Source organism: Desulfovibrio desulfuricans (assembly GCF_004801255.1).
GTDB classification, from domain to species: domain Bacteria; phylum Desulfobacterota; class Desulfovibrionia; order Desulfovibrionales; family Desulfovibrionaceae; genus Desulfovibrio; species Desulfovibrio desulfuricans_C.
The window spans coordinates 1,708,537-1,823,879 of the sequence record NZ_CP036295.1; the positions used below are offsets into that span (position 1 = coordinate 1,708,537).

The window sequence follows — 115,343 nt, forward strand, 5'->3', positions numbered from 1 at the left end:
GGCAAACCTTTAAAAGCGTGCCCAAAGAGCTGGAAGAAGCCGCCGCAGTGGAAGGGGCCAACACCCTGCAGGTGCTCTGGCACGTGTACGTGCCGCTGGCCAAGCCCACTTACGCGGCCTATGCGCTGGTTTCCATCAGCACCCACTGGAACAATTTTCTCTGGCCGCTCATTGTCACCAATTCCGTCAACTCGCGTCCGCTCACAGTGGGCCTGCAGATATTTTCGGCCACCGAGCAGGGTGTGGACTGGACAATCATCACCGCAGCCACGCTCATGACGTCTGGCCCGCTGCTGGTGGCATTTTTGCTGTTCCAGCGGCAGTTTGTGCAGTCGTTCATGCGGGCGGGCATCAAATAGACGCACGGCGGGCCGCAGCGTGCCAGCGCCTGCAAAACGCCACGGCCCCTTTGAACCATACAAAAAGCCCCAGCGGTCGCCATTACGGCAGCCGTTGGGGCTTTTGCTGTACGTGCGACAATCAGGCGAGCTTTTCTATACGCAGGGGGATGCCCTGGCGCACAGCGCTGCCCGAGTCGCTTTCCGTCAAGGCGGACAAACCCTTGCGGCTGGGGTCGTCAGGCACAAGATCATTGAGGTTGACGCCAGCGGCGGCCCCCTTGAGCGCCGGAATGCGCACGCCGTTTACCATGATGTCCCCTGCGCCCAGAGCCTTGTGCCCAAAGCCGTGCTCAACGCCCACAACGCCGCGCATGATGCCGTCCGTAAGGGTGGCCTGCGCGGTCTCCGCTCCACCGGGGGTCACCAGACGCACCATGTCGCCCTGGGCGATACCTGCAGCCAGCGCGTCGTCCTTGTGCACCAGCACCATGTTTACCGGCTTGATGGACCGCAGACGCGGCGAGATTATGGCGTACGAGTTGATGAGGTTTGACTTGAACGAAACCATCAGCAAGGGGTACTCGCTGCTCGTCCAGCGCGCCCGCAAGGGGGTTCCGTCCACAAACTCGGCGTCGCGCAGCCGGGGAACGCCACTGTAGCGCTTGCCGGTCTGCGAATGCACCGCTGTTGCCGCTTCTTCGTTATAAACGCACATGGCCCGCGTCCAGCGGTTTTTGGTCGCGTCGCCGTCGTAACTATCGCTGGCGGGTTCATAGCGGCCGCCACGGCTGTACAGGCAGGCCACCGGGCCCCGCTCTTCCGGCGCAAGCACGCTCTCGATGTCGGGCATAATGCGCCCTATGCCTGACAGCCTGACATCTTCCTCTGACGGAGAAGGCAGCGTTTTGCCCTTAAAAAAGGCCATATTGGCGGCAAGACGCAGATAATAGTCCTGCGGGGTGTTCAGCGGATGCAGCCCGCCCGCCGCGTCGGGGATGGCCTTGGGGCCAAAACCCGGCAGATTCATGCGCTTGGCCGCTTCAATCAAAAACAACTCCATGCACACGGGCTGGCCCGAGGCCGACTTTTGCTGGCGAGGCTCAATGGCAGGCCAGCGGGCAGTGGACATGCGCGTGAGCACGCCGCTCCAGGCTTCGGCAAAACCGCCCCAAACCTCGTACAGGCAGGGGTCTGGCACGAGGTAGTCCGCGTAGGCGTTGGTCTCGTTATGAAAGGCGTCAATGCCCACAATGAGCGGCAGGTCTTTGGGATCCCTGAGCTTTGCGTCCAGCGCCCGCTTTAGTCCGCCGTGACCGTAAATGACGTTGCCCGTCCAGTTAATCCAGCACTTGAAGGTAAAGGGATAGCCGTTGGCATGCCCCAGCAGGTGCTCGGCGGGCAGGTTGGGCGCGGTGAGCGGAAACCACGGCATATCAGCGGGATACGGATTTTGCCCGGCCTCAACCTTTTGCCTGTAGGCCGTGGATTTTTCGTAGGCAGCCTTGCAGCGGTTGGCCGGAAACCCCTTGGGCTCCTGCTTGCCGGGGAAGTCGGCCAGATTGTACCGGGGGCCGGAAAACGCCGGGTTATGAAAATTGCCCGGCGCTACGCACAGCCCGCCCTTGGCGTTGAGGTTGCCAACAAGCGTGTTGAGAGTCAGCACGGCAAAGGTGGCGTTCATGCCTGTGGCGGTCATCATGCCGCCGTGGGCGTCGGCAACCGCCTTTTTGCCGTGGGCGGTAAACTCGCGCGCCAGTTCAATGATCGTTTCGCGGGCAACTCCGCACAGGGCGGAATATTCTTCGATACTGTGCGCCTGGGCTTCTTCGCGCAGCAGGTGCAAGGCGGTGGCAGCCGTTGTTGTGGTGCCGTCCGGCAAGGTGATTTCGCCCCTGAAAAACAGCTGCGCCTCAGCGCACTGATCGGCCGGCAGCACCCTGCCGTCAGGCGCAACCACAAGCGCTACGCCCGGCAGAGGTTTGCCGTCCGGCCCCTTGCTGTCCGCCTGGGGCGGCATGCGCAGTATTTTGCCCTGAGCTGTCCCGGTCAGGCAGACAAGGTGCGTGGCGTTGCAAAAAGCCGCTTCGCCAGCGTCTGTGGCGGCCTTGAGCGTGGGGCGGCTGAGAAAATGCGCGTCATAGCGCTCGTTATCGAGTATCCAGCGTATCATGCCCAGGGCCAGCGCCACGTCCATGTCTGGGCGCACGGGTATCCAGCGCGCCTTGTCGCGCACGGCGTCAGTGGTGGACAGGCGCATTACGGGGTCAACCACGGCATAATGCAGCTTGCCGTTGGTGCGGGCCTCGGCCACCATGCGGGCAGAATGCTTGAAAGGGTTGCCCGCCTGCGCCGGGGCCGTGCCCCAAAACAGCGCAAATTCACAATTTTCAAAATCGGGCTTGCCGTGGGCGTTGGTCGCCATATCGTTCAGCACCAGGCCAGAACCCATGCGGAATGACAGGCCGCAATACGCACCGTGCTTGCCAAAATTGCGCGTGCCATATGCCTGCACCCCAAACCGCTGGAAGAAAAACCGCTCGCGGCCGTCATCCAGCGCATAGGTGAGCAGCAGCCTGTTGGCATGCGGCCCAAATTCCGGGTGTTTGGAGTTGGCGGGGCCGGGGGTTTCGCGGATGGACCGCAGCCCGTCCACCTGTCCCTCGCCAAACAGGTTGCCGCCTTCAACCACTTCTGCAACCAGCTGCTCGAATGAAATGGTCTTCCACTTGCCCTCCCCGCGCTTGCCCGCCCGCTTGAGGCAATGGGTGATGCGAAAAGGACTGGCCGAGGCGTCGATCATGGCCGCGCCGCGCCCGCAAACCGTTGAACGGCGTTCGTGCCCGGTGGCTTCCGTCTGGTCGCCCCTGGCGGAAAGTCCGCTGAGGGCCTTGCTCACTGGCGTGCTCATGGGCACGGCGTGCGAGGCCGAAAGTGGATTGTACGGGTTGCCGGCAACGCGCACCACCTTGTCCTGCGCGGCATCAATGTGCAGACGCACGCCGCACATGGTGCAGCAGCCCCAGCAATGGTTAAATGCAACGCGGCTGCCATCGCCCAGCTGTACCGAGCCGTCTTCCGCCACGGTAAATTCGGGTTTGAGGGCATTTTTGTTGATGGGGTCGCGTACGGGGTCGCCCGCAGTGCCCTGCGTGATGCCGTTGATAAGCTTTTTGCCAAGGCCTGCGGTGGCCGCTGCAACCGCGCCCGCGCCAATAATTGCCGCGCCTGCGCCCAAGAGCTTGCGTTTATTGTTATCCATGGGTGTATCCGTTCATTTTGTTTAGGCTCGGGATGGAGAAGGCAGCACCAGGGGCAACAGCACCGCCACCAGCACCAGCAGCCCCAGCGTGCCGCCAAATGCGGAAAGAGCGTCGAGGGTCAGCAGGTCTGCAAATGCGTCGCGTGCGGGATAAAGGCTGGCATTGCGGCCAAATATTTCACCCATATGGATGATTTTCCACAGCAGCAAAAAGGCTGAAAACAGTGCAACCAGGCCCCGTACGGCCAGCCGGGGCACGCTGTCGCTGCCAAGCAGAAGTGCGCACAATGCCAGCAGGGTCATGATGGCCTCCGGCCCATGCCACCACATGTCCACAAACTGGGCGTAGCCCTGCAGAGCACCCACAAACAGCGACATCACCGCACAGAGCAGGGTGCAGCCAAGGCATGCCGCGCCAAGCCCCAGCAAGGGCACGGCGTGCTCTCCGCCACGGGCAAAGCTTTCAAAGCTCAGGCGCAGACCGGCCAGCAGGGTAAGACCGCAGGCGGCGACAATTCCCGCCGCCAGCAAAACCAGCTGCGACCAGTATTCCGTCCAGAGCGCCCGCCCCACGCAGGCCCGCACCTCGCCGGTGGCATAGGCCAGAGCCAGTATGCCCAGGCACACGGCGGCAGCGCCCACCAGTTTGCCCGGCCCCCGCCTGGTGCAGCTTTGCCGCAGCAGAACAAGCAGGCTCAAAAAGCACAGCGGCAAGATATAGGCCCCCCAAGCTGTCCATGAGCTGAATGAAGGATGAACGGCAAACTCCCAGACACGCAGGGGTTGCTCTAGCGGCACAAACACGCCCATCAGCCCGCTGGTCACGGCGCACAGGCTTGTCAGGGCAAGCACATGCACAAGCGCCGGGTTAGCGCGGCGCAATGCGGCCATGCCCCCAGCCACGGCGCAGACGCCTGCGGCGAGTATCATGGTCAGCGCCAAAGGTTCCCACGCGCCCCATTCCGGCGCTTGAACAAAGGGTACAAGATCAATTATTTCGCGCATGTCATGACCTCGCCAGGGGGGTAATGGGCAACGGTTGGGGGATGGAATCCGCCCGGGTAAAGCACCTGCTGAGCCCAATGTAGAACACATGCGGATCGGTAGACTTTTCTGGATAAAGCACGGCGACCTTGCCGTCATAGGCTGCAAGCATCTTGCTTACTGCGCTTTGCGGGTCGCGCAGATCGCCAAAAATACGCGCGCCTCCCACGCAGTTTTCCACACAGGCGGGCAACAGTCCGGCAGCAGTGCGGTGCGCGCAGAATGTGCATTTGTCCGCTGTGTGGGTCTCGCGGTTGATAAACCGGGCGTCGTACGGACAGGCCTGTACGCAAAAGCCGCAGCCGATACAGGTTGTGGCGTCAATCAGCACAAGGCCGTCGGCCCGTTTAAACGTGGCCCCCACCGGGCATACGGGGACACATGCCGGTTTGTCGCAGTGGTTGCACAGCCGGGGAATAACCGCCACCAAGGGCGCACGGTGCTCTGCAGGCACCCCGCCCAAGGCGTATTCACTCACCGTAGTGCGAAAGTTGCCGAGGGGAACGGCATTTTCCGCACCGCAGGACACGGTGCACGACTGACAGCCCACGCAACGCCGTAAATCCACGACCATGGCATATCTTGGTTTGCCCTCGCCAGCCCCGGCCAGCGCCTGCCCTGGCATCAACGAAGCAACGCTGACGCAGCAGAGTGAAAGAAATGTTCGACGTTGCATTACGCCTCCACTTTTTAATCGCTGAATTTTGTGGCAACTAAAAAAATTCAGGGCATTATGTTTATAACCGTCGGCGTTTTCCACCGATGCAAGTCTATTTTTGTATGTATGCTGCAATAGCATGTCAACATTGGTATTTTGGGCACAATCAGTGCATGCTGAAGGCTTTGGCGGGCTGTAGGCCCAATCATGGGCAGGCAAGGATGCCGCAAAGCCTTGCAGCAAAACGTGTGCGCAAAAATAATTTTAACTCTATTAACTCTACGTGGGATGCGACAGTGCAAAAAGCTCACGTGCGTCAGCCAACAGCAGACCAGTTCGACACACCTTGTGACAACACGCACGTGAGAGGTGAGCGGCCCGCAGACGGCACTGTAATGCCTTGTAAACCCGTGGCAAACGGGCTTATGCTTGTTCTGTCCCCAAAATGGGTTCCAGCCGCGCCCATAAGAGGCATGGCCCCTTTAAACGGAACAACCCACAGGAGGGTTTTATGGCTGTTTTGAAAAACTCAGTGAAATTGCTGCTTGCCGCTGGCCTGCTGCTGGCCGGTACCGCAGTTGCGGCCCAGGACAACGCAGGTTCAGGGCAGGAACTGTACCAAAAACTTTGCGCGTCCTGTCATTCCGCCAGCCCGGCCGCCATGAAGGGCAAACCCGTGGACGCCCTGCTGGCAGGCATGGAAAAGGTCAAAAACATGAGCAACGCCAGCGGAGCGGCCGCACGTATGCAGCAGGTGCTGCAGCCCCTGAACCCGGACCAGACCAAAAGCATTGCCGTTTACCTTAACGGCCTGCAGTAAGGTATATTTGCCAAAACAAACATGCTGCTGATTACCTCCCCATTGCGCCGGGGTATGGGGTTATCGCCCACTGTGCAAAAAATTGCGCTTGCAATGCGCAAAATAACAGGGCATATAGCTGCCAACGCTATGCGGTTTCGGGCAGTTAGCTCAGTTGGTTGAGCACCGCCCTTACAAGGCGGGGGCCACAGGTTCAAGTCCTGTACTGCCCACCAAATAAATCGAGGGGTTATCCTGAATAGGATAGCCCCTTATTTTTTGGGCGCATGTCTTGGGCACATGAGGGCATAATGTCGGGGAAGGATTCGATCTCTGATCCGGCCTCGGCGTCAGAACGAATCCAGACCAGCACACAGGACTTAACCACTGGCCCGCACCGTTTTCCAATCCGTCAGAGCGTCACCAGTGAGCCCGCCGTCAAAAAAATCGCCATGTTCGCGTTGCATGAGCCCTCCTGAAATAACGAAGCCGCCCTAAGGCGGCAGAATGACATCCCAATGTGCGGCTTTGACGTTTGATCATATCAGGACTATTTATAGTAGATGAACAAAGAAAATCTTCCTATTATTCGTCCCTGTATTAAGTGTGGCCAAACGCCAACACTTGAAACTTCCCGGCCAGAGGGCAGAACCCACGACATTTTTCGGCTGGCCTGTGATTGCGGTAACTGCCCGCTGCAATGGTCTGTAAGTGAATCTGCGGCCATCAGGCTGTGGAATTCTTACGTCGCCTCTTGAAATATCATCGGCCCGCTAGCCCCACGGGCAGGGGTTGAGGTAACTACCGTGCTATGCGTTGGCCTAGCCCTATAGTTTTTTAAAGAGTTCGCACCCGCAAATTGGGCACTTCTTCTTTTATTGAAACCGTCCCACACTTTTTGCAGGTGCGGGACGGTTTGCCGTCATTGAGCCGCTCCCCCTTACAACTGGCGTAGATATGTGCGTAGTTTTTTTATTTGCGCTTTCCACGCCATTCGGGGCTATTCGGCTCATCGGTGCCGCTTAAAGGAGTGGCCTGTGTCGCCCTGTTTTGACCCTCCCCCCGAAAAGCATGCCAGTGAAAGTTAGTGCTCATGACATAGGAGCACAAGATTTAAACGTAGCAGATTCACCGAAGAACAGATTATTGGGATATTGCGACAAGCTGAGGCAGGAGTGCGCGTTGTCGATCCTGCTGTCAGAATGGCATTTCGGATGCGGCCTTTTACAAATGGCGCAGCAAGTTCGGTGGAATGAACATCTCTGACGCCAAGCGGTTGCGCCAGTTGAAGAAAGAGAACGCCCGGCTGAAAAGACTTGTAGGCGAGCAGGCGCTTGATATTGTCGTCCTGAAGGACGTGATCCAAAAAAACTTTTGAAGCCCGCAGCCTCTAGGGAGGCCGTGCATCATATTCAGGCTGCGATGGCTACTCAGAGCGGCGGGCTTGCCGAGTGATTCAGTTTAACAGCTGTTCAGCCAGGCGGGCACTATCTGAAGACCGAGATATTCTTTTACGGACGCGGATGCTGGAACTGGCAGGAAGATCGGCGGCGTTTCGGTTCTCCGCGCCTGCATGAGTTATTGCGCCGGGAAGGCTGGTGCAGAATCACAAGCGGACTGGAAGGATTTACCAGGAAGAAAACCTCTCACTGCGCACCCGCAAGCGACTGAAACGTCCAAGCCATGCCCGCATTGCCCATGCTGGGCCTGCTGGCCCGGATGAGCAATGGGCGATGGATTTTGTGAGTGATTCCCTTATGGGGGGGCTGGCGCATCCGGATTTTACAATTGCCGATCTGCGGGATCGCTCAAGCCCGGCACTCCAAGTGGATATGTCGTTGCCTGAAGTTCGATTTGAACGATTCCTTGAAAAGCTACGTCTTCAAGGAAGGTTGCCGCAACGTATCAAGGTTGATAACGGTCCAGAATTTAGCGATACGGCCTTGGATGCGTGGGCTTTTGAGCACGGTGTGCAGATAGATTTTACTCGTCCGGGGAAGCCCACGGCTAATGGACACATTGGAAGCTTTAACGGTAAATTCCGGGATGAGTGCTTAGCTCAGAACGTGTTTCTGTCCCTGCACGATGCCCGCAGAACAGTTGAAGCCTGGCGACAGGATTACAACCATCGGCGACCGCACAGCTCATTGGGCTGGCTGACTCCGGAAGAGTTCCGTGAAAAGAATAAACCAGTAACCCATTGGGAACCACTAACTTACAAGTGGTATACGCAGTGGGGTAAGGTCAATCCATAAAAGCCTTCCGTAATGATTCACATGAATTAAACCCTCGAATAAATTGCTACATCTTCTCTAAACTCCGCAATCATGGCTTCCGTCAAAGACGGTCTGAAAGAAGCGATTTTTTCAGCAATCATCTCTGTGGTCACAGGCGTGTTTACCCCGCTTTCACATTCTTCTTCAAAGGCATACTGGGCAACAATTTGGAATAGATACTCAATATCTGCAGGCGTAAATTTAGGCGTCAAGCTTACAATATGATCAACATCAACAACGCCGCAGTTCATCATCGACAAATAGTATTCCAGAATTGTTTTTCTTCCATCGTCATCCAGAGTTCCAACCGGAATGATGCAATCAAAGCGCCCCGGGCGTAGCAGCGCAGTATCCAATTGGCGGATGTAATTTGTTGCGCATACGAGCAGAACTTTGTTTGGTTGGCTCTTTATCAGTGGTACCTGTTTGAGAAATTCGTTGGTAATCGATCTGTCGATTCGGTTGGCGCTGTCCCGGCTGCCTGCGAACTCCTCAAATTCATCAATGAAAATAATGGCTTCATCCAAGCTTCGCGTTTTTTCCATGATTGCTCGCAAATGCGCCCCAATTTTATCCACACCGTCAACCATAAGCATGCTTGGTGCGATTTCTATGAACCACCACGCCAGTCGCCCGGCCATTGCCTTGACAAAGTGGGTCTTGCCCGTACCGGGAGGGCCAAAAAAAATGATAGTCTTAGGCGGGATGACGCCATATTTTTCTGAAAGTGCCCCCTCGACCAAGGGGAGTATAATCTTTTTGTGAATCAGCTGTTTGGGGGGTTGCGTGTCTGAGATAGTGTCCCAAATATCTCTGCTGATAGTGCGCGCGCCCATCTGCACCAAAAGCTTTTCCTGATTGTGCGTAGAAAGCTCCTCATCCGTCCCTATGTTCTCAAGAAAGTCGGTGCAGGCAATCTTGAATCCGACATCCCGATTCAGTCTTTCAGACAGAACCCACTTGTGTTGCATAATTTTTTGCCAAAGGTCCAACGCTACATCCGCATCGAATTTTGCGCCGCTGGCTTCAAAGATTTTGCTGGCGCAAATTTCTGGAGAGGGAGTGTCTAGTATGATTTTATCCAAAATGAACCCCTGGTTGTAATATTGTGTGGGGCAATTATTTTCTGAATTTATGAGTACGTTTGCATGTAAAAACGAAAATATTGCCATATAAACATATTTGAAGCGTCTATATTTTAGTTATATTTTAATCTTATAATTACCATTGTCACTAGCTTTTTCATGAATTATAATTTCTTTTTTTAAAATTATTATATGTTCATCAGAGATATAAAAGTACTATTTTGTGTGGAACAATTATATCTACTAAATATTCTTTTCTCAGGGCATAATTAATGCCAGCCCATGAGACAAAGCTCGCCACAAACCCTCACTTGTCATACACAAGCGGCTAATCGCAGATAGCCTTTTTAGGCTGGCATTGCAGGCCAACAAAATTTGTGCTGCCGATATTTCTGGCATGGGGATATTCTGTATCAAAATCAGCCAGCACGTGATGTAGCCGATTATCCTTGTTGCAGGGAGTGCGTAGCAAAGCCCTGCTCGCTCCCCTGAAAGATACCTGTCAGCCTCAGCTGACAATCGCCGCATCGAGCGATTTTCGTGATTTTTTACGTTGATATTTTAAACCGCATTTCATCTATTTTTGTGGATATATCCTAGAAATGGAATATATTGTCAAAAATATAGAAATGTAAAAAATAATAATACTCTGAAAAAATTATCAAATTAATATGTGTACTGTATTGCATAAGTTGATTATAAAAGAGAAAAAGTGTTTGTAAAATTTATTTTTACAATTAAGCAATATGCATTTTTATTGAATAATTATCTCCTATGTCTTCCCAGTTGTACGACTTTTCTTCAGATCGGACACGCCGGAAGGCTCAGGCTATGAGTCGCCAACGACAAACCAGGCGGCAAGGGCTGGGGCAATCCTGCTTGGAACATGCAGTCCTCATTACAACAAGCTATATTTAACATACTGGAAATATTCATAATGAATTTATTTAGCAAGACAGCTTACGGAATACTTTCCGCGTTGGGGGCTTTTTTTCAGGTAAAACAGATACCCTGGAAGTACGCCGGTGAGGTCGGGCAGTATCAGCTAGAGCTATTCAGCACCGAGCACCTTGGAGAGCATGGCAGGCTGCTGGCAGAAAGACACCACATTGCCACAGAAAAGCACCCGGAAGTTTTGCTTCCACGGCTTGTGGACAACGAAAAAATGTTTTTGTCCGTGCACAGCCTGCTGAATGAAGATGCGCTGTGCGGCGTGCAGATAGCGCCCGCTGGAGAATGCCTTCTTGATAATTTTTATATTCTTGAAGAACAGATTCGAGCAGTAAGGCGGCACTTGCCCAAGGGGTACAGCCGGGAGCTGCCTCATCTGACCACGGGATTTTCTGCGGGGCTGCCCCGTGCCTACGATATTGCCCAGGAGGTCATATGGCATAGTGACGGGCGGGTGAATGCTGAAACCGTGAAGGCGGTTCTGACATCCTATCAAACCGTTTCTGTGCTCACTATTGGTGAATTATGGGCGGTTCCCATCATGTTCCGCTTTGCTCTCATAGAAAATATCAGACATATCAGCGCGTTGATCGCTGCATACAGAACTGACCGTGCACTTGCAGTGCATTGGGCAAGCAAGCTGACGCACACCGCTGCGGCCTCTCCCAAAGACCTGATCATGGTAATTGCGGACATGGCGCGGTCAAATCCAGCGCTTACCGGCTCGTTTGTCGCCGAATTCAGCCGCCAGCTCAAAGGCATGGGGCCATCCCTGGCGCTACCACTTACGTGGGTTGAGCAGCAACTTGCTGACTCTGGCCAAACGATTGACCAGCTTGTGCATGTGGAAAACCAGATGCAGGCTGCCAGCCAGCTTTCCATGAGCAATTGTTTCAACAGCCTGCGAGCCATCGAATCTATTGATTGGAAAGGGTTTGTCGATTCTGTAAGCGTGGTTGAGGATACTTTGCGTAAGGACCCGGCAGAAGTTTATGCCGCCATGGACTTCAATTCGCGCAACTATTGCCGCACCATTATCGAAAAACTGGCGAGGTGCAGCCAACTGACAGAGAACGAGATTGCTCTGAAAGCCATTGATCTTGCCCGCGAAGGCATGAGCCTGCATGGCAAAAACGCTCGTTCTGCGCATGTTGGCTGTTATTTGACTGCTGAAGGCAAACCTCTGCTTGAAACTGCCGTATCTGCCCATTTCGGCCCGGTGCAGACCCTTGCACGTGCGGCAGACCGGTTACGTGTTCCCCTGTATATCTCTACAATCATTTTATTGACGCTATTTTTTACCGTATCTTTCGCCTTTGTCGCCATGGCGCAGGGTGTACAGAATTTATGGGCATCTCTATTCCTGTTACCCATTATCATTGTAGCCTGCCACCTGGCCCTGACTGTTGCCAATAAAATTGCTTCCATTGCCATCAATCCCAAGCCTCTTCTCAAAATGGATTTTTCTACAGGCTTGCCAGAGCATTTGCTCACTCTGGTTATTGTGCCAGCAATGCTCACCAGCAAAGATTCCATAAAGTGTTTGTTTGATGACCTTGAAGTGCGTTTTCTGGCCAACCAGGACACATCCTTATATTTTGGATTGCTCACGGATTTTTCTGATTCTGCAACGGAAACCGTCCCCAATGACAAGCTGCTCGTCCGTGTGGCCCGGCAAATGACAGCAGAGCTTAATGCCAAATATGCAGCAGAAAACTACACCCCGTTTTTCCTGTTTCACCGCCCCCGTTTATGGAATGCGCAGGAAGGAATATGGATGGGGCATGAGCGCAAACGCGGCAAGATTGAGGAACTGAACAATTTTTTATGCGGCAGAACCTCGGATGTCTTTTCGGTTGTTGAAGGTGACAGAACGGTTTTTTCGCGTGTGCGCTACATTATTACGCTTGATGCAGATACGCAGTTGCCCCGAGATTCCGCCCGCCAGCTTGTGGGCGCCATGGCTCACCCCCTCAACCGCGCGCGGCTTGATGAGGGTAAACAGCGTGTAATCAAAGGATATGGCATCTTGCAGCCGCGCGTAGAGCCAAGCCTGGCCGGGGCCAATCGTTCGCGCTATGCCCGTCTCAATTGCAAAAAGAGCGGCATTGACCCATACACGCGCACAGTTTCCGACAGCTACCAGGATATATTTGGCGAAGGCTCATACATCGGAAAAGGCGTTTACGACCTGAATACGTTTGACTCCATGCTGTCTGGCCGCTTTCCTGACAACAAGGTGCTCAGTCACGATCTTCTTGAGGGCTGCTTTGCCCGCTCTGGCCTGCTGAGTGATGTTTCTTTTTATGAAGATTACCCCATGGCATATCTTACCGATGCTGCAAGGCGTCATCGCTGGATCCGTGGAGACTGGCAGATCATAAACTGGCTGTTGCCCCGCGTCCCCGGAGGCGATGGGCAGATGCACAAGAATTCTCTTTCGTTGCTCTCGCGCTGGAAAATTTTTGATAATCTGCGCCGCAGCTTGACCCCCGCCGCATTGATAGTGCTTCTGATCTCTGGGTGGGCCATGCTGCCATTATCGTGGCAATGGACCTCGCTGGTGGTTGGCTTTTTGTTTTTGCCAGCCTTGCTGGAAGCTGTCTTTGCCATGCTCAACAAACCGAGGGATACGTCTTTCAGGCGTCACGTCGGGCTTCAGCTTTCTGAACTTCCAGGGCATTTTTCTCAACCTGCAGAGGCATTGCTCTACCTGCCTGTTGAGGCAGCCTCAAATCTGGATGCCATTTTTCGCAGTTTCTGGCGAATGCTGGCCTCAAAAAGACGCCTTCTTCAGTGGAATGTATCGGTCTGTTCTGGCAACGCTGCTCCCGATCACCTTTGGGAAACCGTGGTTGCCATGTGGGCCGGGCCCGTAACCGCCTTGCTGGGTATGCTTGCCTGTATCGCCTTGGGCAACGGCATGGCGGCAAGCACTGCCCTGGCTGGCGTTGTTTGCCTGCTGTGGTTTTTTTCGCCGGTCATGGCGTGGTGGTCGAGTCTTCCTCTCAAGCGGCATCAGGAAAAGCTCACCCCAGAGCAAACCGGTTTTCTGTTCAGAATTGCCCGCAAGACCTGGAAGTTTTTTGCAACCTTTGCCGGGGCTGAAAGCAACTGGCTTCCGCCAGACAACTATCAGGAAGTTCCCACCGGCAGGCTGGCCCACCGTTCTTCACCCACCAATATGGGCATTGCGCTGCTGGCAAATCTTTCCGCCTATGATTTCGGTTTTATAACCGCCGGGGCATTTTTGGAGCGCACATCCAACTCCCTGTCAGTGATGGAAAAACTTGAAAGATACAAAGGCCATTTTTTCAACTGGTACGACACCCAGTCTCTGGCGCCTTTGTCGCCGCGCTACGTGTCGTCTGTGGACAGTGGCAACATGGTTGGGCACCTTTCGGTCTTGCGCGCAGGGTTGCAGGATTTTGTAGAAAAAAGGGTAAGCCATCCACTGCTTTTTAAAGACCTGAAAAAAACGCTTGCCATCCTGGTTGAAACTGCCCCCAAGCCTTCCGGTGGGGCTGCAAACTCACCGCTAGCCACTCTCAACCTAGAGCTAGATGCGGCCATACAGTCGTTTTCATTGTCTGCAAGTCACGTCAGAAAAGATCTTGAACATCTACAAACATCTGCAACAGCAGCTTTTACCCGGCGTGATCAGACTTCAGCCATGCTGAAAACGGACGACTACGGCAGCATGCAAGAAATGTTTTTGCTCAAATTGCAGGATAAACTGGACGAGCTTGCGCTTTTTATGCCCTGGACATTGCTTCAGGATATGCCCCCTGCTGTTCTGCAAGATTTTCAGATGCTTGACGCACACCTCACCCTGTTTGAACTTGCCGGGCTTGAAGAGACCGTTTTGCCGCGTCTGGCATTGTGCGCCGCAGAGGAAAAAAATCCATCGAGGCAGCCTCTCTTTGCTGAGCTTGCGGTACTTGTTGGTGCAGGCAGCCGGCAAGCCAGGGCGCGGCTTGAACAGATAACGGAGATGATGGAGCAGTGCACCGGGCTAGTGTGCCTTGAGTACGATTTTCTTTACGACTCCACGCGAAAATTGCTGTCTATCGGCTACAACGTGGACGAAAACAGAAGAGATGCAAGCTATTATGACCTGCTGGCCTCAGAGGCCCGGCTGGCAGTATTTGTGGGCATTGCCCAGGGCCATCTGCCGCAGGAAAGCTGGTTTTCTCTTGGGCGGCTTTTAACCACCACCACGGATCAAAAGCCGGTGCTTCTTTCCTGGAGCGGCTCGATGTTTGAGTATCTGATGCCGCTTCTTGTGATGCCCTTCTATGAAAACAGCCTGCTTGACCAATCCTGCAAAGCTGCTGTTGCCGCACAGATCGAATATGGGGGGAAAAACGGGCTGCCGTGGGGGATATCTGAAAGCGGCTACTGCATGACCGACGCGCGCGCCGACTATATGTACAAGGCCTTTGGGGTGCCGGGGCTAGGCATCAAGCGCGACCTGACCGCAGATATGGTTGTGGCTCCATACGCTTCGGCCTTGGCCGCCATGATAGCTCCACGTGATGCCTGTCTTAACCTTGAACGTCTTTCACAGGAAGGCGCAGAAGGTGAGTACGGCATGTACGAGGCCGTTGACTATACCGAATCGCGATTGCCCAGAGGGGAAACATTCGAGATCGTGCGTTCCTACATGGCGCATCATCAGGGAATGAGCCTGCTTGCCCTCGAGGCCTTGCTGCTTGATTACCCCATGCAAAAACGGTTTGAAAGCGATCCCCAGTTTCAATCCGCCATACTGGTTTTGCAGGAACGGGCTCCGGAAGCAATTCCAGGTTATGTACGCACGGCAACACGGTCGGGTGTTCCCGCAATTCACAGGTCAGTAAAAGGTGCAACGCGCATCATCGGTTCGCCGCACACTGCAAGGCCAGAGGTTCAGCTGCTTTCAAACGGCAGGTATCATGTCATGGTAACCAATGCCGGTGGCGGGTACAGTCGCTGGAAAAACCTTTCTGTAACCAGGTGGAAAGAAGATACGACGTGTGACGACTGGGGTACGTTCTGTTACATCCGCGATCTTGCCACAGGAGAATACTGGTCTACCACCTTTCAGCCTACCCAGGTAAAAACTGAACATTTCAAGGTGATTTTTTCAGAAGGGCGGGCCGAATTTCATTGCCGTAACCTTAACTATGATGTGCATACGGATATTGCGGTTTCGCCAGAACACGATGTCGAACTGCGGCGAACAAAGATCACGAACAACTCTCTGGAACAGCGAACCATAGACATGACCAGTTTTGCCGAGGTGGTTCTTGCTTCTTGCGCCGCTGATGCCTTGCATCCGGCATTCAGCAACCTTTTTGTCCAGACCGAAATAGTTGAAGATCAGTTTGCGATTCTATGCACACGCCGCGCCCGCTCTGAAGAAGAAAATACCCCCTGCATGCTGCACATGATGACTGTGCACGGCGTGCCTGTTGACGCCATTTCTTACGAAACGAACAGACGGCAATTTATTGGCCGTGAGCGCACCATAAAAAATCCAAGGGCAATGGACAGGGAAGTTTTTGATCTTTCTGACAGTGCTGGAGCCGTGCTTGACCCGGTTGTTGCCGTGCGCACTCGCATCACGCTTGAGGCCGGGCAGTCTGCAATAATTGATGTTGTGTCTGGCGTGGGCGAGTCACGGCCAACAGCCATGGCCCTTATTGAAAAATACCGGGATAAGGGCATTGCCGACCGCGTTGCCCGTATGGCTTGGGTTCATGGCCAAATTCTGCTGCGTCAGATCCACGCCACCGAGGTGGAGGCGCAACTATATACCTGTCTGGCAGATTCCATCGTGTACGCCAATGCGCAACTGCGTGCAGAAAGCTCTGTGCTTGTGCAAAACAGCAAGGGGCAGTCCGGACTTTGGGGGTATACGCTGTCCGGCGATCTTCCCATACTGCTGTTGCGGATAGGAAGCGTTGACAATATCGAGCTTGTCCGCCAGCTTTTGCGGGCGCATACGTACTGGAATCTTAAAGGCTTATTGGTTGACCTGGTCATCTGGAATGAAGACAAGGCCGGGTACAGGCAGCTTCTGCATGACCAGATCATGGGGCTTATTGCAGAGGGAAACGGCAGTAGCCTTGGGAAACCTGGGGGGATTTTTGTCCTTTCTGCCGATCGCATAGTTGAAGAAGACCGAATCTTGATGCAGGCAGTTGCCCGGGTCATTATTGCCGACGACAAAGAGTCTTTGGCGCAACTGGTAAAAGGCCGCATAGCGCCTGTCAATACAATTCCCTATCTTGCTCTGTCGGAAGGGCCAAGAGTTTCCCGTGCCGAAAGCGCCCTGCCTGCCCCCCGCAATGACCTTGTTCTCTTTAACGGACTGGGAGGTTTTACTCCCGACGGGCGGGAATATGTTATAATTACCGCTCAGGGCCAGGCCACGCCCGCTCCCTGGGCCAATGTGCTCGCAAATTCACAGTTTGGAACCGTTGTTTCGGAAACAGGGCTAGCCTTTACCTGGAGCGAGAATGCCCACGAGCACCGCATTACCCCGTGGTCAAATGACCCCGTGGGTGATTCAAGGGGCGAGGCATTCTATCTTCGCGATAACGACACCGGCTACTTCTGGTCGCCATCTCCCCGCCCATGCCGGGGCAAAACGCCTTACACAACCCGGCACGGCTTTGGCTACAGCGTATTTGAACATACTGAACGCGGTATAAAATCAGAGCTTCTTGTGCATGTTGACGTGGACGCCCCGGTAAAATGCATGCGGCTGACAGTGAAAAATGAGTCGCCAATACCGCGCAGGCTGTCGGCAACGGGCTATGTGGCCTGGGTTTTGGGCGATTTGCCGGAGAAAACACGCATGCACATAGCCACAGAAGTTGACCAGATGAGCGGGACAGTTTTTGCCTGCAATTCCTACAATTCTGAGTTTTCTGGTCGAACAGCTTTTTTTGGCACAGACGACAGCATTAAATCTGTGAGCTGCGACCGCGCTGAATTTTTGGGTCGCAATGGTTCTCTGGACAATCCGGCGGCCATGGGGCGCAGCCGCCTTTCGGGCCGAAACGGTGTTGGCCTGGACCCGTGTGCCGTTATTCAGGTTCCGTTCACTCTCGCCGCTGGCGAGGAGAGGGTCATTGCATTTCGGCTTGGAGTCGGGAAATCCAAGGATGAATGCAGAGAACTTGCCATGCGGTTTAAAGGCGTGGAGGCAACGCAGGAATCCTTGAGCCGGGTCTGGCGGCAGTGGGACCGCCTGCTTGGCTCCGCCTATGTGGAAACACCGGATATGTCTTTCAACGTTATGGCCAACGGCTGGCTGCTGTATCAGGCCATAGCCTGCAGGATGTGGGGGCGCGGAGCCATATATCAGTCTGGCGGTGCATTCGGATTCCGCGACCAGTTGCAGGACGCAATGGCGCTTGTGCATACCGCACCCCATTTGCTGCGTGAACAGATACTGTTATGCGCATCGCGGCAGTTTGCAGAGGGGGATGTCATGCACTGGTGGCATCCGCCGTCAGGCCGAGGAGTGCGCACTCGCTGCTCGGACGACTACCTCTGGTTGCCGCAGGCCGTTTGCCGCTATGTCAGCTCTACCCAGGATACCGGTATACTGGACGAGCAGGCTGTCTTGATCACAGGACGGCCCCTCAAGGACGATGAAGATGCTTATTACGACCAGCCATCCGCTTCTGGCAACACGGCAACAATCTATGAGCATTGCGTGCTGGCAATACGCTATGGGTTAAAATTTGGGGCACACGGGCTGCCGCTTATGGGTTCTGGCGATTGGAATGATGGGATGGACAAAGTTGGCGCTGGTGGAAAAGGCGAAAGCGTCTGGCTGGCCTTTTTCCTTTACGATGTGCTTGCCAGGTTTGGTCCCCTTGCGGCTGCACGCGGCGATTTGCCCTTTTATCAGGAATGTTCAAGTCAACTAGCTGTATTGAAAGACAAAATAGAAACACACGGCTGGGATGGCGGATGGTATCGGCGTGCATACTTTGATGACGGCACCCCCCTGGGCTCGGCAGAAAATAGTGAGTGCCGTATTGACTCCATAGCGCAAAGCTGGTCGGTGCTCTCAAAAGCAGGGAGTGCGGAGCATGTCAAACTGGCTATGCGGGCGCTGGATGACTACCTTGTGCGGCGCGAGGACAAACTGGTAAAACTGTTTACACCACCTTTTGACGTGCAGACCCCCAACCCCGGCTATATCAGAGGATACACTCCTGGTGTGCGCGAAAACGGGGGCCAATACACCCATGCAGCCGTGTGGGCGGCCATGGCCTTTGCCCAGTTGGGTGATTCCAGCCGGGCATGGGAAATCTTCAATATCATCAATCCGGTAAATCACTGCAAAACCGCAGGGGATATGGCGCGCTACGAAGTGGAACCCTATGTGGCTGCCGCTGACGTTTATGCCGCCCCCGGCCTCGTTGGGCGCGGCGGCTGGACATGGTATACTGGTTCAGCCGCCTGGATGTATCGACTGATGCTTGAATCCCTTATGGGAATCAACATTGAAAATGGCGCGTTGCGAATTGCCCCCTGCCTACCTGAAAGCTGGGGTTGTTGCACCGTTCATTATCGCTATTGTAGCGCGGTCTATCACATAGAAATTACTCAGAAATGTGCTGGAGGTAAAAACCTTTCCATCACACTTGATGGAACTGCACAAAATGACTCGCTTGTTCCACTGGCTGACGACAATCAAGAACATGAAGTGGCTGTTATTATTCAGCAATAAGTAATTTGAAGATGCCTATATTGTTTTTTGCAACCGATTTCGAGGGGGTGCATATATGTAATGACATTATAACATTATGCAAATATAGTGTATAAACCTAGTTGATAGTAGCCAATCCGTGTTTATGATAGCATTAAAAATTGTATTACTATCATACGGATTGGAGGGATTACATATATGCTCTATTCAAAACTTGTCACACTTTTTTCGGACGGAGTCAGCTTTTCAGAGGACGAAGTACCTTTGGGGGATAACCTCGTCGTCAGAAATTTCAGCTTTCACTCTCCTGAACGACAGCGGGTTGGCCCGGCACATTCCCAGATTGCTGCCAGCGCCACGGGATCAGAAGTTGATGAAGAAATTCAGGAGAATAATAATTTCAGATACCATGTAATGATGCCGGCCCAAATGAAAAAGGCCCGCAACGTTGTCATCATGCTTCATGGTCTGAATGAAAGATACTGGACAAAATACCTGCCTTGGGCTGCATCTGTTGTTGAAGCAACCGGCCACGCGGTTGTTCTTTTTCCGCTCGCATTTCACATGAACCGCGCCCCGGCCCGGTGGGCGGATCCGCAACGTATGGCGCACCTGAGCCGCGAGCGCAAACGTGCCCTGCCAGACCTCACCAGTTCCAGCTTTGTCAATGCGGCCATCAGCGCGCGGCTTTGCGAACAGCCCGAGCGCTTTATCCAGTCTGGTCTTGAAAGTTACTATGATCTCATCAATCTTGTTGAAATGATAAAGAATGGTCTTCATCCGGCCATTGATAAAGATGCCACAATTGATTTTTTTACCTACTCCATCGGAACCCTTCTCGGCGACCTTCTTATGATGGCAAACATGTCGGGGTATTTCTCGGCATCGCGGCATATTTCCTTTTGCGGCGGGCCTGTCGTAAGCGGTCTGCACCCGGAATCAAAATTTATTCTCGACAGCGAAGCTGTAGGCAAACTCAGGGAGTGCCTGCTCTCAACAGACCGGCTTGAAGTTTTGCTCTCGGACAACACCGAGTTTGAAAAGGCCTTTCGCTGCATGCTTGATTATGGGATAGGCAGCAGTGAGCGGGAGGAACGTCTGAGGTGTATGGGGGCACGGCGATATGTGATCGCCCTGGCCGATGACCATGTTGTAATGGTTAACGAAATTCGCAATACTTTTGGCGAAAAAGAAAAAAATGGCATCCATGTGGAAATTATGCAGTATACCTACAAATACAGACATGAAGACCCGTTCCCTGTGCTCACAAAAATGTACAGTAATATTGACAGGCAGTTTCAGCGTACATTTGACAGAATTTGCAATTTTTTGAAAAGATAGATGGGGTGAATTTTTATGACAGAGGAGGAATCTTTCAGCCAAATCACACTGGTTTGCCCGGGGTTCCCCCTCCGCTAAACCGGACGCCAGCGTTTTGTAATGGTATTTTAAAAAAGTTTTACAACGCAGCGCCAGCCTGCGCGTTGCGCATGCTGGCGCTGTATCCACCAGCGATGGCAGAAAAAGTCATCACCTCCCTGTCGCGAGCATCCAGAACAAAAGGATGCGCCCCTTCTCGCTCCTCTCGCCCTTCCCCCTCGTCGCTCAATCCCCAGTCCGGCAGAGCCACCAACGCTGATTTTATTGCGGTGCAAAACCATGCCAGTGTGCGCCTTGCATGGCTGGCTGTCGGTTAGCTGTGCCACAACGGCTGCTCTGGCGCATTATCCTGACATTCCGCATACGGTTAGCCGAGAAGCCCATCGGCAAACAGTCGCCGACCAGGCAACCACTGGATAGGCCAAAAGCCATACGCCGGAAGCCCACACCCAAGAGGTCTATGTACAGCGGCAGGGGCAGTGCCCCTTCAGTCTTGCCCGTCGTTCCGCAGGGCATGAGCTGCCGCCAGAATTCGCAGGCCAATGTAAAATGTGGCGTTATCATGCCATGCCCATGCTCAAGCTTGGTTACAGAAGCTCCGCGTTCTGCCTGCTTAAAAATCGCCAGAGCATGGCTGTGGGCCGTCGGGGCGATTTCACCGCAAGGACCTGCAAAATTATCAATCTCGCAAATGCTATCTCATTTTTTAAATCAACCAGACATTATGATTAATGAAATGATTGTTTATATTATTTTTATATTTTTGACTTTTATTAATTGTATAAAATAAAAAATTCCAAATGTGTTGTAGCGAACAGACGATGTATATTTTTTGTATGACTGTTAGCAAAGCTGGAAAAATCTTTAAATATGTAGTCATAAAAGTTCTATAAAAGCCACATTAACAATACATATTATAATAAAAGCATAATTAATGTAGTTAATTTAACTGCTTTTATGTAACACATTAATAAAATTAATTTAAAAAATTCAAGTTTTTTTACCGAAGCTCAGCCTTTGCCTAGTCAGCAAACAATAATCAGCAGCAATATATTTTGCATCAATATTGCCATGCTCATTGCCTGGCAAGCTAGCTTTCCGCCAATGCGCATGCAGGTGCAGTCAAACTATTACCGGGAGAGCAATATGTATTTCTTCAAGAAGATTATGATTTGTGCGCTTGTTGCATCCATCTCACTGGTTGCCGGGGCCTCGCTGGCGCAAGCTCAGACAATTGGAGCGACAAAAGAGCAGGCCACTACCGTCTCAAAGGGGTGGAGTATCACAAAGGACATCATGAAAAAGGATGTATTCACTGAGGACAAGGAAAAACTGGGCAGCATTGAAGACATCATTGTAACGCCCAGCGAAGGCCTTTCGTATGCAGTTGTGAGTACAGGCGGATTCCTTGGCATGGGCAAACACGACATCGTTGTTCCGCTCAACCAGTTCAAGGTGATGGATTCGCGCTTTATCTTGCCCGGCGCGACCAAAGAAACAATCAAGGCAATGCCCGAATTCAATTACGAAAAGTAAAAGGTGCTGATCGCAACGTGCCCGCTGCGGAGAGCATTTGAGTAAAAGATCGAGGGCATTTTTTGCCAGCTGCGCAGAAAATGCTCTCAAACACAAACATAACACTGTATTGCACGTTAACACGGAAAAATACCATGAAAAACAGCAAAGTCAGAAACAAGTTTAAAGAAATAAGCGGCCATGCAAAAGAAGTTGTTGGCAAAATAACAGGAGACAAACAACTTGAGCTGGAGGGAAATGTGCAGAAGAACGTCAGCAAGATCAGCGCTTCGTATAATGATATCAAGGACAGTATAAAAGAGTCACGCGATGATTAAAAGTTTTTCATGAGTCACTGCACGACTGCATAAACTGTAAACAAGGAATTTGCATTGTCATGAAGAATCTATGCGCTGATTTATTTGTTGCTCTCATCTTCACTCTTGGTTTGGCGTTTGCCATGTCAACAATGCAGGATGCGTCCGCAGCAAGCAATGACTTGCCTCAAACGGCAGGCGAATACTTTGATGACTCTGTTATTACAACGGCCGTAAAAAGCAACATATTGGGCGAAAAGGGTCTTTCTTCACTAAGCATCAATGTGGAGACAAAGGACGGAGTCGTTACACTCTCTGGAAAAATAGATACCGCAGCGCATTCAGACCTTGCAGTGCGCATGGCAAAAAAAGTCAATGGCGTTAATGGGGTTGTGAACAATTTGATTGTTGATGCCGCCGCACACCAGTCAGTTGGTGAGTATGTTGATGATGCTTCAATCACTGCGGCCGTTAAAGCAAATATTCTTAAAGAAAAGGGACTTTCAACGCTAAATATCAGTGTTGAAACAAAGGACAATGTTGTGACCCTTTCGGGAAAAACTGATTCGCCGGAGCACTCCAGGTTGGCCGCCCGTGTTGCAAAGCGTGTGAATGGGGTCAAAGCTGTTGTAAACAAGCTTAAAGAATAAATATGCAATGTTTTGCCAAAGCAAAAAGCAAGCATATTTATAAGTGTCAACACCGTTTCTGAGCAACGCCTTGCATAAACTCTTTTTGTAGATGAACGTTGCGTTATACGTGAAATTGTAAAGGCAGTTCGTAGTAATTATTATTGCAACAACAAGGGAATAGCTATGAACTGCCATATTAAAACTATTGTTTTAGCGATATTTATTTTTGCAAGCAATATATGTTTTGCATCAGAACCAGACAATGTTGACAATACAGAATCGCAAAAGAGCACTTTTGTACTCTATTACGAAAATGATTTATTTTACCATCACGATGGGTACTATACCAATGCAGTTAAATTTAGAGTGATATCAAAGCCGCTAAATACGCTTACAAAAAATGGAATTTTTCCGGATACGTTTGACTCAGTAATGGAAAAATTTGAAAAGTCACAAAATACACAATTTACACAGTACAATATTTCAGCAGGTGCTGGGCAGTCAATTTATACACCCAAAGATACCACGATCCGCGATCTTCAAGAAGATGATCGCCCATACGCCGGGTATCTTTACAGTTTTCTGGCCCTGCACGCCAAGCAGATTCAGATGATGGACACCTTTGAGATTACAGCGGGCGTGGTGGGGCCAAGCGCCCTGGCCGAATATGCGCAAAATGGAGTGCACCAGTTGCGCGGATTTGAAACCGCCAAAGGCTGGGACCACCAATTGCATGATGAACCTGCCATGACGCTCTCATGGGGCAGAAACTATCGCCTCAACAAACAAAGCATCTGGTCGGGATTAAGTTGGGATGTTTTGCCGTACCACACGCTCACAGTTGGCAACGTGCTGACGCAGGCAACTGCGGGCTCAGAACTGCGTCTGGGCTGGAACCTGCCTCCATCCTTCAACACTTCACAAATTCATCCAAGTTCAAGCATTGGTGCGCCAACCCCCGAAGATAAGGGGGGACGACAATCCAAAGATTGGGGTTTTTATGTTTTCGCTGGCGGTGAAGGTCGCGCCGTTGCCCACAATATTTTTCTAGACGGCAATACATGGGGGGACAGCCATCGCGTGGCCAAAGAACCCTTTGTGGGGGAAGTAAGTTTTGGAGCAGCCGTAACCATAAACAGCCTGCAAATTGCCTACAGACATGTTTATCTGACTGAAGAATTCAAAAAACAGAAAGGGGCGCAAAATTATGGTTCCATTACCCTTGTTTTACCTTTTTAGTGCGTCAAAGGTGGTGTGAATTGACATCCGCCAACATGGCAATGGTCGATCTGAATAGGGAGGACATGATGCTTAATATCAATAAGGAAGTTACAATGGTCAAGGTGACGTCCTGGTTTATGTTTTGTGTGGTAGCAATGATCGTCATAATGGTTATATGGGCCTTTCCTGTCAATGCGCATGCACAGGGCACTGAACAACATGGTAGTGCGCCTGTTGTTACTTTGAAGATGTGGGATTCTTCATCATCACTTGAGCAATACGCTTTTCTTGCGGGCATTGTGAGCATGCTTGAGCTCGAAAAGGAATGGCAGGGTCAAAAAGGCATCCTCCCGTTGCGGCAGAGCATGATCGGCAGCTGGTGCGCCGGGCTGGACGGCATGAGCCTCATACAGATTCACAGCGCCGTTAACAGCTATAGCATGAATAATCCCCTCAAGCAGGACAGGCTTGTCCTTGATGTGCTGTGGAGCGAGTTGGTGCAGCCCAAACTTAAAGCTACAATGTCTGGTTCTGGAAGCGACACTTCCACACGGCTTGAGCAAACCATGGGAAGCAGCAAGAAACAAAAAACTCATTCTACATATTAAATTAGCCATGGAGAATCATGATGAAACAACTACTTGCCCCAACTATTGCGATTTTTCTTCTGTTCGCAGGCCCCTTGGCGTGCACCAATATGAGTAAAACACAACAGGGCGGCCTGTCGGGCGCAGCACTCGGCGCTGGCGCAGGAGCGGGCATAGGTGCGCTTACGGGAGGAAACTGGGCTGTCGGAGCCGCCGTTGGCGGAGCCCTGGGTGGTTTGGCAGGGGGACTATACGGAAATTCGCAGGACAACAAAAAACGTTAAGCGCGGCCCTCGGACATATAAGCAGTTTGGCAGGCAGGTTATGATGAAAGGCCTGTCAAACAGCTTGTGATGGGGGATAGGTTGACGTGCACCCAGCAGTTTCTGATTTATCTTGGTTTATCAGGTGTTTTTGGTGGAAAGGGCAATAGACGGTCGGTTTCTGCTTTGACAACCGCATAACATTCGCAACACAGCTCTTCAAGTTTTGGGCGGTCCAGCACGGTAATCTGCCCCCGGCGATATTCAATGACACCCAGGCGCTGCAACTTGCCTGCGGCTTCAGTAACGCCCTCGCGGCGAACCCCCAGCATGTTGGCGATCAGTTCCTGCGTCATGCTCAACTGATTGCTAGGCAGGCGATCGAGCGAGAGCAACAGCCAACGACAGAGCTGCTGGTCTATGGAATGATGTCGATTACATACTGCTGTCTGCGCCATCTGCGTAATTAAGGCCTGAACATAACGCAGCATCAGTTGCAGCATTGCAACGTGATGACTGACGGCAGCCTTAAAATGCTTGTCGCTCAGGCGGTATGCCTGACCAGCACTTTGTACCAAGGCTCTGCTGGAGGTACTTTCTCCCCCCATGAACAGTGAGATGCCAATGACGCCTTCATTGCCAACTACAGAAATTTCCGCTGAAGCGCCGTTTTCCATCACATATAATAGCGAGATAATGCAGTCTATTGGAAAGTAGACATGTCGCATGACATCGCCGGATTCGTATAAAACCTTGCCCAGCGGCATTGAAACCAACTCCAGCTGCGGCAGTAACATGGCATAAATGGGGGGGGGTAATGCAGCAAGAAGGCGGTTTTGGTCTGGGGTAGCATCTTTGAGCATCTTGGTATCCTCAATAGCTATAATTATATTATTATATATTTCATATTTTGTTCGATCAATCTTTTTAATGGTACAATAATAAGTTGCTAATGTATGTGCTCTACCGCACACGCGTATCTGGTTTGAAATAACGATTCTGCTCATGAAGCAATTAACATCAAACGCAGAGGTTCATATGCTTGAAATGATTGCTGTTGCCCTCGTTATGTTGTGGTTGTTGGGGATAATTACATCCTACTCATTGGGTGGCTTTATCCACATACTTTTGGTCATTGCGGTTGTCGTTATCGTAATCAGATTTTTGCAGGGCCGACGGCTCTAGAAGCGGGTTCAGTCAAAGACCTTGTGCGGGCGACGGTTGTTGCAGAAGTCAAACCACCAGATCATGGTGCGGCGAAGCTCACGCCCTGTCTCTATCTCCCGCAAATACACGCATTCAAACTTTAGAGAACGCCAGAGACGTTCGATCATCAAGTTATCCATCCAGCGCGGCCTCGGCCATCCATTGAGATGCGCGCTCCGGCCTCCCTGAGCGTCCGCGTAACCCCATAATTCATGAACTGCGAACCTTGTTAGCTAAGCTCGCCGCAATCTCTCCGCTGGTTTGCTGCTTCCACAGGAAAATCTGATTTTTTTTTGGGGGGGGGCACGCCGTACTTGCTGACGAGCTCGGGCAAGGCATGTTCCCCGTACAGGACACCACCTGGGCAACGCTGGCCCTGAACTAGGTGGTGAACTTTCCGCTTGATTTGCACATCAAAAGCCTCCGTTGGCTTCTTGAGTCCACCTTGGCTCAGGTCCCGTTTACCGACCCCACTTCACAAATAGCCGCCTCGCAAGGATCACCGCAACGTTTTGCCTGGGTGCTCACTGGTGCTTGGTCAGGCGTTAGCTGTTTTTCATGTCCGCAACAAGACGGCTGAGCGTTTTCGACTGACTGACCATGTCAGCCACCGCCTTGGCGGCCTCGTTCATGGCGGAGGCAGTTTGCCCGGCCATGGTGCTGACCTCAAGGATTGACTGGTTGATCTCTTCGCTGGCGGCGGATTGCTGCTCGCTGGCGGTGGCTATGGCCCGCACCTGATCGGCGGTGGCATCGGCATCGCTGACAATCTGGCGCAGCGCCTCGCCGGACATGTTGGCAAAGCCCGTGGCTGTTTCCACCTCCGCCAGGGCGTTATCCATACTTTTAACGCTCTTTGCCGTGCTTGCCTGAATGGCCGCAATGGCGTCGCCCACATCATGCGTCGAGGCCATGGTTTTTTCCGCCAGTTTGCGCACCTCGTCAGCCACCACCGCAAATCCACGTCCGGCATCTCCGGCGCGGGCAGCCTCGATGGCGGCATTGAGCGCCAGCAGATTGGTCTGGTCTGCGATATCGGAAATAACGCTCATGATGCGTGAAATGGCATACGCATGCTCGTTCAGCTGGGTCATGTCGCCCTTGAGCGCCAGCGAAACCATGTGCAGTGTGCCGATGCTCTGCAACGACTGCTGCATTATGCGCTGGCCGTTCTGGGCATTGCCCTTGGTCTGGTCCGACATGCCTGAGGCCGAGGAGGCGTTGCTGGCAACCTCCTGCACGGTGGCGTTCATTTCGGTCATGGCTGCGGCAGCTTCGCTGAGCCGCTGCGAAGAATTCGTTGCTATACGGTCCGACTGCTCAATCTGCAACGAAAGCTGATCCGATGCCGCAGAAATCACAGCCACAACTTCTTCCAGTTGCCCGGCGGCGACGAGCATTCCTTCTTTTTTGGCATTTTCGGCGGCAAGGCGGGCCAATTCGGCCTGTTGCGTGGCGGTGCGGGCAAGCCGTGTCTGTTCCTCAGCTTCGGCAGTTTTGCTGGTGGCTGTTTCTATCATGCCCCTGAGTTTGTCCACCATGGCGGACAAAGACTGCCCCAGCTTGCCCAGCTCGTCATTGCGGTTAACGTACAGTGTCTGACCAAGGTCGCCAGACGCCACTGTTCCGGCAAAATCCACGCACTTGCGCAGGGCGGCAAGGATGGGATTAACGACAAACAGCATGGCCACGCAGGCCAGCACAAGGCCCGCAGCGCCAAATATGAGGCTGGATCTGGTAACGGAATCAGTGGCCCTGCTTATGTCGCCATCGTTGACGACAGCGCCAACAACCCAGTCTGCAGCCGCAAGCCTTTTGAAGGTCATGACCTTCTGATGCCCGTCAAACGTGTAGGATACGGTACCGCTGTCCCTGGACAGCATTTCCCGGCCCCAGTCAAACTGGCTCACGTCCAGCTTCATGATGTGCTTTTTTTCAGGATGGCTGATCATCTTGCCCTTGCCATCCATAAGATAGACGTACCCCTCGCGCCCGATCCTGATCGGCGTGATTATGCTCTCCGAAAACTTGGAAAGATCAAGCCCCACAATCAGAACGCCAAGAATCTTGCCGTCACGCCTGACAGGAGCCGCAATGACCGAAACCGGCTCGTTGTTGGTACGGCTCAAAACAGGCTCGCTGATGCATACCTCGCCCGTGATGGCTCTTTTGAAGTAGGCGCGGTCCTTGATGGAGACGTTGGTCGGCCCCTTGTTGTTGGTAATGCAGGTTCCGGCGAGGTCATACAGCGTCACGGCTTCAATAAAACCGCTGGTGTCCACTATGCGTTGCAGAGCCAGCTTTGCGTCTTCCAGCGCTTTGCCTGTCGCGCCGCCGGGAAGCATCAAGGGGTCGAATTTGTCGTTTTCGCTTTCCAGCGCCGCAACGCCGCGCATGTAGCCAAGAAGATCATTAAGGCTCTTGCTCACAGACTGCGTGGCTATTGTACCCATGCCCAGCAGGCCACGCCGAACTTCTTCATTGGCTTCACGGGCAGAAAAATAGCCTGATATTCCAATGCTGAACACAAGCGTCATCATTGTTGGTATCAACAACTTTGCTCTTACACTGCCGATCATTTTTTTCTCCAGGTATGTTCTATGGCAATAAACCCTTCATTGATGAACGTTATCAACCAAAGTGACGCCGTAAAAACCGCTATCCATCAAATGCCGGTCTCTGCTGTACCGGCTTGCACGCAATCATGCGGGCTATAGCACGCCCGCCCAAAAGCCCCCACGTGGGCAGCAAGGCCGTTTTCCCTCAAGGCAATACGCTGCCTAGGCCACAGAACTGCTGCGCAGTTTTTCAGCTATCCACTGGCGCAACAACGTCTTACGTACCTTGCCTGATGCGGTGCGGGGCATTTCATCCAGAATTTCCAGATGCTCCGGAAATTTCTGTTTTGCGATGTCCTGGGTAAGAAAAAAATCAAAAACTTCCTGACAGGTCAGCGCGTCCGCCTTGTCGTGCAGCACCACATAGGCGCAAATGCGCTCCTGCAGGCGCTCGTCGGGCATGCCCACTACGGCGGCATCCTTGACCTTGGGGTGTTGCAGCAGCACGTTTTCCACGGCAAGGCTGCTGATATTTTCGCCGCCGCGCACGATAATGTCCTTGAGCCGCCCAGTGATGGAATAGGTTCCATCGGCATTGCGGCGGCACAGGTCGCCGCTGTGAAACCAGCCGTCGGCCTGCAGCACCTTTGCGGTCAGCTCCGGCTCATGCAGGTAGCCCATAAAGACGGCGGGGCTGTACGAAACCTCCTCGCCCTCCTCGCCTTGCGGCACATCCCTGCCCTGCCTGTCCAGCACGCGCACCTGGATGCCGGGCATAGGGCAAAGCGCCAGACTGTCCATATGGTCAGAAACAGGCCTCAAGGGCGTACCCATATGCGGCACGCTTTCCGTCGAGCCGTAAACATTGAGCACGCGCAGGCCCATTTGCCCGGCAGTCTGGCTGAGGGGGATATTTGGCGGGCTGCCGCCGCAGAGAAAAAAGCGCAGGGATGAAAAGTCGTACTCTCCACCCTGTTCTATGGTCTGCACAATGTCGTAAAGAAAAGGCGTGGCGGCCATGGTGACGGTACACCGGTGCGCCTTTATGAGCTCAAGGGCGCTGGCAGCGGTAAACACATCAAGCAGAACCGATGTCGCCCCCATGACAAACGGCATGGTGACCCCGTGGTGAAAGCCCGTGGCGTGGGCCACCGGGGCGGGCATAAACATGGTGTCTGCCGCGTTGATGTGGAAAAAGGAGGCAAAACTTGTTTCGGCAAAAATAATATTGCGGTGCGAGAGCATTACCCCCTTGGGCTGGCCCTCCGAGCCGGAGGTGAACACCAGGGCCGCGAGGCTGTCAGGGCATATCCGCCCGGCGCGCAACGCCGCGTCCGATTCCGCCCGCGACATGGGCGAGGCCACGTCTTCTTCCACCATGTCCCTGAAGGTGGGCAAAACAGACCCCTCGCCTTTTTTGTCCACGGCTATGACCACCCGCAGCGAGTCAACCACCTTGCGCAACCGCACAGCCATTTCGCAATACTGCATTTTGCGGAATCTGCGCGGCACAAACAGCACCTTGGAATTGCAGGCAGACAGAATGTGCTTCAGTTCATTGTAGCGCAGGTTGGGCGGAATGGGATTGATAACCGCCCCAAGCTTGAGGCAGGCTACATAGATGGGTAAAAATTCGACCCAGCCGGGCAGCTGGCAGGAAACAACATCCAGCGAATTGATGCCGCAGTCAGCCAGATACCGAGCTATGCGCGCGGCCAGCAGATCAACCTCGGCGTAGCTCAGCGCCATTCCCTGCGCATCAATGACCGCCGTTTTGTCCGGGTTTGCCGCAAGGCTTGCATGCCAGCAATCCCGCAATGTCATGTCTGCCATGGGCGTATAGACCGTATTTTTCTGGCTGTAGCCTTCCGCATCCATAATCCACCATTCCTGTTAAGGCCGCGAGGTTCCGCGGTCAGAAGTTTGCACTTCGGCGTAGGTTACGCTTCCCGCAACATCTTCCATGCGCCGCAGCCTGCCGAGCACTGCCAGATGATCAAGGTGCGCCACGGCCTCGCCCACCGCAAAACACTGCTGCTGCACCCTGTAGCTCTCCCAGGTGCCCCGCAGGGCCCAGTGCATGCGCGCAGCTACGGCAAAGGCCGACACGGTGCCAAGCTTGCCAACTATGGCGAGCACCTCGCTCAGTCTTCTTTCGTGGTGATTATGCAGTTGCCGCACGCGCACGTGGGTATCGGGGATAATGGCGCGGTGGCCGGGGTAGGACTGCTGTACGGGCAGGCGCAAAATTTTGTCGAGGCTGCGCAGGTAATCGCCCAGGGAATCTTCCACATCGGCCCAGGCCGTAATATTGGGCGTGATGGAACCAAGCACGTGGTCGCCGCAGATAAGAAAGCGCCGTTGCGGATCAAAAAGCGCCACATGCCCCGGCGTGTGCCCAGGCACGTCAATGACCATAAAAATGTAGTTGCCGCAGGTGACAAGTTGCCCATCGCTCACCGGCGTGATGGGCAACGGTTCCGGCGAGGCGTAGATTCTACCCGGGTGCGAGCGCAGCAGCTCGTCCAGCGCGCAATCGGGAAAGCCGTGCTTCCCCAGGCTACGCATCATGTTTGTCCAGACGTGTTCGTCTTCAATAAACCTGTTGATATGGTTGCCGTCTTTTTCACTGCAAAAAATGCGCGCTTCCGGCGTACGCAACACCGAGGTGAGGCCGTTGTGATCGCTGTGCAGATGGGTGAGAAAAAAATCCAGCTTTTCCACCGGGACATCCAGCTCTTGCAGCGCCTGACGCAGGGCTTGCTCGCACTCGGCCATGTTGAAGCCGTTATCCACAAGCAGGTGCCGATCATGGCCTCTGACCAGATACGCGTTGAGCTGTTTCAAGGGGCTGCCAGGCAACGGCACTTCTATGCGGAATAAACCGGGCAATTCTTCAAAAACCATGGGGCACCTGCACTAGTAAGGGGAAACAACGTTGCTCGCCGTGTAGTTTCTGTTGAGTCCTGCGGCGGTTTTTGGCGCAACCGCCGCAGGACGGTTCCATGGCATTACGCGTACGGGCCTAGCCGTAGCGAAACTCGACCCCCATGGTTCCTTGCGGGTATTCCCACTTGGAAAGCACCGTGTTGCCAGCCACTATGCGGCAGGTGCCGCACTCAAGGCAGCCAGCGTAGTCAAAATGAAAACCGCCGTTGTCGTCGCGTTTGTACAGGCCCGCCGGACAGGCTTTTTCGAGCTTGGCAAACTCCCTGGGGTCGGGGTTGTCCACAAGAGTGATGTGGGCATTGCCCTCATCCACAAAAAACTTGTCCACGCCCAGCTTCATATCGACATTGACTGTGCTCATAGCGACCTCATGACGTTGATGCCGTCTTTCAGCAGGTTGAGCAGGCCCACATTTTTGGCCCGTCCCCACAATTTGTTGCGCAACGGCGCAGAAGGGCCGTTGACGTTAAACATGTCCGCCATTATTCCGGCCGCCATATCGGGGTAGGCGGAAAAGATACGGTTGTTGTCAAGGGTGTGGGGGAGATTGCGGTAGAGCTTCAGGTCTTTGAGCACAAAGCTGTCTTCCAGGGCCTGCCTGTAACCGCCAAAACCGGCAGCGCTGAAGTCGTCGTGCTGTTTGGCTGCGATGACGGCCTGCGCTGCAGCCTCGCCCGAAGCGATGGCCAGATCCATGCCGCGCACCGTGTAGCCCACATTAAGGCACAGGCCCGCAGCATCGCCCGCCAGCAGCACGCCGTCGCGCACCAGATCGGGCACCATGGCGTAGCCGCCTTCGGGCACTACATGGGCCGAGTATTCGACCAGCTTACCGCCTTCAAGCAGAGGAGCCACAGCGGGATGACTGCGAAAGTCCTCGAGCATCTGCGGTACGGATTTGCCAACCTTGTCCATGTTGTGCAGGCCAAAAACAACGCCCAGGGAAACGCTGGAGGCGTTGGTGTACAAAAAGCCGCCGCCCATGTAGCCGCCGGAAGGCATACCGGCAAAGAGCCACGCTGTGCCCTCGTTGCCGGTGCAGGCAAAACGGTCGGCCATCTGCTGGGGGGTGAACTCCAGCACTTCCTTGACGCCCACCGCGCAGGTGTGGGTGTTGACGGCCCTGACCATGCCCAGCTGCGTGCCAAGCAGCGAATTGACGCCGTCTGCCAGGATGACCGCACGGGCCTCCAGCGTTTCGTCGCCGGCGCGAACGCCGCAGACCTTGCCGTCGCGAACCAGCAGTTCGTCCACGCGCACGCCAGGCACCAGCTGCGCGCCTGCCTCTTCGGCCTTGCTGCACAGCCACTGGTCAAAAGACGTGCGTAATACCGTATATGAACGGGAGGCAGCGACCTGCGACCGGGGAGCCGCATATTCCACCGTAACCGCGTCGGTTTCGTTGAGCATGGAAATGCGCTCGCGGGTTACTACCCTTTCCACGGGCGCTTCTTCCGCAAAACCGGGCAGCAGCTTTTCAAGGCTGTGGGCGTACAGCCGCCCGCCGGTCATGTTTTTGGCGCCCGCAAAATTGCCGCGCTCAATGAGCAGCGTGTCCAGTCCGGCACGTGCTGCCACCAGCGCCGCAGTGCTGCCCGCCGGGCCTGCGCCTACTACGATGAGGTCAACTTGATCTTCAGACATATTCTACCTGCTTGTCTTGACCGATGTCTGCGCATCACGCGCAGGGGTCGGGCCCCGGTCAGTTTTTCAGTGCCTTGGTCAGAGCGGGAAGGACCTTGTACAGGTCGCCAACAATGCCGTAGTCGGCAAACTTGAAGATGGCGGCGTTTTTGTCCTTGTTTATGGCAACGATGGTTTTGCAGTCGCGCGCGCCCACCATGTGCTGGATCTGCCCGGAGATACCCACGGCAAGATACATGTCGGCCTTGACCATGGCGCCGGAAACACCCACGTAACGCTCGCGCTCCATCCACAGCTCGCCTTCGGCAATGGGACGGGAGCAGGCAAGCTCGGCGTCTATGGCAGAAGCCAGACTTTTTGCCAGAGACAGATCTTCCTGCCGGGCAAAACCACGGCCCACGGAAACTATGCGGCGGGCCTTGGCGATATCCACGCGGGCGCAGGCCTTGGGTTTTACTTCAACAAGAGTTATGCGGGCGGCAGGCTCCACAAAGCCAAGCTCCACAGTTTCGCCCTGGCCGCCGGTGGCTGCGGCAGGCTCAAAAACGCCGCCGCCCACCGTCATGATGGTCACGTCCGACAGGCTCTGCCGTCTGCCCACGGCCAGACCGCCGTAAACCATGTGGGCGAGGCTGCCGTCTTCTTCGACGCCCATGACGTCGTTGACAACAGCGGCCTTGAGCAGTGCGCCAAGCTTGGCGGCCATGGCCTTGCCGCGCCGGTCATTGGGCAGCAGCACAACGCTCTTGCCCGCCGCCTTGATGGCGGCCGCCATGGAAGGCGCGTAATCTTCAAATATATAGCCCGATTTTGCGGGCAGCAGGCAAAGACGGCCCGCGCCCTGAGCAAAAACGTCTCCCGCCTCTGCGGCGCTGCCGACAAACACGGCGCAAACCGTGTCGGCAAGGCTTGCCGCGCCAGGGATAAGGTCTGCAAAACGGGCGGGTTTGGCGCAGATCACAAATGCATTGGGTGCCTTGTTCATGAAATTGCCTCCTAACTGGCTGGCATGTTTGCGGGGGCTTGCCGCACGGCGACAATGCAATCCCCCACCGGTTTCATCGCGGCGCGTCGAGGTGCGCCGCCTGGCCGCCCAATAAGGAGGAGGCCAGTTTCCGGGTACTGTACTTAGCGTTGCAGGGCCTTGCGCACATTTTCCACAAATGCGGCAACCTGCTCTTCCGAATCGCCTTCAACAACGTTGTGCAGGCGGTCGGCCTGTTCGGGCGCAAGCACAGACAGCATGCTGGCCACACCATGCAGATCGGCGCCGAGATCCTCGCACGAGACTGCGTTGGCGGGCTTTTTGCCGGCGGCCAGAATTGCCTTCATGGTGGGGATTTTGGGTACATTGATGTCGCTGGTGAGGCTGAGCACGGCGGGCAGAGGTATGCGCAGCACTTCGGTTTCGTCCTCAAGGGCGCGCTCGACCAGCAGCGCGCCCTGCTCGCGGGCGATGGACTGCACAACGTTGATATTGGCCGCGCCCAGCTTTTCACCCAGCAGAATGCCCACCTGCTGGGCGTACAGATCGCCGGAGCCTTCGCCGCACAGCACAAGGTCAAAACCGATTTTCTGGATGGCGGCGGCCAGAATCTGGGCGGTTACATCGGGCAGGGCTCCGGCCAGGCTGTCATCAGACACCAGCTCCAGACGCGCCGGACCGCGCGAAAGGATGTCCTTGCAGATTTTTGAATTGGAAAGATTTTTTGCAGGCCCGGCGCTCAGGGCCACAACTTCGTCGCCCTCGCCTGCCAGGCACATGGCGGCTTCGATGGCATTAAGATCGTACTGGCTGATCTTGAGCGCGGCCTTTCCCGTGTCCACGGACCTGTCGGCGTTGACGACGATATCCTGTTCCTCAGGCACAATTTTGCAGCAAACGATAATTTTCATGGTGTGCTCTCTTGGGTTCGGGGGTACGGCGCAGTGCAGCAGGCTGCAGTGTCTTGCGCGGCTTTTGGGCAATGGCGGGCGGCAGCGCTGGCGGCCGCCCCGGCGTTTTCAGTATAAAAAAGCCCTAGCCCTCATATTCTTTCAAAATCTGCCGGGCGGCGATGTAGACCATGATCTCGTCAGTGCCGCCAGCCATGCGGGTAATGCGCACGTCGCGCCAGAGGCGGGAGATGCGCACGTCTTCGGTGTAGCCAACCCCGCCCATGACCTGCATGGCGGCATCAATGACTTCGCCAGCGGTTTTGGCGCAAAAGCGCTTGCACAGGGCGGAAGAAATACGCAACGTCTCGTTGTTGTCGTTCTGCCATGCCACTTTGCAGACAAAGTTGTGCATGTTCTCGATCTGTATGGCCATGTCCACGATCTTTTCCTGAATCATCTGGAACTGGCCGATGGACTGACCAAACTGCTGCCGCTGGTTGGCGTAGCGCACGGCGTCTTCGTATGCGCAGCGCGCCATGCCGCAGGCATAGGCGGCAATGACAAGGCGTTCGATTTCAAAATTCTTCATCAAGTGGATGAAGCCGTAGCCTTCCTTGCCGACCATGGCGCTTTCTTCAAGCTCCACGTTGTCAAAGTACACTTCGCAGTTGCTGATCTGGTGCCAGCCGATCTTGACAAGGTCCTGAATTTTTACGCCGGGAGCCTGGGGATCAACCCACCACATGGTAAAGCAGCGCTTGGGATCCTTGGGCTCGGCGTCGCGGGCCAGCACAAGCATGTAGGGAAAGTCGCGCGCACCGGTGATAAAGGTCTTTTGCCCATTGAGGTACACCTTGCCGTTGCTGCGCGTGGCGGTGGTGGCAAGCAGATTGTTGTCCGAACCGGCCTGCGGTTCGGTAAACAGCAGAGAATAGGCCGGAATGCCCTTTTGGGCGCTCTCCACGGTTTTTTCCAGCTGATCCCTGCTGCCCCAGCTCACCATGTTGTGCACGCACAAGGCGTTGGTCAGCAGATAGCCAGTGCCGCCCATGCGGGCCAGCTCTTCAATGATCAGCATCTGGGTCAACATGTCAGCAGGGACGCCGTCAAACTCTTCGGGAACACCCAGCAGGGAAATGCCGTTTTCCGCCATGGCGGTCATAAATTCCACGGGAAAGCGGCGATCAAGGTCGCACTTGCGAAAATACTCGTCAGGAAAGTCGCGCTGCATCATTTCGCGCACGCTGGCGAGCAGCAGTTCCTGTTCTTCCGTAAGCCTGAAATCCATCTCAAACTCCTTTTCTGAAGGGCCGCACGCGTTGCCGTGCGGCCCTGGTTAATCTTGATTACGCGTTGCGCGTACGGGCAACGGCCTCACCAAAGGGGGCCACCCGCACAAAGACGAGCATCAGCGCGCCAAGTACGGCTGTGCCCGCGCCAAAGCTGAGGGCAAAATCATAGCCGTACTTGTCCACCAGCACGCCTGTGACCGTGGGGGCAAGAATGCCGCCAATCGAGGCAAAGGTGGCCCAGATGCCAACGAGCTTGCCCGCATGGCGCTTGGAAAAAACGATGGGGATGGAATAGAACCCGCCCATGGTCAGGCAGAGAAAACCGTTGGAGGCCGAAACCAGCGCCGTGGCGGCCATGGTGCTGGAGGCAGTGGTGGCCAGATACAGCAGCGCGGCGGAGGCGATAAGGCCCACGCAGGGCAGAATCTTGCGGCCAATGTTGTCGCCAAAGTAAACGGCGCACTTGTCGGCCAGCAGACCGCCAATGGGGTACGTAAACATGGCGGCGACATAAGGCAGCATGGACGAAACAGCGCTGCCCGTAACGGAAAGGCCGCGCCCGTCGGCAAAGTACGTGGGCAGCCAGGTCATAAAGAGGTAGAACAGAAAGTGCGTGCACAGGAAGGATATGGCGCCAAACCACACGGCGGGCTGGGCGTAGGCCTCCTTGGCGGTCAGCATCTGGTCCGGGTCATCGGCGGATACGGAGGCAGCCTGCGCAGCAGAAGCGGCGGCAGCGCCGTGAATGTAGTTGAGCTCCGAGCTGGAAATATTGGGGTCTTCAGCCGGTGACTGGTAGCCAAACTTGAGCCATATCAGCACCCAGATGGGCCCAAGAATCGAAAAGGCATAAAAGACCTTCTGCCAGCCCCAGGTATTGATGACCCAGGCAGCCAAGGGCATGGTCACGGCAAGACCGGCTGCCACGCCGATGAGCGAAACGCCCTGGGCCACCCCCGATTCCTTTTTGGGAACCCACTTGGCTATCATGCTGGTCATGGATGGCAGGGCCACGCCCTGAGCCATACCGCAGCCAGCACGCACAACGATCATCAGCACCAGCGGCACGCCCAGAGGCAGCGGCGTGATAAAAACAAAGACGGACCAAAGCACGGCAGCCACGCACAGCACCCTGCCGCCGCCAAACTTGTCGGCCAGAACCCCGCCCAGCACCATGGTGCTGGCATACCCAAGAAAGAAGGCCGTAGAAACAAGACCAAATTCAGTTTTTGACCAGCCGTAGAAGGCGATCATGGAAGGCCCGGCCATGGAAACGCTGGCTCGGGCCATATAGAGCACCGTGTAACACAAAAAGAACAGGCCAAGTGTCCACCATCTTCTGTTACCGATTGCATCAGACATAGTTATTTCCTTCGGCGCACGCCGCTGTGGCTATGAGGGTGCAGGGCAACACCGCTGCACCCGGTTTTCTTGTTGAAAAAACAGTATCAACCCGACTGGCGGGGTTTTATGTCCCACGCCAGAACCATCGCCCGCCTAAAAAACTAGCCGCAGATGATGGCCTTATCCTGCTGCATCTTGCCGATGTCGGCGTCGGGGTAGCCGCAGTCTTTGAGCACCGAGGCAGTATCCGCACCAAGGCCACGGGCAATGACGGCGTCAGGGTCGCCCATGCTTTCAAATCGCACGGGGGTGGTGGTGATGACGCGTTCGTTGCCGCTGGGGTAGGTGACCTTGCGCAGGCCGTCGATGGCCCATGCCTGGGGATCATCAAGAATTTCGGAAGGCAGCGCGCCCTTTTCGCAGGGAACGTCATTTTCCTTAAAGATCTTGAGCCATTCGGCCAGGGGCTTTTTGCCCATGGATTCGCCGATGATGCCGATGGCCTTGGACTGAGTTTTGCGGGCCAGCACATTGCCGATGGTGTTGATGTCTTCATCTTCGAAGACGTCTTCGCGCCCAAAGAGGCCCATCATCTTGCGGAAATACACGTCGTAGTCGGGCACGCAGATTATCAGCCAGCGGTCATCGCTGGTGCGGTAGGTATTGTTGAAGGGGTTTGCCACTTCCATGCGCGACTTGGGGTACGTGTTGCCGTACTGCGAGGACATGATGGGCACAGACATGGCCCAGAGTGCCTGATGAAAAAGCGAAGTGACCACGCGGTCGCCCTTGCCGGTCTTTTCGCGGGCATACAGGGCCGCGCAAATACCGGAGGCAAGGGTAAGGGCCACCTGATAATCGCCAAAGGCGTTTGGCTCGTTGATGGGCGAGGTTCCGCGTTCGTGGAATGACCCGAGGATACCGCCGCGCGCCACGTAGCAGGTCACGTCATAACCGGCGGTATCCTTTTCGGGACCTTTGTCGCCATAGCCAAACATCTGGGCCATGACCAGGCGAGGGTATTTGTCTTTCAGGACGTCATAGCTGAGCCCCAGTTTGTCCAGAGCCTTCTGGCGAAAGCTGGTCACCAGCACATCGGCATTTTGCAGCATGCTGTGCAGGGCCTGCATGCCCCCGGCGTTCTTGAGATTGAGCGCCACAAATTTTTTGTTCAGGCTGGTCATATCAAAGGACAGATTTTCGTCTTCCATCAGGGGAATGTTGAAAACCGGCGCCTGGCGGCGGTAGGGATCGCCGTCAAACGATTCGACCTTCCACACCTCAGCCCCCCAGTCGGCCAGAACGCGCAGCGCAGCAGGCGCCGCCGCATAGGTAGCCAACTCCACAACCCTGACGCCCTCCAACGGTTTGTGCCTTGTCATTGAACTCTCCATGTCTACATTTGAATTTATTTTACTATCCGCAATACACAGTTAAACACCTGTCAAAGATTGCTTACATTAACTTCATTTACGTAAAAAAAGTCAAATTTATAATCTTCAACAATATGCCTGCAAACTTTTTGATATATGATCAATTTTTTTGTCTTCGTAATTTTTTTATATTAATTATTATATATAGTTACAAAAAAACAGCTGACCGAATGGCCAGCTGTATATTAATCCGTTTCAACAAACGATCAGTTACTTTGATCAAAAATCCGAAGAATGTGAATTTTTTATCAAACAAAGGCGCTCAAGACCTTTCTCAACCCCGTTTTTTTTGGCCGCACGTTGCAATAATAAGTCAATTACCTTTTAACATGCTGTAAATTTTAATTATATTTTTTTAAAATGTGACAAATTTATTAAAACCTCCCCAACGGGCCCCACCGCCGATCTACATCCCTACATTAATATAGTGCTCTCCCCTGACGCGTTAAAAACATCCTCAATGGTTGAATAATCAACCAATTTGATTGCAAATGCGCCCATATGAACTTTTTTTCACGCAAAGACTTGCATGAACCTCTCATTTTTGCCCCCAGGGGGGCTTTTGTGAAATTTATTTCAAAAAAACCACTTTCTGCGGCAATCATTTTGATAATCATCGCGCAACCAGCACGGCAACAATTTTACGATACATTCAATAACATACCATAATATTACAATAAAATATAACTTTTTGAGATGTATCCAGCTATTTTGATGCCGCACCTATAAAAATTTTCAATATCAATCGCCTGCCCATAATCAATTTGACCGAAAAAGATATTTTACTGATTATGTATTTCAGAAAAGTAAAGGTAAATATACACGGCTGCTCAAAGCAACATTGTATGTTTTTTTTCTAATCAACTGCAACAGTATGTTAAGGAGAAATGAAATGGGCAAGTTGAGCAAGACTGAATTTGACGCCTATCTGAAGCAGATTCGCGCACTGGCGGAAGGCCCCTTTGAAGAATTGCAGAAGGAAATCGAAGTAACCAACGTTTTCCCCAAGGAATTTTACGAACTGGGCATCAAGAACGACCTTTACCGTTGCTCGGTACCCGTTGAATTCGGCGGATGGGGCCTCTCTGAAACCGACATCCTGCGCATTCAGGAAGAATTCAGCCGTGGCCCCGGCGGCATTCGCATGCACCTGCACTACGCCATGGACCTGAACTGGCGCCCCCTCTACGACTACGGCACAGAAGCGCTGAAAAAAGAGCTCATGCCCGGATTCCAGGACCGCAGCGTGTTCACCAGCTGGGCCGTTACCGAAGAAAAGGGCGGCACAGGCGCCGACATTCAGTCCTTTGCCGTGCGTGACGGCGACGACTATGTCATCAACGGCGAAAAGTACCTCATCTCCCACACCGACTGCTGCAACTACTCTTACATCACTGTGGTCACGAACCCCGATGCCGACAAGGATCACCGCCTGTCCACCTTCATGGTGCCCTGCGACACCCCCGGCTACGAGCTGACCCCCATGCCCCACATGATGGGTTGCCGCGGCGCTGGTCACACCGGCCAGAAGTTCACCAACATGCGCGTGAACAAAAAATACCTGCTCGGCAAAGAAGGCCAGGGCCTTGAAATTGCCATTCACTCGCTCTCCGTCTCGCGCGTGCACATTGCCGCCAGCAACCTTGGCATGGCCCAGCGCATGCTCGAACTGGCCATGAAGCGCGCCCACGACCGCGTGACCTTTGGCAAGCCCATCATCGAGCGTCAGGCCATCCGCATGAAGATCGCCGACATGGCCACCCATGTGCATGCACTGCGCACCATGGTTTATGACTTCGCCAAGGATTACGAAAACAACCCCAAGGGCGAATACATCGAAGAAAAGGCTGCCATGTGCAAGCTGTTCAGCATTTGGACCACCAAGGTGGTTTCTGACGAAATGCTCGAGATCTTCGGCGGCATTGGCTACTTCGAAGACTGCGAATACGGCCCTGTCGAACGTCTGTACCGCGACTGCCGCGCCATGTGGCTGGAAGAAGGCACTCCCACAGTACAGCGCATCACCATCTCCCGGCAGGCAATCAAGCACGGCGGCGTTTTGGGTTACTCCGAGTTCGACGCCTAGCAGATACACCTCCTCCACGCCCTTGCCAGGCGTGCTTCCACCAAAAGGCCATCGGCTCTGGCCGATGGCCTTTTGCAAAATCTGCAAACCCTGCAACCAGGATATACACCATGCCTCAGCCGCCCTTCAGCCCTCTGCGCTGCAAACTGCCCCGAAAGCCATGGATAAAGCACGCGGCGCTGCAATTCTGGCACTGCGAGAGCTGCGCGCGCCTGCTGCACGAGTACCTGAGCGAGGACAACACGGCAGCCTCGCTTGCGGCGTCATCGCGCGCTCCAGAGTGCTGCGGGCGGCCCTTGCGGCTCTTGCGGCCCCAATCGCCGCAAGACGCTGCAAACGCGCTGGACCTCGATTATGAAATTGTGGGGGGCCTTAACAACAATGCCGTAAGGGTGCGCTGGAACAATGCCGCCACGCCCCCCCTCTGGATAGCCTTGCAGACTTACACTGGCGTGTACCTCAAGCATGTCAGCGCCGCCAAACTACCGCCTGTTGTTTTTCCCCTCTCTGACGAAGATGCCTACGCCTACTGCGACAAGGATGTCTGCGAGCAGTGTCTTTATTGCTGTAAAAAAGGCTGCGCAATCTACGTATATACCGGTGGAAGCAGCATATATGTTCTAAATATGGATAAAATTTCTCAATATTTTTTGCAAAAATTGCCAAAATAGCATGGTATAAACACTATTTATTGTAAGTATGCGTCTAATTACATTACAAAATATAGACTGTATTACAGTTCATAATAAATAGAAAGACTGGATCAATCACAGACACTGCAATGCTTGCAAAACTGTGACAGCAGTACAACCAGTCTTGCGGATTTGAATTTGCCAGAAATGGAATGCCGCGACAGGGGAAATGCGCGGTACGCAACCCAAACGACAAAGGAGACCGTTCAATGAGGAAGATTCTGGTTTTACTGTGTGCCGCAGGCATGCTTTTGGGGGTCAGCGCCGGGGCTCAGGCTGTTGATCTAAAAGCCAAGGGGCAGTGGGTTTTTGGATTTGATTACGGCCAGCACGGCAACTTCACCTCTGGCGGGTCAAAAAACACCGGCTACAACTCGCGCACGGACGAGTTCAGCCCATCGCAGCGTGTTCGCCTGCAAATGGATGCCGTGGCTTCTGAAAGCCTTTCCGGCACAGTATATTTTGAAATAGGCGACCAGACCTGGGGCAAGTCGTCGCAGGGCGCAGCCCTTGGGGCGGACGGCACAGTAGTTGAGCTCAAGAATGCCTACCTCGACTGGATTGTTCCGCAAACAGAGGCAAAGTTTCGCATGGGCATACAGAACTTTACCCTGCCCAGCTTCACCACCACTTCGCAGATCATTTCGGCAGACGTGGCAGCCATTACAGGCAGCTACCAGTTCAATGACAATGTTGGCCTTACCACCGTGTGGGCCCGCCCTTACAACGATAACTACAGCGGCTATCCCGACGGCTACCGGGCCAACTACATGGATAATGTCGACCTGTTCGCCCTGTCGCTGCCGCTGAGCTTTGACGGCGTAAAGGTTACCCCCTGGGCGATGTACGGCATGTTTGGCCCCAACGCCTTCCGCACCAGCGCCACAAGCTACATACCGGCCCAGACCAGCAACTATTATCTTGCCGGCCTTTATCCGCTCTACGGCAGCACCCATAACCAGAAGCTGACCGGTTACGGCAATGCCGTGTGGGGCGGCCTTACCGGTGATGTGAGCGCGTTTGCGCCCCTGCGTCTGGCGTGGGATTTCAACTACGGCTCCATCACGCGTGACGATCCGTCGTCCAACCGCTCCGGCTGGCTGGCCGACGCCCTTGCGGAATATGCCCTCGATTGGGGTATTCCCGGCATCCATGCCTGGTATTCATCCGGCGACGACGACAATCCGGGCAACGGGTCAGAGCGCCTGCCCTACACCAATCTGGACGAAGGCGGCGCTGGCTCCTTCGGCACCTTCGCCTTCAACGGCGGCAGGCCCAACACCTTCCGCGACAGCACCATTGCCCACAACATGGGCGGCACGTGGGGCGTCGGTCTGTACACCAGAAATATCAGTTTTGTGGACAAGCTCACCCACACCGTGCGCGTTAACTACATCGGCGGCACCAACGATCCGGCCCTGCTGAAAAAGCTTGCCGCCAGAACCGGCGAATGGTTGGCCCCCAATGCCACGGTCCTGGGCAAGGAGGGGCTGTACATGACGCGCAACGACGGCGCCATCGAATTTAACCTGAACAACGAATACAAGATGTACGACAACCTCACCGTCTGCTTTGACATCGCCTATATCAAGCTGATGATGGACCAGAGCCGCACCGTGTGGGGCCAGAGCAAGATGAACAACAAAAGCGACGCCATGTACGACGCATGGAACATTAACGTAAACTTCATCTATTCCTTCTAGCCTGCCAGGGTCGTACCCTCCTTGACGTCCCGGCAGTCACAACACGCAGAGCCAGGGCACATGCTTGCTAACCATGTGCCCTGGCTCGCTTTTTCTACATTGCTACAGCGTGCCGGTTACTATCGCCGCGAGACTGCGCACCAAAGGCAACGAGGGCATTGCGCGCAACCAGATACGCCCAATGCCCTCGCCGCATGGCAAAATGATCAGTAAACGGTCAGAGCAGGGCAACCTCGGCATCTTCGATGGTTTCGTTGCGGCTATCATCCTGCTTGTCGTCAGCAATTTCAAACTGCTGCTTCATGAAATTCAAAAAGGCCTTAACCTGCGGATACTGGTACGCGCCCGACTGCGACAGCACCATGTAGTATTGCCGGGGGCGGAAAAACCGCGACAGGGATACGGCCTGAATTTTTTTCGCAAAAATGGCGTCTTCCAGCACAAAACGGTCGAGCATGCTCACGCCGAGGCCTTGCGCCACGCAACGCACAAGGCAATCCTGGTGCAGGATTATATGCCGTGGGTTCAGCTTTACGCCATAGCGCTGCGCCTGACGAAGAATATTTTGCCATAGGCTCGAATGAACCGACGGCGCAACAATGGTCATCTGGGCAATGTCGGTCAGATCAAGCATGTTTTCTGGTGGAATTGTAGCCTGCGGCGAGGCAAAAAGCGTGATGTCCGTCCTGAACAGGGGGATGACCAAAAAATCGTCCGGAATCCTCTCTGAGGCCAGAATGCCAACGTCGACCTTGTTGGAAGAAATGTCTTCAAAAAGCTTGCTCTCCAGCATCTCGGGAATAAGCCTGAAGCTCACCTCGGGGTACTGCTGCGAAAAACTGTGCACCAGATCCGGCAGAATGTGGTTGTAAAAAGAAAACATGCAACTGATGCTCAGCGGGCCTTTAACTGTTGCTGGCAGATGCGCCAATTGTCCACGCAGAGCGTCAATCTGGGAAAAAAGCAGCATTGCCTTGCTGAGCAAAAATTTTCCTTCTTCAGTCAGAACTCGGTTTGTCTTTGAACCGCTAAAAAGTTTAACGCCAAATTCCTGCTCCAGACTGCGAATCTGATATGTGAGCGCAGACTGGTTACGGTTCATCTCCTTCATTGCAGCCGTCATGCTGCCGCACGTTGCGGTGTAATAAAAACCACGCAACCATTGAATAAAATCGCCGCTGAACTCAGGAAGCATAAAAACCCTCCCTCATGAAACCAAAGCTGTTGTTCAAAGATATAGAAGAAATAATAAGGTCAGACTATTCACGCAGACCAGAACAACAACCTGTTTCGAAATATGTTGCATAATGTGATTTTATTCTCACCCAAAGTACATGCATGGTCAAGGGAGCAAGCGCCCAATTGCGCTCTGCAAGCCGTAATTTTGGCGCTGTGCGCTTCAAAATGTGCGCATGACCTCATGGGCGGCACTAATTTTTTTTAAAAACCGTGCTTGCCAGCGGCTGGCGTCACCGACTGCATGTCGTCATGGGTGTAACGGCTACGTCATATCTAAAAAGTTAACGCGGCATCCTCCAGCGCTAAAAGAATAACAGGGATAAAATGACAAAAACCAGCACAGCAAACCGCTGCAACGTTGTAATCTCTTATGGCTTATGCATCTGGTGCAGTGTTGCCATGAGGCATAAATTGCAAGTCATGGCAATCCTCAACTGTGCAGCACAACTCAACCAAAACATAAAAAATTCCATGATAAAAATAAATTTTCATATTTTATGGTACCATATATACGTTGCAAATTGCAATACATGTTAAATGCATCATAAGTTTTTTTGCAAAAAAATACTGCTGCAACATGACAGGCAATGTTGCAGCAGTCGAAAGCGGCGGCCGTTCAAGCTGCCCCATATTTCAGTATCATGCCGTGCCGGAATACGGGGCGACCCGCGCTAGCTGCTCCATTTGAAGGTAAAAACCTGCTCGACATCAGGGTGCAGGCTATGATGAACGCCGCACGTATTGGCAGCCCGTTCCATCACGGTCTTGTCCTTGCTGCTGAATTGCCGGTCGGGCATGTTAAAAACGATTTCAATCTTCCCGATGCGGCTGGGTCCCTCGGTCGTCATGCTTTTGGATATTTCCATTGTTGTTCCGGTCACATCTAGACCGTGGTTCTCGGCATATGTTGCCAGCATGCTCATGGCGCATGAGCACAAGGCCGCTGCGCAGAGATCTGTGGGCGAAAATGACTGGCCCGACCCGCCATGATCCGGGGTAGGCGTGGTGTAAATTTTGGTGCCGCTGAGGTTATGGACAAGTTCCATCTGCAGGTTGCCAAGATACGTCGCGCTGATATTAGACATACTGATCGCTCCCTGAGCTGTTAAATGCTAAAAATATTAACAATGATACTTAATGCCTATTTTTGTGGTGTAGCCGTCGCAACATTTTTATAAAAATACCCTTTGCTGCTGGTTGAAAAATGGAAGCCGCATGGCGGCAAGTTCAGCGCCCTGACCGGGCATTCGCGCCTGCCTGTCAGCCTTTGAGGGCAGTAGACGATCTGGCTGGCAGCTGTCGGCGACTGTCGCCTTGCGCACTGAGGAATACGACCAGCCCGGCCAAAAACAACGCGCGGCTACTGCGTTTTGCCGCAGACCTTCAGAACCGCCAGATCAGCGGCATCGTCCGCGACCGGGTCAAAGCTCGCAATATCGCCGTTGACGTAGGCGACCTGATACAGCCTGTCGCGGTCTGCATCGTCGGCGCTGTCCCTGTCGCCAATACGGACAAAGTACATAACGCCAAAATCGCCGTCTTCCGTTTTATACGGCACGGCTTTATCTATCCTCATCCGCAACGATTCCGGATTGTTGAATCCGTATATCATGCTGTTGCCTGCAAGGTAGGCCACGAGCACCTCACGCAGAGCATCTTCGTCCATCAGCTGATACTGGTCGCGCGGAATAAACTTTTCCGCCAAATTTTCATTATATGCGGCAATTTTTGCGGCATAGTCTTTTTCCGCAGCATCAATCGCGACAAACTGCCTGCACAGGGCGTCCAGCTTTTCCGGCTTTTTGGCGTTGCCTTCTATGGCTTTTGCCAGATCAAGACGGTACAGAACGTACTCTGGCGGCGTGGTTTTGTATTTGAGATTGATGACATTTGCCGCATCAAGGTTCTGAAAAACGTCATTGTCAAACCTGCTTTGAAAATCCGTCATATCGCGGCTGCGGGCCTCAAGGTACGCCTTGGCTGAATCAAAACCGTATCCCGCGCCGCGCGTTTCGCCGGACGCGGCCTCGGCCGCCTGCCAGTGGCACACGGCGACCAGCAATGCCAACAGTTGCAGAAGTAGTAGCGAGCGCTTCATGCAACACTCCTTCCCTTGCGGGCAGGTTTTGTGTGGTGGAATAAACAGAAAAAAGACTGAAACCGTGAATGCAGGAGCCAGCCGGTCAGGCCTACGGCCTGGGGCAAAGCAGCCCCCTGCTTGCGGCAAGCACATACACAGGCCGGTAGGTCAGCCTGACGCCCTGCCCGTCCGCAAAGCGGGCATGGTAGGATTTTACAAATGCCTCGTATCTGCTTTTGCCCCATACAACAGACCGTATGCCCGTTACGCCCGTATGACGCAGGTGCAGCAACACGTCGCGCGGGCTGTCAAAATGCAGCGTCACCTCGCCCTGCTCCAGCACCTGCAGGTCAAAGTGCGGCGCGAGGTAGCCCCGCAGGGCTTTGGCCTCGCTATAGGCCAGCCCCACGCCGGTCAGCTCCGCGACCTCCTGCAGGTTGCCGGGCAAAAAGCTGCTGAAGGCCAGCAGCCCGCCAGCAGGCAACAAATGCGCGCATCGGGCAAAAAAAAACGGGAGGTCGTCAAACCACTGCACGGTAGAGGCACTGAGCACGGCATCAAACGCCCCGTCAAAACAGAGCTTCTCGGCATTGCCCTCGCGGCAGGAGACAACACCGGGGTTGGCATCCATGATTTGCTGCAGCTGCGGGCTGATGTACAGATCGTTCAGCATCAGGCTGCTGGGGCGCGCCTCAAGAATCCGCCGCGTAAGCAGGCCTGTGCCCGCGCCGATTTCAAGCACGGCGGCCTTGGGCGCAACGCGCGGCGCAGCCAACGTCCAGAGGCGGTCGGCGATGCGCCGCTGCGCCAGCGCCTCGGCTTCGTAGCTTGCGGCTGCTGCGCTAAAGCGCTGCCTGATCAGTGCGGTATCCATACTCATTACGCTGTCACAAAAGGAATATCCGGCATGTAGTGCGGCTCGTCCAGCTCAAGCACAGCCTGCGCCAGGGGCGTTTCGGCCCAGGCCCGGCGCTGGTTTGCGACAGGAAATATCTTGTCTTTTTTACCCAGCACGGCCCTTGTCCAGCCCGTAAACTGGGGCCTTGCGCCCTCTGCCGCGCAAGCCCTGATGCTGCGCAGCTCATCCAGCAGTGAACCGACGCCGCGCAAAGGTCTACGCGCCTCAAATACGGCCTTGTGCGCACCGCACATGCGCCGGTTAAAGCGATCGAGGCTCTCGGCGCTGAATTGTTCAATGGTGGCGTCGTATACGGCAACCGGTATGCCAAACTCGTCGTCAACGGGCCGCAGCGTGCCGTTGATGGCCACAGCCGTGCTGACGGCGCAGCTCAAACCGGGCAAAACCAGCGATGCGGCGTAGACGCCCAGCGACCACGCCCGCACCCGCACCTCGCGGTAGCGCCGCCAGTCCACGCCGTCCAACGCCAGGCTGGTGTAGTCGTAGCAGACGGCAAAGTCGCAGTCTGCCACCTGCGGCGATTCCGCCGCCCAGGCAAAGGGACGGCTGTCCATGCCCCACCCGGCAAAAAAAAGCTCCAGCGTGGGGCTGTCCTTGCGCCGCAAAAAATCAATATTCATGCAGCAGCCTGCCAAGCAGTGCAATCAGGGCCTCGACATCATCCCTGCTGGTTGCCGCCGTGAGCGAAATACGCAGGCGTGAAGCGCCAGCGGGTACCGTGGGAGGGCGTATGCCCATAATGTAAAAGCCCTCGCGCTGCAAATGCCCGGCAATGTCCAGCGTGCGCTGATTTTCGCCGGTGACGACGGGTACAATCTGCGACGTGCTGCGCACGGATTGCCCAAGGCTGTCCACAAAAGCGTGCATCATGCCGGCGATCCCGGCAAGGTGCGCCCTGCGCGCCGCTGCATCGGCGGAGCAAAACCTGCCCAGAACAAACCGGCTCCAGGCGATGTTTACCGGGGGCAGCGCGGTGGTAAAAATAAAGGGGCGCACCGTGTTGACCAGATACTCGCGCAGGGCCGACGTGCAGATGACGTACGCGCCCAGCGAGGCCCAGGCCTTGCCCATGGTGCCCACCAAAAAGTCAATGTCGGCCGCGCAGCCCTGCTCCTCGCAGCAGCCAAGCCCGTGCGCCCCGCGCACGCCGACGGCGTGAGCCTCGTCCACATAGAGCTGCACGGTCGGATAGGCCTTTTTGAGCGCAACCAGCCGGGGCAGGTCGCAGGCGTCGCCGTCCATGCTGAAGATGGACTCCGTCGCCACGATGATGTTTTCGTATTGTCCGGCGTATTTTTCGACCAGCGCTTCCAGCTGCTGGTAATCGTTGTGCCGGAAGCGAATGCACCTGGCTTCACTCATGCGGATGCCGTCGATAAGGCTGGCGTGCACGAGCTTATCGGCCAGAATAAGCGTTTGCGCCGTGCACACGGCGGGCAAGATGCCCTGATTGGCGTGGTAGCCGCTGCCGAAAACCAGGGCCGCCTCCGCGCCGTAAGCGGCGGCCAGTTCGCTTTCAAAGGCCTCCTGCTGGTCGCAGGTTCCCGTGAGCAGCCGCGACGAACACGCGCCCATGCGCAGCGAGGCCACGTCCTGCTCCGCCCAGAATTGCTGCCGCAGGGCCGCGTCGTCGCCAAAAGAAAGATAGTCGTTGGAACTCAGGTTGATAAAGGGCGCACCGGCTTTTTGCCTGTTGCGCTGCTCCGCGTCTATGTTGCGCAGGGAGCGCAGGCTGCCGTTTTGCTTTTTTTCATCAAGCCACTTGAGGTATTGCATCATCATTTTTACCTGTCAGGCACAGAGCGCCCCGCCACGCGCGGAGGGGCCGCCCCCCAAATGCCAATAATGCCAGTAAACCGCTGCACAACTCAAAATCCAGAGTTGCCATGCGGCGGCAACATACGGCGTGCAACGCGTAAAAGCGTATGGTCGCCCTCAACGCCCCGCAAGTCAATAATGCCGCACAAGGCCACATGCCTGCGCGACAATGGTTTTGTGTGAAAACAGGCAAAAATGCAAATGGTTGCCTGGGGGCCAAACCCGCAGACAACCACATGCTGACGGTAAACAGCCATTGCGCCAGGGCGCGGCTGCGGGCTAGATGCGCCGCTGCTCCGCTACGCCCTCCACATGTATGGCCGCAAAGGGCCGGGCCGGGCAAACGTATTCGCACGCGCCGCAGCCCGTGCAGCGCTCCGCATCCACAACCGGTTTTTTGGGGGCGTCGTCCGGGCCCACAAGATTAATGACCCTCGGCGGACAAATTTTGGCGCAGGCCGTGCAAGTCACCTTGTCTGTCGCCGTGATGCAACGGTCAAGGGCAACCACAGCCCGCCCGATCTGCATGGAGCTTTTTTCTGCCGGGGTAACAGGCCGTATGGCCCCGGCGGGGCACACATCTGAGCAGGTTGTGCAGTTGACCCTGCAGTACCCGCGCTCAAAGGCAAGTGTGGGCTGCAGCATGCCGCTGCCGCTGTCCGTCGACTTAAGCACCTGATTGGGGCAGGCCGAGACACAGAGCTGACAACCGGTGCAGCGTGCACTCAGCAGCTGCACAGACTGCGCCCCCGGCGGCACTATGGCGACCTGCCGCTCTGGGCCAAGTTTGCGGCTAAGCGCGGGGATGGACGACGCGCTGCGCCCAAAGGCCACGCCGGGCACGGCCACCCCCACCAGGGCCGCCAGCAGGTTGCGCCGCAGGCTGTCGGGCTTGCCGCCTGTCCTGTCGCCTGTCCTGCCGCCTGTCCCTGTCGCGCCTGCAGCCAGCTTTGGCGCATAGCTGATGGCCTTGTGCCTGCAGGCGTCCAGGCAGTTAAAACAGGCCACGCAGCGGCTGCCGTCCACGGTTCCGCTTTCGGCGTCAATGCAGCCGGACTTGCAGGCTTTTTCGCAAAGGCCGCACTTTTTGCACGCGCTCGCGCTAATGCGTGGCTGAAACAGCGAAAAGCGGCTCAAAAACCCCAAAAAAGTTCCCACCGGGCATACGGCATTGCACCACAAGCGCCCGTTGCGCCATGACAATACGCCAATGACGGCGAGCGTACCCACTGCGGACGCAAGGGCCGCCAGACCCTTTTGCCAGACCATGGCCGGGGCCACGTCGTAGTTGCCCGCCCGTTCGGAGGCCCAGGCAAGAGCGTTGTTGCCCGTCCCCCACGCGGGGGCCAGCAGATCCGCCGCCATACGGCCAAAGGCGCTGTACGGCTCAAGCAGCGAAAACACCAGAGGAACGCCAGCCAGCAGCGAAAACACAAACACGCCCAGCACCAGCAGCCGCAAAACCGTATGCGGCGAGGAGTGATAAAAACGATACCTGCCCGCCTTTGCGCCAATAATATCCTGCAGCACGCCAAGCGGACACAACACAGAACAGTAAACCCTGCCCAGCACCAGTGTGAGCAGCAACACGCCGACCACAGCCCCGACGCTGCCTGCCAGTATGGCGGGCACAAACTGCACCCGCGCCATAACGGCAAACGAGGGAACAACCAGCCCGCTGACATCGACAAACAGCAGGCACAGCGCGGCAAAACACAGTGCGGCCAGGACCATACGAACAAATCGCAACATGGGCTATCCCTGCCTTGCTCTCAGGTTCTCAACAAACTTGCCCAGCCGCGCCATTTCGTCGGGGATGACGATCATCTGCGGGCAGTGCACAAGACATTTGCCGCACCCGGTACATCGCGCCGCCTGGCGCAGCTCGGGTATGGCCCGCTCGTATTCCACAAGGTAGGCGCGGCGGGCTTTTTCATAATCGGCGTCGCGCGTACCCCTGGGTATCTGCTCGTCATCAAGACACCGGTTGTAATGGGCAAATACCGCGGGGATATCCACGCCATAGGGGCAGGGCATGCAGTAACCGCAGGTGGTGCAACGGATGTTTGACTGGGTCAAAAAAACGCTCAGCGCCTCCTTGAGCACCAGCATCTCGCGGTCGGACAAAGGCTCGTACGGGGCTAGCGCCCGCAGGTTGTCCTGCAGATGCTCCATATAGGTCATGCCGCTGAGCATGGTGATGACGTTGGGCAGCCCCGCCACATAGCGAAAAGCCCACGAAGCGCCGGAGGCCTCGGGCCGTTCGGCCTGCAGGATGGTCAGCGCTTTTTTGTTGAGACGGGCCAGCCGACCGCCGAGCAGCGGCTCCATGACAATGAGAGGCAGGCCGCTCTGCTGCATTTTTTCAAACATCCACTGCGTGGGCGCGGGATCCTTGGGTATGAACTTAGCCTGATTGGGCGCAACTTTATATTCGTGCAGCATGTCGTGGTAATTGAGCTGCACCATGGCAAAGTCCCATTCCACATTGCGCGACAGCAGGTACTCAAGCGTGGGCGCATTACCGTGAAACGACCAGCCAAGATTGCGTATCCGGCCCTTTTTCTTTTCTTCAAACAGATACTCGAGCACGCCGTTTTTTTCGTACACGGTCTGGTACGCTTCTACAGACTGTATGGCGTGCAGCAGATAATAGTCAAAGTATTCAACATTGCACTTTTCAAGCTGTTTTTCAAATATCTCTTTTGCCTGTGCAAGAGTCGGCATTAGAAAGGTAGGCATTTTATCCGCCAGAAAGTAACTCTTGCGCGGATACCGCTGCAAAGCTTTGCCGATAACGATTTCCGAAACGCCGCGATGGTAGGGCCAGGCCGTGTCAAAATAGTTCACCCCATGGGCGATGGCATAATCTACCAGCGCAAAAGCCCCCTCCTCGTTTACTTCGGAACCGGTCGGGCTGTCCGCCCCCGGCTGCATGGGAAACCGCATGCAGCCAAACCCCAGCAGTGAAACCCTGTCGCCGTTTCTGGGGTTGACCCTGCAAGCCATCTTTTCGGCGGCAGGGACCGGCAGGGGCTTTTCAAAGCTGGGCAAAAGCCGCAGTCTGTCCAGACCGTACAACACCGCGCCACCCGCGACGCCCGCCCCCGCAACCTGCAGAAGGCGGCGACGCGAAACCCTGGATGATGTATTATTTTTGTCCATGAAAACTCCACACTGGATTGCGTTAGTAATACCGGGTTCGAACCGGGCGCAATGCGCTGAAAACCTGCCGGAGCTGGCAGCCAGGCCGGAACTGCACAGCCGCCTGCCCTGATAATTGGCTGCACCTCTGGCGTCGGCTGCAAGACATTGCAACCGCAGACAGATGCGCAACCAGTCAGCGCGCCGACGTTGAGCCTGCTATTGGGGGGGGATGGTTAGGTTTGTCGTCCTGTTCAGACGGTTATGCGTTGGCGCTGCTCTCGCAGGCGTTGATTATGCGGCATGCGGCGCAGGCCGCGCCAAAACCGTTGTCGATATTGGTTACAGTGACGCCGCTGGCGCACGAGGTAAGCATGCCCAGCAAGGCTGATAGCCCCGCAAACGACGCGCCGTAACCCACCGAGGTGGGCACCGCCACCACCGGCTGCGCAACCAGACCGCCCACTACGCTTGCCAGCGCGCCTTCCATACCTGCAACCACAATAATGGCGCGGGCTGCGCGCACTTCTGGCAGGTTGCACATGAGGCGGTGAATACCCGCCACACCGACATCGGCAATAATTTTGGCCCGCACGCCCATCATGCGGCAGGTCACCAGGGCCTCCTCCGCCACAGGCAGGTCGGAGGTGCCAGCGGTAACAATGGCCACCTCGCCCTGCTTCCAGACAATGGGCCTGGTAACCAGGGTCATGGCGCGGCCCAGGGCGTTGTACTCCGCATGGGGGCATACAGACTGCACGTGGGCCGCCATCTGCGCCGAAACCCTGGTGGCAAGCACATTGCCGCGCTCCCCCACCCGGACAAAAATTTCGCCCACCTGCTCGGGTGTTTTGCCCTCGCCGTAAACAACCTCAGGAAACCCGTTGCGCGCGGGGCGCTGCAGGTCAAATTTTGTATGACCAAGGTCAAGCACAGCGCTGTCGCGCAGCATGTTCATGCCGTCGGCAACCGAAACGCTGCCGCTTTTGATATCAGTGAGCAATTTTTCCAACGAACCACAAGACATTGTTCAACTCCAACTCTGCGGGCTCAGTTGCCCGCAACCTTGCTTATGGCGGCATACACCTCTGCCAGAGGGATGCCGTGACGACGCGCCAGAGCCTTGCAGTCTTCAAACTCCGGCTTTGCGCGCAACACCTCGCCGTGCAGATGCGCCTGCTTGACCCGCACGTTGCCCAGGGGCGTTGCGACGGTGGCAAAACTCTGCTCGAGCATGGCCTTGTCGAGCTCAACGGCCTTGACCCCGAGGGTGGTGGTGTGCCGGAACAACAGCTCGGTAAATCTGGCGCGTTCCGCCGCGCCGCAGACAACCGAAATGATGACGCCGGGACGGCTTTTTTTCATGATCACAGGGGTAAAATACACATCCCCGGCACCCTGCTCTATGAGCAGATCCATGGTGTCGGCAAGCAGCTCGCCGCTCATGTCGTCGATATTGCACTGCAGCAGGCAGGCCCTGCTGGAGACATCGCCGCCAGCGGACGCGCCAAGGCCGGTAGCGCCTGCGTCGCTGCCCGCACCATGGCTGGCAGGTGCCGACACATGAACCTCGGCCAGCTCCACGCGCAGCATGTTGGGCCGGTGCGCATCGGGGCGCTGCGACTGGCGGTGCCCGATACCGTAGCCGGTTTTGAGCGTGGTCATAAGCGGCGCGGCGGTAATGGCCGTCGCCAGCGTGGCCACAATGGCCGCGCCCGTGGGGGTTGTGGCCTCGTGCTCTACCCCGCCCCGGGTCGTGGGCAGTCCGTGCAGTATCTCCGCCGTGGCCGGGGCAGGGACAGGCATCATCCCGTGAGCGCAACGCACAAAGCCGCTGCCAAGCTCAAGCGGCGACGACCAGACGGCCTCAACCCCGAGCGCGTGAAAGCAGATGGCCGCGCCCACGATGTCTACAATGGAATCTGTTGCGCCTACCTCGTGAAAATGCACGTCAGCAAGCGCCTTGCCGTGCACCTTTGCCTCTGCCTCGGCTATGCGGGTAAAAATGCTCAGGCTCGTCTGCTTGACGGCGGCATACAGCGAGCTTTGCATGATGATCGCCTCGATGTCTGCCAGGTTTCTGTGCGGCAAATGCCCGCCGTGACCGTGGCAGTGCGCGTGCTTGCGGGCATGGTCTGCGTCATCATGCCCATGGTCGTGGTCTGCGTGATCATGCCCATGACCGTGCTCGTGGTCATGCCCGTGGTCATGGCCGTGATCATGGTCATGCTCGTGGTCATCTTCCCCGTTTTTCAGCAGCACATGCACCTGCATGCCCTGGATGCCGCTCCGTTTCTGGGGCAGGCATTCAAGGGCAAACTCATCCTCAAGGCCGAGCTTGGCCAGCTCATCCCTGAGGTAGTCGGGGCTGACTCCAAGATCAATCATGGCCGCCAGATTCATGTCGCCGCTGATTCCGGCAAAGCAGTCGTAGTAGAGAATTTTCATAAAACCCCGGTCATGGGAGCACATCTGCTGCACACGTTTGCCAGGGGCAAGCGCTGATGCTCCACGTTGTTTCTGTGAGGCAATATAGAAGTTTTGTCCGGCACAAGAAATAGACAATACGACCAAATTTTTGCCTAATCCTGCACACTGGCAAAAAAAGGCCCCTCAGCAGCCCGCTTGCCAGCGCTGCACCAGCGCCGGGCACACGCCGAACATGTGCTGAAGATGCGGGGCCTGTGCCGCAAACCGGCCCGCCGACAGCCCGGCAGGCCGGATCTGCGGGTGTAACTCTCGTCAGACGTTTTTGCCCATGTCAAAAGCCTGCCCCATGCTGGGCAGCGCCTTGATGTCGCCCTTGCCCCACGCGCCCACGCCGTACACGACGCCTTTTTCTTCCGCCCCTTCGAGGCAGTAGGCAAAGCCCCTGAAGCATTCAATGGTGCGCTGCATATGCGACAGGTCGGTATCGGCGGCGGTAATAATGTAATACATGCTCTTGTTTTTGATTTCGGTATATCGTGCCACAGTTCTGTCGATCAGCGCCTTTATCTGGGCGCTGACAGAATAAAAATACACGGGCGAAGCCAGCACGAGCACATCTGCCGCAATCATCTTTTGCAGTATGTCGGCCATGCCGTCGTTTTGCACACAGGCTCCCGCATGGCTCTGGCAGTGCATGCAGCCAAGACATGGGGCAATCTTTTGCCCATGAACCCATATTTTTTCCACCGCATGCCCGGCCTCGCTGGCGCCGGCCATAAACTGGTCGCAGAGCAGGTCGGAGTTGCCGCCCTTGCGCGGGCTGCCACTAAAAATGAGTATGTTTTTCACTACAATGCTCCTTGTACGCAGGGCGTAAGACTGTAATTGGGTTGCAGACGCAAAGGGTCGCCCCCCCAGCTCAGGCCTTGCCCGGTCTGTCGCTCGGCAAGCCGGGCCCGTTGTCAAAAACTTTTGAAACATCCTTCATGTATTCAGACACTTCAAGGTGCTGCGGGCATACGTCCTCACAGGCGCGGCAGGCGATGCAGTCTGACGCTTTGCCGTGCTTGGCAGCCATGTTGAGGTAATAGACATACTGGCTAGAGTTGTTGCTTGAGGTAGCCCGCCGCGAGCTGTTGTACAGGGCAAAATAGTCGGGGATGGGAATATCACTCGGGCAGTGCTCCACGCAGTAACGACAGTTGGTGCAGGCCACGGCGGTATCGGCGTTGATGATATCCACAGCCTGACGGATAATCGCGTGCTCCTCTGCGTTCAGAGGCGTAAAATCAGCCATGTACGCCGTGTTATCAAGCACCTGCTCAAGCGTGCTCATACCGCTCAGCACCATAAGCACGCCTTCGAGGCTCGCCGCATAGCGTATGGCCCACGAAGGGATGGATGCCGTAGGGTTATGGCTGCGCATGAGAGCGGCGGCCTTGTCCGGCACAATTGCCAGGCTGCCGCCCTTGCACGGTTCCATGACGATAACGGGCAAGCCGTACTTGCGGGCAATTTCGTAACAGCGGCGCGACTGGATGCCCGGATTTTCCCAGTCGATGTAGTTGATCTGCAGCTGCACAAAATCGAGCTCCTGATGGTGCCGGGCGAGTATTTCTTCCAGCAGCTCAGGCGTATCGTGAAACGACATGCCAAGCTGTCTGATGAGGCCATCCTGCTTTTTACGCAGCACAAAGTCGAAGCAACTGAACTTTTTTGCCTGCGCATAGGAGCTTACGCCGAGATTGTGCAGCAGATAATAGTCAAAAAAATCCACGCCGCACTTTTCTAGCTGCTCGTCAAAAATACTCTGCTGGTCCTGCTCTGTCTTGAGCATGCGCGGCGGCAGCTTGGTGGCCAGCTTGAATGATTCGCGCGGGTGACGCTTTACCAGAGCCTCGCGCACAAACAGCTCGCTGTGGTAGGCGTGGTACGGCAAGGCCGTGTCAAAATAGGTAAAACCCCGTTCCAGAAAGGTATCGACCATGCGGTTCATCTGTTCCATATCCACAGATGTCTGGTCGTTGGCATCCAGCAGAGGTAGCCGCATACAGCCAAAGCCGAGTTTCTTCATCATGAGCATGAACCTCGTGTGTTTTTGGTCCTACTGCCGCATGGGCAGCGTGTAAACCGTGCTATTTAAGTGAGTTGTAGACATCGGCGGCGACAGGCTCCATCCAGGCGGCCGGGCCTTTTTGCGGGTCGATCTCTATGGCGATATGCGCAAGGCCGCTGTCTTTTGCCGCGCCGTGCCAATGCTTGACGTGGGCGGGAATGTTGACTGCGTCGCCGGGCAACAGCTGCCGCGCGGGCTTGCCCCATTCCTGATAGTAGCCTCGCCCGGCGGTTACAAGCAGCACCTGTCCGCCCTGATGCGCGTGCCAGTTGTTGCGGCAGCCGGGTGCGAAGGTCACGTTGGCCACAGGCAGGGCCTCCCCTGCCGGCACAAGCATGTTAAGCCACGCATCGCCGCTGAAATTGCTGCTCTCAAGCTTGCTTCCCGCAGCAAAAACCGAGGTTATCGGCAACTTGTCCATGATAATATCCCTGCATATGAATGTTTGCCCCTTGCCGGGGCCTGACCCCGCAGCGGGGGCCGGTCGCTGTTTGCGACCCTCGCGCCTGAGTGCGCTTCGGATGGTTTATTTGTAAGAGCCTTGCGCCAAAGCGCATAGTCTGATTCTCTAAAATTATTGCCTGATTGTACGAGGATTATAATTAATGTGTTGTTTTTTGCCGTCGGCATCTGCTAACAAAAGGAAAAACGGAGAGCAGCATGAAACCGCAGCCCGAAAAACAATGCGACCTTTTGCATGTTCAGCGCCAGATACTGGCACGGAGCATCGCCCGCTGGACCGAAAACAACCCCAGGTTTGAAGCGGACGTGCCTGGTCTGCTGCTGGTACGGTACGAGGCTCCCACGCAGCCGACCAGCGGCGTGTACGAGCCGTGCATCTGCCTTGTCGCTCAGGGGGCCAAGCGGGTTATGCTGGGAGGCGAGGAGTATGTATACGACGCCAACCATTATCTGATCTCATCGGTTGGCTTGCCGGTGGTGGCCAATGTGGTCGAGGCCAGCCCGGAAAAACCGCTGCTGGGGCTGGCGCTCAAGCTCGATATGCGTATGCTTGCCCAGATGATGGTAGACAGCAACCTGCCCGCGCCACGTTCGGGGCGGTCTGAACGAGGCATGCGCGTAAGCGAGGTAAGCGCGCAGCTGCTCAGCGCCTTTCAGCGGTTGCTCGACCTGCAGCAAGACCCGCAGGACATCGCGGTGCTGTCGCCTCTGGTTCACAAAGAAATTCTGTACCGCCTGCTCGTGGGCGAACAGGGGCATTATCTGCGTCAGCTCGTCTCTGCGGGCAGCCACGGTTTTCAGATAGCGCGGGCCATAGACTGGCTCAAAAAAAACTATGTTCAGCCGCTCAAGGTCGACAGCCTGGCAAAGCAGATCGGCATGAGCACATCGACCTTTCACTACCATTTTCGCGCCATGACAGCCATGAGCCCCCTGCAGTACCAAAAATGGATGCGGCTGCACGAGGCGCGCAGGCTCATGTTTATGGAACGCCTGGACGCAACCAGCGCCGCCTTTCAGGTGGGCTACGAAAGCCCGTCGCAATTCAGCCGCGAATACCGCCGCCAGTTCGGCACGCCGCCCCTGCGCGACGTCAAAAACCTTTACACGACACAGGAAGCCAGCGCTGCTTCGCCCGCCGACGCATCCTTTGCCAACGTCACGGCCTAGCTGTCGTTTCGTCCTCTCCCTGTTGCCAGCACTCCTGCACACCCGGCTCGCCAATGCACGGCGAGGGGGCAGCAGGCCCGTTTACATCTGCAGCCCAAACGCGCAACAGGCAGTACGTTGGGGGCGGCGCTGCCGATACCCCAGTACAGGATTTGCGGCGTGCCGCAGGCGGGGAGCAATAAATTTATAAAAAAATCTAATTATCTAATAAAATTATACATTTTTTGCCACACAAAATCTATTAGCGCCTAGCAGCCCTATTTTATTAAATATTTTAAAAACACTTACTATTCATAATTCATTGCTATGGTTTTGACATGCTTTATTTATTGCTATATTAAAAAAGCATAAAAATATAAACATGGTTTATCTCAATTGTATTCCTGCCGTTATCACTTTGAACAATCAATTATCCAGAGTTTCATTTTTACCTACTACTGTGCAGATATATATTCCGCTGCACTTTGTCCTGTCCAAACTGCCCACATGCCATAGACCACCTGCGAGATTACTATGCGCATCAAATACAAGGTCTGGAGTCTGGTAACAATTATAATCAGTACTATTGTTTGTGCTGACATCTACTTTGGCTACACAGGCATCGAATCTTCCATTCAATCAGAGCTTAACAGGGATGCTGAAGACATTAGATCACTGATCATGGCCACCCGCAGGGTTTATCAAAAGCAGTTTATAGAAAGTGGATTGCCCGTAAACGAAGCCACAGTTGGGTTTTTACCAGCACATGCATTGGCAAAAATTTCTGTTGAATTCCCCCACTGGAGCACCACTGGCATTAAATTCAACAATGTAACAGACAGGCCGCGCAACCCCGCCAACAAGGCAAACAGCTTTGAGCAGGAGGCCCTTGCCTGGTTTAAGGCCAACCCGCAGGCAAAAAGCCGTCTGGTCGAACTAGCCAGGGATGGCAGCAGTTTTTATCACTAGCCCCATCCGTATTGAAGAATACTGCCTGACCTGCCACGGCAGCCGCGCTGACGCGCCGCCTTCCATTGCCGCCACATATGCCGACGCGTATGATTACAAGATTGGCGACATGCGCGGCATACTGAGCATATACCTGCCAACCGGGCAGCTGCGGTACAATGCGTATACCGCATGGGGGTATCAGCTTGCCTTGCGGCTGGTTGGCTATCTGGCGCTCCTGTTTGCTCTGGGCTGCCTGCTGAACAAGTACGTCATCAACCGACTGGCCCGGCTGGAAGAAAACACCAGAAAGCTCGCTGCGGGAGACTACTCTGCCCGCGTAAAAAGGATAGGCCGCGACGAGATTGGCGACCTGGCCACAGCCATCAACGCCATGAGCCGAGAGGTTCAAAACCGCGACACAACCCTGCGCGAAAGCGAAGAAAGCTTCAGGCTCACCGCAAACAGCATCAAGGATGCGCTGATACTGCTCAGCGGCGAGGGCAAAATCATTTTCTGGAACAGGGCCGCCGAGCAGATTTTTGGCTACACGGCCGAAGAAGCGATGGGCCGTGTGCTGCACGATCTTCTGATTCCTGATCGTCATCGCGCAAGCGTGGCCAAGGGGCTGAATGACTTTGTCCGTTCTGGGCAGGGGATATTTTGCGGCACTGGCATTGAGATCAGCGCTATCCGCAAGAATGGGCACGAATTTGCCATCGAGCTTTCGCTGTCATCCATGAACACGCAGGGCAAGTGGGTCGGCATTGGGCTGGTCAGGGACATATCGGAGCGCAAGCAGGTAGAAGCCGAACTGCAGGCCTACCGCGAGCGCCTTGAGGGGCTGGTGGAAACGCGCACGCAAGACCTGATAATTGCCAAAAATGCGGCGGAAGCTGGCAGCGTTGCCAAAAGCGCATTTTTGGCCAACATGAGCCACGAAATACGCACGCCGCTCAATGCCATAACCGGTATGATACATATTTTGCGCAAATCAGGCCTGACGCTCAACCAAGTAGAAAAGCTGACAAAAATCGAGATCGCCAGCAGCCATTTGCTGGAAATCATCAACAATGTTCTTGAATTGTCAAAAATTGAAGCAGGCAAATTTGTGCTGCAGCATGTACCCGTGCACATCCCTACCCTGCTCGAAAACATTACTTCCATCCTGGGCCAAAAAGCGCAGGAAAAAGGCATTGAACTCATCACCGAGGTCGATCCGGATATCTGCCCCGTCTACGGCGACGACAGCCGCCTGCAACAGGCCCTGCTCAACCTGACGACCAATGCGCTCAAGTTTACCGACAAGGGGCGCGTGACCGTGCGCGTGCGTGCAGAGTCGCAAACCAACAGTACCATGACATACCGCTTTGAGGTCGAGGACACCGGCATTGGCATCAGCGCCGAGCAGCAGCCGCGCCTTTTCTCCGCCTTTGAGCAGGCCGACAACTCCATGAGCCGCAAATATGGCGGCACAGGGCTGGGCCTGGCCATTACCAAAAAGATTGCGGAACTGATGGGCGGCAAAGCCGGAATGGTCAGCGCCGAGGGCAATGGCAGCACGTTCTGGTTTACCGCCGTGCTGCGAAAGGACGCGCCCCAGCTTGGCGTAACGGAGCGGATCAATGCGGAGGAAGCGGAGCGCACAATCAAGCAAAAGCTGGGCGGCAAGCGCATCCTGCTGGTTGAGGACGAGCCAATCAACCGCGAGATAGCGCAGGCCCTGCTGGAAGATGTGGGCTTTATCGTTGACCTGGCCGAGGACGGCGGCAAGGCCATTGAGCGGGTGCAGGCCGTAACCTACGACCTTATTCTCATGGATATGCAGATGCCGCACATCAACGGACTTGAGGCCACGCGGCAGATACGTTTGCTGCCGGAAGGGGCCACCATCCCCATTATCGCCATGACAGCCAACGCCTTTGCCGAAGACCGCGAGCTGTGCATCGAGGCTGGCATGAATGACTTTATCGCCAAGCCCGTTTCGGTGTCGCTGCTCTACCAGAAGCTGTGCGCCTGGTTGCAGAAGAGGTGAGGGGGGGGGAATTAAATAGCATATAGTGTTACGAAAAATACAGGGGCATTGAATTTAGGAACAAAAAACGCGTCTCTATCATGAAAGCTAACACGATACCTTTATGCGCATCATCGTAGGTTTGTTTTAGATCAGGGTTGCAATTAGATGTATTTATTGTTAATAAATAATTACTAACAAATTTTTAAGGGGAAATGACTTGGAAGAGTATCTTAAAAAAATTGGGGTTAAAAATGAAAAAATTCGAGACCCGATTTATGGCTTTATACCCATCACACCAAAAGAAAAGACAATCATTGACACACCTCTTTTCCAGCGTCTTAGACGAATAAATCAACTTGCACTAACAAAATATGTATACCCTTCTGCAGAGCATTCAAGATTTGTACACTCCATTGGAGTAATGCATTGTTCAACATTAATATTAGATGGCGTTTTTTCTCATAAAGAGACTAATTTAAACTTTGAGCCTTCACAAAAAAGCATAAAAACGCTTCGATATGCAGCTCTATTACATGACATTGGACATTTACCTTTTTCACATGCTGTTGAAAAGCAATGGCTTTGTGGATTAAAACATGAGGATGTAAGCATATATATAATTAAAAATTACAGACAGATACGAGATATATTGGAATCAGATGGAATTGACTGCAATGAGGTTGCATCACTTATAGGGAAAAAGCCTGCCGAAAAGGACCAACTTTTTCATGAAGTCATATCCGGACAACTTGATGCAGATAGAGCGGACTATCTTCTTCGGGATTCGCATGCATGCGGTGTTCGATACGGTGAATATGATTTTCCCCGTTTTTTACAAATATTTTCTGCAAAAGAAGATGCAACACATGGGAGTCTTTCTCTATGTGTTGATGAAAAAGATCTACATGTTGCAGAATCACTTCTCATCGCTAGATATCACTATAATCTGCAAATACCATATCACAGAACTAGGAGTGGATATGATTTTGTATTAAAAAAATTTGCAAAAGAAAATGTTCATTTTGATAATATATTTGAAATAAATGGCTCTAAAATTGATGAAATAAATTTTAAAAAACTTGAACTTTTGGACGATGGAAGTGTTTTTGAAAAAATTAAAGATAAATTTCAGCAGAACAATAAGTGGGCTAATTATCTAATGCGCCAAATGCACCTCTGTCCAATAATTGATACTAATGCCTTAGATAAAGATTCTGTAGACTACTTTAAAAAAAGCGTGACAGCACTTCGCGCCTCCCCCGATCTTCTTGTTGAAGATGAGGATTATTTTATTCAAGAACAGCCCGTTGAAATGCTCAAGCGCGCACAACGTTCTGGAGAATGTGATAAACCTAGCAAAAAAGGCTCAAAGTCTTTACCCGAGGGGAGTATTCGCCTTCTTGTGGACTCATATGGAGGCGCTAAGAAACAAGTTGACATACGGAACCGTTCTTGGATATTTAACAGGCTCAACAAAGAGCCCCACAAAATTTTGAGGGTTTATGTTGTAGAAGAAAAAAAAGATCACTGCAAGCAAATTATCAAGCAATTATGCCGTAAGGCACAGGGAGGATTGCTATGAATGATAAATGCAAGCAAATTGTGGCTAACATTTTGAATGCGATTGCTTACAAAAAAATTAAGCCCACAAAAATATTTTTGCATAAATTTATTTATTTTTTGAGCACACAGGGTGTTAATGTCGGATTTCGTTTCGAACCATACACTTACGGCCCATATTCATTCGACCTCTCAAGCACGCTTGGGAGCATGGCATTTTGGGATGAAATAGTTGAAAAAGGGACTTCGGTCGAAGCAGTGAATCTCGACAGATATCAGGCGACCAACCCAGAGGAACTTCACAACATTTCAGAAAACTTGGATAAATTCTTGACAATTATCCCCGCCAGCAAGTTGACATTCGACAATCTTGAACGAGTTGGCACTGCCCTTTACTGTGCAGAGGTATTAGCCAAACATGGGAAGGAACCAACCGAGGATGCGGTTGTTGAAGAATTTAAAGCTTGGAAAGGGAAAAAATACCCAGAAGCAGCCATCAAAGAAAGTTATGAAAGTTTGAAGAAATTTCTTCCTTCGCTTCAATAGCAAATAAATGAGGGCTAAATAATTTTTGCCTTCATCATTTTAAAAGGGTCACACGGGAATTCCGTGTGACCCTTTTAAAATCGCTGGTGCGCCCGACAGGAATCGAACCTGTGGCCTACAACTTAGGAGGTTGTCGCTCTATCCAACTGAGCTACGAGCGCAATCCGCATTTTGTAGTAATTCTTCAGGGTCATGTCAAGCTGGGCGTCTACGGCCTCACAGGCAACAAGTATCCGCGCTCCTGAATGGGCACTTCCAGCGCGCGAGCGGAATGAAATGCATGCCGTAGATGGTAAATAGCCATGTGCTGCGCACTCCCTGCGCGCAAGCCGAATAGGTACGCGGGCAATGGTGCAGGATGTGCTACAGGCGCACTCCCTGCGCGCGCGTGGAATGGAATTCATAACCAGCAAAGTGGGAAGAAAAGCCAGCGTCCTAAACGCGCGGTCAACAACTTAGGAGGCTGTCGCTCTGGCCACAGGGCTACAAGCGAGTTCCGTCTAAATTGGGAGTAATGCGCGGCAAGGCCGAGCCACAGCCGCTCTACCACCAGCCCACTACTCTGTTGCCGCCTGCTAGTTGCGCCACCTTTTAGTTGCCGCCCCAGATGAGCAGGGCCAGCGCGCCCAGCGTACCCACCAGCACGGCATAGGCCTGCCGTGTGCGTAGCGAAAGCACCGCCCCAAGCAGCGCCGCCACATACAGGGCAGACCACGTCACCGCAGAGAGCGCCGGTACGGCGTGGTGCTCAGAAAGCCGCGTCAGCAGCGCAAATATCAACCCAAAGCACACCGCGTACAGCACCGCCTGCCACACTGCCCGGCATAGCCCTGCCAGCAGGATCACCCGCCCCGGCGACATCCCGCCGCTGCCGTTGCACCAGGCAACCACTTCATCCACCATGGGGTTAAGCCCGATGCGCTGGCGCAGCTCGCACCAGCTGGCCGTGTAGGCCGCCATCATGGACAATATGAGCGGCAACAGCGCCGGGCCGGGCTGATCCAGCCCAAAGTGCCTGCAGAGGGGAAACACCAGCAAAAAGCTCAGGCTGCCGTAGGGCGGCACAACGCTGCCCAGTTCAAGGGCGTCAAGCCACAGCAGCTCTATGATAATGCCGAGGGGAAGCGCCAGCGACCAGTCGCCGGTAAAAAAACCGGCAAACAGGGCCAGGCAGATGGGGCGGTCTATGAGGCCGACGATGCAGCTGGAACGGGCAGCGCCAGCCAGGACAAAAAAAAAGCGTAGGGAGCCCCGGCAGCGAATATGTCAGAAAAGTTGATCATTGGGGCCTCGAACGGTCTCGGTAGGGACACAACGAAAATCAAGCTGCACAAGGTGGTTCTGTATAAAATGCAGGTCTTCCCTGTCCTGTGCGGAAAGCGCCACATGGGGCAGCACCTGTAGTTTGTCCGGTGCGTAGTGCAGGTTGCCCATGTTCAGCACCTGCATGAGCACACCCGCATCACAGGCGCGGCGTGCATCCTGACAGTTGGCAAACAGCACAAAGCAGTCATCGCCGCACGAATTCAACGTGAGGGCCAGCTCCTTGAGGCTGATAAAATGCGTCATGACGCGGTGCGGTACGGCCAGCTCAATAATCTGCTGCCGTATGACGTCGCCCGCAAGTTCGTCGTTGGCTACCACCAGGTGTCTTGCCCCCGTGTAGGGCAGCCAGGCTTCGATTACCTGGCCGTGAACCAGGCGATTGTCCACGCGAAACCACATATCAGCTGTCTGCTTTGTCACGAGCTTTGTTGCGCAGCATGCTGCCCGCAACCACTATACCCTTTGCGCCTGCCTCGCCGGCAATGCGGGCCAGTTCGCCAAGCTCCTTGTCGCGCGAGGTAAAGACCTTGAGCAACATTGGCAGGTTAACGCCCGTGACAACCTCGACCTTGTGGGTTGCCAGCAGCGAAAGCGCAAGATTGGTGGGCGTGCCGCCAAACATATCGGTGAGAATGATGACCCCGGCGCCCTTGTCGAGCCGCTGGGTTGCGTCGGTAAGACGGCGAACGGTTTCGGAGACCTCGTGGGCCACGTCAACGCTGATGGAGCTGCAGTCGCTCTGCTGCCCAAGAATGAACTCTGCGGTACGCAGCATGGCCGTGCCGTAATCGGCATGCGAAACCAGAATAATTCCAACCTGCGTCTTCTTGTTTTCGTCCGTCATGGCTACCTCACGCAACAGAACGTGCCAGCTTTTTTAGCCGAGTTCAAGGTGTCGATGCTCCAGAAACGCCGGATAATCCGCCTGCCTCAGCGCCTGCAAGATTTCTTCGGCCATGGCCACCGAGCGGTGGCGGCCGCCGGTACAGCCCACAGCAACCGTAATGCGGTATCGGCCTTCGGCCTCCATGAGCGGCAGCATAAAAAACAGCAGGTCCACAAGCTTGTCGCGGTATTCGCGCGCATGCGGCGAGTTAAAAACATAGTCGGCTACGGCCTTGTCCTTGCCGCTGAGGGGGCGCAGCTCGTCCACAAAATAGGGGTTGGCCAAAAACCGCAGGTCAAAGACCAGATCGGCCTCGCGCGGCACGCCATACTTGAAGCCAAACGAAATAACGTTGACCCGTATGGCCCGCAGCTTGCCCTTGTTGCCGCTCCAGCGCTTCTGTATGGCCCGGCGCAGATCATGGATGGAAAACCGCGAGGTGTCGATGACAAGGTCGGCCATTTCGCGCAGGGGGCGCAGGCTGCTGCGCTCGGCCAGCAGGGCGGCCTCGAGGCCCATGCCCCCCCGCTCCAGCGGATGCGGACGGCGGGTTGCGGCGTAGCGGCGTATGAGTTCCTGATTGTTGGCCTCAAGAAAAAGCAGCATGGGGCGAATATTTTTGCCCGCAAGCACGCTGAGACACTCGTTGATGTCTTCCACAAAATTGCTCTGGCGCAAATCCATGCCCAGAGCGATTCCCTTAAAGTGGCTCATGGAGGGGCGCGACATCATGTCCACCATCTCCATAGCCAGGCTTACGGGCAGACCATCAACCACAAAGTGGCCCATGTCTTCAAAAACCTTGAGCGCAGTACTCTTGCCCGCGCCAGACAGGCCCGTGACAATGCACACCTGCACGTCCGCGCCGGGAACGGGCGCGTCGGCGTCTGGCGTAACAGCACGGGTGGGAGCAAGGGGGAGCATCTGCTCGGAGTCCTTCATGACATTCGCCTCTTGTGGGTCAGATCACCGTTTGCAGCAGGGGTTGAGCGCCACAGGCTTTGATGGACGTTGCCAAATCCGGTCCGCCCGCATTATCGTTTGAAATATTTGCAGGGCGACCGCAGGGGAGCATTCGAAGTGGGGCGAACCACAACAGGCCCGCCCCACTGTACCTTATGGATTGTTACAACACTGGGTCAATAAGGGCGTAGCCGCTGACCTTGGTGCGGTACACCACATTGATGCGGTTGTTTTCTGCATTAAAGAACACCAGAAACTCGCTGCCGATGGAATCAAGCTGCATGAGCGCCTCATCCAGATGCAGAGGCTTGGTGGCAAGACGGTCGGTGCCGTCAACGGGCTGCTGCGTGTCCGCATCAGCATCAAGATTATAGGTAAACACGTCCACATCCGTATCGCGGGCGTGCCGTCTCTGGGCCTTGACGCGGGCCACCTGACGCTTGATCTGCGATTCAACCTTGTCGGTCACAAGGTCGATGGCGGCATACATGTCAGAGGTCTGCTCCGTGGCGTTGATGTGCAACCCTTCGCCGGTAACGGTCACTTCGCAGCGATGGCGAAACTTGTCAACGGTAAGCACAACTACCACTTCCAGGCCAGAGGCCTTGCCAAAAAACCGTCCCAGCTTTTCCATGCGACGACGGGCATACTTCTTGAGGTGTTCGGAGGCTTCAAAGTTCTTGAAAGCAAATGAGATGTTCATATGTTCCTCCTAAGTAGGGTGCCACTCGGCGGGGAATCAGAAATGATCCTTGCGCCTTGACGAAGAGGGAATATCAAGCGCCGTGCGGTATTTGGCCACCGTACGCCGCGCAATATTGACCTTGAGACGCTCCTTGAGCATTTCACCGATACGCTCATCGCTGAGGGGAGACCTCGTGTCCTCCTCAGAGATGAATTTCTTGATCAGCGCCTTGACGCTTTCCGAGCCAACCTGGCTTCCGTCGTCCAGCTCAAGCCCGCTGTTAAAGAAAAACTTCAACTCAAAGATGCCGTGCGGCGTGGCCACATACTTGTTGGTGGTTATGCGGCTTACCGTTGATTCGTGCATGCTGATGTCGTCGGCGATGTCTTTGAGAATAAGCGGCGCAAGCTTGGTGACGCCGTCTTCAAAAAAAGGCTGCTGGTGGCGCACAATACTTTCCATAACCTTGTACAGCGTGCGCTGGCGCTGGTACAGGCTCTTGATGAGCCACGAGGCGGAGCGGATTTTTTCCGAGCAGTAGTCTTTTTCCTGCTCGTTGCCGCCTATGTTCATCTGGCTCATGGCCGAGAGCTGCAGCTGCGGCAGACCGTCGTCGTTGAGCAAAATGACAAATTCATCGCCCATCTTGTACACAAATACGTCGGGACTCACATAGGTGGGCTCGCCGCCGCCAAAGCTGGCGCCCGGCAACGGGTCAAGACTCTGGATGATGTCCAGGTATTCCTTGAGCTCGTCCATATCGAGCTTGAACTTGCGCAGCAGGGGCTTGTAGCGCTTGGCCTCCAGGTCCTCCAGGTGCGCCTCCACCAGTTCCACAAGGATGGGGTCGCGCGCGTAGTTGAGGCTCTTTATCTGCACCATCAGGCATTCGCGGGCGTCGCGTGCGGCAACGCCGACAGGGTCGAACCGCTGCAACTTTTCCAGCACAGGCAAAACGGCGTCGGGGGTTGTCTTGGCCATGTCGGCCACTTCGTCAAGGGTGGCCTGCAGATACCCGGCGGACGACAGGTTGCCGATAATGATCTCACCGATGCCCTTTTGCTCTTCCGTCATGTCAGAGAGGCGCAGCTGCCACAGCAGATGCCCGTCAAGGGTCGGCTTGGCCGCATAGCGGGCCTCGAGAGGCGAAATTTCTTCGGCAAGCTCAAACTCGCGCGACTGCGAAAGGCGGGGGGTACTGGCAAACTCACCGAGATAATCCTCCCAGTCAGCGTCCTTGGCCAGTTCCTTGTCGTAGACTTCTTCCTTGGGGCCCTCGCGATCGTCCGGCTGCTCTGCAGAGGCGTCGTCATTGATCGTGGATTCTTCGAGAAAGGGATTTTCAAGCAGCTCTTGCTGTACAGTTTCCAGAAGCTCCACGCGTGAGAGCTGCAGCAGTTTGATTGCCTGCTGCAATTGCGGGGTCATTACCAGTTGCTGTGTCAGCTTCAGTTGCTGCCGTAGTTCCAGTGCCATGAGTGCTCTTTTGCCTTAACGTGCCATCGGGCTATAGAATTATCTGTTTACAAGTAGTGTGCCATATGTGCAAAAATTATGCAATAGCTAACAGTTGCAAGCTCAACTTCACGTCGCAAAGAGTTTTGCGCGGCTCTGGTACCCCGCAAAAACAAGCGCTGACGCGGCTTTTGCGACATTGAAAAAAACTGCCGCATACAAAAAGGGGAAGGCAAAAGCCCTCCCCTTTTTTGCGCGATTTTGCGATACCCAAGTCTGGTAAAAAACCGACGCCTGCGCCGCAACAGGTGCTGCGTTGGTTATACTTTGGCGAACTTTTTCGCCGCTGTGATAAATTCGCGGAACAAAGGATGCGCGTTCATGGGACGCGACTTGAACTCGGGGTGGAACTGGCAGCCAAGAAACCAAGGATGGTCCTTGAGCTCGATAATTTCCACCAGCGAATCGTCAGGGGCCGTACCGCTGAAAACCATGCCCTTTTCGGCCAGCAGATCCTTGAAGGCATTATTGAATTCGTAGCGATGCCGATGGCGCTCGTCCACCATGCCTTTTTTGTAAGCGGTAAAGGCCTTGGTGTCGGGCGCAACCTTGCAGGGGTACGAGCCAAGGCGCATGGTGCCGCCCTTGTCGCTGCCCGCGTCGCGCTTTTCCACATTCTTGGTGCGGAAGTCGAACCACTCGGTCATAAGGTAAATGACCTTGTGGTCTGACAGGGGGTTGAATTCTTCAGAGTTGGCATCGTCAAGCCCGGCCACGTGGCGCGTAAATTCGATAACCGCGCACTGCATGCCAAGGCAGATGCCAAAGAAAGGAACCTTGTTTTCACGGGCGTAGCGGATGGCGGCAATCTTGCCTTCCACGCCCCGGTAGCCAAAGCCGCCGGGCACGAGAATGCCGTGACAACCCTTGAAGGAGTCCGCCGCGTTGCTCTCGTCCACGTTTTCAGAGTTGACGTAGCGCAGTTCCACCTCGACACGGTTGGCCACGCCGCCGTGAATGAGGGCCTCGTGCAGGCTTTTGTAAGCCTCCTTGAGGTCAACGTACTTGCCCACAATGGCAATGGTAACCTTGCCCTTGGGGTTGGCGCAGTCGCTGATGAGCTTTTCCCAGGCTTCAAGGTGGGCGTTGCGCGCGGGCAGGCGCAGCATGATGGCCACCTTCTGGTCAAAGCCTTCTTCGTAAAACTTGAGCGGCACTTCATAGATGTTGTTTACATCAACCGAAGAGAACACGGCGTCCTGGTCCACGTTGCAGAACAGGGCGATCTTGCGGCGCAGTTCTTCGGGGATGCTCTGCTCGCAGCGGCACAAAATGATGTCGGGCTGAATGCCGATGGAGAGCAGTTCCTTGACGCTGTGCTGGGTGGGCTTGGTCTTGTGCTCGCCGGCGCTGCGCAGGTAAGGCACCAGGGTGAGGTGAATGTTCAGGCAGTTGTCGCGCCCAAGGTCGGACCTGAGCTGACGGATGGCCTCAAGAAAGGGCAGGCCTTCAATATCGCCCACAGTGCCGCCGATTTCAATGATGGCGACATCCGGCGCGTCTTCGCCTTCAGAGAGGGAGAGCACCACGGTTTTGATCTCGTCGGTGATGTGCGGAATAACCTGCACGGTCGCGCCCAGGTAATCGCCGTGCCGTTCCTTGGCGATCACATGGTTGTAAATGGCGCCGGAGGTGGTGTTGTTCTTCCGCGACATGGGCACATTGAGATAGCGCTCGTAATGCCCAAGATCCAGATCCGTCTCCGCGCCGTCGTCGGTAACAAATACCTCGCCGTGCTGGAACGGGTTCATGGTGCCGGGGTCAACATTGATGTAAGGATCAAGCTTCTGGATGGTTACCGTAAGCCCGCGCGTTTGCAGCAGCGCGCCCAGAGACGCGGCCGCAAGGCCCTTGCCCAACGACGACAACACGCCGCCCGTCACAAAAATGTATTTAGTTTTCATGGCCTTCCACCTGTACTTGGGTATGTTGAGTGGTTCAACCAAACAGTTTTAACCTGAATTGAATTTTTTGGCTAGCATTGACTAAGTAAAACAAGCTAAGTAATGTGTTATTCCCTTTTCAGCGTGCGTGCCCAACAGGCGGCCCGGACATTCTCGGCATTTGCATGCCAGATGACGGACAGCCGGGTTATTACAGGCAACAGCACGTACGGCTAAGCGCATGCCTGGCCGGAAATATCCGCGTTGCAAGCCAAGGAGGCTTCCCCCGCATGGGTACGGTCAATACACTGGTCATCACCGGCTACGGCACAAACTCTCATATGGAAACCGCCCACACCGCCCGTCTGGCCGGGGCCGACAAGGCTGACGTGGTGCATTTTTCCGATCTGGTGGCGGCCAAGGTTCGCCTTGCAGACTATCATTTTTTGGTTTTTCCCGGCGGGTTTCTTGATGGCGACGATCTCGGCGCCGCCCAGGCTGCGGCCATGCGCTGGCGCTACCTCAAGGACGACGCGGGCGCGGCCCTGCTCCAGAGCTTGCGCGAGTTTTTGGATGAGGGCAAGCTGATTCTGGGCATCTGCAACGGGTTTCAGCTGCTGGTCAAGCTGGGCGTGCTGCCCGCGCTTGGCGGCCAGCGCTTTGAACGCCAGGTCTCGCTTGGCAACAACGATTCCGCCCGGTTTGAAGACCGCTGGGTGCATCTGCTGCCCAACGCGGCAAGCCCCTGCGTGTTTACCAAAAACCTTCCCCTGCTCTCCATGCCCGTGCGCCATGGCGAAGGCAAGCTGGTTGCCCGCGATGCCGACTGCCTGCGCCGTCTTGAGGCCGAAAACCTCATCGCCCTGCAGTACGCCGACCCCGCAACGGGCAAGCCCACGCAGGAATACCCGCTGAACCCCAACGGCTCCTCCCTTGCCATTGCGGGCCTTACCGATCCCACGGGCCGGGTGCTGGGCCTTATGCCCCACCCCGAAGCCTTCCACCACGTGACCAACCACCCCGGCTGGACGCGCGGCGAGCTGGACGCGCCCGGAACCCTTATTTTTGTCAACGCGGTGCGCTACCTGCGCGGCCAGTCGTAGGCATAAAAACCTTGTGCCGGGCCTGCCGCCGCCATGGCGCAGGCCCGGCTGGATGTTATGAAGGGAGCGCCCTGCGGGGCCTCCCCTTTTTGTCTGTCCAAACTCCAGAGCCAGCGTGTTTTACCGCTGTGTTTCGCCGTTTATGTTGACAAAGACCCGGCAGTCCGGTAAGTAATCTGACTCCAAAGAGGGGCGAATCCCTTTGGATTTTCCTGCGCGCACGCGTCAGACAAGGTGCGAAACAACATTGCCACAACACGTTGCACATTTTTTTACGCCGTATTTCACGAGGCGCTTTCTCTGCACCAGCAAGAAAGTGCCTTTTTTTATGGTGGGTGATATCTATGCAACATACTGAAATTATTAAGGCGATAGAAAAAATAGCACCTCTGGCCGCTGCCGCTTCGTGGGATGTGTCGGGCCTGCAGGTGGCCGCGCGCAGGCAGGATGCGGTCAAGCTTGCCGTCTGCCTCGACCCCACGCCCGCCTCGGTGGAAGCGGCGCTGAAAAAAGGCGCGCAGTTTATCCTGAGCCACCATCCGCTGTTGCTCAAGGCCGTGCTGCCCAACAGGCTTGACGATTATCACGCGGTGCTGCGCATGCTTTTTCAGGCCGACGTGCCCCTGTACGCGGCGCATACCTCGCTGGACGTCAACGCTCACGGCCCCGCTGGCTGGCTGGCTCGCGAGCTTGACCTGAGCAACCTTGCTGTTCTGGAGCCTGTGGCTCCGGCAACGGACGATACGCTGCCGTTGGGCTTTGGCCTTGCGGGCGACCTGCCGCAACCCATGACCGTGGAGCGGATTGCAGGCATCATTGCCCGCAGCGCCCCGCTTGCCGCCGCAACCGTGAGCGGCCCGACGCCGAGCAGCGTTGCGCGCGTGGCCTACTGCACCGGTTCGGGTTCATCGCTGCTTGGAGCGGCGCAGGCTGCCGGCGCGCAGCTTTTTATAACAGGTGATGTCAAATACCACACGGCTCTTGCCGCGGAGATCTGCCTTCTGGATGTGGGGCACCACAGCCTTGAAGAAGAAATGATGCTGCGCATGAGCCGGTTGCTGCAAGAGCGGCTGCCTGAAGCGGAAGTGTTTTTTGTGCCTTCCGCCTCTCCGTTCCGCCCTGTTGCCCTGTCATGATTTTATAGGAGGACTCTTATGAGCAATGCCGTATATTTTGACCAGATCAAACAGCTGGTTGAACTGCAAAAGGTCGACGACGCCATCCACTCCGTCAAGCAGGACCTGAGCCGCGCCCCCAGCGAGCTCGACGCCCTCGAACAGCGCCATGCCGCCATAGAAACCCAGCGCAACTACATTCTCGACAAGCTCTCGCACCTGCAGGATCAGCAAAAGCGCCTTTCGCTCGAAATCGACGACGACTCCGCGCGCATCAAAAAAAGCAAAAACAAGCTCATGCAGGTGGGCAACCAGCGCGAATATCACGCAATGATGCGCGAAATGGACAGCATGGAAAAGGTCAACCGTTCCCGTGAAGAAGAAAAAATGACCCTTCTTGAGGAACTGCAGTACCAGAACGACGCTCTGGCCGAGATCGACCTCACCTACACCGCCATCAAGGCCGAGCTTGACGTCAAGCGCGACGGTCTGGAAGAAAAGCTGCAAAAGGGCAACGCCGCTCTGGAAGTGCTGAACGGCAAACGCGCCTCCGCCAGCAAAAACATTCCCCAGCCCGTTTTTATGCGCTACGAATTTATCCGCAGGCGTCTTGAGCACCCTGTGATCGTCGCGGTCAAAGAGGGCATCTGCTCCGGCTGCCACATTGCCGTGCCGCCGCAGTCGTTCATCGAACTGCAGCGCGGCCAGCAAATCTTGAGCTGCCCCAACTGCCAGCGTCTTATCTTCTGGTGCGAGCATTTTTCGGTTGAAGACGCTCCCCAGTGCGCCCCCAAGCCGGTGACCATTACCGATTAATACGACCTTTCCCCGGCGTGGACCACACGCGCCCACGCCGGTGAAAAATACAACAGGTGGGAGTTGGACAGACCGTCGCTGCAGGCCGCAAGGCCTGGGGAGGAAAGTCCGGGCTCCACAGGGCAGAACGCTGGGTAACACCCAGGAGGGGCGACCCTCGGACAGCGCCACAGAAAGCAAACCGCCCCGCCTCGCGGCGGGGTAAGGGTGAAACGGTGGGGTAAGAGCCCACCAGATGCCGCGGCGACGCGGCATGCTCGGCATACCCCGTTTGGAGCAAGACCAAATAGGGAAGGTGGTCGGCCCGACCATTGCCTTCCGGGTAGGTTGCTTGAGGGTGCGGGTAACCGTACCCCTAGAGGAATGACGGTCTGGTGCGGGCAACCGCATGACAGAACCCGGCTTATCGTCCGACTCCCACTTGTTGACAAGGTGTGTACATGGCAGAAAGTTCCGGCATTTCGCCTGACGCGGCAAAACCCTGGGCGCTTGTACTGGCCGCCGGTCAGGGCAGCCGCATGGCCCAGGTCACCGGCGGTAAGGCCAAGCAGTTTCTGCCCTGGCGGGGCGCGCCCCTTTTTTGGCATGCCGCCCGCGCCATGAGCCGCAGCGCCTGCGTTGCCGGTATTGTCTTTGTTTTTCCTGCCAGCCAGCTTGCCGAAGCCACTGAACTTCTGACCGATCTGCACAAAAACGACGACCTAGGCCTGCCGTGGGTTACGGCCTGCGGCGGCGCGCTGCGTCAGGATTCCGTACGTCTTGGCCTTGCCGCGCTGCCGGTGCGCCCCGCAAGCGTGCTGGTGCACGACGCGGCACGCCCCTTTTTGTCCCCCGCGCTTGTGCGCAGGGTCTGCCATGAGCTGGCGCTGGGCGCTGCAGGCGTCATACCCGCAATTTCCGTTACCGACACCATCAAGACAGTGGACAGTGGCCGCGTTGTCGCCACGTTGCCGCGCGAGGGGCTTGCAGCTGTGCAGACCCCGCAGGGGTTTCAGCTACAGCCCCTGCTTGACGCCCACGCGCACGCCCTTGCAGCCGGGCTTGCCGTAACCGACGACGCCTCGCTGCTTGAGGCGCTGGGCCATGAGGTGCGTGTCGTGCCAGGCGAGGCCGCAAACGTGAAAATTACCCGTCCTGAAGATCTCGATTTGCTGCGCGACGCGGCGCCTGCCCCTGTCGTCCGCACCGGTATGGGCTACGACGTGCACCGTTACGGCCAGGGGCGTCCCATGCGCCTTGGCGGCGTGAGCATCCCCGGCGCGCCTGAGGTGCTCGCCCACTCCGACGGCGACGTGCTGCTGCACGCCCTTGCCGACGCCCTGCTTGGCTGCGCGTGCCTTGGCGACATCGGCCAGCATTTTTCCGACAGGGATCCGCAATATGAGGGCATATCGTCCGCCATTCTGCTGCATCAGGTTCTGGACATGGTGCGCGAGGCGGGCTGTACCCCAAGCCACGTCGACATGACCATTGTGGCGCAGGTTCCCAAGCTCGCGCCCTACCGCGAAGAAATTAAAAAAAATGTCGCTCGGCTCATGGGGTTGCCCGCATCAAGCGTAAACCTCAAGGCTACCACTGAGGAATATCTGGGCTTCACAGGCCGTTCCGAAGGCATCAAGGCATATGCAGTTGTGACCGCGCTGGGGCGCTGATCCGTTCCGCCTCCCCTGCCATTACGATTCGACATTACAAGGAAGGACATGAACACCGAACTCAGCAGGCCATGGTTTGCGCACTACGACTCCTTTGTCCCACGCACTTCAGACGTGTGGAACAAGCCGCTGTACGCCTTGCTTGACGAGGCTGCGGACAAATATCCCAACCGCATGGCCGTTATTTTTCAAAATACGCGCATCACCTACAAGCAGCTGCGCGAACAGGCCGAACGCTTTGCCGGTGCCCTGCGCCGCATCGGCGTAAAGACGGGGCACAGGGTGGCCCTGATGATGCCCAACATGCCCCAGACCGTGGTGGCCTTTTGGGGCATCATCAAGGCTGGCGGCGTGGTGGTCATGACCAACCCCCTGTATATGGAAAAGGAAATCATGGCCAACATGCAGGACTCTGGCGCGGAGCACATGGTGCTGCTCGACCTGCTCTGGCCGCGGGTTTCCGCCCTGCGCGACCGCCTGCCGCTCAAAAACTTTATTGTGACGGGCGCCGCCGACGCGCTTTCCTTTCCGCTCAACTGGCTCTACAAGCTGAAGAAACGCCGCAGCATAAAGGAGCCCATACCCTACGACGGCAAAAACGTGCATGAGTGGAAGCACTTTTTCAAGGGCGCCGAGCGGTATTCCGCACCCATTGCCGACCCCCTGCACGACCCCATCATGCTGCAGTACACCGGCGGCACAACAGGGCTGCCCAAGGGCGTTACCCTCACGCACAGCAACGTGGGCACAAACTGCCGTCAGGTGCTGGACATCATCCACGTCAGGGCGGAGGACAAGCATACCTTTATTTCGCTGCTGCCGTTTTTTCATGTCTACGGGCTCACCACGGGCCTGATCATCCCCATTGCCCTTGCGGCCACCACACTGCCGCTGCCGCGCTACGTGCCGCAGGACGTGCTGCGCCTAATCGCCAGGTACAAGCCCACGGTTTTTCCCGGTGCGCCCTCGGTCTATATTTCGTTGCTGCAACAAAAAAATCTGGCGGACTTTGACCTGCGCAGCATCAAGATCTGCGTTTCCGGCTCGGCCCCGTTGCCGCGCGAAATTTTTCGCAAATTTCAGGAGACGACCGGCGCGGCCATTCTTGAAGGCTACGGCCTTACAGAGGCCTCGCCCATCACGCATTGCAACCCGCTGGGCTTGCAGGGCCAGCGCCCCAACTCCATCGGCATGCCCGTACCGGGCACCGACGCCCGCATTGTGGACATGGAAGGCGGCTCGCTTACCCTGCCGCCCGGCAAGATGGGCGAGCTGATCGTGCAGGGCCCGCAGGTCATGCACGGCTACTGGCGCAAACCCGACGAAAGCGCCAGCGCCCTGCGCAACGGCTGGCTGTACACCGGCGACCTGGCGACCATGGACGACGACGGCTATTTTTATATTGTTGACCGCAAAAAAGACATGGTCATCGTGGGCGGCTACAATGTTTACCCCCGCGAGGTGGATGAAGTGCTGCTGGAGCACCCCAAGGTGCTTGAGGCCGTCAGCGTGGGCATCTCCGACGAGATACGCGGCGAGATACTCAAGGCCTTTGTGGTGCGCCGCCCGGGCGAAGAGCTCACCAAGGCCGACGTGATATCCTGGTGCCGCCAGAAGCTGGCTGGCTACAAGGTTCCGCGTCTGGTGGAGTTTCGCGACGAGCTGCCCAAAACCATTGTGGGCAAGGTGCTGCGCCGCGCCCTGCGCGAAGAAGAAGAGCAAAAGATGGCCAACCGCAAAAAACGGCGCTCGGCTGATCCTACCCCCGGCGCATCCGCTCCGGACGCCCCGATGACAGCCGAAAACGGCGACGAACCTGTGGGGCACGCCTGATGCGCATTATCGCGCAACGGGTTAAAGAAGCTTCCGTAACCGTCGATGGCCGTCTGGTGGCGGCCATCGACGAGGGAATCATGGCCCTTGTCGCCTTTGGGCGCGAGGACGGGCCAGACTATCGCAACTCCCCTTCATATACGGCCATGGCCCGCAAGCTTGTGGGCCTGCGCATCTTTCCCGGTACGGGTGAAAACGCTCATAAGTTCCATGCATCACTGGACGAATTTGGCGGCCAGCTGCTGCTGGTGCCGCAGTTTACCCTGTACGCCGACTGCCGCAAGGGCCGCAGGCCTTCATTTACCGATGCGGGCGACCCCGCGTGGGCCAAGGACATGTTTATGGATTTCGTTCAAATGGTTGACGAAACTTGCGCCGTCAGCGTATCGTCAGGCATCTTCGGAGCGGACATGGATGTGCGCCTGTGCAACTGGGGGCCTGTGACCATTTTTCTGGACTCTGCCAACCTGTTTTCCCGTTAACGCAACTGCTGCCATACGGAGGAAATACAGCCATGTTTGAGCTGAAGGCGGAATCGCACACCGGTGTCACGGTACTGCGCTATTCGGGCAATCTGCTGCTGGGCGATGTGGCCCAGTTCAGCAAACTGCTTGAAGATCATTTGCTGGCGTCGGGTATTCGCCAGGTGGTGCTTGACCTGAGTCGTGTTGAAAAAGTGGACACCTCCGGGCTTGGGGTGCTTGTAAGCGCCAGCACCAAGGGACGCGGACGCGGACGCAGGCTGGTGCTGCTGATGCCTGCTCCCCATGTGGCCGAGCTGTTGCGCAAGGCTGAGATTGAGGGATTTTTCCCCACATTCGAGAGCGAAGAAGAATTGAAAGGCTATATTCCCGCTACTGCCGAGTAACGATATTACGGGGTTATGCCCTTCAGCCCGACGGATGGTGCATGGTGCAATACTATCTGAGGCATTACTTCAATCCCGACTTCGATTATCTCAACCTGAAGCCAGGTGGAGATAACGGCGCTTCTGACGTGTACAGTCTGGGCTATGTCCAGAATGTTATAGCAGGCCAGGTGCTTGCGGAACTTGTACCGCTCGACAATGCCGAGACAGGCTATGACCGCCGCTTTGTCCTCGACAAACCAGTCTTTCCCATGGGCGGCAACACCCGCGTTGATCCCAGCCATTCCAACTATCTGCTTGCCGCCGCCAAGGGGTATGTTTTTTACCTCAACGGCAAAATTACCGTCAAAGCCCTGCTCAACGTGCGCCAGGACGTGAGCTTTCAGACCGGCAACATCTTTTTTGTGGGCGACATGGCCGTGCACGGATCCGTGCGCGCGGGGTTTTCCGTACAGGGCAACAACGTGCGCATCATGGGCATGGTTGAGGGCGGCGTTGTGCGCGCCCGGCGCGATCTGCTCGTCGACGGCGGCGTTCGCGGCGGCGCAGGCAAGCACAGCAAGGTTGACGCTGGCGACAAACTCATGACTCCTTTTTTGGAAAACGTGGACGCCCGTGCGCGCGGCAACATGGTTATTGAAAAAACCTGCCTGTACAGCACCGTGTACGCCGGCAGCAACCTTGTGGTGCGCGACAAGCTCTACGGCGGCATCGTCAACGCCTACGGCAGCGTGTATGTGGGCGGGCAGCTGGGCAACAAGGCCGCGCTCTCCACAAAGGTGTATCTGGGCTACGACCCCATGAGCATCCGCCAGCTGGAAAAAATGGACAAGATTATCGCCCAGCTTTCGCAGACAATCACCCACCTCAACGCCATCGCCGGGCATCTGCCGCCCGAAACCAACGACGCCTCGCGCAAGTTGCAGGCGTTGCGGCTGCAACGTCGGCAGCTGATCAACCGGCGGGATGAACTGTGGGGCAGGCTGGCTCAGGACGAAAACTACATGCAAAACTGCCGCCTGCTCTGCCAGGGAATCGTCTACCCCGGCGTGGAAATTTCCATTGGGCGGGCGTTTACGGTTGTGGATCATATTTACCAGTGCACGCTGTTCCGCCTTGTGGACAATGAAATCATTGCGGAACCCATGCAGCCCTCGCACATGAGCAAAAAGCGATGACCTTGCCTCACGCGCCGTGCTTTACGGCGGTTTTTTCCCACCAGACCAGCGGCCGCCAACCTTCGGTCGCAACGGCAAAAGCCGTGCCCAACACTGCCTCCGACACCGTTCCAGACGACGTTGAAGCCCAGATTGGCGAGCGCGTATTCTCTATGCTGCGCCCTGGCGGCGCGGAGCGGGAGACAGCCGTTGTGGCCGGACAGATGCCGGAGCTGCAGCGCGGCTGCCTGCCCGTACTGCTGGGTTGCGGTCTTGGTCATGCGCTGGCGCGCCTGCTGCAGTGCACCGCTGGCCCTGTTGCCGTGGTGGAAAAAGAAACCGGCCTGCAAGCCATAACCCATGTTCTGCAAAACCTGCCAGCGCAGGAGCGCGGGCGCGTTACCCTCGTCACTGCGGCGCAGACCGCTGAGGCGCTGGCAGAGCTCACGCACTGGCAGATGCGCCATGGCGGCATGCGCCTGTTGCCCCTTGCCCTGCCCTTTTACCTGCGCCTTGACCGCGACTATTACGGCAGCCTGCAAAAAGAGCTGGCCGCCAGCGCCAGATTCGACTTCTGGAGCAAGGCCTCCGGGCCGCGATTTGTAAACGACAGCCCCCGCGTGCTGCTGCTGACCAGCAAGTACTTTCTTATGGGCGAAATTGAAGGCGCCTGCCGCAAGCTTGGCATTGAGCACAAGCTTGTGGTCATTCGGGACGATGCCGTCGCCCGTACGGATTTTGTACAGCAGCTGCTTGAAGCCGTGGTGTCGTTCAGGCCGGATTGCTGCATAACGCTCAACCACATGGGCGTAGATGTGGAAGGCGTGCTCATGGATCTGCTGGCGCGCCTGCAGCTGCCGCTGGCCTCGTGGTTTGTGGACAACCCGCACCTCATCATCCACCTGTATTCACGCTGCGTGAGCCCATGGACAACGCTGTTTACCTGGGATTCGGACAATATTTCCTCGCTGCGCGCGGCTGGCTTTGAGCATGTGTTTTACTTGCCTCTGGGCACTGACCCTGACCGTTTTCACCCCTCCAAGGGCGCATCCGCACCCGCGTCGTGGAAGGCCGATCTCTCCTTTGTGGGCAATTCCATGCTGTACAAGGTTGGCGGCAGGCTGAAAAACGGACGCTTCCCCCGCCCGCTGCTGCTTTCATTCCACACTGTTGCCCAACAGTTTATGGAAAGCGACCAGCGCTCCGTGGCTGATTTTCTCAAAAAATGCCAGCCCGATACCTACGCGCACTACCTCGCGTTGCCCGACAACGAGGCAAAACTGGCCTTTGAAACAGCCGTCACCTGGCAGGCGACCCGTCTGTACCGCAATGGTTGCGTGCGTCGTCTTTTGCCCCTGCGCCCGCTTATTGTGGGCGATGCCGGCTGGAAAATAGAATTTCGCCACGAGCCGCTGCAACCCCGTTATATGGACGCGCTGAGCTACTATTCGGATTTGCCGCTATTTTACAGCCAATCGGTCGTCAACTTCAACTGCACGAGCAAGCAGATGAAGGGGGCCGTCAACCAGCGGGTTTTCGACGTACCCGCGGCAGGCAGCTTTGTGCTCACCGACTGGCGCGAGCAGATGGGGCAGCTTTTTGAACCGGACGAAATGGTCTGCTACCGCGATCCGGACGAAGCCCCCGACCTTGTGCGCCATTATCTTGCCCACCCGCAGGAACGCCAGCGCATAACGCAGGCGGCGCGCAAGCGCGTGCTTGCCTGCCACACCTGGCAGCACAGGTTGCAGACCATGCTGCGGCACATGCGCGAGGTCTACGGAACCCCAGCGGCGCGCAACGCGGACAGCACCGCTGCCAGAGGCTGACAATGGCGGCTGATCCGGTTCTGGTGCTGCAACTGCACCGCATGGGCGACCTTATTCTGACTTTTCCGCTGCTTATGCGCCTGCGCCAGCTCTGGCCCGACAACCCTTTGTGGGTTGTGGCCGAGCCGGTTTTTTTTCAGCAGCTCATGCCGCTTGCGCCCGGCGTGGTGTTTTTTCCCCCTTCGCACTGCGGCACTTTGGCCCAGCAAAGTTATGCGGCCGCCATAAACCTGAGCAGCAGCCCGCTGGCGGCCCAGACCATGGCCGCGCTCAGGTCGCCCGTCAAGCTTGGGCCTATGGACGACGGCGCAGGCCTGCACATCAAGGGTTACTGGCAGCTGTACAGGGCCGCCCTGACGCAGAACAACCATGCCAACGCCTTTCACTGGGCCGACCTGCATCTGCTTGACCTTTCGCCCCGGCCAGATATTGCCGCTGTCGGCCATTCGCGTCCTGCCCCTGCCGGTACCCGGCGCGTCGGGCTGGTGCTGGGGGCGAGCGAGGCGGCCAAACGTCCCGATGCGGGATTTTGGGCCCGACTGGCCGCGCGTCTGGCCAGTGCCGACCTGACGCCCGTGTTTTTGGGCGGCAAGAGCGAAGAAGAACTGGGCGCGGAAGTTGCCCGTAGATGCGGGCTTGGTCAGGCCAATCTTTGCGGTAAACTGTCGCTGAGCGAGGTGGCGGCACTGATGCGCACGCTGGACCTGTGCATAACGCCCGACACCGGCCCCATGCATCTGGCCGACTATCTGGGCGTGCCTGTGCTCAACCTGTCCATGGGCCCTGTACACGCCCGCGAGACCGGCCCCTGCGCCCCTGGTCAATGGGTGCTGCGGGCCGCCATGAGCTGCGTGGGCTGCTGGCAATGCAGCCGTGGACGCCTGTACTGCAAACAGGCCTTCATGCCCGCCCCTGTCGCCAGAATCATTACGGATATTCATTCAGGCCTGACAAAGGCAAACGCCGCCGCGCCTGCCGCCTGCGCTGGTCTTGCCCTGTACCGTACAGGGCGCGACACCCTTGGCCTGCACACGCTCGCGCGCACAGATGAAGCCCCGCAGGCCTCCTGCCGTCCCCTGCTTGAAGACGTCTGGCAGGCGGTCTTTCTGTTCATGTATGATCCGGCACTGGAGCCGCTGCTGCGACAGCGCCTGGCACGGCTGCAGGCCGGGCACCCCCAGCTTGCCAGCCGCCTTGCGGCCCGTTTTGCCCGGCTGTTTGCCCAGTGCGGCGAGCGCTTCAAACAGCGCGGTGTTTTGAGCGACGACTTCTGGCGCGGACAACCCGGCATGATGCGTCTGTTTACGGGGCATCTGCACATGTTTTTGCAAAACGAGGGTTTTGGCGAACAGGGCTGGCGCACGGCCCTGCAACGCCTTGCGGCCCTGACCCCGCTTTTTGCCACCCCGGCCTGATACGGCAAGTATTGCCCCTCATCCGCCCATCGAATTTTTTAATACTTTGAATTTACACAAAAAATAAAATTGGAACACTCCTTGAATAGTTATGGGCGCAAGGAGTGAACAATGCAGATTCTTCCCACAAGCATAAGCAGCAACCAGACCCTCTGGGACGCCGCCAGCAACAACCGCCCAGACGACCAGCACACGTCTTCCTTCATGGAAGAGCTCAACAAGAGTCTGAGAGAGGTTGAAGAATCTGCGTCAACGCCTGCTGACTCCCCCACTACGCAAGAAACCCCCGTTTCCTCCAGCGCCTCTACCGCAAAAGCCGCGGTGCAGGTCGAGAGCCCCTACTCGCGCAGCAGCCGCAACGGCGTAACCTACACGCTGGACGAAGTCTGCTTTACCAAGCAGGAAGTGCAAACCCTGTACAAGGACCTGATCAAGGCCGGAGCCACACCCGAAAGCCTTGCCAAGCTGGCCTCTCTTGCCGATATGCCCGATGGCGCAACCCTGGCCCAGGTCAAGGCCAGCGTCAAAGGCGGCGGGGGCATACCCGTGCTCTCCGACGACGACAAGGCCAACATCACCTCGCTGCTCAAAAAGATCGACCCCTCCGGCATTCTGGACACTACGGTGCAGGCCATGATGATGCAGGGCAACGCGCAGCAGGCATACAACGCCATATCTACCTTTATGAGCAAGCTTGACCCGGCGGGCAGCATCGAGGTTTCCCAGAGTGAAGCTCTTTCGCTGGGACGAGGCCTTGGCCTTGGCTCGAGCAACCTGCAGACCCTGGCCAACAGCTTTGGGGGCAGCGCGTCTCTCACCTGCCTCAACGAGCAGTTTGGCGCCCTGATGGCGCCGGTTACAGACTTTTTTGCCACGCAGGCCGCAGCGCAAAAGACGCTGGATACAGCGCTCAAGACCACGCTGCAACCCCGCATCAGCAAGGCCCGCACTCGCACGGAAAAGGAAAAGCAGGCCAATGCCCTGCGCAGCCGCACCGCCCAGCAGAGCAAGGTGCTTATCGACAAGACTGTACAGCAGAAGACCAACAATATTCTTGGCGAAACGCTCGACGCAGGTCAGCAAGCCTCCGCCAACGACATAAAGATCGCCGCTCAAAGCGAAATGATCGGCAAGGACATGACCAGCTCCAAGCAGACCGGCGGCAACACCGCTACGGACAGCAAGACCGCTGCAAACCAGCGCTCGCCTCTGGCGGAAAAAGTTTCTGAAGTCGCCTCTGGCCCGCAGACTGCCGCGCAAACGGGCAAGAACACTGCCGCCAATCAGACGCTTGCGCAGTCCGCCACCCAGCAGGCCAGGGCGCTGGACGACAAGGAACAGAAAAACCCCGCCCAGGGCGACACGGACAAGGATCAAAAGAACAAGTCGTCGTGGAGCGAACTGCTTGGCAAGATAGACGCCCAGGCCGCCTCGGCCGCAGGGCGCGGCAACATTGCGGCATACGCGGCCCAGCCTGTGCAAACCGCGCAGACCACTGCTGACCTGCAGGATGCGGCTGCGGTTGCCCCCATCGCCCGTCAGGTGGCCCAGCAGGTCGAACAGGGCATGCTCTCAAGCCTCAAGGGCGGCGGCACGCGACTTGATCTGCAGCTTAACCCGCAGGAGCTTGGCTCCATCAATGTTTCGCTCACTGTGCGCAATGGCGAGGTAAGCGCCATCATTCGCTCCGAAAAGTCCGAAACCACCGACATGATCAACCGTCAGGTCGACGCCATACGCAGCAACCTTGAACAGCAGGGCATCAAGGTGGATAAGGTCGAAGTGCGCCAGGACACCCGCCAGGATCAGAACAGCGCCAGCTGGCAGGATTTTACCCAGCACAATGCGCGGCAGGAAGAAGATGCCCGCCGGGAAGAACTTGCCCGTCTGAAGAATCTGGCAAGCGTAAGAAATTCCACATCAAATTCGACAATGACAACATTGGAACAGCCTGTGCATTCTCTTGGGAACACGGCAATATATGCCACAAGCAACCTCAACGTGGTTGCCTGAACAAGGCCGTGGGGAGAATGACCTATGTCCACCAGCGTTGCATCCGCAATCACTCAGGCCAACAACGAGTTTAACGCCGTTGTTGGCAAGCAGTCAGGCGGCGCCAACCTCGACAAGAACGCCTTCATGCTGCTTCTGGTTACGCAGTTCAAGTATCAGGATCCGCTGAACCCCATGGACGACAAGGAATTTGTCTCCCAGATGGCTCAGTTCTCCAGCCTTGAGCAGCTCATGAACCTGAATACAAGCATGACCTCGCTTACTGATGCCACCAATAACGAGCAGATGATCAATGCCACCTCCTACATTGGCAAGGAGGTGACCGTCTCTGGCAACAGCATAGGCAAGGTGACCGACACCACGGCCAAGACGATGTCCATAACCAAGTTCCGCTACGCGCCCAACGATGATGTGGCCAGCGGCACGCTCACGGTGCGTGATGCCGACAACAACGTCGTCTACTCGCAGGATGTTGGTTCAAAGGCGGCTGGCACGACCTATGAATTTGACTGGAACGGCATGACCAGCGCCGGAACAGTTGCCCCTGACGGCGTCTACACGGTCAACCTGTCCCTGCTCAGCGCCAAGGGCGAAGCCGTACTTGCCGATCAGGTGGTAAACGCCAAGGTAACAGGCGTGGTCAACAACAATAAGACGGTCTACCTGGGCCTTGACGGCGGACAGCTGATGGAACTCTCGAAGGTGCGTCAGGTTACCGTACCCACAAGCACCAGTACAAATACATCAACAAGCTAGAGATACTGATTGGTATAACGGATAGGCGGCCACGAGCCGGCTAGCCAAAAAAATATCCCCCTATCCCGAGACACGGAGGAACTTATGAGTCTTTCATCCAGCATGTGGACAAGCGTTTCCGGCCTCATGGCGCACGGCAACAAAATGAATATCGTCGGCAACAACATCGCCAACGTCAGCACTCTTGCCTACAAGGGCCAGCGCGCGGATTTCAGCGACTACCTGTACACCGACGGCGGCAGCGTCAGCGGCACTACGCAGATAGGCCAGGGCGTCAGCACGTACGCTGTTCTTGGCGACTTTTCGCAAGGTTCGTTTGAATCGACCAACAGCGGTTCGGACCTTGCCATTGACGGCAACGGCTACTTCAAGGTGCGCAATCCCAACAGCGAGCAGATGTACTACACCCGCGCCGGCGACTTCTATTTTAACGCCAACCGCGCCATGCAGAACCCCGAAGGCATGATCATGCAGGGCTGGGAGGTCGACAACACCAGCTCGTCGGTTGTCTTCAACTCCGGATCCACCAGCATCGGCAACACCACCGCGACTTCCTCTACATACAAGGGCAGTGGTTCGCCCAAGGATATCGTGCTCGACAGCTGGAACCTGCCGCCCAAGCAGACGCAGAGCGTCTCCTTTACCATGCAGCTTTCGCTTGACGCCGGCATGGACAAAACGACAAGCGCCACCAACCCCATGAGCGCGCTGTTCATGCAGTGGGACGGCACGTCCACTACGCCGCTTGCCGACTCTGCCTATGCCACGCAGTCAAGCCTCAATGTTTACGACGAGGGCGGAACCAAGCACAACCTCACCGTCTACTACGACAAGGTGGACGCCAGCAGCAGTTCGTACACCATTCAGAATCTTCCGTCGGGCTATTCAATGTACGAATACATGGTGACCATTCCCCCGTCGGAAGACAACCGCACCTACGGCGGCACGGTGACCTATGATGCGCAGGGCAACCCCATTCTTACCGGCGGCACCTCCTTCAAGGGCACCAGCAAGGCTGGCGTGCTCATGACGGGTCAGCTGATTTTCAACGCCAGCGGCCAGCTGGTCAACCAGACCGCCTACACCTATGGCGCTCAGGATACGCCCGCAGCCGACACGCCGTGCAACCTTAATCCGTCAGCGCTCGCCTCCTGGCAGCCCACCAAAATTTCGAGCAACGGCCTGCCCGTGTTCAATGCAAACTTTACCGGAACGCCCCTGTCCAACAGCGTGTCCGAAACAGCCGCCAACGGCGGCACGCCTTACAGCATTGCCGAAAAGAGCATCATTGAACTGAACCTCGGCCTCAAGGATACGGCCTCCGTACCTTGGAACAACCCTGGTACAGCCACCTCGCTGGCAAGTCTCACGGTAGCTGCTGGCAACATCGACTACGCGACAAGGGCGGCAACCATGGCCACAACCGTGCGCGGCACATCCGCCAGCGTTGCGGCAGCGGGCAACTCCTCCGTACGAACCTCCAACGCCGACGGCTATCCTGCTGGCGTGCTGAACAACTTCAGCATTGATACAAACGGCGTCATTTACGGCAAGTACGACAATAACCAGACCATGGCCCTGTACCAGATCTCCATGTACGACTTTGACAACCTGCAGGGCCTGTACAGGGAAGGCAACAACCTCTATTCCGAAACCAAGGAATCGGGCGTTGCCCGGCAGGGCGTTGCTGGCGACAACGGCTTTGGTTCAACCAAGGCCTACAACATTGAACAGTCCAACGTGGACATGTCGCGCGAGTTTGTGCAGATGATCGCCACGCAGCGCGGCTTCCAGGCCAACTCCAAAAGCATAACCACCGTAGACAGCATGCTTGAAACAGTTATCGGCATGAAGCGGTAAGCAATAGAGATTACAGTTGAAAGAAGGCCGGAGGGCCGCAAGGCCCTCCCAGCGTTGGGGATAGCGCTGCAAACCTTTCTTTCCCGTGTCGGGCGTCGTCCATTGTGGGCGACGCCTTTTTGGTGGCGAGGCTGCAGTACTGCGGGCATAAAAAAACCGCAGCCAACACTACGGGTTAAAAAAGACGGCCCAATGCCGCGCGCTGGTGAGCTTGCTCAGCGTACGTCGCACACGCCCAGGGGTTTGTTGTCGATGGTGCCGCGCAGCCAGTCGCAATAGGCGGGAAAGCTGGTCAGCAGAATCTTGAGGGCATTTTCTTCCGCCAGGGCATAGCGGCGGGCAGTGACCTTGCCAGTGCCGACCCAGTGCTTGAGATGGCGCGAAAGATCGACGTGCCGGGCAACCATGCCGCGGGCGTGCATGCCCCTGAACCACTCCACGCCAATATCAAGGCAGACCGGCCCGCACTGCCGGTAAGCGCCGGGGGGTAAAATGGGGCCATGCGGCACGCACAAGGGGCGCGAGGCCTCCAGATCAAGCAGGCAGGCCCACTCGTTGATGCGGCACTCTGGCAGAGGCCATGGCTGCTGGTCAAAAATACCCGCAAACCCCACCTGATACGGCCTTGCAAAAATACCGCGCTGGTACGCCAGAGCGTAAAGCTGCTGCAACTGCCCGTATTCAGGCCGAAAATCCAGATACGATTGCGGGCTGCAAGGCCCGCAGCCCATAACCTCGCGCGTCAGCTCCTCCACATGGGCCGGGCAATTCCAGCACTGGCCAAGATGCCCCACCGCCACGGCGTTGCCCATCTGGCCGAGCAAAAAACCCAGTACATCCTGCAACACGAGCACATCATTGTGCATCAAAAAAAGCTTGCGGCTTGCGCTGTGCTCAAAGGCATACTGGTAGCGGATGCCGTAACGGTATGAAGCCTCATGAAAGCGCTCAGGATCCGCAGCCTTGAGATCAAGCCAGTAATCAGGCTGAAACACCCGACAGCGCTCGCCAAGTTGACCGCTCAGGTACTGCGCCACCGCATAGGGGCTGACGATGTCGTACTGCGAGCCGTATGGCTCAAACTGCAGCCAGATGTTGCCCACATGTTTGCCGCTCTGCCTGAGCAGCGAAAGGATGGAAAGGGCGGTCTGATACGGCTTGGCAAAAATATTCACCGCCACGTCGATCTTTTCGGCCTCGCCCGCCTCCGTTGCAGTATGCATCACGCTTTTCTGCATGATATTACGGCGGCTAGCCCGCTGCGGCAGAATCCGCAGGCGCGGGCGCTGCTGTACCTGCGGGTTGGGCGGACTTTTTGCTGGCGGCATCGGCCATTGCTATGGCCTGCTGCAGCGCGGCAGGGGAAACATGCGACAGCGCAACCACAATTTCGTTGTCGAAGCCCTTGTCCTGCATCAGCAGGGCAACGGCTTCTGCCGGCTGCATGCCCGCGCGGTATGAGCGCGGGCTGACCATGGCGCAAAAAGCGTTGACAACTGCCAGGATGCGGGCATTGAGATGAATGTTTTCGCCAGCCAGATGCTGGGGCAGGCCGGTGCCGTCCATGCGTTCGCCCATCTGGAACACGGCTTCCGGCACGGGAAGGTTAAACTGCATGTCACGCAGGATGCGGAAGGCGTATTCCGGCGCACGCATGACTTCGGCCTGCTCAGCGGGCGTGAGTTTGCCCTTTTTGGTGAGCAGCTCGCGCGGCACAAAAATCTTGCCCACCTGCGAAAGACGGGCGGCAAGGCGCAGGGTTTCCCTGTCCTTGTCGGGCAGGCTCATGGAGCCGGAAAGCAGGTCGGCCACATGCTCCATCTTCAGGGAGTGGCCGATCAGGTTCACATCCACGCTTTCGATAGCCCGCACAAGGGCGGCGATGCTGTTGGCCTGCCGCTCGCGCGCGGCCTCGGCGCGACGGCGAAACTCCGTAATATCCTGAAAAATGCCCACGCAACCGCCCCGGCCTGCCGTGCCAGGGGTGTCGCCCTCTTCAAAAGGAAACAGCGTCACGCGGAAAAGGCGTATATCACCAGGCTGCGGAATGGAAATTTCTATGCTGTCCTCCTTGCCGCTGCCGGTGACCTGGGCCATGCCGTCCATAAGGCGGGCGGCGGCATCTGGCGGCAACACGTCGCCCACCGGCGCATCCGCGAGCTCGGCTTCGTCCCTGCCTGCCATCTGGCTGAAGGCGGGGTTGCACATCTGCAGGCGGCCATTTTTGTCCATCAGCATAAGCCCGACCTGCAGCGATGCGTTCACGCTGTCGAGCATGATCTTTTGCTGGCGGATGACCGCATATAAGTGCTGAAAATGTCGCGCCGTCGCCCTGTGCGAACGGCTCACCAGCGAAGCCCAGATAAAGGCCAGCAGAAGCGCCGTGCCAAGGCTGCCCAAAATGCCGAGCCCATATACCTGCCAGGCCTGACCTTCCACAACCGCGTCAACCAGATCGGCCGGGGCCTCAAGGGTTACAAGCCAGCCAAGGCTTTTGGTATAGCTGCCAAGCGAATAGGCCTCGCCGCCCTCCACCAGTGCCCGCCTGCGTTTAAAAACAAGGCCTTCGGCCAGCGGTAACGACCGCACAGGTTCCAGAACGGCTTTGCCATCGCGCAGCAGCACGGCCTCGGTGCGGTTGCCCGCGTGTTGCAATATGCAGGTCAAATACCCGCCATACTGGTCTTGCCGCAGGGCAAGAAACCCCGCCAGCACGCCATCCATGGGAATGGTGGCAAAAAGCACGGCGACAGGGGCGTTTTCGCCGCGCCCCAGCACCTCGTACATGGGGTCGGCCAAATCCATGACCATGGCGTCGCCAAGAAGGCGCGCAGGGCCAAAAACAACGGTCTTGCACGTGACGGCCCGCGCCACAAGGGCCGCCTGAGCGTCGCCCAGAGGCGCATCATCCTTTTGCGCCACATAGGGGCTGCCGGCAGGCGAAACTATTCTGGCGGAAACCCAGCTTTTACTACGGGTAAAGTCGCGCAGCAGATCCTGCATGTAGCCCATCTGCTCCGCCATGTTGCGCAGCGACTCGTCGCCGTTGTCCATGGCGTCAGGCGCGGAAAGCCGCGCCTGCCCGTCCGCGCCCAGATTGCGCACATCCACCGCGAACAGGCGGAACATTTCGGCGCTGCTTACAAGCCGCGCCTGCTCGACAACAGAGGCGTGCCATGCGCGTATGGACTCCAGCGACTTGTCCACCCATGACTGCTGCACTTCGCGCTGGTTGTTCAAAATATCCTGCGTGACGTTTTTCAGCTGCAAGGTGCACAGACCATACGCAACGGCTGCGGCCACAGCCAGCAGCGTCAGGCTCACAGCCGCCACAGCCGCCTTTTTGAGGCGATAGCGCCCGGCAACGGTCTGCTCGTCAAGTTCCTGCATTTTCATAGGCGTATCCTGTTGCATGGCACGATTGGCGCAGCGCGGCTGCGGGCCATGCCTGCAGCGCTGGCGAAGCGCGTCGTACGGTTTCAGCGTCTCTACTCTATTTTGCGGCCCTTCAGATGGGCCCAGCGACCAAATTCATTGACCGAATACTGGGGGCTGTATTGCCGCACCTTGGTATGCGACAGCACAGAATTACTCAGATTATCAAGCACAAAAGCGTCGTCGTTCAGGTACACGACCAGGACGGCGTGGGCAAAGTTGCGGATGGTGTCGCGTACAACCACAATACGCATGTTTTCGGGCGCAATGCCCAATTCCTTGAGAGTAAAATACTTGATGATGGAATAATCTTCACAGTCGCCGGATTTTTTCAGAAATTCGGCGGGAATTTCCCAATAGTCTTCCTGTCGCCAGTTGACGATGTCTTCCACATACGGCCAGGTATTCCAGAATGAATTGACATAGCGCAGCAACTCCATCTTGTTGTTTACCGGAGCCTTGGACTTAAAATTGTCCCAGGTGACGCTTTTTTTGAAGACCTTTCCGGGCACAAAGACAGGGTCCATCCTATTGCGTTTGAGCAGATCAAGCCAGCCCGGCAAGGTGGACAGCGGACGTTTGAATTCAACTGTGCCAAAAAGCTGTATCTTTGGGTCGTGCGCTGTGGCAGCCTGCGCGGTTGACGCAGAGGGTGCGGCGGGCGCGGCCTTGCTGCCGCCTGTCTGGTCGGGCTGGGGTATCGCGGGTTGCGCGGCTTTTTGCCCCGCCTGTTGCCCGGCGGTGGAGGCGTCGGGCGCACTGGCCGCATCATGGGGTTGCCCGCTGGCATGATTGGCTGGCTGATTTGGCGCGCCGTCTGCGGCTACGTCTGGCGCAAGGTTCTGCTCATGGTCTTGCGCTAGATATGATGGCGCCTGTTCCGCTGTATGATCGGCGGGTTGGCCCCTCTGCTGATCAGAGGGTTGTGCAGGCTGCTGCCCGGCGGACGCGTCCGTCTGGCCAGACGGCTGGCCGGGCTGCGGCTCAACGCCGGCGCTATTTTCATCACCTGCGCCGTTTTGTTCCGCATTCCCCCTTTCAACCCTGTTCAGGGTCGCGTCGCCCCTGGCCGAGTCAAAAGAAACAGCCGGGGACTCGGGTACTGCGGCATTGCCTGTATCCGCATTGCCTGCAATTACCGGAGCCTGCGGGTTTACGGCCTCTGCCCAGGCGGGATTCCAGCCGTGCGTCCAGCACAGCAGATACGCCAACAGGGCCGCCATGCACCCAGCAAGAGCGGCAGTAATGATAAATTTGGGGGACCGAAGTTTGAGCATAGGCTCACCGAATACAGGAGTGCATGTTGCGGCATACTATACTGCAGCCCACCGCTCGTCCAGTGCAGGACAGGTCTTTCGGCTTATTTTTCGGCATGCTGCGGATAAAATGCCACGCAAAAGGGGCCGCCCGGCGACCCCTTTGCCTGAACCCCTATGGGCATATCAGCTATTTGTCCGCTTCTGATCAGTGCGGCCTGCCGATGCGGTCGGCCAGCTGCCCCTCTGCATCAAACAGCACCGGGCGCGGCCCGTGCACCACGGTAAAGCGCTTGGTGTCGGTCAGCTCCCTGAGCACCGCCTCGCTCACAAAGCAGTCCGTCAGGTACAGCGTGTTGGGTATGTGCACCAGCCGCACCTCGTCCTGCGGGATGCTGCGCAGGCAAAACATCATGGTTTCCAGCGCTTCCTGCTCCGTATCGTACCATGTGGGCAAAAAGGCGCGTGTCACAAAGGTGGTGGTGAGGTTGTTGAGGTAGGTGGCCTTGCGGTCGACCTTGTCGATGAGCCGCTGGGTCACAAAGTCCACAAGCCCAATACCCGTAGCGTTGCCGTGCGATTCTTCCGAAAGGTCCATGACTGAAACATAGCGGATGCTCGGGCTGGTCATTTCCGCCTCGCCCTGAATGCGCAGCCTGCCGATGATGTTGGTGTCCGCCCCCGTGCCGCTGAAGTTTTTGCCCATTTCTTCCACTATCAGGCCGTGCAGCCTGTCCACGGGCAGTGCGGGCATGAGGGTTTTTGACCAGGTCAGCAGCTCGATCTCGCGTTCGATCATTTCCTCAGACAGCAGGGCCTGGATGCGGGCGGTTTCTTCATAGGCGTTTTCCACAATGGCCACGCCGCCGATAACGGGCATTTTTTCAATAATAATGCGGCTCACGTCCACCAGCAGGCGCGGCAGCTGCGACTGCCCAAGGCTGTGAAACTGCCCCGCCCCGCCGGGGCCGCCCAGCCCCACCACCAGCATCTTGCACATGCCGCTCTCCACGCAGCCCTTGAAGGACGTGTGCGTCTTGACGCGGTTGATGGGGATAATGGCGTCGACCGAAAAGGCGGAATCAAGCATGTGCGCGGTCAGACCGTCGGGGGTCTGCCCTATGCTGCGGCAGGTGGCGCAGGTAACCACCTTGGCCCCCAGCCGCTCTTCGGTAATGTTCAGGCTGTCCAGCACCTCTTTTTGCCCTTCGGGGGTACCGCCGCCGTGGCTGCCCATGGCCGCAAGCAAAACCGGGGTTGCGCCGCAGCGGCGCACAACCGCTATGGCCGCCTCAAGCATGGCGCAGATATTCTGTATGCCCCGGCTGCCCACCGTGATGCCCACGGTGCTGCCCGCCTTGATGCGCGGGGCGAGCAGTTCCATCTGGGCGGTCATTTCAGCAGCGGCATCCCCCACCCTTGGTCTGACAAAAGACTGGCGAATACGCGCCATGGGCGGCAGGGGCCTGCGGGTTGTGGTCATTGTCTGCTCCTGTTTGCTTAAATAAGACCGATAACGGGAAACCACACCAGAGCCGTAGCAGCCCAGGCCAGCCAGGCAAATATGCCCACGGCAAAGGCTGCCTTGAGCTGCTCGCTGACCGTGTAGTAGCCCGCGCCAAACATGATGATGTTGCCCATGGTGTTAAAGGGCAAAAACAGCGCATACCCCATCAGGATGGCCTGCGGCAGCACAAAGCCTGCAATGGGAAAGCCAAAGGTCTGCGCAAGGCCGATGTAGATGGGTATCATGACGCCAGCCATGGCCGTGGTAGTGGACCAGATGACGTGACTGAAAATGGTAAAGCCCATGAGGCCGATCATGAGCGGCAGCATGTTGACTTGCGTGAGGCCCATGGCGGTGAGGCCGCTCTTGATGACCCATTCAAAGGCCTTGGTCTTCATGAGCACGTCGCTCAGGGTAATGACCCCGCCAAAGTACACAAAGAGCTCCCACGGTATGGACTTTTGCGCGTCCTTCCACGAGAGCACCCCAATACCGGGCACAAGAATGAGCGTGCTGACCACAAAGGCCACCATGGTGGAGTTGAAGTGGTGCCACATGTCCGTCGACCACAGCACAAGGGCCAGCAAAAAGTAGAGCATGGCCTTTTTTTCGCGCCCGGTGGTGGGGCCCATGGCCGCCAGTTCTTTTTCTATGTAGTCGAGGCCGCCGGGGATGTCCTTCATCTCGGGCGGAAATATCCAGCGCACCACATACTGGCTGCCCACAAGCACAATCAGGGTGGTGGGCAGGGCCGCCAGCGCCCAGAAGCCCCATGAGGTGGCCACGGCAGCGCCGCCCATGGCCGTAATCATCATGCCGATGGCCACAGGGTTGGGTATGGTCGCCGTTAAAAAGCCGCCTGCCGTGATGTTGGAGGCAAAGGTGTTGGCAATAAACAGCGCCTTGCCAAAGTTGCTTTTGCCTGGCTCGACGCGGTAGGCCTGGGCGACACCCTCCACAATGGGCAGCATGGCTGCCGTGCGGGCGGTGTTTGACGGCGTGAGCGGCGCAACAAGCAGGTTGGCGATCATGGGCGATAGGATGGCCCCGCCCGGTTTTTTGCCAAACAGCCGCATAAGGTGCAGGGCCACGCGACGGGCCATGCCCGTTTCGGTCATGGCAATGGAAATGACAAAGCCGGTAATAAGCAGCCACAGGGCGGGAGAGGAAAAGCCCGACAGCGAAAACCCGGCATTATGCACCAGTAGGCCATTTTTGACGGTTCCCTCGGCATTGCCCACCCAGAAATACAGCAGGGAGACAATGATAAAGCTGCTCGTCGCCACCGAGACACTCAGGGTGATCCACAGCACCACCGCGCCGGAAAATATGCTCAGCAGCTTGTGCTGCGTTATATTCATGCCATCGGGCGTGGGCAGCAGCCACACCAACAGGGCCACCGCAACCGCCACCACCGTGCCGTATTTCTTACCATACTCCTCAAATCTGTTGGCCATGAAAACCTCCTCTTGCGCCAGCACGGGCTTCACCCAGGCGGGCGGCCCCTGCATCCATTAGGGTGTGCTTGCCATATGGGGGTCTGTCCCGCTCTACCGATCTTCCTCCAGTGTTACCACATCAAGCCAGTGACGCACCTGCCTGTTTTGTCCCGCCACCGACGCCAGCTGCATCACGCAGCCGCTGCAGCCGGTGACTATGTGCCTGACCTCAGGCGCAAAGCCTTCCATACATTTACGGGCCATGTCTGCGGACAGGTCCGGGTTGCTCATTTTCAGTATGCCGCCCATGCCGCAGCACAGGGCGGTTCCCTTTTGCAGGCCGGGCAACCAGCTTTTGAGCAGCGGCAGGTCAGGGTCGGCCAGGCCCCAGTGACAGGGCTGATGGTAGCCAACAACCGCCGGGGCATGGCCCGTAGCCGTTGCCTGCGGCTCCACAAGCAAAGACGAAAGCCCTACGCATTTCTGCTTCCATTCCTTGCCTTCTTCCGCCGACATAACGGCTGTATAGCCGTCAAGGCTGTGCTTGCACGAGGCGCAAAAGCTCGCCATCAGGGGTTTGCCCGCCTTGCGCCAGAGTTCAAGATTGCGCTCGCGCACCTCGGCCAGCGCACCCAGCTGCCCGGCATGGTGCAACGTGCCGCCGCAGCAGGCAAAATCAGCAGTGTCCACAAGATCGTATCCCCAGCCCTGAAGCAGTTGACGGGCCTTGGATATCCAGCGGGGACGGGCGTTTTTTGCCGTGCAGCCGCTAAACAGGGCCACCTTGACGCCGTTGACCTTTTGCCGTGGCCGCAGCGCCACCCATGGGTCGCAGGGCGGCAGGTCAACCAGGGCGCGGGCGGTATCGACCGACGAGCGCAGCACGCCGGGTATGACCGCGTCAGGGGCAAGCATGGCGATTTTGCCAGCCATGGGCCACAGGGGGCCAACACGGCGTATCCACAAATCCCAAACTGCCTGCGTCCAGTGCGGATTACGCGACCGGGCCTCGGCCAGCAGATCGCAGGTGGAGAGCTTGCGGGCGCAGGCCCGCTGGCAGCGTTCGCACCCGGCGCACAGACGCGCCAGCGTGCGTATGTCGTCCCAGGGCATGGAAGAATCGGGGTTGCCGCCAAATTCGGGGTCAATGGCCTCCAGCAGCAGCCGCTTGCCCTTGGGGGAATATTCCTCACGTTTATAGAGCGCGTACACAGGGCACACGTTCAGGCATTCGCCGCATTGCGTGCATCCGCGTTTCATGTCAGTACCCCTTGCCGGGATTAAGAATGCCGTTGGGGTCAAATACACGGCGCAGACGCTGCATGAGGGCGTGCTCCTTTTGCCCCAGCTGCCTGCCCACATCCTTCAGACAGCCGCCGCCGTGCTCGCCGGAAAGGCTGCCGCCAAACTCCAGGGCCGCCGCGTCAAGCTCGTGGTGGGTTTTTTGCGTGCGCCGGGCATCGTCGGGGTCGGAGGCGTCGTAGTGCAGGTTGGCGTGGATGTTGCCGTCGCCCGCATGCCCAAAACCGATAAGACGCTTGCCGTTGCTGGCCGCAATTTCTTCAAATCGGCGTACGGCCTTGAGTATGGAGCCGCGCGGCACGGCCATGTCGCCGCCGATGCGGTCCGGTCCAAGCACGTACGATGCGGCCGATACCCTGCGCCGGTAGGCCCACAGCTTGTCTTCCTCTTCCTTGCCCACGCCTTCCATGCGCCACAGGGCATCGTCCAGCTGTCGGGCAAGGCGGGCGTTTTCAAGCGGCACGGAGTCCTTGCTGCCGTCCACCTGAAACAGCAGCAGCGATTTTACGCTGTCGGGCCACGGCACCTCGCCGGTCTTGGTAAGGATTTCCAGCACGGTTTCGTTCATGAATTCCACGGCGCAAGGCAAAATGCCTGCGGCAAAAACCTTGCCCATGGAAGCCAGAGCCGCATCCAGCGACGGGTAGCCCACCAGTACCGAGGCAGAAGCCTCGGGCTTGGGCAACAGCTTGACGATAAGCTTGGTGATGATGCCAAGCGTGCCCTCGCTGCCCACAAACAGCCGCCCAAGGTCAAGGCCTATCACGTCCTTGTGGGTGCGTCTGCCAAATTTCACCAGCTCGCCGCCGGGCAAGACGGCCTCGACGCCAAGCACATAATCGCGCGTGACGCCGTACTTCACGGCGCGCAGGCCTCCGGCGCAGGTTATGACATTGCCGCCCACGCTGGTCGCCTTGCCGCTGGCCGGGTCAGGCGGGTAAAACATGCCCAGCTTTTCGCACTCGGCCTGAAACTGGGCCGTGTTCACGCCCGGTTCCACCACGGCCACAAAGTCTTCCTTGCTTATCTCGATTATTTTATCCATCCCCAGCATGGAAACAACAATACCGGGAACCGTAGGCACGCAGCCGCCGGAGAGGCTGGTACCGCGCCCGCGCGGGTGCACGGCCACGCGCTCGGCATCGGCCCAGCGCATAAACTCGCACAGTTGTCCGGCGTTTTGGGGGCGCACCATGGCCAGCACCGTGCCCGTAAGCAGACTGGCGTCAGAGGCGTATACGCGCAGCACCTTGGGGTCGAACGACACGCCGTCCTTGAACAACTCTTCAAGAAACTTCTTATGCTCAGGGGTGAGCGAAGTTAGGTATTCCCCTGCCATGGTTTCCTCCAGTGATGTTAGCTTGCCGCACACGCAAATATCCCGTCTGGCTGGCCGCTGGTACGCAACGGCCCGCCTTCGATTCTACAGAAATGTCAGCGTCGGCGTTACCCGAACATGCCGATCCACGTCCAGTAGGTGTAGACCATGATGCTCATAAAAATTGCGCCAAACAAACTCATGACCGCGCCGGTCTTGATGAGTTCGGCGGGGGTGATTTCTTCCGTTGCAAGGCCGATGATGTTGGGCAGGTTTGAAACAGGCAGCAGGTACTGGTGCAGCATGTTCATGCCCACAAGCAGAACAAAAGGCGTGGGATCAATGCCCTGGGTTGTGGCATAGGCAATAACCACAGGGGTAAGGGCGGTGGTTTTGGGCCCTGCCCCGGTAAACAGACACTGCAGAACAAGCATGATCCAGATGAGAATGACAACCTGCAGCTTGATGTCAAAACAGGCCAGCGGGCTGAAAAACGTGCTGGCAATCCAGGCCGCCGCGCCGGACGAAACGAGCACAGCCCCCATGGAAAGACCAGCGCCGTAAACAATAAAAATGTTCCAGGGAACCTTTTTTTCCGCCTGTTTCCAGGTCATGATCTGCTGCGGACCGGGCGCGATCATGGCCAGAACAGACATCATGGCGACCAGCGTGGGGTTGATGCGGTGAAAGGTATCCGTGGCCCACAAGGCGAGGGTCACCAAAAAAACGCCCATGGTGTACTTTTCAACAAGGCTCATGGGGCCAAGGGCATCAAGCTCTTTGCGCACATAGGTCTGCCCGGCGCTGATGTCGGTAATTTCCGGGGGCCACATCCACAGCAGGATGGGCACGGCCAGCAAACCGCACACAAAGGCCGGCGGCGCGCCAATTTTGAACCACTGCGCCCAGGTCACAGGCTGGCCGGTGGCTTTTTCAAGCAGGCTGGCAGTAATGGGGTTGGCCGCATGCGAGGTCATGATGCCAAGGCAGTACATGGTGCCTGTGATGGTCACCACAAATATGAGGCCCTTGACCATGTTGCTCTTGCCCTTCTCCGCCCCAAAGGCGTGCCCCATCTGGGCGATGATGGGCATGAGCAAAAGGGTCTTGGCCCCAAGCGAAGGGATAAAAAACGTCATTACCAACGTAATGAGGGCCACTGCCCAGTACATCTTTACCGGCGAGGCCCCCGCAAGACTTACCATGTTTAGCGCCATGCGCCGCGACAGTCCGCTTACTTCCATACCTGCGGCCATGACCAGACCCAGCACCACAATCCACACGCCCGTATTGGCGTAGCCGGAAAGCGCCGGGCCCACCTTGGCCGCGCCCAGCAAAACAAGAAACGTAACGATGCAAAAGCCGCTCTGGGCGTCATCCAGTGCCTGCGTCACCCATACGATAATGGCAAACACGCCGACCCCAAGCGCCGCCCGCCCTTTGGCATCCAACCCTTGCAGGTCAGGAACCAGAAAAGCAATGCCTAGCATGGCCGCAACTGCCGCTAGCAAAGAAAAGAGCTGCCTTGTTTTCATACGCACCCTTGCTTTCAGGTTAAACATTATATCGGGCGGGCGCGCCCGCCCGAATCTACCAGAATCTATGCATATTATCTTTTTATTACCGGTGGATAACCTTACCCCCGCATAAACCTTGCAACGGTTTCGCCCAGCAAACCAAGTTCATGTATTACTTTAACACCAGCGTCTTCCAAGGCCGCGATCTTGTCTTCGCCGCGACCTTTTGAGCCGCTGATAATGGCTCCGGCGTGCCCCATGCGCTTGCCCTTGGGGGCGGTAAGACCGGCAATAAAGCCAAAGACCGGCTTGGGATAACTGCTTTCCTTGATATAGGCGGCGGCAAGCTCCTCGCCATCGCCGCCGATCTCGCCGATCACGCAGACAGCCTGGGTTGCGGGATCGGCACGAAACATCTTCAACAAATCAGTGAAGTACAGGCCGGGCACAGGGTCGCCGCCAATACCCACGCAGGTGCTCTGCCCCAACCCCTGCGAGGTAAGCTGATGCACCGCCTCGTAGGTGAGTGTGCCGGAACGGCTGATAAGCCCGATGTTGCCCTGTTTGTGGATGTAACCGGGCATGATGCCGATCTTGCACTTGCCGGGGCTGATGACGCCGGGGCAGTTGGGACCCACAAGCTGCGTGCCTGTGGCCTTGAGTCGAGCCTTGACCCGCACCATGTCCAGCACGGGGATATGCTCGGTGATGCAGATGACAAGGCCTATGCCTGCGTCTGCCGCTTCGCAGATGGCGTCCGCCGCAACGGCTGAGGGCACAAAGATGACGCTCGCGTCGGCTCCGGTCTGCTGCACGGCCTCGGCAACGGTGTTGAACACCGGCACGCCAAGAACGCTCTGACCGCCCTTGCCGGGCGTGCAGCCCGCCACAACCCTGGTTCCGTAAGCCTGCATCTGCTCGGTATGGAACATGCCTTCGCGGCCTGTCAGGCCCTGCACCAGCACCCTTGTCTGTGCGTTGACGAGTATGCTCATGCCGCACCTCCGGCGGTCAGGGCCGCAATTTTGTGAGCCGCCTCGCTCATGCTGGCCGCTGTTTCAAAGTTCAGCCCGCTTTCACGCAGGATGCGACGGCCTTCTTCCACGTTTGTGCCTTCAAGGCGCACCACAAGCGGCAGTTTGAGGTCCACCTTGCGGGCCGCGTTCACGACGCCCTGGGCCACGATGTCGCAGCGCAGGATGCCGCCAAATATATTGATGAGTATGCCCCGCACGTTGGGGTCGGACAGCATTACCTCAAAGCCCGCGGCCACCATCTGCTCGTTGGCGCCGCCGCCGGCATCAAGAAAATTGGCCGGTTCAGCCCCGGCCTGCTTGATGGCGTCCATGGTGGCCATGGCAAGGCCAGCGCCATTGACCATGGTGCCCACATAGCCCGAAAGGCGCACGTAGTTTACGCCAAGTTCGCGGGCCTTGCGTTCCAGCGGGTCGCATTCTTCAGGATCTTCAAGGGCTGCGATGTCGGGGTGCCGCTTGAGGGCGCTTTCGTCAAAGTCCATCTTGCCGTCCAGCGCCATCAGCTCGCCCTCGACGGTGACGGCAAGCGGGTTGATTTCAACCAGCACGGCGTCTTTTTCCGCCGCCAGACGCACCAGATTCTGCAGCAGGGCTGTGCCCGCATTGACCTGGGCGGGCGTCAGCCCGCAGCCAAACAGCAGCGCGCGCGCCTGGAAGGGCCAGATGCGGTGGCCGCCGTCAAGACGGGTGGTAAAGATACGCTCGGGGGTTTTTGCGGCGACTTCTTCAATATCCATACCGCCGTCGGGCGAGGCCATCACCGTGAGGCACTGCGCGCCACGGTCAAGCACCACGGCCAGATACAGCTCGCGGGCGATGTTGGTTCCCTGTTCTACCCAGGCCTTGTGCACTTTTTTGCCTTGCGGCCCGGTCTGGTGCGTTACCAGCTGCATGCCGATAATGCGCTGCGCCGCGGCCTCGACCTCGTCGGGGCTTTTGCACACCACAACGCCGCCGCCCTTGCCGCGACCGCCCGCGTGTATCTGCGCCTTTACCACCCAGACGGGGCCGGGTATCTGCAGCGCCGCCTGCCGGGCCTCGGCGGGGGTTTCAGCCAGCAGCCCACGGGGTACGGGTACGCCGAACTGGGCCAGAAGAGTTTTTGCCTGATACTCGTGGATGTTCATGCATATCCTCGAAGTTTGTTTTGAGAGAGGCGTAAACCTGCATGCTGCAAGGGGGCAGCGCACCGTAAAACGCCGCTTGAGCCCCTTGATCATGCGCAAGTCTGAGGTTTTGGTCCTCCCGCGGCGGATCAGTTTCCGCCACGGGAGGTCCATCAGCGCCTGACAGCCGCCTGCACAGCCGCCAGGCAGCGTTTATGGCAGCGACAGGGAGAGGGTGCGCCCCCGTCGCTGCGTAAAAACGCCGTCAGCGCCTGACCTCGCCAGCAAGGCCTGCGCCCAGATGCAGGGCTTTTTTGTTGTTTTCGTGGTGCACGGCGGCAAAGCGCGATTCCAGCACTTTTTCGATGGATTCAAGCCGCACGGCGCCGGTTATGGCCGCCAGCGCGCCAAGCACGCAGATGTTGAGAGCCTGTGTTTTGCCGCCAAAGGTCTCCTTGACGCTGCGCAGCATGGGCAGGCCCACACGCTCGGCGTCGATACGCTTTGAGGGGTGCACAAGGTCGCTGTCGTACAGGCACATGCCGCCGGGGCGGATAAGGGGCAGATACTTGCCCGCAGCCTCGTCGGTAAGGGCCACAAGCACATTGGGCTGGTTTACCTTGGGAAAGTATATCTCGCTGTCGGAAATAATCACGTCCGAGCGGGTCGCGCCGCCGCGAGCTTCGGGCCCGTATGACTGCGACTGCACAGCCACCAGCCCTTCATACAGCACGGCGGCTTCTGCCAGCAGAATGGCCATGGTAATGATGCCCTGCCCGCCGGATCCGGACAGGAGAAAGCGATATCTTTCCATGACGTTACTCCTTGTGGGCCTTTGCGATGATTTTGGCGTATTCCGTGCAGTATTCGGGGCGGTCTTCCTCTACAAAAACGCCGCGCGGAATCAGATGGGGGTTTTCTTCCAGTTTTTTGGAGCCAAGCTGGGCGGTGTTGTCGCGATACCATTCGAGCATCTGCACAGCGCCGCCCAGCTTGTTTTTGCGGCCAAAATAGGTGGGGCACTGCGTAAGTATCTCCAGCACCGAAAACCCCTTGTGAGCAAAGGCTTTTTTGAGCAACGTGACAATTTCCTTCACATGGAAGGTCGTGGTGCGGGCCACAAAGGTGGCTCCCGCGCCCATGGCAAGCTTTACGGTGTCAAACTCGTGGTCAATGCTGCGGTAGGGAGCGGTGGTCGCCAGAATGCCCTCGCCCGAAAGCGGAGAATACTGGCCGCCGGTCATGCCGTAGATGCGGTTGTTCATGATGATGGCGACCATATCGATATTGCGGCGGCAGGCGTGGATAAAATGGTTGCCGCCGATGGCCATGGCGTCGCCGTCGCCCATGGGAACCACCACGTTAAGCTCTGGCTTGGTCATCTTGATGCCCGTGGCGCAGGCCAGGGCGCGGCCATGCATGGTGTGCATGCTGTGAAAGTCCACATAGCCCGATATGCGCGCCGAGCAGCCGATGCCCGAAACCATGCACATGTTTGAGGGGTCTATGTTCATTTCCTGCACGGCGTGCAGCAGGTTGTTGAGGATGGTGCCGTGACCGCAGCCGGGGCACCAGATATGGGGAAAAAACCGTTCGCGGATGTTTTGCACGCTCATGTTAGAACCCCCTTCCTTCAATAACACGCATGACCTTGCCGATATCGGTGGGGTTGAGCATCAGACCGTCCATGCGATTCACCAGGAACACGCGGTCGGGACGCTGCACCACCTGCTTTACCTGGGTGGTGATCTGGCCCATGTTCATCTCTGCCACAAAAATATTGCGGGCATGGGCCGTTTTTTCACGCACAAGCTGCGCCGGGAAGGGCCAGAGCGTCTGCAGTTCAAGCAGGCCGATGCGGTCGCCCTTTGAGCGGCGGGTCTCCACCAGATGCCGGGCGCTGCGGGCCGACGAGCCGTAAGAAATAATGACGTGCTCGGCGTCGTCCAGATAATATTCCTTCCAGCGGGCCAGCAGGTGAGCGCGGTTTTCGATCTTGTCCACCAGATGGTACACAAGCTTGCTGACCTGTTCGGGATTTTCAGTGGGGAAGCCCCAGATGTCGTGGTACAGGCCCGTGACGTTGTAGCGGTGCACGCCGCCAAAGTCGGACATGGGCAACCGGCCGTCTTCGCGGGGCAGGTAGGGGTAGTAGTTGACCCCGGCCTGGACCTCGGTATGCAGCCGCTCCACCACGGGCAGCTCGCCCGCCGCAGGTACGACCAGCTTTTCGCGCATGTGGCCGATAACCTCGTCGAACAGCAGGATGACCGGCGTGCGGTAGGTCTCAGCCATATTGAAGGCCTCGACCGTGATCTGAAACACATCCTGAATGCTCGACGCCGTGAGCACAATGATGGAATGGTCGCCGTGCGTGCCCCAGCGGGCCTGGTTCACATCGCCCTGAGCCACCTTGGTGGCCAGACCGGTGGAGGGGCCGCCGCGCTGCACGTTGACCACAACGCAGGGAATTTCAGCCATCACGGCGTAGCCGATGGCCTCCTGCTTGAGGGAAAAACCGGGGCCGCTCGTGGCGGTCATGGCTTTTGAACCAGCCAGCGATGCGCCGCAAACCGCGCACATGGAGGCTATTTCGTCTTCCATCTGAATAAACTTGCCGCCCACGCGGGGCAGCTGCTCGGCCAGATGTTCGGCCACTTCAGTTGAAGGGGTAATGGGATAACCTGCAAAAAAGCGCAGCCCGGCATACAGGGCCCCGCGCACGCAGGCTTCGTTACCCTGCACAAAGAGGATATCTTGCTGGCTCATGCCGCTGCCCCCTTGCCGGTTTTGGCCTTACCGGTCTTTTCAACCGTGACGGCCAGATCAGGACAATACTGTTCACACATGCCACACTCCACGCAAAGCTCCGGATTGTGACAGGCTTTGCCCTCATCATCCAAGGACAGCGCCTTTTTGGGACAAAAGGCTACGCAGATGCCGCAACCTTTACACCATTGGCGGTTGATGTTCACCATCATCATTCCCCATGCGGGTTTGTGCCGATAGCCGGCTGGTTATCGTAGCGCGGCCGGGCCGCGCAATCTGAGCTGTATCCCTGTTTTCGGTAGCTGCAGCGTGTGCTGATGCTTTTTGCCTGTTTTTCATTATGCTTGCCCAAAAGCCCCCTGCCTTGCTTGCCGCTGCCTTGCCCGGTAGCGAAACCGGCTGTGCAAGCAGCGTAATCAGGACGCGCCTATACAAAAACAACAACTGCATTACGCTTCATTAAAATTAAAATACATACATTGCGGTTTAACTTTGCAATAGACTGTTTACATAAACAGTCTATTGAAACAGATAAAAAACAAATTTTGCACCTGCAATACGCAGCAACAAGTTTTTTACTGCGTAAAAAACAGCCAAACTCTTAAGGCAAAGCCAAAACCATCAATTTTTCCCATGCCACTAATGTCCATTCAAGATATAAAAACAACCTTATTCGTCTACAAGACTCACCTAAAGCAATCTCTATGCCATCTGGCCGCTGCAAAAAAATTGTCAATATAATCAGGCTATGCCCTCGATGCGCCTGGTATCAATAGCACGCTATGTTGCACAGGTGACACATTTTGCACACAAACTGACACATTTTGTTTCACTTTCGGTCATTCTGGTCACTCAAGGCACTACCCCGCAGGCTTGAGCGCGCAAGCCAGACGGCAAAGTCCCCCCTGCTGATGCCAGGCTATCCTATGCACCTAATAAATCTGCCTGATATTATTAATTAATACCAGGTAGATCAACAAGCTCTCAGCCATTTGGCAAAATGCGGCAGTGCTGGCGCGGCGTGCGTCAGGCGAGGACAAAATGGCGGGTGCGGTCGGGGCAGGCAGCGCGCAAAACAACCTGCCAGATGGACAGGCAGTCGGACGGCCATGGCAGGCGTATGCGGTATAGAAAAAAATCTGGCGGGCAACTGGCTGATACGCCTGAGTCATGCGGGCAAAAGGCTGCCTTTTGGGGCGGGGAAAAGGTCGCTAGCGTATGCCGAACTTACGCATTTTGCGAAACAGCGTGCTGCGGCTCATATGCAGCATAAGGGCTGCCTTGCCCTGATGCCCGTGGCTGGCATGCAGAGCCTGCACAATGCGCTCCCGTTCGCCTTCCGCCGCTGGCGGGGCCGTGTCGGCGGACTGCACGTCCTGGCCAGGGTCCGCGCAGACGTTCGGCGGCTTGCGGCAGTCGGTCTGGCGGCAGGCAAAAGGCATGAGCAGTTCAGTCTCGATGGTGGCGGCGTCAAGAGTTTCGGGCATGGTGACGCATAACCGGTGGATAAAGTAGCGCAACTCGCGGATATTGCCCGGCCAAGCATACTGGCTCAGCATTTCCTGCGCCTTGGGGTCCATGACCTGCCCACGCAGCACCGTGTCGTCGCCCTGCGCGAGAAAATGGCGCATGAGCAGTTCCACATCGCCCTCGCGCTCGCGCAGGGGCGGCAGCGAAACCACCAGTACAGAGAGCCGGTAGAACAGGTCGGCGCGAAACTGGTTGCGTTTGACCCTCTCCCACAGGTTGGCATTGGTGGCCGCGATGATGCGCACATCCACGCAGATGTTGCGCGTGCCGCTGATGCGCAGCACACGCTGCGTTTCGAGCACGCGCAAAAGCCGCCGTTGCGCACGCAGATCAAGTTCCGCCACCTCGTCCAGAAACAGCGTACCGTTATGGGCCAGCTCAAACAGGCCTGGCTTGCCCTTGCGACTTGCGCCGGTAAACGCGCCTTCCTCGTAGCCAAACAGCTCTGATTCGAGCAGCGACTGCGGCAACGCGCCGCAATTGATGGCCACAAAGGGCTGATCGCTGCGCGGGCTGGCATTGTGGATGGACTGGGCAAAAAGCTCTTTGCCCGTGCCGGTTTCACCCTGAATAAGCACAGGCTGCGCGGAAGGAGCAAACTTGCGGGCGCGGGCAACGGCTGCCGTGATGGAGGGCGAGATGCCGATGATGTCTTCAAACTTGTGCTGCGCCAGCATCTCGGCATGCATGGCGTCGTGCCGGATCTTGCTCTCCTTGGCGGCAATGGCCCTTGGCTCCTGAAAGGTAATGACCGCGCCGTGCACGGTATCGCCCACATGGATGGGAATGGCGGAAAACAGCAGTTTTCTGCCCTCCACTTCGGCCATTTCGTCTTCAATGCTGTTGCCGAGCAGCAGGCAGCGGTCGATCTGCGGCAGGTCGAGTATGGCGCGGTAACTGAAGTGCGTGATGTCGTTTTTGAGCCGCAGCATGCGCCGCGCCACAGGGTTGATGAGCAGCACGCGTCCCTCGGCGTCGAGCGAGACAATACCGTCGTGCGAATGCTCAATGACGGTCTTGAACTTGAGGCTCTGGGCCTGCTCAAGCTCACGGGCGTAAACAATGCGCTTGGCCTCAAGCAAGGCCTGCCGGATGGACATTTCGTCGCAGACCAGCAGCTGGCAGCACAAGCCCATGCTCTCGGCCATGCCGATGGAGGTCTCGCCGCCGATAAACACATCCACCTTGTCGCGCACCGCCTGGGCAATGGCCTGCCGCATATCCTCCCTGTTGCTGCCGCTGGGATAGATGCGCAAATCCACATGCAGCAGACTGCTGAGGGCAACCAGTTCTTTCTGCAGCTGGGGGTAGACGATAAAACCAACGCGGGGGTTGGGCTTTTGGGCCTTGGTAAGCGCCTGATCAAGCACGTAGACCAGGTCCTGCATGCTGATGGGCAAAAAGACGAGAGGCGTACGTATGCCCGCCTCCACAATCTGGTTGGCAGACCAGCCGCGCGCCACAATGACATACGCGCCCTCTTCCTCCGCCTTGCGGGCAACGCTGAGAGAGCGGCTGAGGCCCGTAAGCTGCAGAAGAATTTTGTCCTGAATGCCCAGCTCGGTAGCAACGCGCTGCACGATCTGGTAGCTGGTGCTCTCTGGGGCAATGACAACAATAGGCGGCATGAAACCCTCTGATTACGCGCAGTTGGCGACACGTTAGCCTGCGCGGATTTGTCTGCCAGCATAGCGCATGTCAAAATTGATGTCACGCGTGGGCGCGTAACGGCAAAACGGCGACCGCTCCCGGTTGCCGTTCTATCTGTCTGACGCGGGGGATGGGGCCGGTGCTGCGCGCCAACTGCGCCTTGACTAAATCAAGGCCGCGTCAGGCAACGAAATAGTTTCAGCCATCCCTCCCACAGGATACGTGCAAATAAAGACCGGCTGCCTTGCGGACAGCCGGTCTTTATTTGCACGGTGCGTTGCGCACCGCGTATATGCGCATCAGTGTTCCGGGGTTATGCCCCGGCGGCTTCGCCGATCAGCTGGCGAAAGCGCCCAAAGAGGTACTGCCCGTCATGGGGGCCGGCAGCCGCTTCAGGGTGGTACTGCACGCTCATGACAGGCAGGGTCTTGTGACGCAGGCCTTCGAGCGTGTTGTCGTTCAGGTTGACGTGCGTGGCTTCTACATCGCTGACGCCGTCCAGCACCACATGGAAACCGTGGTTCTGGGACGATATTTCGATGCGGCCAGTGGTCAGGTCTTTCACCGGGTGGTTGCAGCCGTGGTGGCCAAACTTGAGCTTGTCGGTGGTGCCGCCAAGGGCGTGACCGATGAGCTGATGCCCGAGGCAAATGCCCGTAACCGGAAACATGCCCACAAGCTCGCGCACAAGGGCTATCTCTGCCGTCAGGGTCGCCGGGTCGCCGGGGCCGTTGGAGAGAAAAACGCCCTTGGCTCCGCTGGCCTTGGCCCGCGCGGCGTTAAAGTTCGGCGGCACGGCCAGGGGTTCAAAACCCGCTTCGCACAGACGGCGCAGGATGTTCCACTTGATGCCGTAGTCGTACACCAGCAGGGGCAGGCCCGTGCCGCGCCACGCATACGCGCCGTCCGCGCCAAGGCTTACCTTTTGCGGCTGGTTGTCAAACCAGGCGTAAGGCTCCTGCGCGGCCACAAAGGGCACAAGGTTGCGGCCCTTCATGGTGGGCTGGGCGAGCACTTTTTCCTTCAGGGCAGCCGGGTTCAGTTCCCTGGTGGAAATCATGCCGCGCATGGCCCCGTTGATGCGCAGGTGGCGCGTAAGGGCGCGGGTATCCAGACCTTCCATGCCCGGCGTGCCGTACTTTTGCAAAAAGGCGGGCACGGCCATGGCAGACTGCCAGTTGGAGGGCTGCTTGCAGCATTCCTTTACCAGAAAGGCGCTGCAGTGCACGCGGGCCGATTCCATATCAGCCGCGCAGATGCCGTAGTTGCCCACCAGCGGATAGGTCATGCAGACCATTTGCCCGTAATAGGAGGGGTCGGTGAGCACTTCCTGATAGCCAGTCATGCCCGTGGTGAAAATCACTTCACCACCGGTTTCAAAGTCTCCGGTAAAGGATTTGCCTTCCAACGTAAAACCGTCTTCCAGCACCAGCAATGCTTTCATAACTTACCCCCGCGCTTCCCGCGCGTAGTATTCCTGCAGACTTTCCACATGGGTCTCGGCCCGACGCGAACCAATGGCCGTGGCCGTGGCGCGCGCTGCGGCGATGGTGGTGCAGTAAGGGACCTTGTATGTCAGGGCCGCGTGGCGGATGGCCTTGGAATCCCTGGCCGTGTGCTTGCCCGATGCCGTATTGATAACCAGGGCCACCTCGTGGTTGATGAGCAGATCAACGATGTTGGGCCGTCCTTCGTAAACCTTGAGCACTTCTTCCACCTCAAGCCCGTGCTCGCGCAGCACAGCTGCGGTGCCGCGAGTGGCCAGCAGATGGAAGCCAAGCCTGGCGAACATGTCGGCCACTTCGGGCAGGTAGGGCTTGTCGCGGTCGTTGACCGACAAAAAGAGCTTGCCACCCTGCGGCAGCACCTGACCAGCGCCCAGCTGGCTTTTGAGAAACGCCTCGCCAAAATTGGAACCCATGCCCATGACCTCGCCGGTGGAGTGCATTTCGGGTCCCAGAATAACGTCCACGCCGGGGAAGCGCTGGAAGGGCAGCACGGCCTCCTTGACGCAGGTAAACCCGCCCTTGCGCATGCTCCAGGGGTCCAGCTCTTCAAGCGTTTTGCCCAGCATGACCTGGGTAGCCAGGTACGGCAGGGGCACGCCCGTGGCCTTGGACACAAAGGGCGCGGTACGCGAGGCGCGCGGGTTTACTTCGAGTATATAGATATCATCGCCCTTGATGGCAAACTGGATGTTCATGAGGCCCACGACCTTGAGCTCGCGGGCAAGGGCCTCGGCCTGCACGGCGATACGGGACACATGGTCGTACGAAAGCGAGTACGAGGGCAGCACGCAGGCCGAGTCGCCGGAGTGGATGCCAGCCTCTTCAATGTGCTCCATGATGCCCGCCACGTACACTTCCTTGCCGTCCGACAGGGCGTCCACGTCCACTTCCACCGCATGCTCAAGAAACTTGTCGATGAGGATGGGGTGTTCCGGTTTTTGCGGAACCTGGGCGTGAAAGTACTCCTTGAGTTCGGCTGCGTCGTACACCACGGCCATGGCGCGGCCGCCAAGCACGTAGCTGGGCCGCACAACCACCGGATAGGTGATGCGCTCGGCCACTTTAAGGGCGTCTTCAAGGCTCATGGCAATGCCGTTCGGCGGTTGCAGCAGGCCAAGCTTTTCAATAAGCGCCTGAAAGCGCTCGCGGTCTTCGGCGCGGTCAATGGCGTCGGGGCTGGTGCCCATGATGGGCACGCCCGCGCGCATGAGCGGCACGGCAAGGTTCAGCGGGGTCTGGCCGCCAAATTGCACAATGACGCCCTCGGGCTTTTCCTTTTCCACAATGTTCATCACGTCTTCAAAGGTAAGCGGCTCAAAGTAGAGCCTGTCAGACGTGTCATAGTCTGTGGAAACGGTTTCGGGGTTCGAGTTGACCATGACGGCCATGACGCCTGCGTCGCGCAGGGCAAACGAGGCGTGGCAGCAGCAGTAGTCAAACTCGATGCCCTGGCCGATGCGGTTGGGGCCGCCGCCAAGGATAAGCACCTTGCGGCGGTCTTCGACCTTGATTTCTTCGCCGCGTTCGTAGGTGGAGTAAAAATAGGGGGTATAGGCCTCAAACTCCGCCGCGCAGGTATCCACGAGATAATAGGTGGGCTGCACCTTCATCGCGGTGCGCATATGGCGAATCTCGGCCTCGGGCAGCTTCCACATCTCCGCCAGCTGCCGGTCGGAAAAGCCGTATTCCTTGGCTTCGCGCAGCATGTCGGCCAGCGCCGCGTTGGCGGTGGTCATGTCGTTGGCAAGGCCAAAGTTGCAGATGCGCTTTTCCATATCCACGATGTCGCGCACCTGGCGGATAAACCAGGGGTCGATGGACGAAACCGCAAAGATTTCTTCTTCGCTGATACCGGCCACAATGGCCTGACGCAGAACAAAAATGCGCCGCGAGTTGGGCCGGTGCAGGGCTTCAAGGATGGTCTCGCGGTCGGGCAGCTCGGAGCGAAAGCCGTAGCCAAGGCCCGTTGCGCCGATTTCCATGGAGCGCAGGCCCTTCTGCAGGGCCTCCTTGAAGGTGCGGCCAATGCTCATGGCTTCGCCCACGCTCTTCATGGAGGTGGTGAGCTCGTCCTTGGCGCCGGGGAATTTTTCAAAGGTGAAGCGCGGGATCTTGACCACGCAGTAGTCAATGGCGGGCTCGAAGCTGGCCACGGTCTCGCGGGTGATGTCGTTGCTCAGTTCGTCAAGCGTGTAGCCCACGGCCAGCTTGGCGGCGATTTTGGCAATGGGAAAACCCGTGGCCTTTGAGGCCAGCGCCGACGAGCGCGATACGCGCGGGTTCATTTCGATAACCACTACCTCGCCGTTGGCGGGGTTGATGCCAAACTGCACGTTGCTGCCGCCAGTTTCCACGCCTATCTCGCGCATGATGGCGATGGAGAAGTCGCGGATGTTCTGGTATTCGGCGTCAGAGAGGGTCTGCACCGGGGCCACGGTGATGGAGTCGCCCGTATGCACGCCCATGGGATCAAAGTTTTCAATGGAGCAGATGATGACGCAGTTGTCCTTGGCGTCGCGCATTACTTCCATTTCAATTTCTTTCCAGCCAAGCACGCTCTGCTCGATCATGACCTCGGAGGTGGGGCTGGCCGAAAGGCCGCTGGCCGCGATGACTTCGAGATCTTCCATATTGTAGGCCACGCCGCCACCGGTGCCGCCAAGCGTAAAGGCCGGGCGGATAATCAGCGGGAAGGGCAGCACGTTGCCGAGCTGGCGCACGTCTTCCATATTGCGGGCAATGCCGCTGGCGGGCATTTTGAGGCCGATTTTTTCCATGGCCTCGCGAAACAGCTCGCGGCTTTCGGCCTTTTCAATGACGTCGGCGCGCGCGCCGATAAGCTCAACGCCGCATTCCGCCAAAACGCCGCTCTTGGCAAGCCCAAGAGCGGCGTTCAAAGCCGTCTGACCGCCAAGCGTAGGCAAGAGAGCGTCGGGGCGCTCTTTTCGGATGATTGCGGCAAGGGTTTCCTGCTCGATGGGTTCCACATAGGTGGCGTCAGCCATATGCGGATCGGTCATGATGGTAGCCGGGTTGGAGTTGACCAGCACCACCTCGTACCCTTCTTCTTTCAGGGCCTTCACGGCCTGTGAGCCGGAGTAGTCAAACTCGCAGCCCTGGCCGATGATGATGGGGCCCGCGCCGATGACAAGAATTTTGTGTAAATCCGTACGCTTGGGCATTGAACTTTCCTGCGGATTTGGAGATCAGAGGTAATGACGCGGCACAGGCGCGCCGAATTGCATAAAACGATTGTTTTTATTCCACAGCTGGTATAAAAGTCAAGTTTTTCCTGTGGCCAATGAATACAGAAGCTTGCAAACCGCCCGCACGCTCGCGGCAGCGCACGCATTGCGGGCGCTGGCCCGCAGCCATACGCGGACAGGCGGCACAAAGCCCTTGCCTCGCACTTTTTTTTGAGCAATAATTTTTGCCTTGAATCCACAAGGGGAGCACCACATGCAAAATGTAAAAAAAGTCGTTCTCGCCTATTCGGGCGGGCTTGATACTTCTGTTATCCTTAAATGGCTTATCGAGACCTACCACTGCGAGGTCATCGCCGTTACAGCCGACCTTGGCCAGCCCGAAGACCTTTCGGGCGTGGAGGCAAAAGCGCTCAAAACCGGCGCTTCCAAGGCCTATGTGCTTGATCTGCGCGAAGAAATGGCCAAGGACTTTGTCTTTCCCATGATGCGCGGCGCTGCCCGCTACGAAAACCGTTACCTGCTGGGCACCTCCATCGCCCGCCCGCTGATCGCCAAGGCCCTTGTGGACATCGCCCGCAAGGAAGGCGCTGACGCCGTGGCCCACGGCGCCACCGGCAAGGGCAACGACCAGGTGCGTTTTGAATTTGCCGTCAGCGCCCTGGCGCCCGACATTAAGGTCATCGCTCCCTGGCGCGAATGGGATCTCATGTCGCGCACGGCCCTCACGGCCTTTGCCGAAAAGCACGGCATACCCATTTCGAGCGACGCCAAGCGCTACAGCATGGACGCCAACATGATGCACACGAGCTTTGAAGGCAGCGAGCTGGAAAACCCCGGCAACGCGCCCGACGCCTCGTGCCATCAGCGCTGCGTGCCTGTGGAGCAGGCCCCCGACACGCCCGAGCTCATCAGCGTCGACTTTGAGCACGGCAACCCCGTGGCCGTCAACGGTCAGCGCCTCTCCCCCGCCGCCGTCATCAAAACCCTGAGCGAAATCGCCGGGCGCAACGGCATTGGCCGCGACGACATGGTTGAAAACCGCTTTGTGGGCATGAAGTGCCGGGGCGTGTACGAAAACCCCGCCGGTACGCTGCTGTTTGCCCTGCACCGCGACCTCGAGGGCATCTGCATGGACCGCGAGCTGCTCGGCATCCGCGACATGCTGGCCGTGCGCTACTCGCAGTGCGTGTACAACGGCTTTTGGTATTCGCCCGAGCGCGAAACCATGCAGGTCTTTATGGACAAGTCGCAGGAGTGCGTAACCGGCACGGTGCGCGCCAAGCTGTACAAGGGCGGAGTGTGGCCCCTGGCCCGCACCTCCCCCAACTCGCTCTTTTCCGAAGATCTGGCCACCTTTGAGGGCGGCAACTACGATCACAAAGACGCCGCGGGCTTTATCCGCCTCAACAGCCTGCGCCTGCGTTTGCACGCCGCTGTGCAGGGCAAGCTGGGCAAGTAGACTGAATACCCCGCGCCTCCCGGCTACGGCCTGGGCGCGCGGGGCTGCAAATATCGGGCGCTTTTCCCGGAGCCTGCGCCGTACTGGCCCGGCCTTTGGCGGCATCAGCCGCCTTGCGGAATGTTTACGGAGCAGGTTCCGGGGGAAGCTGCGTTTGCCTCGGGCTGCGCTGTTTCCCCCGATCCATTTTTTACTGAAAACGGACAGACCATGAAGACCAACCAGAGCTGGGGCGGCCGCTTTGCCGAAGGCCCCAAGGAAGCCGTGGCCCAGTACACTGATTCGCAGTCCTATGACAGGGCGCTCTACGCGCAGGACATCCGCGCTTCGCAGGCGCATGCCCGCATGCTGGGCCGTCAGGGCGTCATCAGCCAGAGCGAGGCGCGGGCGCTGGTCAACGGTCTGGACCGCGTGCGCGAAGAAATCGAAACGGGCAGCTTTGTGTGGAAGCCCGAGCTTGAAGACGTGCACATGAATATTGAAGCGCGCCTGACCGAGCTTGTGGGCGACGTGGGCAAAAAGCTGCATACGGGCCGCAGCCGCAACGACCAGGTGGGCCTGACCTTTCGGCTGTTTGTGGCCGACCGGCTCGAAACATGGCGTCAGCGCGCCGCCTTTTTGTGCTCTGTGCTCGCCGACAAGGCTGCGGAGCATACGACGGACATCCTGCCCGGCTGCACCCACATGCAGCCCGCCCAGCCAGTAAGCCTTGCCCACCACCTGCTGGCCTACGCCTCCATGTTCCGCCGCGACGCCATGCGCCTTGAAGACACCCTTGAACGCGTACGCGTTTCACCCCTCGGCGCTGCGGCCCTGGCCGGAACAACCTACCCTCTCGACCCGCAGAGCGTGGCCGACGAGGTGGGCTTTGCCAAAATTTACGCCAACTCCATGGATGCCGTATCTGACCGCGACTTTGTGCTTGAGGCCCTTTTTGACGGCTCAACCATCATGATGCATCTGTCGCGCCTGTGCGAAGAGATCATCCTCTGGGCCAACCCGGCTTTTGGCTTTGTGCGCCTGTCCGACGGGTACTCCACCGGCTCGTCCATCATGCCGCAAAAGAAAAACCCCGACGTGGCCGAACTCATGCGCGGCAAGACGGGGCGCGTCTACGGCGCTCTCACCGGCCTGCTCACGGTCATGAAGGGCCTGCCTCTGGCCTACAACCGCGACATGCAGGAAGACAAGGAAGGTTTCCTCGATGCCGACCGCACGGTTGAGGCATCGCTGCGGCTCATGGCGGGCATGCTGCAGGAGCTGACCTTCCGCACCGACCGCATGCGCGAGGCCTGCAAGGCCGGGTTCCTCAACGCCACAGAGCTGGCCGATTACCTTGTGGGCAAGGGCATTCCCTTCCGCGAGGCGC

General features: G+C 56.7%; 88 protein-coding genes, 2 tRNA genes, 1 other RNA gene and 2 pseudogenes (2 of these 93 only partly in view). 39 read left to right on the plus strand and 54 right to left on the minus strand.

Annotated elements, in window-relative coordinates; genetic code table 11:
- Positions 1 to 359 carry the 3' portion of a carbohydrate ABC transporter permease gene (locus tag DDIC_RS07105; RefSeq protein ID WP_136399795.1) on the plus strand. 478 nt of this gene lie to the left of the window's left edge, so the window shows 359 of its 837 coding nt (coding positions 479–837); its start codon lies off the left edge, out of view; the stop codon is at positions 357 to 359.
- A 121-nt stretch (positions 360 to 480) separates the two neighbouring features.
- Here DDIC_RS07105 and DDIC_RS07110 read toward each other — a convergent pair whose 3' ends face one another.
- The 3 genes from DDIC_RS07110 to dsrO are packed head-to-tail and all read right to left on the minus strand — an operon-like array spanning position 481 to position 5,320.
- Positions 481 to 3,600: a molybdopterin dinucleotide binding domain-containing protein gene (locus DDIC_RS07110; RefSeq protein WP_136399796.1), complete on the minus strand. Its 3,120-nt coding sequence runs from the start codon at positions 3,598 to 3,600 to the stop codon at positions 481 to 483.
- A gap of 21 nt (positions 3,601 to 3,621) precedes the next feature.
- Positions 3,622 to 4,605 (minus strand): NrfD/PsrC family molybdoenzyme membrane anchor subunit, encoded by a 984-nt coding sequence (gene nrfD / locus DDIC_RS07115; protein ID WP_168732492.1) that lies wholly within the window; start codon positions 4,603 to 4,605, stop codon positions 3,622 to 3,624.
- Between the two features lies 1 nt (position 4,606).
- The gene (dsrO, locus tag DDIC_RS07120; RefSeq protein ID WP_136399798.1) at positions 4,607 to 5,320 is read right to left on the minus strand and encodes a sulfate reduction electron transfer complex DsrMKJOP subunit DsrO; all 714 of its coding nucleotides are present in this window, start codon (positions 5,318 to 5,320) and stop codon (positions 4,607 to 4,609) included.
- A gap of 493 nt (positions 5,321 to 5,813) precedes the next feature.
- Between dsrO and DDIC_RS07125 the strand changes: the two genes are divergently transcribed.
- From DDIC_RS07125 to DDIC_RS07150, 4 genes and pseudogenes are all read left to right on the plus strand, one after another.
- The gene (locus DDIC_RS07125) at positions 5,814 to 6,122 is read left to right on the plus strand and encodes a c-type cytochrome (protein WP_168732493.1); all 309 of its coding nucleotides are present in this window, start codon (positions 5,814 to 5,816) and stop codon (positions 6,120 to 6,122) included.
- Between the two features lie 139 nt (positions 6,123 to 6,261).
- A tRNA-Val gene (locus DDIC_RS07130) sits at positions 6,262 to 6,337 on the plus strand.
- Between the two features lie 968 nt (positions 6,338 to 7,305).
- A pseudogene (locus tag DDIC_RS07145) lies at positions 7,306 to 7,479 on the plus strand (transposase); the annotation flags it as partial.
- Positions 7,480 to 7,699: 220 nt separating this feature from the next.
- A complete protein-coding gene (locus DDIC_RS07150; RefSeq protein WP_136399802.1) occupies positions 7,700 to 8,356 on the plus strand; it encodes an integrase core domain-containing protein in 657 nt (218 codons plus the stop codon).
- 26 nt (positions 8,357 to 8,382) lie between these two features.
- Here the strand turns inward: DDIC_RS07150 and DDIC_RS07155 are convergent, their stop codons facing one another.
- Positions 8,383 to 9,462 carry an ATP-binding protein gene (locus DDIC_RS07155; protein ID WP_136399803.1) on the minus strand — a complete coding sequence of 360 codons (1,080 nt, stop codon included), beginning with the start codon at positions 9,460 to 9,462 and terminating at the stop codon, positions 8,383 to 8,385.
- A gap of 937 nt (positions 9,463 to 10,399) precedes the next feature.
- Here DDIC_RS07155 and DDIC_RS07160 point away from each other — a divergent pair.
- The 9 genes from DDIC_RS07160 (at position 10,400) to DDIC_RS07200 (ending at position 25,068) form a co-directional block, all read left to right on the plus strand.
- Complete coding sequence (locus DDIC_RS07160) at positions 10,400 to 19,153, plus strand: GH36-type glycosyl hydrolase domain-containing protein (RefSeq protein WP_168732494.1); 8,754 nt, start codon at positions 10,400 to 10,402, stop codon at positions 19,151 to 19,153.
- 177 nt (positions 19,154 to 19,330) lie between these two features.
- The gene (locus DDIC_RS07165; RefSeq protein ID WP_136399805.1) at positions 19,331 to 20,473 is read left to right on the plus strand and encodes a DUF6051 family protein; all 1,143 of its coding nucleotides are present in this window, start codon (positions 19,331 to 19,333) and stop codon (positions 20,471 to 20,473) included.
- Between the two features lie 499 nt (positions 20,474 to 20,972).
- Positions 20,973 to 21,302: a hypothetical protein gene (locus DDIC_RS07170; protein WP_136399806.1), complete on the plus strand. Its 330-nt coding sequence runs from the start codon at positions 20,973 to 20,975 to the stop codon at positions 21,300 to 21,302.
- Positions 21,303 to 21,583: 281 nt separating this feature from the next.
- The gene (locus DDIC_RS07175; RefSeq protein WP_247647411.1) at positions 21,584 to 22,048 is read left to right on the plus strand and encodes a PRC-barrel domain-containing protein; all 465 of its coding nucleotides are present in this window, start codon (positions 21,584 to 21,586) and stop codon (positions 22,046 to 22,048) included.
- Positions 22,049 to 22,182: 134 nt separating this feature from the next.
- Complete coding sequence (locus tag DDIC_RS07180) at positions 22,183 to 22,365, plus strand: CsbD family protein (protein WP_168732495.1); 183 nt, start codon at positions 22,183 to 22,185, stop codon at positions 22,363 to 22,365.
- A gap of 59 nt (positions 22,366 to 22,424) precedes the next feature.
- Positions 22,425 to 22,994: a BON domain-containing protein gene (locus tag DDIC_RS07185; protein ID WP_136399808.1), complete on the plus strand. Its 570-nt coding sequence runs from the start codon at positions 22,425 to 22,427 to the stop codon at positions 22,992 to 22,994.
- A 165-nt stretch (positions 22,995 to 23,159) separates the two neighbouring features.
- Positions 23,160 to 24,215, plus strand: a complete 1,056-nt coding sequence (locus DDIC_RS07190) for a lipid A deacylase LpxR family protein (protein WP_136399809.1) — start codon at positions 23,160 to 23,162, stop codon at positions 24,213 to 24,215.
- Positions 24,216 to 24,280: 65 nt separating this feature from the next.
- Positions 24,281 to 24,805 (plus strand): hypothetical protein, encoded by a 525-nt coding sequence (locus DDIC_RS07195; RefSeq protein WP_136399810.1) that lies wholly within the window; start codon positions 24,281 to 24,283, stop codon positions 24,803 to 24,805.
- Between the two features lie 20 nt (positions 24,806 to 24,825).
- Entirely contained in the window at positions 24,826 to 25,068 is a 243-nt protein-coding gene (locus DDIC_RS07200; RefSeq protein WP_136401058.1) for a glycine zipper domain-containing protein, read from the plus strand.
- Between the two features lie 107 nt (positions 25,069 to 25,175).
- Here the strand turns inward: DDIC_RS07200 and DDIC_RS07205 are convergent, their stop codons facing one another.
- Positions 25,176 to 25,910 carry a Crp/Fnr family transcriptional regulator gene (locus DDIC_RS07205; RefSeq protein ID WP_136399811.1) on the minus strand — a complete coding sequence of 245 codons (735 nt, stop codon included), beginning with the start codon at positions 25,908 to 25,910 and terminating at the stop codon, positions 25,176 to 25,178.
- A 184-nt stretch (positions 25,911 to 26,094) separates the two neighbouring features.
- Here DDIC_RS07205 and DDIC_RS14150 point away from each other — a divergent pair, with 184 nt between their 5' ends.
- Complete coding sequence (locus tag DDIC_RS14150) at positions 26,095 to 26,232, plus strand: lmo0937 family membrane protein (RefSeq protein WP_432612330.1); 138 nt, start codon at positions 26,095 to 26,097, stop codon at positions 26,230 to 26,232.
- A 23-nt stretch (positions 26,233 to 26,255) separates the two neighbouring features.
- Here the strand turns inward: DDIC_RS14150 and DDIC_RS14155 are convergent.
- The 11 genes and pseudogenes from DDIC_RS14155 to DDIC_RS07265 form a co-directional block, all read right to left on the minus strand.
- Positions 26,256 to 26,482 (minus strand): annotated as a pseudogene (locus DDIC_RS14155) (integrase core domain-containing protein); the annotation flags it as partial.
- Positions 26,483 to 26,798: 316 nt separating this feature from the next.
- Positions 26,799 to 28,793, minus strand: a complete 1,995-nt coding sequence (locus tag DDIC_RS07220) for a methyl-accepting chemotaxis protein (protein WP_168732496.1) — start codon at positions 28,791 to 28,793, stop codon at positions 26,799 to 26,801.
- Between the two features lie 240 nt (positions 28,794 to 29,033).
- The gene (locus tag DDIC_RS07225) at positions 29,034 to 30,689 is read right to left on the minus strand and encodes an AMP-binding protein (RefSeq protein ID WP_136399814.1); all 1,656 of its coding nucleotides are present in this window, start codon (positions 30,687 to 30,689) and stop codon (positions 29,034 to 29,036) included.
- A gap of 15 nt (positions 30,690 to 30,704) precedes the next feature.
- Complete coding sequence (locus tag DDIC_RS07230) at positions 30,705 to 31,718, minus strand: MBL fold metallo-hydrolase (protein WP_136399815.1); 1,014 nt, start codon at positions 31,716 to 31,718, stop codon at positions 30,705 to 30,707.
- A 118-nt stretch (positions 31,719 to 31,836) separates the two neighbouring features.
- The gene (locus DDIC_RS07235; protein ID WP_136399816.1) at positions 31,837 to 32,121 is read right to left on the minus strand and encodes a 4Fe-4S dicluster domain-containing protein; all 285 of its coding nucleotides are present in this window, start codon (positions 32,119 to 32,121) and stop codon (positions 31,837 to 31,839) included.
- A complete protein-coding gene (locus DDIC_RS07240; RefSeq protein ID WP_136399817.1) occupies positions 32,118 to 33,404 on the minus strand; it encodes an FAD-dependent oxidoreductase in 1,287 nt (428 codons plus the stop codon). The genes DDIC_RS07235 and DDIC_RS07240 overlap by 4 nt, the downstream gene beginning before the upstream one ends.
- Positions 33,405 to 33,462: 58 nt before the next feature.
- The gene (locus tag DDIC_RS07245; RefSeq protein ID WP_136399818.1) at positions 33,463 to 34,389 is read right to left on the minus strand and encodes an FAD-binding protein; all 927 of its coding nucleotides are present in this window, start codon (positions 34,387 to 34,389) and stop codon (positions 33,463 to 33,465) included.
- A 143-nt stretch (positions 34,390 to 34,532) separates the two neighbouring features.
- On the minus strand, positions 34,533 to 35,300 hold the full coding sequence (gene fixA / locus DDIC_RS07250) for a putative electron transfer flavoprotein FixA (RefSeq protein WP_136399819.1): 768 nt from the start codon (positions 35,298 to 35,300) through the stop codon (positions 34,533 to 34,535).
- A gap of 124 nt (positions 35,301 to 35,424) precedes the next feature.
- Positions 35,425 to 36,570 (minus strand): acyl-CoA dehydrogenase, encoded by a 1,146-nt coding sequence (locus tag DDIC_RS07255; RefSeq protein WP_136399820.1) that lies wholly within the window; start codon positions 36,568 to 36,570, stop codon positions 35,425 to 35,427.
- Positions 36,571 to 36,628: 58 nt separating this feature from the next.
- The gene (locus DDIC_RS07260; protein WP_136399821.1) at positions 36,629 to 37,936 is read right to left on the minus strand and encodes an MFS transporter; all 1,308 of its coding nucleotides are present in this window, start codon (positions 37,934 to 37,936) and stop codon (positions 36,629 to 36,631) included.
- A gap of 143 nt (positions 37,937 to 38,079) precedes the next feature.
- Positions 38,080 to 39,300, minus strand: a complete 1,221-nt coding sequence (locus tag DDIC_RS07265; protein ID WP_136399822.1) for a CaiB/BaiF CoA transferase family protein — start codon at positions 39,298 to 39,300, stop codon at positions 38,080 to 38,082.
- Positions 39,301 to 40,243: 943 nt separating this feature from the next.
- On the opposite strand from DDIC_RS07265, the gene DDIC_RS07270 reads away from it, so the two are divergent.
- The 3 genes from DDIC_RS07270 to DDIC_RS07280 all read left to right on the plus strand — a co-directional run bounded on the left by DDIC_RS07270 (position 40,244) and on the right by DDIC_RS07280 (position 43,832).
- Complete coding sequence (locus tag DDIC_RS07270; RefSeq protein ID WP_136399823.1) at positions 40,244 to 41,437, plus strand: acyl-CoA dehydrogenase family protein; 1,194 nt, start codon at positions 40,244 to 40,246, stop codon at positions 41,435 to 41,437.
- Between the two features lie 110 nt (positions 41,438 to 41,547).
- A complete protein-coding gene (locus tag DDIC_RS07275) occupies positions 41,548 to 42,108 on the plus strand; it encodes a hypothetical protein (protein WP_136399824.1) in 561 nt (186 codons plus the stop codon).
- Positions 42,109 to 42,338: 230 nt separating this feature from the next.
- On the plus strand, positions 42,339 to 43,832 hold the full coding sequence (locus tag DDIC_RS07280) for an outer membrane homotrimeric porin (protein ID WP_168732497.1): 1,494 nt from the start codon (positions 42,339 to 42,341) through the stop codon (positions 43,830 to 43,832).
- A 217-nt stretch (positions 43,833 to 44,049) separates the two neighbouring features.
- Here DDIC_RS07280 and DDIC_RS07285 read toward each other — a convergent pair whose 3' ends face one another.
- The 13 genes from DDIC_RS07285 to DDIC_RS07345 form a co-directional block, all read right to left on the minus strand.
- A complete protein-coding gene (locus tag DDIC_RS07285; RefSeq protein WP_136399825.1) occupies positions 44,050 to 45,027 on the minus strand; it encodes a LysR family transcriptional regulator in 978 nt (325 codons plus the stop codon).
- Positions 45,028 to 45,742: 715 nt separating this feature from the next.
- Positions 45,743 to 46,156: an OsmC family protein gene (locus tag DDIC_RS07290; RefSeq protein WP_136399826.1), complete on the minus strand. Its 414-nt coding sequence runs from the start codon at positions 46,154 to 46,156 to the stop codon at positions 45,743 to 45,745.
- A 275-nt stretch (positions 46,157 to 46,431) separates the two neighbouring features.
- Positions 46,432 to 47,169, minus strand: coding sequence for a hypothetical protein (locus DDIC_RS07295; RefSeq protein ID WP_136399827.1), 738 nt, complete (start codon positions 47,167 to 47,169; stop codon positions 46,432 to 46,434).
- A 91-nt stretch (positions 47,170 to 47,260) separates the two neighbouring features.
- Positions 47,261 to 48,031 (minus strand): methyltransferase domain-containing protein, encoded by a 771-nt coding sequence (locus DDIC_RS07300; protein WP_136399828.1) that lies wholly within the window; start codon positions 48,029 to 48,031, stop codon positions 47,261 to 47,263.
- The gene (locus tag DDIC_RS07305) at positions 48,031 to 48,690 is read right to left on the minus strand and encodes a pimeloyl-ACP methyl esterase BioG family protein (protein ID WP_136399829.1); all 660 of its coding nucleotides are present in this window, start codon (positions 48,688 to 48,690) and stop codon (positions 48,031 to 48,033) included. The genes DDIC_RS07300 and DDIC_RS07305 overlap by 1 nt, the downstream gene beginning before the upstream one ends.
- Positions 48,680 to 49,852, minus strand: a complete 1,173-nt coding sequence (locus tag DDIC_RS07310) for an aminotransferase class I/II-fold pyridoxal phosphate-dependent enzyme (RefSeq protein WP_136399830.1) — start codon at positions 49,850 to 49,852, stop codon at positions 48,680 to 48,682. Before DDIC_RS07310 ends, DDIC_RS07305 begins: the two co-directional genes overlap by 11 nt.
- Before the next feature lie 315 nt (positions 49,853 to 50,167).
- Positions 50,168 to 51,640 carry a 4Fe-4S binding protein gene (locus tag DDIC_RS07315; protein WP_136399831.1) on the minus strand — a complete coding sequence of 491 codons (1,473 nt, stop codon included), beginning with the start codon at positions 51,638 to 51,640 and terminating at the stop codon, positions 50,168 to 50,170.
- Positions 51,641 to 51,643: 3 nt separating this feature from the next.
- Entirely contained in the window at positions 51,644 to 53,053 is a 1,410-nt protein-coding gene (locus DDIC_RS07320) for an aldo/keto reductase (protein WP_136399832.1), read from the minus strand.
- Between the two features lie 241 nt (positions 53,054 to 53,294).
- A complete protein-coding gene (gene larB / locus DDIC_RS07325) occupies positions 53,295 to 54,059 on the minus strand; it encodes a nickel pincer cofactor biosynthesis protein LarB (protein ID WP_136399833.1) in 765 nt (254 codons plus the stop codon).
- Positions 54,060 to 54,082: 23 nt separating this feature from the next.
- Positions 54,083 to 55,504 (minus strand): nickel pincer cofactor biosynthesis protein LarC, encoded by a 1,422-nt coding sequence (gene larC, locus DDIC_RS07330; RefSeq protein WP_348769722.1) that lies wholly within the window; start codon positions 55,502 to 55,504, stop codon positions 54,083 to 54,085.
- A 270-nt stretch (positions 55,505 to 55,774) separates the two neighbouring features.
- A complete protein-coding gene (locus tag DDIC_RS07335) occupies positions 55,775 to 56,311 on the minus strand; it encodes a flavodoxin family protein (protein ID WP_247647413.1) in 537 nt (178 codons plus the stop codon).
- Between the two features lie 70 nt (positions 56,312 to 56,381).
- Positions 56,382 to 57,539 (minus strand): aldo/keto reductase, encoded by a 1,158-nt coding sequence (locus tag DDIC_RS07340; protein ID WP_136399836.1) that lies wholly within the window; start codon positions 57,537 to 57,539, stop codon positions 56,382 to 56,384.
- Positions 57,540 to 57,597: 58 nt separating this feature from the next.
- Positions 57,598 to 57,999: a cupin domain-containing protein gene (locus tag DDIC_RS07345; protein WP_136399837.1), complete on the minus strand. Its 402-nt coding sequence runs from the start codon at positions 57,997 to 57,999 to the stop codon at positions 57,598 to 57,600.
- Positions 58,000 to 58,238: 239 nt separating this feature from the next.
- Here DDIC_RS07345 and DDIC_RS07350 point away from each other — a divergent pair, with 239 nt between their 5' ends.
- The 5 genes from DDIC_RS07350 (at position 58,239) to DDIC_RS07370 (ending at position 64,260) form a co-directional block, all read left to right on the plus strand.
- Positions 58,239 to 59,210, plus strand: coding sequence for an AraC family transcriptional regulator (locus DDIC_RS07350; protein ID WP_136399838.1), 972 nt, complete (start codon positions 58,239 to 58,241; stop codon positions 59,208 to 59,210).
- A 513-nt stretch (positions 59,211 to 59,723) separates the two neighbouring features.
- Positions 59,724 to 60,158, plus strand: a complete 435-nt coding sequence (locus tag DDIC_RS14045; protein ID WP_136399839.1) for a c-type heme family protein — start codon at positions 59,724 to 59,726, stop codon at positions 60,156 to 60,158.
- A complete protein-coding gene (locus DDIC_RS07360) occupies positions 60,136 to 62,172 on the plus strand; it encodes a response regulator (RefSeq protein ID WP_136399840.1) in 2,037 nt (678 codons plus the stop codon). The genes DDIC_RS14045 and DDIC_RS07360 overlap by 23 nt, the downstream gene beginning before the upstream one ends.
- A gap of 199 nt (positions 62,173 to 62,371) precedes the next feature.
- The gene (locus tag DDIC_RS07365) at positions 62,372 to 63,736 is read left to right on the plus strand and encodes an HD domain-containing protein (protein ID WP_136399841.1); all 1,365 of its coding nucleotides are present in this window, start codon (positions 62,372 to 62,374) and stop codon (positions 63,734 to 63,736) included.
- Positions 63,733 to 64,260: a hypothetical protein gene (locus tag DDIC_RS07370; protein WP_136399842.1), complete on the plus strand. Its 528-nt coding sequence runs from the start codon at positions 63,733 to 63,735 to the stop codon at positions 64,258 to 64,260. Before DDIC_RS07365 ends, DDIC_RS07370 begins: the two co-directional genes overlap by 4 nt.
- An 84-nt stretch (positions 64,261 to 64,344) precedes the next feature.
- Here DDIC_RS07370 and DDIC_RS07375 read toward each other — a convergent pair.
- The 8 genes from DDIC_RS07375 to DDIC_RS07410 form a co-directional block, all read right to left on the minus strand.
- Positions 64,345 to 64,421 (minus strand) — tRNA-Arg (locus DDIC_RS07375).
- 430 nt (positions 64,422 to 64,851) lie between these two features.
- Positions 64,852 to 65,325, minus strand: a complete 474-nt coding sequence (locus DDIC_RS07380; protein WP_247647414.1) for a hypothetical protein — start codon at positions 65,323 to 65,325, stop codon at positions 64,852 to 64,854.
- Positions 65,326 to 65,526: 201 nt separating this feature from the next.
- On the minus strand, positions 65,527 to 65,985 hold the full coding sequence (locus DDIC_RS07385) for a PTS sugar transporter subunit IIB (protein ID WP_136399843.1): 459 nt from the start codon (positions 65,983 to 65,985) through the stop codon (positions 65,527 to 65,529).
- Position 65,986: 1 nt separating this feature from the next.
- Positions 65,987 to 66,430 carry a PTS sugar transporter subunit IIA gene (locus DDIC_RS07390; protein WP_136399844.1) on the minus strand — a complete coding sequence of 148 codons (444 nt, stop codon included), beginning with the start codon at positions 66,428 to 66,430 and terminating at the stop codon, positions 65,987 to 65,989.
- Between the two features lie 33 nt (positions 66,431 to 66,463).
- A complete protein-coding gene (rapZ, locus tag DDIC_RS07395) occupies positions 66,464 to 67,396 on the minus strand; it encodes an RNase adapter RapZ (protein WP_211088913.1) in 933 nt (310 codons plus the stop codon).
- Positions 67,397 to 67,598: 202 nt separating this feature from the next.
- Positions 67,599 to 68,138 (minus strand): ribosome hibernation-promoting factor, HPF/YfiA family, encoded by a 540-nt coding sequence (gene hpf, locus DDIC_RS07400; RefSeq protein ID WP_136399846.1) that lies wholly within the window; start codon positions 68,136 to 68,138, stop codon positions 67,599 to 67,601.
- Between the two features lie 36 nt (positions 68,139 to 68,174).
- Positions 68,175 to 69,596, minus strand: coding sequence for an RNA polymerase factor sigma-54 (rpoN, locus tag DDIC_RS07405; protein ID WP_136399847.1), 1,422 nt, complete (start codon positions 69,594 to 69,596; stop codon positions 68,175 to 68,177).
- A gap of 299 nt (positions 69,597 to 69,895) precedes the next feature.
- Positions 69,896 to 71,539 carry a CTP synthase gene (locus tag DDIC_RS07410; protein WP_136399848.1) on the minus strand — a complete coding sequence of 548 codons (1,644 nt, stop codon included), beginning with the start codon at positions 71,537 to 71,539 and terminating at the stop codon, positions 69,896 to 69,898.
- A 269-nt stretch (positions 71,540 to 71,808) separates the two neighbouring features.
- On the opposite strand from DDIC_RS07410, the gene DDIC_RS07415 reads away from it, so the two are divergent.
- From DDIC_RS07415 to DDIC_RS07480, 14 genes are all read left to right on the plus strand, one after another.
- Positions 71,809 to 72,621, plus strand: a complete 813-nt coding sequence (locus tag DDIC_RS07415) for a phosphoribosylformylglycinamidine synthase subunit PurQ (RefSeq protein WP_136399849.1) — start codon at positions 71,809 to 71,811, stop codon at positions 72,619 to 72,621.
- 344 nt (positions 72,622 to 72,965) lie between these two features.
- On the plus strand, positions 72,966 to 73,757 hold the full coding sequence (locus tag DDIC_RS07420; protein WP_136399850.1) for a Nif3-like dinuclear metal center hexameric protein: 792 nt from the start codon (positions 72,966 to 72,968) through the stop codon (positions 73,755 to 73,757).
- Positions 73,758 to 73,775: 18 nt separating this feature from the next.
- Positions 73,776 to 74,552: a zinc ribbon domain-containing protein gene (locus DDIC_RS07425; protein WP_136399851.1), complete on the plus strand. Its 777-nt coding sequence runs from the start codon at positions 73,776 to 73,778 to the stop codon at positions 74,550 to 74,552.
- Positions 74,553 to 74,611: 59 nt separating this feature from the next.
- An RNA gene (gene rnpB, locus DDIC_RS07430) (RNase P RNA component class A) lies at positions 74,612 to 74,974 on the plus strand.
- A gap of 18 nt (positions 74,975 to 74,992) precedes the next feature.
- A complete protein-coding gene (gene ispD / locus DDIC_RS07435; protein ID WP_136399852.1) occupies positions 74,993 to 76,204 on the plus strand; it encodes a 2-C-methyl-D-erythritol 4-phosphate cytidylyltransferase in 1,212 nt (403 codons plus the stop codon).
- Positions 76,205 to 76,252: 48 nt separating this feature from the next.
- Entirely contained in the window at positions 76,253 to 78,037 is a 1,785-nt protein-coding gene (locus DDIC_RS07440) for a long-chain-fatty-acid--CoA ligase (protein ID WP_136399853.1), read from the plus strand.
- Positions 78,037 to 78,519 (plus strand): D-aminoacyl-tRNA deacylase, encoded by a 483-nt coding sequence (gene dtd, locus DDIC_RS07445; RefSeq protein ID WP_136399854.1) that lies wholly within the window; start codon positions 78,037 to 78,039, stop codon positions 78,517 to 78,519. Before DDIC_RS07440 ends, dtd begins: the two co-directional genes overlap by 1 nt.
- A gap of 32 nt (positions 78,520 to 78,551) precedes the next feature.
- Complete coding sequence (locus DDIC_RS07450) at positions 78,552 to 78,905, plus strand: STAS domain-containing protein (RefSeq protein ID WP_136399855.1); 354 nt, start codon at positions 78,552 to 78,554, stop codon at positions 78,903 to 78,905.
- Between the two features lie 41 nt (positions 78,906 to 78,946).
- A complete protein-coding gene (locus tag DDIC_RS07455; RefSeq protein WP_247647415.1) occupies positions 78,947 to 80,083 on the plus strand; it encodes a FapA family protein in 1,137 nt (378 codons plus the stop codon).
- An 83-nt stretch (positions 80,084 to 80,166) separates the two neighbouring features.
- Positions 80,167 to 81,891 carry a CgeB family protein gene (locus tag DDIC_RS07460; RefSeq protein ID WP_247647416.1) on the plus strand — a complete coding sequence of 575 codons (1,725 nt, stop codon included), beginning with the start codon at positions 80,167 to 80,169 and terminating at the stop codon, positions 81,889 to 81,891.
- Between the two features lie 2 nt (positions 81,892 to 81,893).
- Entirely contained in the window at positions 81,894 to 83,306 is a 1,413-nt protein-coding gene (locus tag DDIC_RS07465; RefSeq protein ID WP_136399857.1) for a glycosyltransferase family 9 protein, read from the plus strand.
- Between the two features lie 111 nt (positions 83,307 to 83,417).
- On the plus strand, positions 83,418 to 85,319 hold the full coding sequence (locus DDIC_RS07470; protein WP_136399858.1) for a flagellar hook-length control protein FliK: 1,902 nt from the start codon (positions 83,418 to 83,420) through the stop codon (positions 85,317 to 85,319).
- Between the two features lie 24 nt (positions 85,320 to 85,343).
- Complete coding sequence (locus DDIC_RS07475; protein ID WP_136399859.1) at positions 85,344 to 86,075, plus strand: flagellar hook assembly protein FlgD; 732 nt, start codon at positions 85,344 to 85,346, stop codon at positions 86,073 to 86,075.
- An 84-nt stretch (positions 86,076 to 86,159) separates the two neighbouring features.
- Entirely contained in the window at positions 86,160 to 87,935 is a 1,776-nt protein-coding gene (locus tag DDIC_RS07480) for a flagellar hook protein FlgE (RefSeq protein ID WP_136399860.1), read from the plus strand.
- A gap of 215 nt (positions 87,936 to 88,150) precedes the next feature.
- Here the strand turns inward: DDIC_RS07480 and DDIC_RS07485 are convergent, their stop codons facing one another.
- The 17 genes from DDIC_RS07485 to carB form a co-directional block, all read right to left on the minus strand.
- Positions 88,151 to 89,158 (minus strand): hypothetical protein, encoded by a 1,008-nt coding sequence (locus DDIC_RS07485; protein WP_247647595.1) that lies wholly within the window; start codon positions 89,156 to 89,158, stop codon positions 88,151 to 88,153.
- A 28-nt stretch (positions 89,159 to 89,186) separates the two neighbouring features.
- Positions 89,187 to 91,331, minus strand: coding sequence for an HD domain-containing phosphohydrolase (locus DDIC_RS07490; RefSeq protein WP_136399861.1), 2,145 nt, complete (start codon positions 91,329 to 91,331; stop codon positions 89,187 to 89,189).
- A 92-nt stretch (positions 91,332 to 91,423) separates the two neighbouring features.
- Entirely contained in the window at positions 91,424 to 92,647 is a 1,224-nt protein-coding gene (locus tag DDIC_RS13950) for a transglutaminase-like cysteine peptidase (RefSeq protein ID WP_247647417.1), read from the minus strand.
- Positions 92,648 to 92,834: 187 nt separating this feature from the next.
- Entirely contained in the window at positions 92,835 to 94,109 is a 1,275-nt protein-coding gene (locus tag DDIC_RS07500; protein WP_136399862.1) for a hypothetical protein, read from the minus strand.
- A 17-nt stretch (positions 94,110 to 94,126) separates the two neighbouring features.
- Positions 94,127 to 95,590, minus strand: a complete 1,464-nt coding sequence (locus DDIC_RS07505; RefSeq protein ID WP_136399863.1) for an SLC13 family permease — start codon at positions 95,588 to 95,590, stop codon at positions 94,127 to 94,129.
- Between the two features lie 93 nt (positions 95,591 to 95,683).
- The gene (locus DDIC_RS07510; RefSeq protein ID WP_136399864.1) at positions 95,684 to 96,832 is read right to left on the minus strand and encodes a (Fe-S)-binding protein; all 1,149 of its coding nucleotides are present in this window, start codon (positions 96,830 to 96,832) and stop codon (positions 95,684 to 95,686) included.
- 1 nt (position 96,833) lies between these two features.
- A complete protein-coding gene (locus tag DDIC_RS07515) occupies positions 96,834 to 98,213 on the minus strand; it encodes an FAD-binding oxidoreductase (RefSeq protein ID WP_136399865.1) in 1,380 nt (459 codons plus the stop codon).
- 107 nt (positions 98,214 to 98,320) lie between these two features.
- Positions 98,321 to 99,754, minus strand: coding sequence for an SLC13 family permease (locus DDIC_RS07520; RefSeq protein ID WP_348769723.1), 1,434 nt, complete (start codon positions 99,752 to 99,754; stop codon positions 98,321 to 98,323).
- A gap of 74 nt (positions 99,755 to 99,828) precedes the next feature.
- Positions 99,829 to 100,704: a succinate--CoA ligase subunit alpha gene (gene sucD, locus DDIC_RS07525; RefSeq protein ID WP_136399867.1), complete on the minus strand. Its 876-nt coding sequence runs from the start codon at positions 100,702 to 100,704 to the stop codon at positions 99,829 to 99,831.
- Positions 100,701 to 101,873 carry an ADP-forming succinate--CoA ligase subunit beta gene (gene sucC / locus DDIC_RS07530; RefSeq protein ID WP_136399868.1) on the minus strand — a complete coding sequence of 391 codons (1,173 nt, stop codon included), beginning with the start codon at positions 101,871 to 101,873 and terminating at the stop codon, positions 100,701 to 100,703. The genes sucD and sucC overlap by 4 nt, the downstream gene beginning before the upstream one ends.
- Positions 101,874 to 102,117: 244 nt before the next feature.
- Positions 102,118 to 102,666, minus strand: coding sequence for a 2-oxoacid:acceptor oxidoreductase family protein (locus tag DDIC_RS07535; protein ID WP_136399869.1), 549 nt, complete (start codon positions 102,664 to 102,666; stop codon positions 102,118 to 102,120).
- Between the two features lie 4 nt (positions 102,667 to 102,670).
- A complete protein-coding gene (locus DDIC_RS07540) occupies positions 102,671 to 103,468 on the minus strand; it encodes a 2-oxoacid:ferredoxin oxidoreductase subunit beta (RefSeq protein ID WP_136399870.1) in 798 nt (265 codons plus the stop codon).
- 1 nt (position 103,469) lies between these two features.
- The gene (locus tag DDIC_RS07545) at positions 103,470 to 104,621 is read right to left on the minus strand and encodes a 2-oxoacid:acceptor oxidoreductase subunit alpha (RefSeq protein WP_136399871.1); all 1,152 of its coding nucleotides are present in this window, start codon (positions 104,619 to 104,621) and stop codon (positions 103,470 to 103,472) included.
- On the minus strand, positions 104,618 to 104,830 hold the full coding sequence (locus tag DDIC_RS07550; protein WP_348769724.1) for a 4Fe-4S dicluster domain-containing protein: 213 nt from the start codon (positions 104,828 to 104,830) through the stop codon (positions 104,618 to 104,620). The genes DDIC_RS07545 and DDIC_RS07550 overlap by 4 nt, the downstream gene beginning before the upstream one ends.
- Before the next feature lie 1,002 nt (positions 104,831 to 105,832).
- A complete protein-coding gene (locus DDIC_RS07555; RefSeq protein WP_136399872.1) occupies positions 105,833 to 107,779 on the minus strand; it encodes a sigma 54-interacting transcriptional regulator in 1,947 nt (648 codons plus the stop codon).
- Positions 107,780 to 108,114: 335 nt separating this feature from the next.
- Positions 108,115 to 109,245, minus strand: coding sequence for a glutamine-hydrolyzing carbamoyl-phosphate synthase small subunit (carA, locus tag DDIC_RS07560; protein ID WP_136399873.1), 1,131 nt, complete (start codon positions 109,243 to 109,245; stop codon positions 108,115 to 108,117).
- Between the two features lie 3 nt (positions 109,246 to 109,248).
- Entirely contained in the window at positions 109,249 to 112,491 is a 3,243-nt protein-coding gene (carB, locus tag DDIC_RS07565; protein WP_136399874.1) for a carbamoyl-phosphate synthase large subunit, read from the minus strand.
- Between the two features lie 277 nt (positions 112,492 to 112,768).
- Here carB and DDIC_RS07570 point away from each other — a divergent pair, with 277 nt between their 5' ends.
- Together DDIC_RS07570 and argH are read left to right on the plus strand one after the other, a co-directional pair.
- A complete protein-coding gene (locus tag DDIC_RS07570) occupies positions 112,769 to 113,974 on the plus strand; it encodes an argininosuccinate synthase (RefSeq protein ID WP_136399875.1) in 1,206 nt (401 codons plus the stop codon).
- Between the two features lie 210 nt (positions 113,975 to 114,184).
- Positions 114,185 to 115,343 carry the 5' portion of an argininosuccinate lyase gene (gene argH, locus DDIC_RS07575; RefSeq protein ID WP_136399876.1) on the plus strand. It continues 245 nt past the right edge of the window, so only the first 1,159 of its 1,404 coding nucleotides appear in the window; its start codon is at positions 114,185 to 114,187; its stop codon lies off the right edge, out of view.

What these genes read in the sequence shown, in the direction of transcription:
- DDIC_RS07385 (WP_136399843.1), bottom strand. Translation starts at nt 65,985, where the DNA reads ATGTGGTTTCGCGTGGACAATCGCCTGGTTCACGGCCAGGTAATCGAA.
- DDIC_RS07490 (WP_136399861.1), bottom strand. Translation starts at nt 91,331, where the DNA reads ATGAAAATGCAGGAACTTGACGAGCAGACCGTTGCCGGGCGCTATCGC.
- carA (WP_136399873.1), bottom strand. Translation starts at nt 109,245, where the DNA reads ATGAAAGCATTGCTGGTGCTGGAAGACGGTTTTACGTTGGAAGGCAAA.
- DDIC_RS07475 (WP_136399859.1), top strand. Translation starts at nt 85,344, where the DNA reads ATGTCCACCAGCGTTGCATCCGCAATCACTCAGGCCAACAACGAGTTT.
- DDIC_RS07520 (WP_348769723.1), bottom strand. Translation starts at nt 99,754, where the DNA reads ATGTTTAACCTGAAAGCAAGGGTGCGTATGAAAACAAGGCAGCTCTTT.
- DDIC_RS07205 (WP_136399811.1), bottom strand. Translation starts at nt 25,910, where the DNA reads ATGCTCAAAGATGCTACCCCAGACCAAAACCGCCTTCTTGCTGCATTA.
- dtd (WP_136399854.1), top strand. Translation starts at nt 78,037, where the DNA reads ATGCGCATTATCGCGCAACGGGTTAAAGAAGCTTCCGTAACCGTCGAT.
- DDIC_RS07175 (WP_247647411.1), top strand. Translation starts at nt 21,584, where the DNA reads ATGCTCATTGCCTGGCAAGCTAGCTTTCCGCCAATGCGCATGCAGGTG.
- DDIC_RS07240 (WP_136399817.1), bottom strand. Translation starts at nt 33,404, where the DNA reads ATGTCTGAAGATCAAGTTGACCTCATCGTAGTAGGCGCAGGCCCGGCG.
- DDIC_RS07220 (WP_168732496.1), bottom strand. Translation starts at nt 28,793, where the DNA reads ATGATGACGCTTGTGTTCAGCATTGGAATATCAGGCTATTTTTCTGCC.
- DDIC_RS07295 (WP_136399827.1), bottom strand. Translation starts at nt 47,169, where the DNA reads ATGAAGCGCTCGCTACTACTTCTGCAACTGTTGGCATTGCTGGTCGCC.
- dsrO (WP_136399798.1), bottom strand. Translation starts at nt 5,320, where the DNA reads ATGCAACGTCGAACATTTCTTTCACTCTGCTGCGTCAGCGTTGCTTCG.
- DDIC_RS07165 (WP_136399805.1), top strand. Translation starts at nt 19,331, where the DNA reads ATGCTCTATTCAAAACTTGTCACACTTTTTTCGGACGGAGTCAGCTTT.
- DDIC_RS13950 (WP_247647417.1), bottom strand. Translation starts at nt 92,647, where the DNA reads ATGCTCAAACTTCGGTCCCCCAAATTTATCATTACTGCCGCTCTTGCT.
- DDIC_RS07420 (WP_136399850.1), top strand. Translation starts at nt 72,966, where the DNA reads ATGCAACATACTGAAATTATTAAGGCGATAGAAAAAATAGCACCTCTG.
- DDIC_RS07510 (WP_136399864.1), bottom strand. Translation starts at nt 96,832, where the DNA reads ATGAAACGCGGATGCACGCAATGCGGCGAATGCCTGAACGTGTGCCCT.
- DDIC_RS07505 (WP_136399863.1), bottom strand. Translation starts at nt 95,590, where the DNA reads ATGGCCAACAGATTTGAGGAGTATGGTAAGAAATACGGCACGGTGGTG.
- DDIC_RS07185 (WP_136399808.1), top strand. Translation starts at nt 22,425, where the DNA reads ATGAAGAATCTATGCGCTGATTTATTTGTTGCTCTCATCTTCACTCTT.
- DDIC_RS07170 (WP_136399806.1), top strand. Translation starts at nt 20,973, where the DNA reads ATGTACAGCGGCAGGGGCAGTGCCCCTTCAGTCTTGCCCGTCGTTCCG.
- DDIC_RS07340 (WP_136399836.1), bottom strand. Translation starts at nt 57,539, where the DNA reads ATGATGAAGAAACTCGGCTTTGGCTGTATGCGGCTACCTCTGCTGGAT.
- DDIC_RS07260 (WP_136399821.1), bottom strand. Translation starts at nt 37,936, where the DNA reads ATGTCTGATGCAATCGGTAACAGAAGATGGTGGACACTTGGCCTGTTC.
- DDIC_RS07200 (WP_136401058.1), top strand. Translation starts at nt 24,826, where the DNA reads ATGAAACAACTACTTGCCCCAACTATTGCGATTTTTCTTCTGTTCGCA.
- DDIC_RS07195 (WP_136399810.1), top strand. Translation starts at nt 24,281, where the DNA reads ATGATGCTTAATATCAATAAGGAAGTTACAATGGTCAAGGTGACGTCC.
- DDIC_RS07500 (WP_136399862.1), bottom strand. Translation starts at nt 94,109, where the DNA reads ATGACCACAACCCGCAGGCCCCTGCCGCCCATGGCGCGTATTCGCCAG.
- DDIC_RS07465 (WP_136399857.1), top strand. Translation starts at nt 81,894, where the DNA reads ATGGCGGCTGATCCGGTTCTGGTGCTGCAACTGCACCGCATGGGCGAC.
- DDIC_RS07350 (WP_136399838.1), top strand. Translation starts at nt 58,239, where the DNA reads ATGAAACCGCAGCCCGAAAAACAATGCGACCTTTTGCATGTTCAGCGC.
- DDIC_RS07305 (WP_136399829.1), bottom strand. Translation starts at nt 48,690, where the DNA reads ATGAATATTGATTTTTTGCGGCGCAAGGACAGCCCCACGCTGGAGCTT.
- DDIC_RS07555 (WP_136399872.1), bottom strand. Translation starts at nt 107,779, where the DNA reads ATGCCGCCTATTGTTGTCATTGCCCCAGAGAGCACCAGCTACCAGATC.
- DDIC_RS07265 (WP_136399822.1), bottom strand. Translation starts at nt 39,300, where the DNA reads ATGACAAGGCACAAACCGTTGGAGGGCGTCAGGGTTGTGGAGTTGGCT.
- DDIC_RS07540 (WP_136399870.1), bottom strand. Translation starts at nt 103,468, where the DNA reads ATGAGCGTGCAAAACATCCGCGAACGGTTTTTTCCCCATATCTGGTGC.
- DDIC_RS07485 (WP_247647595.1), bottom strand. Translation starts at nt 89,158, where the DNA reads ATGCATACTGCAACGGAGGCGGGCGAGGCCGAAAAGATCGACGTGGCG.
- fixA (WP_136399819.1), bottom strand. Translation starts at nt 35,300, where the DNA reads ATGAAAATTATCGTTTGCTGCAAAATTGTGCCTGAGGAACAGGATATC.
- carB (WP_136399874.1), bottom strand. Translation starts at nt 112,491, where the DNA reads ATGCCCAAGCGTACGGATTTACACAAAATTCTTGTCATCGGCGCGGGC.
- DDIC_RS07450 (WP_136399855.1), top strand. Translation starts at nt 78,552, where the DNA reads ATGTTTGAGCTGAAGGCGGAATCGCACACCGGTGTCACGGTACTGCGC.
- DDIC_RS07160 (WP_168732494.1), top strand. Translation starts at nt 10,400, where the DNA reads ATGAATTTATTTAGCAAGACAGCTTACGGAATACTTTCCGCGTTGGGG.
- DDIC_RS07255 (WP_136399820.1), bottom strand. Translation starts at nt 36,570, where the DNA reads ATGGATTTCAGGCTTACGGAAGAACAGGAACTGCTGCTCGCCAGCGTG.
- DDIC_RS07280 (WP_168732497.1), top strand. Translation starts at nt 42,339, where the DNA reads ATGAGGAAGATTCTGGTTTTACTGTGTGCCGCAGGCATGCTTTTGGGG.
- DDIC_RS07230 (WP_136399815.1), bottom strand. Translation starts at nt 31,718, where the DNA reads ATGGTTTTTGAAGAATTGCCCGGTTTATTCCGCATAGAAGTGCCGTTG.
- ispD (WP_136399852.1), top strand. Translation starts at nt 74,993, where the DNA reads ATGGCAGAAAGTTCCGGCATTTCGCCTGACGCGGCAAAACCCTGGGCG.
- DDIC_RS07545 (WP_136399871.1), bottom strand. Translation starts at nt 104,621, where the DNA reads ATGAGCCAGCAAGATATCCTCTTTGTGCAGGGTAACGAAGCCTGCGTG.
- rpoN (WP_136399847.1), bottom strand. Translation starts at nt 69,596, where the DNA reads ATGGCACTGGAACTACGGCAGCAACTGAAGCTGACACAGCAACTGGTA.
- sucC (WP_136399868.1), bottom strand. Translation starts at nt 101,873, where the DNA reads ATGAACATCCACGAGTATCAGGCAAAAACTCTTCTGGCCCAGTTCGGC.
- DDIC_RS14150 (WP_432612330.1), top strand. Translation starts at nt 26,095, where the DNA reads ATGATTGCTGTTGCCCTCGTTATGTTGTGGTTGTTGGGGATAATTACA.
- DDIC_RS07535 (WP_136399869.1), bottom strand. Translation starts at nt 102,666, where the DNA reads ATGGAAAGATATCGCTTTCTCCTGTCCGGATCCGGCGGGCAGGGCATC.
- DDIC_RS07315 (WP_136399831.1), bottom strand. Translation starts at nt 51,640, where the DNA reads ATGTTGCGATTTGTTCGTATGGTCCTGGCCGCACTGTGTTTTGCCGCG.
- rapZ (WP_211088913.1), bottom strand. Translation starts at nt 67,396, where the DNA reads ATGCTCCCCCTTGCTCCCACCCGTGCTGTTACGCCAGACGCCGACGCG.
- DDIC_RS07285 (WP_136399825.1), bottom strand. Translation starts at nt 45,027, where the DNA reads ATGCTTCCTGAGTTCAGCGGCGATTTTATTCAATGGTTGCGTGGTTTT.
- DDIC_RS07455 (WP_247647415.1), top strand. Translation starts at nt 78,947, where the DNA reads ATGGTGCAATACTATCTGAGGCATTACTTCAATCCCGACTTCGATTAT.
- DDIC_RS07245 (WP_136399818.1), bottom strand. Translation starts at nt 34,389, where the DNA reads ATGAACAAGGCACCCAATGCATTTGTGATCTGCGCCAAACCCGCCCGT.
- DDIC_RS07225 (WP_136399814.1), bottom strand. Translation starts at nt 30,689, where the DNA reads ATGGATGCGGAAGGCTACAGCCAGAAAAATACGGTCTATACGCCCATG.
- DDIC_RS07125 (WP_168732493.1), top strand. Translation starts at nt 5,814, where the DNA reads ATGGCTGTTTTGAAAAACTCAGTGAAATTGCTGCTTGCCGCTGGCCTG.
- larB (WP_136399833.1), bottom strand. Translation starts at nt 54,059, where the DNA reads ATGTCTTGTGGTTCGTTGGAAAAATTGCTCACTGATATCAAAAGCGGC.
- larC (WP_348769722.1), bottom strand. Translation starts at nt 55,504, where the DNA reads ATGTGCTCCCATGACCGGGGTTTTATGAAAATTCTCTACTACGACTGC.
- DDIC_RS07390 (WP_136399844.1), bottom strand. Translation starts at nt 66,430, where the DNA reads ATGACGGACGAAAACAAGAAGACGCAGGTTGGAATTATTCTGGTTTCG.
- nrfD (WP_168732492.1), bottom strand. Translation starts at nt 4,605, where the DNA reads ATGCGCGAAATAATTGATCTTGTACCCTTTGTTCAAGCGCCGGAATGG.
- DDIC_RS07110 (WP_136399796.1), bottom strand. Translation starts at nt 3,600, where the DNA reads ATGGATAACAATAAACGCAAGCTCTTGGGCGCAGGCGCGGCAATTATT.
- DDIC_RS07410 (WP_136399848.1), bottom strand. Translation starts at nt 71,539, where the DNA reads ATGAAAACTAAATACATTTTTGTGACGGGCGGCGTGTTGTCGTCGTTG.
- hpf (WP_136399846.1), bottom strand. Translation starts at nt 68,138, where the DNA reads ATGAACATCTCATTTGCTTTCAAGAACTTTGAAGCCTCCGAACACCTC.
- DDIC_RS07415 (WP_136399849.1), top strand. Translation starts at nt 71,809, where the DNA reads ATGGGTACGGTCAATACACTGGTCATCACCGGCTACGGCACAAACTCT.
- DDIC_RS07515 (WP_136399865.1), bottom strand. Translation starts at nt 98,213, where the DNA reads ATGGCAGGGGAATACCTAACTTCGCTCACCCCTGAGCATAAGAAGTTT.
- DDIC_RS07345 (WP_136399837.1), bottom strand. Translation starts at nt 57,999, where the DNA reads ATGGACAAGTTGCCGATAACCTCGGTTTTTGCTGCGGGAAGCAAGCTT.
- DDIC_RS07480 (WP_136399860.1), top strand. Translation starts at nt 86,160, where the DNA reads ATGAGTCTTTCATCCAGCATGTGGACAAGCGTTTCCGGCCTCATGGCG.
- DDIC_RS07190 (WP_136399809.1), top strand. Translation starts at nt 23,160, where the DNA reads ATGAACTGCCATATTAAAACTATTGTTTTAGCGATATTTATTTTTGCA.
- DDIC_RS07275 (WP_136399824.1), top strand. Translation starts at nt 41,548, where the DNA reads ATGCCTCAGCCGCCCTTCAGCCCTCTGCGCTGCAAACTGCCCCGAAAG.
- DDIC_RS07320 (WP_136399832.1), bottom strand. Translation starts at nt 53,053, where the DNA reads ATGGACAAAAATAATACATCATCCAGGGTTTCGCGTCGCCGCCTTCTG.
- DDIC_RS07360 (WP_136399840.1), top strand. Translation starts at nt 60,136, where the DNA reads ATGGCAGCAGTTTTTATCACTAGCCCCATCCGTATTGAAGAATACTGC.
- DDIC_RS07235 (WP_136399816.1), bottom strand. Translation starts at nt 32,121, where the DNA reads ATGAGCACAGTCAATGTCGATATGAAGCTGGGCGTGGACAAGTTTTTT.
- DDIC_RS07290 (WP_136399826.1), bottom strand. Translation starts at nt 46,156, where the DNA reads ATGTCTAATATCAGCGCGACGTATCTTGGCAACCTGCAGATGGAACTT.
- DDIC_RS07180 (WP_168732495.1), top strand. Translation starts at nt 22,183, where the DNA reads ATGAAAAACAGCAAAGTCAGAAACAAGTTTAAAGAAATAAGCGGCCAT.
- DDIC_RS07310 (WP_136399830.1), bottom strand. Translation starts at nt 49,852, where the DNA reads ATGATGATGCAATACCTCAAGTGGCTTGATGAAAAAAAGCAAAACGGC.
- DDIC_RS07270 (WP_136399823.1), top strand. Translation starts at nt 40,244, where the DNA reads ATGGGCAAGTTGAGCAAGACTGAATTTGACGCCTATCTGAAGCAGATT.
- DDIC_RS07440 (WP_136399853.1), top strand. Translation starts at nt 76,253, where the DNA reads ATGAACACCGAACTCAGCAGGCCATGGTTTGCGCACTACGACTCCTTT.
- sucD (WP_136399867.1), bottom strand. Translation starts at nt 100,704, where the DNA reads ATGAGCATACTCGTCAACGCACAGACAAGGGTGCTGGTGCAGGGCCTG.
- DDIC_RS07470 (WP_136399858.1), top strand. Translation starts at nt 83,418, where the DNA reads ATGCAGATTCTTCCCACAAGCATAAGCAGCAACCAGACCCTCTGGGAC.
- DDIC_RS07425 (WP_136399851.1), top strand. Translation starts at nt 73,776, where the DNA reads ATGAGCAATGCCGTATATTTTGACCAGATCAAACAGCTGGTTGAACTG.
- DDIC_RS14045 (WP_136399839.1), top strand. Translation starts at nt 59,724, where the DNA reads ATGCGCATCAAATACAAGGTCTGGAGTCTGGTAACAATTATAATCAGT.
- DDIC_RS07570 (WP_136399875.1), top strand. Translation starts at nt 112,769, where the DNA reads ATGCAAAATGTAAAAAAAGTCGTTCTCGCCTATTCGGGCGGGCTTGAT.
- DDIC_RS07550 (WP_348769724.1), bottom strand. Translation starts at nt 104,830, where the DNA reads ATGGTGAACATCAACCGCCAATGGTGTAAAGGTTGCGGCATCTGCGTA.
- DDIC_RS07370 (WP_136399842.1), top strand. Translation starts at nt 63,733, where the DNA reads ATGAATGATAAATGCAAGCAAATTGTGGCTAACATTTTGAATGCGATT.
- DDIC_RS07300 (WP_136399828.1), bottom strand. Translation starts at nt 48,031, where the DNA reads ATGAGTATGGATACCGCACTGATCAGGCAGCGCTTTAGCGCAGCAGCC.